The 114549-nt window shown below is 70.9% G+C and carries 94 protein-coding genes, 1 tRNA gene and 6 pseudogenes (1 of these 101 only partly in view); 56 read left to right on the top strand and 45 right to left on the bottom strand.

Annotation, left to right across the window (positions count from 1 at the left end):
• Window positions 1–356 precede the first annotated feature (356 nt).
• Window positions 357–1880, top strand: coding sequence for a helix-turn-helix domain-containing protein (locus tag ACFYY6_RS25080; protein WP_389195253.1), 1524 nt, complete (start codon window positions 357–359; stop codon window positions 1878–1880).
• A 162-nt stretch (window positions 1881–2042) separates the two neighbouring features.
• Here ACFYY6_RS25080 and argS read toward each other — a convergent pair whose 3' ends face one another.
• Window positions 2043–3809: an arginine--tRNA ligase gene (gene argS, locus ACFYY6_RS25075; protein WP_351635687.1), complete on the bottom strand. Its 1767-nt coding sequence runs from the start codon at window positions 3807–3809 to the stop codon at window positions 2043–2045.
• 536 nt (window positions 3810–4345) lie between these two features.
• On the opposite strand from argS, the gene lysS reads away from it, so the two are divergent.
• Complete coding sequence (lysS, locus tag ACFYY6_RS25070) at window positions 4346–6121, top strand: lysine--tRNA ligase (RefSeq protein WP_386609815.1); 1776 nt, start codon at window positions 4346–4348, stop codon at window positions 6119–6121.
• A 201-nt stretch (window positions 6122–6322) separates the two neighbouring features.
• Here lysS and ACFYY6_RS25065 read toward each other — a convergent pair whose 3' ends face one another.
• From ACFYY6_RS25065 to ACFYY6_RS25055, 3 genes are all read right to left on the bottom strand, one after another.
• Window positions 6323–8014 carry a DUF2637 domain-containing protein gene (locus tag ACFYY6_RS25065; RefSeq protein ID WP_389195250.1) on the bottom strand — a complete coding sequence of 564 codons (1692 nt, stop codon included), beginning with the start codon at window positions 8012–8014 and terminating at the stop codon, window positions 6323–6325.
• A 545-nt stretch (window positions 8015–8559) separates the two neighbouring features.
• The gene (locus tag ACFYY6_RS25060) at window positions 8560–9390 is read right to left on the bottom strand and encodes a DUF3558 domain-containing protein (RefSeq protein WP_351521351.1); all 831 of its coding nucleotides are present in this window, start codon (window positions 9388–9390) and stop codon (window positions 8560–8562) included.
• Between the two features lie 222 nt (window positions 9391–9612).
• On the bottom strand, window positions 9613–10437 hold the full coding sequence (locus ACFYY6_RS25055) for a DUF3558 domain-containing protein (RefSeq protein WP_351521350.1): 825 nt from the start codon (window positions 10435–10437) through the stop codon (window positions 9613–9615).
• Window positions 10438–10608: 171 nt separating this feature from the next.
• Between ACFYY6_RS25055 and ACFYY6_RS25050 the strand changes: the two genes are divergently transcribed.
• Entirely contained in the window at window positions 10609–11802 is a 1194-nt protein-coding gene (locus ACFYY6_RS25050; protein WP_351521348.1) for an RtcB family protein, read from the top strand.
• Window positions 11803–11978: 176 nt separating this feature from the next.
• On the opposite strand, the gene ACFYY6_RS25045 is transcribed toward ACFYY6_RS25050, so the two are convergent.
• Both ACFYY6_RS25045 and ACFYY6_RS25040 read right to left on the bottom strand, forming a co-directional pair.
• Window positions 11979–12737 (bottom strand): SDR family NAD(P)-dependent oxidoreductase, encoded by a 759-nt coding sequence (locus tag ACFYY6_RS25045; protein WP_351521346.1) that lies wholly within the window; start codon window positions 12735–12737, stop codon window positions 11979–11981.
• 180 nt (window positions 12738–12917) lie between these two features.
• On the bottom strand, window positions 12918–13253 hold the full coding sequence (locus tag ACFYY6_RS25040; protein WP_351521345.1) for a YnfA family protein: 336 nt from the start codon (window positions 13251–13253) through the stop codon (window positions 12918–12920).
• 116 nt (window positions 13254–13369) lie between these two features.
• Here ACFYY6_RS25040 and ACFYY6_RS25035 point away from each other — a divergent pair, with 116 nt between their 5' ends.
• A complete protein-coding gene (locus tag ACFYY6_RS25035; RefSeq protein ID WP_389195246.1) occupies window positions 13370–13936 on the top strand; it encodes a hypothetical protein in 567 nt (188 codons plus the stop codon).
• 115 nt (window positions 13937–14051) lie between these two features.
• Here the strand turns inward: ACFYY6_RS25035 and ACFYY6_RS25030 are convergent, their stop codons facing one another.
• Complete coding sequence (locus ACFYY6_RS25030; RefSeq protein ID WP_351521343.1) at window positions 14052–15509, bottom strand: FAD-dependent monooxygenase; 1458 nt, start codon at window positions 15507–15509, stop codon at window positions 14052–14054.
• Window positions 15510–15634: 125 nt separating this feature from the next.
• Here ACFYY6_RS25030 and ACFYY6_RS25025 point away from each other — a divergent pair, with 125 nt between their 5' ends.
• Window positions 15635–16207, top strand: a complete 573-nt coding sequence (locus ACFYY6_RS25025) for a TetR family transcriptional regulator (protein ID WP_351630625.1) — start codon at window positions 15635–15637, stop codon at window positions 16205–16207.
• 448 nt (window positions 16208–16655) lie between these two features.
• On the opposite strand, the pseudogene ACFYY6_RS25020 reads toward ACFYY6_RS25025, so the two are convergent.
• Window positions 16656–17372 (bottom strand): annotated as a pseudogene (locus ACFYY6_RS25020) (Mut7-C RNAse domain-containing protein); the annotation flags it as partial.
• Between the two features lie 207 nt (window positions 17373–17579).
• Between ACFYY6_RS25020 and ACFYY6_RS25015 the strand changes: the two are divergent.
• A complete protein-coding gene (locus ACFYY6_RS25015; protein WP_351526174.1) occupies window positions 17580–18017 on the top strand; it encodes a GNAT family N-acetyltransferase in 438 nt (145 codons plus the stop codon).
• Between the two features lie 217 nt (window positions 18018–18234).
• On the opposite strand, the gene ACFYY6_RS25010 is transcribed toward ACFYY6_RS25015, so the two are convergent.
• Window positions 18235–19128, bottom strand: coding sequence for a DUF6597 domain-containing transcriptional factor (locus tag ACFYY6_RS25010; protein WP_388652225.1), 894 nt, complete (start codon window positions 19126–19128; stop codon window positions 18235–18237).
• 125 nt (window positions 19129–19253) lie between these two features.
• Between ACFYY6_RS25010 and ACFYY6_RS25005 the strand changes: the two genes are divergently transcribed.
• Window positions 19254–19826 (top strand): TIGR03086 family metal-binding protein, encoded by a 573-nt coding sequence (locus ACFYY6_RS25005; RefSeq protein ID WP_351519603.1) that lies wholly within the window; start codon window positions 19254–19256, stop codon window positions 19824–19826.
• Between the two features lie 218 nt (window positions 19827–20044).
• Here ACFYY6_RS25005 and ACFYY6_RS25000 read toward each other — a convergent pair whose 3' ends face one another.
• The 3 genes from ACFYY6_RS25000 to ACFYY6_RS24990 form a co-directional block, all read right to left on the bottom strand.
• Window positions 20045–21241: a hypothetical protein gene (locus ACFYY6_RS25000; RefSeq protein WP_389195243.1), complete on the bottom strand. Its 1197-nt coding sequence runs from the start codon at window positions 21239–21241 to the stop codon at window positions 20045–20047.
• Between the two features lie 140 nt (window positions 21242–21381).
• On the bottom strand, window positions 21382–22290 hold the full coding sequence (locus ACFYY6_RS24995; RefSeq protein ID WP_351630738.1) for a universal stress protein: 909 nt from the start codon (window positions 22288–22290) through the stop codon (window positions 21382–21384).
• Window positions 22291–22466: 176 nt separating this feature from the next.
• Window positions 22467–23552 carry a nitroreductase gene (locus ACFYY6_RS24990; protein WP_351630632.1) on the bottom strand — a complete coding sequence of 362 codons (1086 nt, stop codon included), beginning with the start codon at window positions 23550–23552 and terminating at the stop codon, window positions 22467–22469.
• Between the two features lie 577 nt (window positions 23553–24129).
• Between ACFYY6_RS24990 and ACFYY6_RS24985 the strand changes: the two genes are divergently transcribed.
• Both ACFYY6_RS24985 and ACFYY6_RS24980 read left to right on the top strand, forming a co-directional pair.
• Complete coding sequence (locus ACFYY6_RS24985) at window positions 24130–24972, top strand: HAD-IA family hydrolase (protein WP_351519609.1); 843 nt, start codon at window positions 24130–24132, stop codon at window positions 24970–24972.
• Complete coding sequence (locus ACFYY6_RS24980) at window positions 24969–27599, top strand: glycosyl hydrolase family 65 protein (RefSeq protein ID WP_389195240.1); 2631 nt, start codon at window positions 24969–24971, stop codon at window positions 27597–27599. The genes ACFYY6_RS24985 and ACFYY6_RS24980 overlap by 4 nt, the downstream gene beginning before the upstream one ends.
• Before the next feature lie 65 nt (window positions 27600–27664).
• Here the strand turns inward: ACFYY6_RS24980 and ACFYY6_RS24975 are convergent, their stop codons facing one another.
• Entirely contained in the window at window positions 27665–28255 is a 591-nt protein-coding gene (locus ACFYY6_RS24975; RefSeq protein WP_351519613.1) for a hypothetical protein, read from the bottom strand.
• A 302-nt stretch (window positions 28256–28557) separates the two neighbouring features.
• On the opposite strand from ACFYY6_RS24975, the gene hemL reads away from it, so the two are divergent.
• From hemL to ACFYY6_RS24935, 8 genes are all read left to right on the top strand, one after another.
• The gene (hemL, locus tag ACFYY6_RS24970; RefSeq protein WP_073787166.1) at window positions 28558–29865 is read left to right on the top strand and encodes a glutamate-1-semialdehyde 2,1-aminomutase; all 1308 of its coding nucleotides are present in this window, start codon (window positions 28558–28560) and stop codon (window positions 29863–29865) included.
• A complete protein-coding gene (locus ACFYY6_RS24965; RefSeq protein WP_351519615.1) occupies window positions 29862–30563 on the top strand; it encodes a histidine phosphatase family protein in 702 nt (233 codons plus the stop codon). The genes hemL and ACFYY6_RS24965 overlap by 4 nt, the downstream gene beginning before the upstream one ends.
• A gap of 336 nt (window positions 30564–30899) precedes the next feature.
• Window positions 30900–32141 carry a hypothetical protein gene (locus ACFYY6_RS24960; RefSeq protein WP_389195237.1) on the top strand — a complete coding sequence of 414 codons (1242 nt, stop codon included), beginning with the start codon at window positions 30900–30902 and terminating at the stop codon, window positions 32139–32141.
• A 67-nt stretch (window positions 32142–32208) separates the two neighbouring features.
• Entirely contained in the window at window positions 32209–32820 is a 612-nt protein-coding gene (locus ACFYY6_RS24955) for a TlpA disulfide reductase family protein (RefSeq protein WP_351519619.1), read from the top strand.
• Between the two features lie 46 nt (window positions 32821–32866).
• Window positions 32867–33589: a cytochrome c biogenesis CcdA family protein gene (locus ACFYY6_RS24950; RefSeq protein WP_386606967.1), complete on the top strand. Its 723-nt coding sequence runs from the start codon at window positions 32867–32869 to the stop codon at window positions 33587–33589.
• A 6-nt stretch (window positions 33590–33595) separates the two neighbouring features.
• A complete protein-coding gene (locus ACFYY6_RS24945; protein ID WP_351519623.1) occupies window positions 33596–35395 on the top strand; it encodes a cytochrome c biogenesis protein ResB in 1800 nt (599 codons plus the stop codon).
• On the top strand, window positions 35392–36486 hold the full coding sequence (ccsB, locus tag ACFYY6_RS24940; protein WP_351519625.1) for a c-type cytochrome biogenesis protein CcsB: 1095 nt from the start codon (window positions 35392–35394) through the stop codon (window positions 36484–36486). The genes ACFYY6_RS24945 and ccsB overlap by 4 nt, the downstream gene beginning before the upstream one ends.
• A gap of 122 nt (window positions 36487–36608) precedes the next feature.
• Window positions 36609–37133, top strand: coding sequence for an SRPBCC domain-containing protein (locus ACFYY6_RS24935; RefSeq protein ID WP_351519627.1), 525 nt, complete (start codon window positions 36609–36611; stop codon window positions 37131–37133).
• Between the two features lie 60 nt (window positions 37134–37193).
• On the opposite strand, the gene ACFYY6_RS24930 is transcribed toward ACFYY6_RS24935, so the two are convergent.
• From ACFYY6_RS24930 to ACFYY6_RS24920, 3 genes are all read right to left on the bottom strand, one after another.
• Complete coding sequence (locus ACFYY6_RS24930) at window positions 37194–38765, bottom strand: hypothetical protein (RefSeq protein WP_351519629.1); 1572 nt, start codon at window positions 38763–38765, stop codon at window positions 37194–37196.
• The gene (locus tag ACFYY6_RS24925; protein WP_351519631.1) at window positions 38758–40947 is read right to left on the bottom strand and encodes a hypothetical protein; all 2190 of its coding nucleotides are present in this window, start codon (window positions 40945–40947) and stop codon (window positions 38758–38760) included. The genes ACFYY6_RS24930 and ACFYY6_RS24925 overlap by 8 nt, the downstream gene beginning before the upstream one ends.
• Before the next feature lie 281 nt (window positions 40948–41228).
• Window positions 41229–41633 (bottom strand): PLD nuclease N-terminal domain-containing protein, encoded by a 405-nt coding sequence (locus tag ACFYY6_RS24920; protein ID WP_351519633.1) that lies wholly within the window; start codon window positions 41631–41633, stop codon window positions 41229–41231.
• 176 nt (window positions 41634–41809) lie between these two features.
• On the opposite strand from ACFYY6_RS24920, the gene ACFYY6_RS24915 reads away from it, so the two are divergent.
• Both ACFYY6_RS24915 and mqnP read left to right on the top strand, forming a co-directional pair.
• A complete protein-coding gene (locus tag ACFYY6_RS24915) occupies window positions 41810–43267 on the top strand; it encodes a menaquinone biosynthesis decarboxylase (RefSeq protein WP_351519635.1) in 1458 nt (485 codons plus the stop codon).
• Complete coding sequence (gene mqnP / locus ACFYY6_RS24910) at window positions 43264–44184, top strand: menaquinone biosynthesis prenyltransferase MqnP (RefSeq protein WP_351519637.1); 921 nt, start codon at window positions 43264–43266, stop codon at window positions 44182–44184. The genes ACFYY6_RS24915 and mqnP overlap by 4 nt, the downstream gene beginning before the upstream one ends.
• Before the next feature lie 208 nt (window positions 44185–44392).
• Here the strand turns inward: mqnP and ACFYY6_RS24905 are convergent, their stop codons facing one another.
• Entirely contained in the window at window positions 44393–45058 is a 666-nt protein-coding gene (locus ACFYY6_RS24905) for a rhomboid family intramembrane serine protease (RefSeq protein WP_389195234.1), read from the bottom strand.
• Between the two features lie 141 nt (window positions 45059–45199).
• On the opposite strand from ACFYY6_RS24905, the gene ACFYY6_RS24900 reads away from it, so the two are divergent.
• The gene (locus ACFYY6_RS24900) at window positions 45200–45877 is read left to right on the top strand and encodes a UbiX family flavin prenyltransferase (RefSeq protein ID WP_360114371.1); all 678 of its coding nucleotides are present in this window, start codon (window positions 45200–45202) and stop codon (window positions 45875–45877) included.
• Between the two features lie 52 nt (window positions 45878–45929).
• Here the strand turns inward: ACFYY6_RS24900 and ACFYY6_RS24895 are convergent, their stop codons facing one another.
• Window positions 45930–46064 carry a hypothetical protein gene (locus tag ACFYY6_RS24895; RefSeq protein ID WP_351519641.1) on the bottom strand — a complete coding sequence of 45 codons (135 nt, stop codon included), beginning with the start codon at window positions 46062–46064 and terminating at the stop codon, window positions 45930–45932.
• Between the two features lie 132 nt (window positions 46065–46196).
• On the opposite strand from ACFYY6_RS24895, the gene ACFYY6_RS24890 reads away from it, so the two are divergent.
• The 5 genes from ACFYY6_RS24890 to ACFYY6_RS24870 all read left to right on the top strand — a co-directional run bounded on the left by ACFYY6_RS24890 (window position 46197) and on the right by ACFYY6_RS24870 (window position 50995).
• Complete coding sequence (locus ACFYY6_RS24890) at window positions 46197–46652, top strand: Lrp/AsnC family transcriptional regulator (RefSeq protein WP_073787137.1); 456 nt, start codon at window positions 46197–46199, stop codon at window positions 46650–46652.
• A 135-nt stretch (window positions 46653–46787) separates the two neighbouring features.
• Window positions 46788–47951 carry an aminofutalosine synthase MqnE gene (mqnE, locus tag ACFYY6_RS24885; RefSeq protein WP_351519643.1) on the top strand — a complete coding sequence of 388 codons (1164 nt, stop codon included), beginning with the start codon at window positions 46788–46790 and terminating at the stop codon, window positions 47949–47951.
• A 148-nt stretch (window positions 47952–48099) separates the two neighbouring features.
• The gene (locus tag ACFYY6_RS24880) at window positions 48100–48624 is read left to right on the top strand and encodes a GNAT family N-acetyltransferase (RefSeq protein WP_351519645.1); all 525 of its coding nucleotides are present in this window, start codon (window positions 48100–48102) and stop codon (window positions 48622–48624) included.
• Between the two features lie 145 nt (window positions 48625–48769).
• Window positions 48770–49066 carry a DUF4229 domain-containing protein gene (locus tag ACFYY6_RS24875; protein ID WP_386606682.1) on the top strand — a complete coding sequence of 99 codons (297 nt, stop codon included), beginning with the start codon at window positions 48770–48772 and terminating at the stop codon, window positions 49064–49066.
• A 555-nt stretch (window positions 49067–49621) separates the two neighbouring features.
• Window positions 49622–50995 carry a dicarboxylate/amino acid:cation symporter gene (locus tag ACFYY6_RS24870; protein WP_389195231.1) on the top strand — a complete coding sequence of 458 codons (1374 nt, stop codon included), beginning with the start codon at window positions 49622–49624 and terminating at the stop codon, window positions 50993–50995.
• A gap of 118 nt (window positions 50996–51113) precedes the next feature.
• Here the strand turns inward: ACFYY6_RS24870 and ACFYY6_RS24865 are convergent, their stop codons facing one another.
• Entirely contained in the window at window positions 51114–52319 is a 1206-nt protein-coding gene (locus tag ACFYY6_RS24865) for an alpha/beta hydrolase family protein (protein ID WP_389195228.1), read from the bottom strand.
• A 265-nt stretch (window positions 52320–52584) separates the two neighbouring features.
• Between ACFYY6_RS24865 and ACFYY6_RS24860 the strand changes: the two genes are divergently transcribed.
• Window positions 52585–53262: a TetR/AcrR family transcriptional regulator gene (locus tag ACFYY6_RS24860; protein ID WP_351519653.1), complete on the top strand. Its 678-nt coding sequence runs from the start codon at window positions 52585–52587 to the stop codon at window positions 53260–53262.
• Here ACFYY6_RS24860 and ACFYY6_RS24855 read toward each other — a convergent pair.
• The gene (locus ACFYY6_RS24855) at window positions 53192–54205 is read right to left on the bottom strand and encodes a MaoC family dehydratase (RefSeq protein WP_389195225.1); all 1014 of its coding nucleotides are present in this window, start codon (window positions 54203–54205) and stop codon (window positions 53192–53194) included. The genes ACFYY6_RS24860 and ACFYY6_RS24855 overlap by 71 nt on opposite strands.
• A 239-nt stretch (window positions 54206–54444) precedes the next feature.
• Between ACFYY6_RS24855 and ACFYY6_RS24850 the strand changes: the two genes are divergently transcribed.
• From ACFYY6_RS24850 to ACFYY6_RS24835, 4 genes are all read left to right on the top strand, one after another.
• Window positions 54445–55272 (top strand): M23 family metallopeptidase, encoded by an 828-nt coding sequence (locus ACFYY6_RS24850; protein ID WP_351519657.1) that lies wholly within the window; start codon window positions 54445–54447, stop codon window positions 55270–55272.
• A 159-nt stretch (window positions 55273–55431) separates the two neighbouring features.
• Window positions 55432–56397, top strand: a complete 966-nt coding sequence (locus ACFYY6_RS24845; RefSeq protein WP_389195222.1) for a phosphotransferase family protein — start codon at window positions 55432–55434, stop codon at window positions 56395–56397.
• 617 nt (window positions 56398–57014) lie between these two features.
• Complete coding sequence (locus ACFYY6_RS24840; protein ID WP_351519661.1) at window positions 57015–57908, top strand: isocitrate lyase/PEP mutase family protein; 894 nt, start codon at window positions 57015–57017, stop codon at window positions 57906–57908.
• 227 nt (window positions 57909–58135) lie between these two features.
• Entirely contained in the window at window positions 58136–58591 is a 456-nt protein-coding gene (locus tag ACFYY6_RS24835; protein WP_389195219.1) for a hypothetical protein, read from the top strand.
• Window positions 58592–58829: 238 nt separating this feature from the next.
• Here the strand turns inward: ACFYY6_RS24835 and ACFYY6_RS24830 are convergent, their stop codons facing one another.
• Together ACFYY6_RS24830 and ACFYY6_RS24825 are read right to left on the bottom strand one after the other, a co-directional pair.
• Complete coding sequence (locus ACFYY6_RS24830) at window positions 58830–60074, bottom strand: sensor histidine kinase (RefSeq protein ID WP_389195216.1); 1245 nt, start codon at window positions 60072–60074, stop codon at window positions 58830–58832.
• Window positions 60071–60733 carry a response regulator transcription factor gene (locus tag ACFYY6_RS24825; RefSeq protein WP_389195214.1) on the bottom strand — a complete coding sequence of 221 codons (663 nt, stop codon included), beginning with the start codon at window positions 60731–60733 and terminating at the stop codon, window positions 60071–60073. Before ACFYY6_RS24825 ends, ACFYY6_RS24830 begins: the two co-directional genes overlap by 4 nt.
• A gap of 170 nt (window positions 60734–60903) precedes the next feature.
• On the opposite strand from ACFYY6_RS24825, the gene ACFYY6_RS24820 reads away from it, so the two are divergent.
• The 9 genes from ACFYY6_RS24820 to ACFYY6_RS24780 all read left to right on the top strand — a co-directional run bounded on the left by ACFYY6_RS24820 (window position 60904) and on the right by ACFYY6_RS24780 (window position 72565).
• The gene (locus ACFYY6_RS24820) at window positions 60904–62343 is read left to right on the top strand and encodes an ABC transporter permease (RefSeq protein ID WP_389195211.1); all 1440 of its coding nucleotides are present in this window, start codon (window positions 60904–60906) and stop codon (window positions 62341–62343) included.
• A 1-nt stretch (window position 62344) separates the two neighbouring features.
• Window positions 62345–63019: an ABC transporter ATP-binding protein gene (locus tag ACFYY6_RS24815; protein ID WP_389195208.1), complete on the top strand. Its 675-nt coding sequence runs from the start codon at window positions 62345–62347 to the stop codon at window positions 63017–63019.
• A gap of 89 nt (window positions 63020–63108) precedes the next feature.
• Window positions 63109–63615, top strand: a complete 507-nt coding sequence (locus tag ACFYY6_RS24810) for a hypothetical protein (RefSeq protein ID WP_351519672.1) — start codon at window positions 63109–63111, stop codon at window positions 63613–63615.
• Window positions 63616–64189: 574 nt separating this feature from the next.
• Complete coding sequence (locus ACFYY6_RS24805; protein ID WP_386606970.1) at window positions 64190–65098, top strand: TIGR03619 family F420-dependent LLM class oxidoreductase; 909 nt, start codon at window positions 64190–64192, stop codon at window positions 65096–65098.
• A gap of 24 nt (window positions 65099–65122) precedes the next feature.
• Entirely contained in the window at window positions 65123–65920 is a 798-nt protein-coding gene (locus tag ACFYY6_RS24800; protein ID WP_351519676.1) for an SDR family NAD(P)-dependent oxidoreductase, read from the top strand.
• Window positions 65921–66051: 131 nt separating this feature from the next.
• A complete protein-coding gene (locus tag ACFYY6_RS24795; RefSeq protein WP_389195205.1) occupies window positions 66052–67179 on the top strand; it encodes an LLM class flavin-dependent oxidoreductase in 1128 nt (375 codons plus the stop codon).
• A 342-nt stretch (window positions 67180–67521) separates the two neighbouring features.
• Window positions 67522–69261, top strand: coding sequence for an amidohydrolase family protein (locus ACFYY6_RS24790; RefSeq protein ID WP_389195202.1), 1740 nt, complete (start codon window positions 67522–67524; stop codon window positions 69259–69261).
• Window positions 69258–70736 carry an aldehyde dehydrogenase family protein gene (locus ACFYY6_RS24785; RefSeq protein ID WP_351519682.1) on the top strand — a complete coding sequence of 493 codons (1479 nt, stop codon included), beginning with the start codon at window positions 69258–69260 and terminating at the stop codon, window positions 70734–70736. The genes ACFYY6_RS24790 and ACFYY6_RS24785 overlap by 4 nt, the downstream gene beginning before the upstream one ends.
• Window positions 70737–70984: 248 nt before the next feature.
• Window positions 70985–72565, top strand: coding sequence for an APC family permease (locus tag ACFYY6_RS24780; protein WP_351519684.1), 1581 nt, complete (start codon window positions 70985–70987; stop codon window positions 72563–72565).
• A 134-nt stretch (window positions 72566–72699) separates the two neighbouring features.
• Here ACFYY6_RS24780 and ACFYY6_RS24775 read toward each other — a convergent pair whose 3' ends face one another.
• On the bottom strand, window positions 72700–73440 hold the full coding sequence (locus tag ACFYY6_RS24775) for an endonuclease (protein WP_388652255.1): 741 nt from the start codon (window positions 73438–73440) through the stop codon (window positions 72700–72702).
• On the bottom strand, window positions 73437–73937 hold the full coding sequence (locus tag ACFYY6_RS24770) for a DNA polymerase ligase N-terminal domain-containing protein (protein ID WP_351519691.1): 501 nt from the start codon (window positions 73935–73937) through the stop codon (window positions 73437–73439). The genes ACFYY6_RS24775 and ACFYY6_RS24770 overlap by 4 nt, the downstream gene beginning before the upstream one ends.
• Window positions 73938–74514: 577 nt before the next feature.
• Here ACFYY6_RS24770 and ACFYY6_RS24765 point away from each other — a divergent pair.
• Together ACFYY6_RS24765 and ACFYY6_RS24760 are read left to right on the top strand one after the other, a co-directional pair.
• Window positions 74515–75051 (top strand): hypothetical protein, encoded by a 537-nt coding sequence (locus tag ACFYY6_RS24765; RefSeq protein WP_389195199.1) that lies wholly within the window; start codon window positions 74515–74517, stop codon window positions 75049–75051.
• Between the two features lie 98 nt (window positions 75052–75149).
• Window positions 75150–75995, top strand: a complete 846-nt coding sequence (locus tag ACFYY6_RS24760; protein WP_351526053.1) for a TIGR03619 family F420-dependent LLM class oxidoreductase — start codon at window positions 75150–75152, stop codon at window positions 75993–75995.
• Window positions 75996–76165: 170 nt separating this feature from the next.
• On the opposite strand, the gene ACFYY6_RS24755 is transcribed toward ACFYY6_RS24760, so the two are convergent.
• Both ACFYY6_RS24755 and ACFYY6_RS24750 read right to left on the bottom strand, forming a co-directional pair.
• The gene (locus ACFYY6_RS24755; RefSeq protein WP_351526055.1) at window positions 76166–76585 is read right to left on the bottom strand and encodes an RNHCP domain-containing protein; all 420 of its coding nucleotides are present in this window, start codon (window positions 76583–76585) and stop codon (window positions 76166–76168) included.
• 39 nt (window positions 76586–76624) lie between these two features.
• On the bottom strand, window positions 76625–76963 hold the full coding sequence (locus ACFYY6_RS24750) for an RNHCP domain-containing protein (RefSeq protein ID WP_351526057.1): 339 nt from the start codon (window positions 76961–76963) through the stop codon (window positions 76625–76627).
• Window positions 76964–77693: 730 nt separating this feature from the next.
• Here ACFYY6_RS24750 and ACFYY6_RS24745 point away from each other — a divergent pair.
• On the top strand, window positions 77694–80276 hold the full coding sequence (locus ACFYY6_RS24745; protein ID WP_389195196.1) for a bifunctional FO biosynthesis protein CofGH: 2583 nt from the start codon (window positions 77694–77696) through the stop codon (window positions 80274–80276).
• A 126-nt stretch (window positions 80277–80402) separates the two neighbouring features.
• Here ACFYY6_RS24745 and ACFYY6_RS24740 read toward each other — a convergent pair whose 3' ends face one another.
• Window positions 80403–80585, bottom strand: a complete 183-nt coding sequence (locus ACFYY6_RS24740) for a hypothetical protein (RefSeq protein WP_389195193.1) — start codon at window positions 80583–80585, stop codon at window positions 80403–80405.
• A 311-nt stretch (window positions 80586–80896) separates the two neighbouring features.
• Here ACFYY6_RS24740 and ACFYY6_RS24735 point away from each other — a divergent pair, with 311 nt between their 5' ends.
• Window positions 80897–82012, top strand: a complete 1116-nt coding sequence (locus ACFYY6_RS24735) for an ADP-ribosylglycohydrolase family protein (protein WP_351522385.1) — start codon at window positions 80897–80899, stop codon at window positions 82010–82012.
• Between the two features lie 134 nt (window positions 82013–82146).
• Here the strand turns inward: ACFYY6_RS24735 and ACFYY6_RS24730 are convergent, their stop codons facing one another.
• A complete protein-coding gene (locus ACFYY6_RS24730; RefSeq protein ID WP_351630715.1) occupies window positions 82147–82929 on the bottom strand; it encodes an SDR family oxidoreductase in 783 nt (260 codons plus the stop codon).
• Window positions 82930–83044: 115 nt separating this feature from the next.
• Here ACFYY6_RS24730 and ACFYY6_RS24725 point away from each other — a divergent pair, with 115 nt between their 5' ends.
• The gene (locus tag ACFYY6_RS24725) at window positions 83045–83932 is read left to right on the top strand and encodes a hypothetical protein (RefSeq protein WP_388652285.1); all 888 of its coding nucleotides are present in this window, start codon (window positions 83045–83047) and stop codon (window positions 83930–83932) included.
• A gap of 225 nt (window positions 83933–84157) precedes the next feature.
• Here the strand turns inward: ACFYY6_RS24725 and ACFYY6_RS24720 are convergent, their stop codons facing one another.
• From ACFYY6_RS24720 to ACFYY6_RS24710, 3 genes are all read right to left on the bottom strand, one after another.
• Window positions 84158–84364 carry a DUF397 domain-containing protein gene (locus tag ACFYY6_RS24720; protein ID WP_351522381.1) on the bottom strand — a complete coding sequence of 69 codons (207 nt, stop codon included), beginning with the start codon at window positions 84362–84364 and terminating at the stop codon, window positions 84158–84160.
• Window positions 84365–84611: 247 nt separating this feature from the next.
• Window positions 84612–85481 (bottom strand): helix-turn-helix transcriptional regulator, encoded by an 870-nt coding sequence (locus ACFYY6_RS24715; protein WP_351522379.1) that lies wholly within the window; start codon window positions 85479–85481, stop codon window positions 84612–84614.
• A 410-nt stretch (window positions 85482–85891) separates the two neighbouring features.
• Window positions 85892–86608, bottom strand: coding sequence for a GPP34 family phosphoprotein (locus ACFYY6_RS24710; protein ID WP_073787079.1), 717 nt, complete (start codon window positions 86606–86608; stop codon window positions 85892–85894).
• A 145-nt stretch (window positions 86609–86753) separates the two neighbouring features.
• Here ACFYY6_RS24710 and ACFYY6_RS24705 point away from each other — a divergent pair, with 145 nt between their 5' ends.
• The 3 genes from ACFYY6_RS24705 (at window position 86754) to ACFYY6_RS24695 (ending at window position 92861) form a co-directional block, all read left to right on the top strand.
• Window positions 86754–89408 carry a hypothetical protein gene (locus ACFYY6_RS24705; protein ID WP_389195190.1) on the top strand — a complete coding sequence of 885 codons (2655 nt, stop codon included), beginning with the start codon at window positions 86754–86756 and terminating at the stop codon, window positions 89406–89408.
• 384 nt (window positions 89409–89792) lie between these two features.
• On the top strand, window positions 89793–91610 hold the full coding sequence (locus tag ACFYY6_RS24700; RefSeq protein ID WP_389195187.1) for an MFS transporter: 1818 nt from the start codon (window positions 89793–89795) through the stop codon (window positions 91608–91610).
• A 126-nt stretch (window positions 91611–91736) separates the two neighbouring features.
• Window positions 91737–92861, top strand: a complete 1125-nt coding sequence (locus ACFYY6_RS24695; RefSeq protein WP_389195184.1) for an isocitrate lyase/phosphoenolpyruvate mutase family protein — start codon at window positions 91737–91739, stop codon at window positions 92859–92861.
• Here the strand turns inward: ACFYY6_RS24695 and ACFYY6_RS24690 are convergent.
• Window positions 92827–93804, bottom strand: a complete 978-nt coding sequence (locus tag ACFYY6_RS24690; RefSeq protein ID WP_389195181.1) for an alpha/beta hydrolase family protein — start codon at window positions 93802–93804, stop codon at window positions 92827–92829. The two genes, ACFYY6_RS24695 and ACFYY6_RS24690, sit on opposite strands and share 35 nt — an antisense overlap.
• Before the next feature lie 56 nt (window positions 93805–93860).
• Entirely contained in the window at window positions 93861–95945 is a 2085-nt protein-coding gene (locus ACFYY6_RS24685; RefSeq protein WP_389195178.1) for a restriction endonuclease, read from the bottom strand.
• Window positions 95946–96188: 243 nt separating this feature from the next.
• Between ACFYY6_RS24685 and ACFYY6_RS24680 the strand changes: the two are divergent.
• A pseudogene (locus tag ACFYY6_RS24680) lies at window positions 96189–96419 on the top strand (tyrosine-type recombinase/integrase); the annotation flags it as partial.
• Window positions 96420–96486: 67 nt separating this feature from the next.
• Here the strand turns inward: ACFYY6_RS24680 and ACFYY6_RS24675 are convergent.
• Window positions 96487–96562, bottom strand: a tRNA-Arg gene (locus tag ACFYY6_RS24675).
• Between the two features lie 850 nt (window positions 96563–97412).
• On the opposite strand from ACFYY6_RS24675, the gene ACFYY6_RS24670 reads away from it, so the two are divergent.
• The 3 genes and pseudogenes from ACFYY6_RS24670 to ACFYY6_RS24660 all read left to right on the top strand — a co-directional run bounded on the left by ACFYY6_RS24670 (window position 97413) and on the right by ACFYY6_RS24660 (window position 101439).
• Complete coding sequence (locus ACFYY6_RS24670; RefSeq protein WP_389195175.1) at window positions 97413–99731, top strand: heavy metal translocating P-type ATPase; 2319 nt, start codon at window positions 97413–97415, stop codon at window positions 99729–99731.
• A gap of 127 nt (window positions 99732–99858) precedes the next feature.
• A pseudogene (locus ACFYY6_RS24665) lies at window positions 99859–100080 on the top strand (universal stress protein); the annotation flags it as partial.
• A 387-nt stretch (window positions 100081–100467) separates the two neighbouring features.
• Entirely contained in the window at window positions 100468–101439 is a 972-nt protein-coding gene (locus tag ACFYY6_RS24660) for a ferritin family protein (protein WP_386606734.1), read from the top strand.
• A gap of 61 nt (window positions 101440–101500) precedes the next feature.
• On the opposite strand, the gene ACFYY6_RS24655 is transcribed toward ACFYY6_RS24660, so the two are convergent.
• Both ACFYY6_RS24655 and ACFYY6_RS24650 read right to left on the bottom strand, forming a co-directional pair.
• The gene (locus ACFYY6_RS24655; protein ID WP_351636047.1) at window positions 101501–102055 is read right to left on the bottom strand and encodes a hypothetical protein; all 555 of its coding nucleotides are present in this window, start codon (window positions 102053–102055) and stop codon (window positions 101501–101503) included.
• Window positions 102056–102275: 220 nt separating this feature from the next.
• A pseudogene (locus ACFYY6_RS24650) lies at window positions 102276–102566 on the bottom strand (hemerythrin domain-containing protein); the annotation flags it as partial.
• Window positions 102567–102605: 39 nt separating this feature from the next.
• Here ACFYY6_RS24650 and ACFYY6_RS24645 point away from each other — a divergent pair.
• Window positions 102606–102818 (top strand): annotated as a pseudogene (locus ACFYY6_RS24645) (CBS domain-containing protein); the annotation flags it as partial.
• 308 nt (window positions 102819–103126) lie between these two features.
• Here ACFYY6_RS24645 and ACFYY6_RS24640 read toward each other — a convergent pair.
• From ACFYY6_RS24640 to ACFYY6_RS24625, 4 genes are all read right to left on the bottom strand, one after another.
• Window positions 103127–104044 carry a pyridoxamine 5'-phosphate oxidase family protein gene (locus ACFYY6_RS24640; protein ID WP_351524290.1) on the bottom strand — a complete coding sequence of 306 codons (918 nt, stop codon included), beginning with the start codon at window positions 104042–104044 and terminating at the stop codon, window positions 103127–103129.
• A 188-nt stretch (window positions 104045–104232) separates the two neighbouring features.
• The gene (gene ftsH / locus ACFYY6_RS24635; protein WP_389195173.1) at window positions 104233–106119 is read right to left on the bottom strand and encodes an ATP-dependent zinc metalloprotease FtsH; all 1887 of its coding nucleotides are present in this window, start codon (window positions 106117–106119) and stop codon (window positions 104233–104235) included.
• Window positions 106120–106226: 107 nt separating this feature from the next.
• Complete coding sequence (locus ACFYY6_RS24630) at window positions 106227–106901, bottom strand: CBS domain-containing protein (protein ID WP_351636173.1); 675 nt, start codon at window positions 106899–106901, stop codon at window positions 106227–106229.
• Window positions 106902–107148: 247 nt separating this feature from the next.
• Window positions 107149–107625 carry an Hsp20/alpha crystallin family protein gene (locus ACFYY6_RS24625; RefSeq protein WP_389195170.1) on the bottom strand — a complete coding sequence of 159 codons (477 nt, stop codon included), beginning with the start codon at window positions 107623–107625 and terminating at the stop codon, window positions 107149–107151.
• A 146-nt stretch (window positions 107626–107771) separates the two neighbouring features.
• On the opposite strand from ACFYY6_RS24625, the gene ACFYY6_RS24620 reads away from it, so the two are divergent.
• From ACFYY6_RS24620 to ACFYY6_RS24610, 3 genes are all read left to right on the top strand, one after another.
• Window positions 107772–108293 (top strand): hydrogenase maturation protease, encoded by a 522-nt coding sequence (locus ACFYY6_RS24620; protein WP_389195167.1) that lies wholly within the window; start codon window positions 107772–107774, stop codon window positions 108291–108293.
• Window positions 108294–108562: 269 nt separating this feature from the next.
• Window positions 108563–109681 carry a 4Fe-4S dicluster domain-containing protein gene (locus tag ACFYY6_RS24615; RefSeq protein ID WP_389195164.1) on the top strand — a complete coding sequence of 373 codons (1119 nt, stop codon included), beginning with the start codon at window positions 108563–108565 and terminating at the stop codon, window positions 109679–109681.
• Window positions 109678–110160, top strand: coding sequence for a cyclic nucleotide-binding domain-containing protein (locus ACFYY6_RS24610; RefSeq protein ID WP_388650428.1), 483 nt, complete (start codon window positions 109678–109680; stop codon window positions 110158–110160). Before ACFYY6_RS24615 ends, ACFYY6_RS24610 begins: the two co-directional genes overlap by 4 nt.
• Window positions 110161–110340: 180 nt before the next feature.
• Here the strand turns inward: ACFYY6_RS24610 and ACFYY6_RS24605 are convergent, their stop codons facing one another.
• From ACFYY6_RS24605 to hpaH, 4 genes and pseudogenes are all read right to left on the bottom strand, one after another.
• Complete coding sequence (locus tag ACFYY6_RS24605) at window positions 110341–111486, bottom strand: hypothetical protein (RefSeq protein ID WP_389195161.1); 1146 nt, start codon at window positions 111484–111486, stop codon at window positions 110341–110343.
• A 355-nt stretch (window positions 111487–111841) separates the two neighbouring features.
• A pseudogene (locus tag ACFYY6_RS24600) lies at window positions 111842–111991 on the bottom strand (IS3 family transposase); the annotation flags it as partial.
• 51 nt (window positions 111992–112042) lie between these two features.
• The gene (locus ACFYY6_RS24595; protein WP_389195158.1) at window positions 112043–112831 is read right to left on the bottom strand and encodes an HpcH/HpaI aldolase/citrate lyase family protein; all 789 of its coding nucleotides are present in this window, start codon (window positions 112829–112831) and stop codon (window positions 112043–112045) included.
• Window positions 112828–113655: a 2-oxo-hept-4-ene-1,7-dioate hydratase gene (hpaH, locus tag ACFYY6_RS24590; RefSeq protein WP_389195155.1), complete on the bottom strand. Its 828-nt coding sequence runs from the start codon at window positions 113653–113655 to the stop codon at window positions 112828–112830. The genes ACFYY6_RS24595 and hpaH overlap by 4 nt, the downstream gene beginning before the upstream one ends.
• Before the next feature lie 94 nt (window positions 113656–113749).
• Between hpaH and ACFYY6_RS24585 the strand changes: the two genes are divergently transcribed.
• Window positions 113750–114334 (top strand): MarR family transcriptional regulator, encoded by a 585-nt coding sequence (locus tag ACFYY6_RS24585; RefSeq protein WP_351525995.1) that lies wholly within the window; start codon window positions 113750–113752, stop codon window positions 114332–114334.
• Here ACFYY6_RS24585 and ACFYY6_RS24580 read toward each other — a convergent pair.
• Window positions 114310–114549, bottom strand: the 3' end of a protein-coding gene (locus ACFYY6_RS24580; protein ID WP_351525997.1) for a flavin reductase family protein. It continues 426 nt past the right edge of the window; 240 of the gene's 666 nt are visible here — the last part of the coding sequence; its start codon lies off the right edge, out of view — the gene reads right to left on this strand; it ends in the stop codon at window positions 114310–114312. The genes ACFYY6_RS24585 and ACFYY6_RS24580 overlap by 25 nt on opposite strands.

Genomic DNA, 114549 nt, shown 5'->3' with positions numbered 1-114549 from the left:
CTCCCCGTAAGAGTTGGTTCGAGCAGAGTCGAGTGGAGGTCTGTATGTGCGCTGAGGCCGTGTGCGGTGTTGTGGTGGGCCGCTCAGTGACGGCAGCTCAGGTACACCACGATCGCGGTCGTCACGATCAATACGCCGATGGCCACGGCATCGATGGGTTCGATGCGGAAGGGGGTTCGCATTGCGTCGTCCCGGTGGTTTCTGCGGTGTGGTCACAGATTGCGGGACGTCGGATTCCGGCCGCAACGCCGAACGGGCCATTGGGGAAGCTGGAATGCCTGCGCGTACGCTGACCTGGGCAGATTCCACGTCCCTGGAACGGCGTTCCGGGACGGACGAGGAGGGGGAAGGCCGCAGTGGCGACGCCGGAGGCCGAGGATTTCGCGGCCCTGCTGAAGGAACTGAAGGGACGGTCGGGGCTCAGCTACGGGGTGCTCGCCGGAAGACTGCACGTCAGCACGTCGACGCTGCACCGGTACTGCAACGGGGATGCCGTTCCCAACGATTACGCGCCGGTGGAGCGGCTGGGGCGTCTGTGCGGGGCGAAGCCGGACGAACTGGTGGAGCTGCACCGGCGGTGGATCGTCGCCGATGCGGCGAGACGGCGCCCGGCACCGGCGGCCGAGTCCGCGTCCGCTCCTGCCACCGCCTCCGCCTCAGACTCCGGGACGGCTTTTGCTGTCGCTCCCGATCCGGCTTCTGCTTCCGGGGCCGCTTCCCGGACTGCTTCCGGGTCCGTTTCCGCGCCGGGGACCGTTCCGGAGCATGACGCTCCGGTGGTCGGTGGTGCGGCTTCGGCCGAGGGGGCCGACGCGGAGCCCGCCGAGAGCGGTGACCGGGACGGCGCCAGTGCGGGGGATGACGGGAACGACATGGTCGCGACCGGGGCCGGGGCTGCGACCGGTACCGGCACGGCGGCCCGGTCCCGGCGGTTCCGGTCCTCGCCGCGCATGCGCGTCCTGCTCGCCGCGGCGGCCGTGGTCGCGCTCACCGTGCCGACCACGATCGTCGTCAGCAAGCTCGCCGGGACGGGCGACAGCGCGTTGAGCAACGTCCCCATGGTGGACGGGGTGGAGAACGACATGTCCGCGCCGCCCGCGGCGGAGGACGGGGAAGGGACGACCGCATCGCCGGGTACGCCGAGTGCGTCCGCCACGTTCGGGGCCACGCGGACCCCGTCCCTGAAGCCCGGGGGCGGGTCTTCCGGCTCCGCGTCGGCCGGGAGCGGCAGGGGGGCCGGGGCCGGTGGTACGCGGACGGGCGGGGGCCTGCCCGTGAGCGCCACGATCAGCTCGTACAACTGGGCGGCCCCCTGTGGGCAGTACTACGTTCTGGACCGGGAGCCGGAGAACGTGCCCCCGCCTCCCTCGCCGCAGGACACCCGCGGCTGGGCGAGGGCGCTCGGCGGAGTGGACGGCGGGCACATGCAGCTCGAACTGACCCTGCAGGGGAAGTCGGGCGACGCGGTCGTGCTGCACGACCTGCATGTGCGGCAGGTCGCCAGGAAGGCTCCGCTGCCGTGGTCGGCGTACTCGATGGGGGAGGGGTGCGGGAGCGGCATCACCCCGCAGACCTTCGACGTCGATCTCGACGACGGCCGGCCGGTGCTCAGGCCGGTCGCGGGGGAAAAGGCCGGCAAGCCGGTGCCGCCGAAGGACTTCCCCTTCCGTGTGACGTCCACCGACGTGGAGGTCTTCGACCTCGACGTCCATGTCGAGGCGCACGACGTCAGCTGGTACCTGGAGCTGGACTGGAGCAGCGGCGGCCGCAAGGGGACCCTGCGCATCGACGACGGCGGGAAGCCGTTCCGTACGAGCGCCATCGAGACCCGGCCGCTGTACAAATACCAGTACGACACGGTCCAGTGGGCGACCGAATGAACCACCGCGGCCGCCCACCGGGCTGGTGGGCGGCCGCGAGGCGGTCCGCTCAGCCGTACTGAGAATCGCGCCAGAAGTACTCGAAGACGCTCGGAAGCACTCGGAAACGCGTCGGAAGTACCCGGAGATGCCGCGAGCGACGGGTCAGTACTCGGAGACGCGTCAGAGGCGCTCGGGGGTCCTGATGCCGAGCAGTTCCATGCCCTGACGCAGGGTGCCGGCGGTGAGGTCCGAGAGGAAGAGGCGGTTCTCGGCCACGTCCTGCGGGACGTCGGACTTCAGCACCGGGCACTGGTCGTAGAACGTCGTGAACAGCGACGACAGCTGGTAGAGGTACGCGGCCAGGCGGTGCGGCTCGTACGCTGCGGCGACCTCGGCCACGACCTCGCCGAACTGGTCCAGGTGCAGGCCCAGCGCGCGCTCGGCCGGGGCCAGCTCCAGCTCCGGGTGCGGCTGCGGATTCAGCTCGCCCGCCTTGCGCTTGATGGAGCAGGAACGGGCGTGCGCGTACTGGATGTACACGCTGGTGTCGCCGTTCAGCGACACCATCTGGTCGAGGTCGAACTTGTAGTCGCGGGCGGCCGACGTGGACAGGTCCGCGTACTTCACCGCGCCGATGCCGACCTGCGCGGCACGTTCCGCGATCTCCTCCTCGGTGAGGTCCTGGGCCTTCTCGCGCACGACGGCCGACGCCCGGTCGATCGCCTCGTCCAGCAGGTCCGCCAGCCGTACCGTCTCGCCCTCACGGGTCTTGAACGGCTTGCCGTCCTTGCCGAGCACCGTGCCGAAGGCGAGGTGCACGGCCTTGACGTCCTCGTTCAGCCAGCCCGCCCGGCGGGCCGTCTCGAAGACCATCTTGAAGTGCAGGGCCTGCCGCGCGTCCACCACGTACAGCAGGGTGGACGCCTTGAGGTTCTGGACCCGGTCGCGGATCGCGGAGAGGTCGGTCGCCGCGTAGCCGAAGCCGCCGTTGGACTTCTGCACGATCAGCGGCACCGGCTCGCCGTCGGTGCCCTTCACGTCGTCGAAGAACACGCAGAGCGCGCCCTCGGAGCGGACGGCGACGCCCGACTCCTCCAGCAGGCGGCAGGTCTCCGCCAGCATGTCGTTGTAGCCGGACTCACCGACGATGTCGGTGTCGCGGATCTCCATGTCGAGCTTGTTGAAGACCGAGTAGAAGTAGATCTTCGACTCGTCGACGAAGCGCTGCCACATGGCGAGGGTCTCCTCGTCACCGGCCTGGAGCGCGACGACGCGGTCCCGGGAGCGGGCCTTGAACTTCTCGTCGGAGTCGAAGAGCGCGCGGGACGCCTTGTAGAGGCGGTTCAGGGAGGACATGGCGGCCTCGCCGTCGCCCTCGCCGCCTTCGTGGTTCAGCTCGCCGGGGTGCTCGATCAGGTACTGGATGAGCATGCCGAACTGGGTGCCCCAGTCACCGATGTGGTGCCTGCGGACCACGGTCTCGCCCGTGAACTCCAGGATCTGCGCCATCGCGTCACCGATCACCGCGGAGCGGAGGTGACCGACGTGCATCTCCTTGGCCACGTTCGGCTGGGCGTAGTCGATGACGGTGGTGCCCGCGGCGCTGTTGTACGGGACGCCGAGGCGGCCCTCGTCGTCCGCGTCGCGCGCGGCGAGGGTCTCGATGATCGCCCGGTCGCTGAGCGTGATGTTGAGGAAACCGGGGCCGGACACCTCGATCTCCTTGACCGGGCCGCCCGCCGGGACGGCCGCGGTGACCTGGGCGGCCAGCTCGCGCGGGTTGCCCTTGAGCTTCTTGGCCAGGGCGAGGATGCCGTTGGCCTGGAAGTCGGCCCGGTCGCTTCGTCGCAGCAGCGGGTCCGCGGTGCCGATGTTCGGCAGTGCTGCCGTCAGGGCATCCGCGAGCTGCTGCCGGAGCGTGGAAGCGAGGGAATTGACCGAGGCCATGGGCTTGGATGCCGTTTCCGTAGGGGTACAGGGGCACAGTGACGCGGCACGATGGCTGCGAAGTATCACACCAGTATTCCACGGTGGGTAAACCCGTTTTCCGGTGTCGCGGCCGGGCGTCGTCGCCCGTTCGGCATCGGTCACCGGTCCGGCGCCGGTCGGGCCCCGGTCGGACACTGGACAGAGCCGTCCTCCGGCACCGGTCGGGCGCCGGGCAGGTCCGTGTTCCGGCTCGGGGCCGGGCGTCGGCAAAAGCCGTTTTCGTGCTACCGGTGGGACCTGGGAGAATGGTGGACGTCCCGTACCGGTTCGACAGGGATTCCGGTCCCCGATCGGTCCCGTCCGTGCCGACCGGTTCCGAATGGCTCCGGCCAGTACTGGCAGGTCACGGGTACTGACAGGTCGCTGGTACCGACAGGTCGCTGGTACCGACCGGCCCCGGCAGACCTCGGCAAGTCCCGACAGGTCCCTTACAAGGGTCCCCGACAGGTTCCACAGAGGGTTTTGTCCCTACGAGTCCCACAAGAGAGAAGGACGTGCAGACCGTGGCTCAGAGTCAGAGCAGCACCGAGGCCGACTGGGTCTCCCGCTTCGCGGACGATGTCATCGCCGAATCGGAGCGTCGTGCGCCTGGCAAACCGGTCGTCGTCGCGTCCGGTCTCTCCCCGTCGGGCCCGATCCACCTGGGCAACCTCCGCGAGGTCATGACCCCGCACCTGGTCGCCGACGAGATCCGCCGCCGCGGGTACACCGTGCGGCACCTGATCTCCTGGGACGACTACGACCGCTACCGCAAGGTCCCGAACGGCGTCCCCGGCATCGACGAGTCCTGGGCGGAGCACATCGGCAAGCCGTTGACCTCGGTGCCCGCCCCGGCCGGGTCCGCATACCCGAACTGGGCCGAGCACTTCAAGGCCGCCATGACCGCCGCGCTGGGCGAGCTGGGCGTCGAGTTCGAGGGCATCAGCCAGACCGAGAAGTACACCTCGGGGGCGTACCGCGAGCAGATCCTGCACGCCATGAAGCACCGCGCCGCCATCGACGCCGTGCTCGACCGGTACCGGACGAAGAAGGACCCGGCGGACGCGGCGGCCAAGGGCGGCAAGGGCGGCAAGAAGCCGCAGCAGCAGAAGAAGGTCGACGAGGCGGAGCTGGCGGCCGAGGCGGGTTCCGGCGCGGCCAGCGAGGACGACGGCAGCGGTGGCTCGGCCGGCTACTTCCCGTACAAGCCCTACTGCGGCAACTGCGAGAAGGACCTCACGACCGTCACGTCGTACGACGACGACAGCACCGAGCTGAACTACACCTGCACGTCCTGCGGCTTCGCCGAGACCGTCCGGCTGAACGAGTTCAACCGCGGCAAACTGGTCTGGAAGGTCGACTGGCCGATGCGCTGGGCCTACGAGGGCGTGGTCTTCGAGCCGAGCGGCGTGGACCACTCCTCGCCGGGCTCGTCGTTCGTCGTCGGCGGCCAGATCGTCCGCGAGGTCTTCGGCGGAGCGCAGCCGATCGGCCCGATGTACGCCTTCGTCGGCATCTCCGGCATGGCGAAGATGTCCTCCAGCAAGGGTGGCGTGCCGACCCCGGCCGACGCGCTGAAGATCATGGAGGCGCCGCTGCTGCGCTGGCTGTACGCGCGCCGCAAGCCGAACCAGTCCTTCAAGATCGCCTTCGACCAGGAGATCCAGCGGCTCTACGACGAGTGGGACTCGCTGGTGCGCAAGGTGGCCGACGGCTCCGTGCTCCCCGCCGACGCCGCCGCGTACAGCCGGGCCGTGGGCACGGCCGCCGGTGAACTGCCGCGCACGCCGCGCCCGCTGCCGTACCGCACGCTCGCGTCGGTCGTCGACATCACGGGCGGGCACGACGAGCAGACGCTGCGCATCCTGAGCGAGCTGGACCCGGAGAACCCGCTGACCTCGCTGGACGAGGTCCGGCCGCGTCTCGACCGCGCCGAGAACTGGATCACCACGCAGGTCCCGGCCGAGGCCCGCACCATCGTCCGCGACGAGCCGGACAAGGAACTGCTCGGCTCGCTGGACGACCAGGGCCGGGAGTCGCTGCGGCTGCTCCTGGAGGGACTGGACTCGCACTGGTCGCTGGACGGTCTCACCACGCTCGTCTACGGCGTGCCGAAGGTGCTGGCCGGTCTGGAGCCGGACGCCAAGCCGACGCCCGAGCTGAAGGTCGCGCAGCGGTCGTTCTTCGCGCTCCTGTACCGGCTGCTGGTCAGCCGGGACACCGGGCCGCGGCTGCCCACGCTGCTGCTGGCCGTGGGCGCGGACCGGGTGCGCAGGCTGCTGGGCGCGTAACGGTTTCGGGGTATCGCTGAACGCGGATCGCCGGGTGCTGAGGATTCAGCCCCGGCGATCGGCGTTCACCCGGCCGATCCGTGAGAACCGAGCGATCGCCGGAGTACAGCGATCGCCGGAGTACGAGGCCGCCCGGTACGGGCGCACCTTCATCCGGTCGGCCGCTCAGAGCCCACGTCTCAGGTGTGCTCGGCATGCGCGTCAAGCGATGTGGTTCTCGGCCATCTCGTTGTCGAAGCGCTGCTTGAAGCCCGGCAGCATACGGCGGAGCAGGGCCGCGCCGCGGGGGTGATGGATGTTGTGCACGTCCGAGAGGTGTATGTCGAGGACCTCGGCACTGGGGTGGGCCTGGTGCGTGCGGGTGTACTCGGCGAAGACCTGGTACGCGACCGTCCCGAACTCGACCTCGGACTCAACCTCGGAGCCGGACTCGACCTCGGAGCCGGACTCGACCTCGGCCTCGGGCCCGGACCCGGTCTCAGGCCCGGACTCGACCTCGGGCCCGGATTCGGGTGCGGGTTCCTCCTGCTGCGCTTGGGCCGGTGCCTGCTGCTCTTCCGGGGCCGGTGCGGGCTGAGGAGCCTGCTGAGCTTGGTGGGTCTGCTGCGCGTGTTGAGCCTGCTGGGCCTGCTGAGCTCGCTGGGTCTGCGGGGCCTGCTGCGCGTGTTGGGCCTGCTCGTCGTGCTCGGCCTGCGGCATCGGCCGGGAGGCCGTGGTGCGCGGCTCGGGCACGACGCCGATCGTCCCCACGTTGCCCAGCGGACGGGTCCGGCCGCCGGGGCCGAGCGGGACCTGCACCGGCATGGGCTCCAGGCCCTCGACGTACGTCGGGTCGTATGCGCTTCGGTGCGCGTCGTTCGGCACCGGGGACGCCGCGAACCACGGGCTCTCGTGCGAGCCCGGGCCATCCTGGGGCCACTCGCCGGCCGTCGCATGGTCGCCGGGGCGAGCGTGCTGCGGTTGTTGCTGCTCGTACTGCTGCGGGTGCCCGGGCTGCTGCCCGTACGCCTGCTGTTGCTGTTGCTCCGGGTGCCCCTGGTGCCCCTGGTGCCCCTGTTGCTCTTGGTGCTGCTGAGGGGCGAGCGCCTGCGGGTGCGCCTGGGGCTGGGGCTGGGGCTGTGTCTGCGGCCCGGCGTGCGGCAGCTCGGGCAGGAACTCGTCCGGCCCGGCTGCGGACAGGGCGGGCGCCGGGGGCAGGAGCGCCGGTTCGATGCCCGCGGCGGCCAGCCCGGCCCCGGCGGTCTCGGCCAGCGGAACGCCGTACTTCGCCAGGCGCAGCGGCATCAGGGACTCGACGGGTGCCTTGCGGCGCCAGCTGCGGCCGAAGCGGGCCTGGAGCCGTGCCTGGTAGATCAGCCGGTCCTGTTCGAGCTTGATGACCTGTTCGTACGAGCGGAGCTCCCAGAGCTTCATCCGTCGCCACAGCCGGAACGTCGGCACCGGGGAGAGCAGCCAGCGGGTGAGGCGCACCCCCTCCATGTGCTTGTCCGCCGTGATGTCGGCGATCCGGCCCACGGCGTGCCGGGCGGCCTCGACGGCGACCACGAACAGCACCGGGATGACCGCGTGCATGCCGACGCCGAGCGGGTCGGGCCAGGCGGCGGCGCCGTTGAAGGCGATCGTCGCGGCGGTCAGCAGCCAGGCAGTCTGGCGCAGCAGCGGGAACGGGATGCGCAGCCAGGTCAGCAGGAGGTCCAGGGCGAGCAGCACACAGATGCCCGCGTCGATGCCGATCGGGAAGACCAGCGAGAAGTCGCCGAAGCCCTTCTGTACGGCCAGCTCGCGCACCGCCGCGTACGAACCCGCGAAGCCGATCCCGGCGATGAGCACCGCACCGGCGATCACGAGCCCGATGAGTACCCGGTGGGTACGTGTCAGCTGCATCGCGGCCACCCGCGTTCCCCTCCCTGCTCGTTTGTTGAGAGCGACAGCCTGGCACACGCGTGCGAGAGGGCGTGGGGCGGGCACCGCGGAGCGTGGTCAGGAGCCGGAGGTGGTTCCCGGTGCGCGACCTCGGTGTCGGCCCCGGTGCCGTGCCAGGGACCAGGCCTGTGAACGGGGCCGTTCAGCCCCGTGACCGGGGCCGTTTCCCCGTAAGCGAGACCGTCCCTCCTGTGGCCCGGCCGTGTTCGGGCGGGCCGTACGGCCGAGCGGTCCCCATGGCCGGCCGGACCTCATGGCCGGACCTCACGGCCGGGCGGATGGGAGCCGTGACGTACGCCCGCCCTCCGGCCGACTTCATCGACGCCTGGTTCTACTGGCTCCGCTGCTGCGGCTAGCGCTGCGGCCGGAAAGGTATGCCGGGAAGCTCGCGGCGTCCGGTGCGGTGCGTCGCAAGGCGGAGGTCGCCCTCGTACGGGACGTACTCGGGTGATGCGGCAACGCGGCGAAATGCCGCGCCGGGCGTCGCGAGCCGGTGAACCTTTCCGGTCATGGCACTAGCTCGGCTTCTTGGCCGTGTCCTTCTCGCCGGGCTCGACCGACTTCCCGGACCCCGGCTTCGCGTCCGGTTCACCGGACTTGTCCGGCGCGGTCGTTGCGTCCTGCTTCGCTTCAGCGGCGGCGACCGCCGCCACGGCCTCCTTGGCAGCCTTTTCGGCGCCCTTCAGGATGTCTTCGGCGGACGGCGTCTTCGAACCCGCGTAACCGGCACCGTTGTAGGTGAGGGTGACGACGACGTTCCCCGTACGCGCGACGACCGTCGCGTACTTGAAGTCCTCGCTCGTCTTGGTGAGGTCGTACGTGATCCTGGACGCCTGCTCGCCGATGCCGGTGACGGGCGCCTCGGCGACCTTCTTCGCACCCTCGGCCGCCTTGGCCTTGGCGATCTGCTTCGTGAAGTCCTGCTGCGCGCGCTCGGCGCCGCTGCCCAGGGTCTGGTCCGAGTCGAAGCGGGTGAAGCCGACGTCGAGCCAGCGGTACTGGGACCCCTTCACGCCCTTGTCGTCGAGACCGTTCCAGGAGCAGCCCGCGCGGTAGGAGATGTCGCTGGACTTGGCCGCCGAGCCGTTCTTGGGCTTCGCCTCGGGAACCAGCGAGGTGATCGTCTTCTTGCCGATCGACGTGCACGGTTCGGGCAGCTGGGCGAACTTCGCCGGTTCGACGGTCGGTTCCGACTTGGGCGCGTCCGATGCCGTGGACGACGACGGCGAACCAGAGTCCTTGGTGTCCTTGTCGTCGGAGTCCGACGAGCAGCCGGCGACGACGAGCATCACCGGAACGGCGGCGCAGGCGAGTATGCGGGTGAGTCGCGGGGCTGAACGGTGCATGGTTCCTTCACTCGGTGGCGCGGCGGGCAGGGGCCGCGCCGGGGTTCGGGCGCGGTCTGCCGGGTGGCCGTGCACGGTCGGTCGGCGGGTGCCGGGCGGGTGCCCGGCGGGTTCCGGAAGGCGTTCCGGACGGCCACCGTACGACGGACGGGGCTCGGGCGTGGCCCCGGACGGGGATCTCGGGAGTGCGGTCGGCGGCGTTGCGGGGCGCGGCGGGCGCGGCTACTCGCTGAACTTCTCGACCAGCTCCCGGGCCAGCGATCGGGCTCTGTCCTGCAGTTCCTTGCTGTCGGGGACCACGCTGGGGACGGTCGGCTGCTCGGTGTAGTCGACGGTCACGATGACGTTCGATGTGCGAAAGACCACGCTCACCACACGGTTCTGGGCGGTGGAACCGGCGCGGACGAGACGGTCGTCCAGGAACGCGCTGTCCCCGAGGCCGTCGAGGGTGCGCGGCAGCAGGCTGTCCTCCGTGCCGTCGCCGTTCTCGCCCTCGTCACCCGTGTCGGTCCCGTCACCGCTGCCGCCGCCGTCGTTTGTGGGGGACGAGCTGGTGTGCGGGACGGTGTCCGAAGGGGGCGGGGTCTGCTGCTCCGTGTCACCGGGCGTGGCGGACGGCGCGGTGAGGCCGGTGGCGGTCACCTTCTTCGCGTACACCTCGCGGGCGCGGTCGTCGTCGCTCACCGAGGGGTCGTAGGACACGACGCGCTCGAAGTCGACGGAGAGGGTGTGCGAGGAGCCGGGGGCCTCGGCCTTCCAGCGGCAGCCGACCCGGCGGTCCGTGTCGTACGTGACGTCGGCCGTGCCCTTGTACGCCTTCTTCTGCTGGTCCTCGGGCAGTTCGGCAGCGCCTGGGAGCAGGTTCTTCAGCGAGGACGAGGAGACGGCGCGGCAAGCGTCGAGAAGCGTGCGGTACTTGCCGGGGGCCGCCGTGGTGGCGGTCGCCTCGCCGGGCTTGCTGTCGGCGGCCGAGCCACCGGTTCCGGTGCCTGCACTGCAGCCGACGACAAGCGCTGCCAGCAGTGCGGTGCCGGGTACGTACGCCATTCGCCGCACGGTCCTGGGCTCCCTTCGCGCGAAAAACTGTTGCCGCTCTACGGCGGCCACTGGAGACAATGTGTATCGCACACGCCGCTGTGAACGCCGGTCGGGCGACTCATTTGCCGACCTTGGCGCCGGTTTTGCTCTTTCAGGCTTTTCGGGGGATTAGAGGAACTTATGTCGTATGTAGAGGTGCCGGGCGCCGAGGTCCCGATACGCATGTGGGCCGATCCCGCGTCGGTCGAGGACGTTGCGATGCGGCAGCTGCGCAACGTGGCCACCCTGCCCTGGATCAAGGGGCTCGCCGTCATGCCGGACGTCCATTTCGGCAAGGGTGCGACGGTCGGTTCGGTGATCGCGATGCACGGTGCGGTCTGTCCGGCGGCGGTGGGGGTGGACATCGGCTGCGGAATGTCCGCGGTGAAGACCTCCCTGACGGCCAATGACCTGCCCGGCGACCTGTCCCGGCTGCGTTCGAAGATCGAGTCGGCCATCCCCGTGGGGCGCGCGATGCATGACGACGCCGTGGCGCCCGACGGACTGTACGGCTTCCGCGCACCGGGCTGGGACGACTTCTGGGCGCGGTTCGACGGGGTCGCCGAAGCGGTCCGGTTCCGTCGGGAACGTGCCACGAAGCAGATGGGGACGCTTGGTTCGGGCAACCACTTCATCGAGTTCTGTCTGGACGAGTCGGGCTCGGTCTGGCTGATGCTGCACTCCGGCTCGCGGAACATCGGCAAGGAACTGGCCGACTTCCACATCGGGCAGGCGCAGAAGTTGCCGCACAACCAGGACCTGATCGACCGTGACCTGGCGGTGTTCATCGCCGACACCCCGCAGATGGCGGCCTACCGGAACGACCTGTTCTGGGCGCAGGAGTACGCGAAGCACAATCGCGCCATCATGATGGCGCTCTTCCAGAACGTGGTCCGCAAGGAATTCAAGAAGGCCAAGGTCACGTTCGAACCGGTCATCTCCTGCCACCACAACTACGTGGCGGAGGAGCGGTACGACGGCATGGACCTGCTGGTCACCCGAAAGGGCGCGATCCGCGCGGGCTCCGGCGACTACGGAATCATCCCGGGCTCGATGGGGACCGGTTCGTACATCGTGAAGGGCCTCGGGAACGAGAAGTCCTTCAACTCGGCCTCGCACGGCGCCGGCCGCAAGATGAGCCGGAACGCCGCGAAGCGACGCTTCTCGACGCGCGACCTGGAGGACCAGACGCGGGGCGTGGAGTGCCGCAAGGACTCCGGCGTCGTGGACGAGATCCCGGCGGCGTACAAGCCGATCGAGCAGGTCATCGAGCAGCAGCGGGACCTGGTCGAGGTCGTCGCAAAGCTCAAGCAGGTGGTGTGCGTGAAGGGCTGACCCCCGGACCGCACACCGAAGCCCGCCGCCACGGGGGAGCGGCGGGCTTCGGTATGTGCGGGTGGGGGTGTTGAACGTCGGGTCCCGGCGCGGGCGGCGTGCCGGAGCCCTTTGTCGTTCCGGCTGAGAGCCTGCCTGACCGTCGTTCGCAGTTCGGGCCGGAGACCGGCGCGGGCTCAGGCGGTGCGGTGGACCTTGGTGTTGGATGCCTGGGCGCGGGGGCGGACGACCAGGAGGTCGATGTTGACGTGGCTGGGGCGGGTGACGGCCCAGGTGATGGTGTCGGCCACGTCGTCGGCGGTGAGCGGGGCCTCGACGCCCGCGTACACCTTGTCCGCCTTCTCGGTGTCGCCGCGGAAACGGGTGGTGGCGAACTCCTCCGTCTTGACCATGCCGGGGGCCACCTCGATGACGCGGACCGGGGTGCCGACGATCTCCAGGCGGAGGGTCTCGGCCAGGACGTGTTCGCCGTGCTTGGCGGCCACGTAACCGCCGCCGCCCTCGTAGGTGGCGTGGCCCGCGGTGGAGGAGAGGATCACGATCGTGCCGTCGCCGCTCTCGGTGAGCGCGGGCAGCAGGGCCTGGGTGACGTTGAGCGTGCCGATGACGTTCGTCTCGTACATCTGGCGCCAGTCGGCAGGGTCGCCGGTTGCGACGGGGTCGGCGCCGAGCGCGCCGCCCGCGTTGTTGACGAGGACGGCGAGGCGGCGGAACGCGGTGGCGAACTCGTCCACCGCGGCACGGTCGGTGACGTCCAGGGCGTAGGCCGTCGCCTGGTGGCCCGCCGCGTTGATCTCGGCGGCGAGCGCCTCGATGCGGTCCTTGCGACGGGCGGTCAGAACCACGCGGTAGCCGGCGGCGGCCAGCTGCCGGGCGGTCGCGGCACCGATACCGCTGCTCGCTCCGGTGACGACGGCGATCGGGGTGGCGGCCATGACGGTCTCCTCGGGCAGCTGATCGGTACCGGGCCAGGATAGGCAGGCACCGGAGGCGGCGGTTGCGTGCGGTCGGTGGTCCTGCCTGGTCGGTGCTTGTGTCCGGCTGGTGGTCCTGCCCGGTCGGTGCTCGTACCCGGTCGGCCGTCTTGCCTGGTCGATGGTCCCTGTCGCGTGGGGTCAGTGGCTGCGGGGGGCGTACATGATCACGGCCATGCCGGCCAGACAGATCAGCGCGCCGATCACGTCCCACCGGTCGGGGCGGTAGCCGTCGGCGACCATGCCCCAGGCGATCGAGCCCGCCACGAAGACACCGCCGTACGCGGCGAGGATGCGGCCGAACTCTCCTTCCGGCTGGAGCGTGGCGGCGAAGCCGTAGGCGCCGAGCGCGATGACGCCCGCGCCGATCCAGATCCAGCCCCGGTGTTCGCGCACGCCTTGCCAGACCAGCCACGCACCGCCGATCTCGAAGAGCGCGGCGACGACGAACAGAACGACAGAACGGGCTAGGGACATGGACGTCAGCGTGTCACGAGGGAGGAGAAGGGGGCGAAGGGGGAGAGGGCGGCAGGGAGGCGCGCCGAACTAGTGGGTAAATATGGATATTTGCGGATAATCGGTATCTTCGGTGCATGGTGATGACACGTAAAGCCGCGCCCATGGTGTCCGGCATCGGTGTGGCCGTGGTCGTGGCTATGGCCGTGGCCGTGGTCCTGGGAACGGGGCGCGCAGCCGCGACCGGGCGCGCGGGTGCAGCGGTGGTGGATCCGGCGACGAAACCGTTGGGCGGGCCCATGGCTGGTGGTATCGCTCCCGAGGCGGACGTGTCGCACCACGGGCACGTCTCGCTGTGGGGTACGGGGCTCGGGGTCTGGGTGCAGAGCCGGAACCACGGGCCCTCCAACCTGGACGGCGTGACCCTGCGGGTACGCACATCCGTAGCACTCTCCGGGCGGCAGGAACTGTCGGAAGGCTGCCTCCAGGCCGACCGGCGGACCGTGCTGTGCCGGACGGCCGCGCTGCGGGCGGATGCCCGGGACGGACGACAGCTGGCCCTGGAACTCCAGCTGGCCGGGCGGCCGGACGAGGTCGTCGTGCGAATCGACACCCTGTGGAACGGAGGGGCGACCGACCGGAATCCGGAGAACGACGAGCACGAGGTGCTGACTCCGGCCACCGGGGACGAGTACGTGTTCTGATGCCTGGCCGGGGGCGGGCCGGGGCGAGGGAGGGGCGGGGCGGGAGTCGATGTCGGTGCGGGTGTGCATCGGTGCGGGTGTGTGCGGTGTTGGTGTCGTCGGGGGCGGGGCGGGGTCATCGGGTGAGTGCGGCCTGTAGCGCCGCGGGGTCGGGGCGCTCGCTCGCCCAGGCGATGTAGCCGTCGGGCCGGATGAGCAGGGTGGTGGTGCGGCCGTCCTTCCAGTGGGCGTGCGCCAGCGGGGTGGGTGTGGCCGGACTCGGGGTGTCGGCGGGCGTGACGAGGGCGAAGGTGCCGTCGCGGAGCAACTGGTGGAGGCGGCCCTCCCGCAGGCTCAGGTCGGGGGCCCGTCGGGCGGTCAGAGGGTGGGCCCCGCGCGGGGCGGTGTAGGAGATCGCGAGCCCGGACACCATGCCGATGACCTTGCCGGAGGCCGGCCGGACGTGGGACAGCACCGCCGTGGCGGCCGTCCGGGCCGCACGCTGGAGCGGGCCCTTCGCCATGGCGAGACGGATGAGTGCTCCGCTGGAGCGAAGCACCTGTGCGCCGACCGGGTGGCGTTCCTCGTGATAGCTGTCGAGGAGCGCCTCCGGGGAGGCCGTGTGGCCGCACAGGACCGCGGTGAGCTTCCAGGAGAGGTTGGCGGCGTCCTGCAGGCCCGTGTTCATGCCCTGACCGCCCGCGGGCGAGTGGACGTGGGCGGCGTCCCCGGCGAGGAAGACCCGGCCCGTGCGGTAGGCGGGTACCTGGCGTTCGTCGCTGTGGAAACGCGAGATCCAGCGCGCGTCGTGCATGCCGTGGTCGGTGCCGAGGGCGCGGCGAACGACCCCACGCAGTTCTTCCAGGTCTGCGGGTGCGCCGTCGGCGGGCTGGTGCCCGCGGTCCCAGCCCATCACGCGGAACCAGCCGTCGCCGAAGGGGGCGATGAAGGCGAAGGCGTCCCCGTCCCCGTCGACGGTCAGGACACCGGGAGGCTCCTCCGTGAGCCGGACGTCCGCGAGGACGAGCGACCGGATCACGGAAACGCCGGGGAACGGCAGGCCGAGCACCTCGCGGACCTGGCTGCGCACCCCGTCGGTGCCGACGAGATAGCGGGCGTCGATCGTGCTCGTGCCGCCGTCGGCCTCGCGCAGTTCGGCGGTGACCGTGTCAGACGCGGGGCTCTGGTGGAGCGAGGTCAGCCGCGTCTCGTGACGGAAGCGGACGCCCGCGGCACGGGCACGGCGCTCCAGCAGGCGTTCCACCTCGTACTGCGGGGTGATCAGCACGAAGGGGAAGCGCGTGCGCAGCCCGGAGAGATCGAGCGAGAGCCTGCTGAAGAAGCGCATGGAGGAGAGGGGCGTGCCCGCGCCGACGAGTTCGTCGGCCAGACCGCGGGCGTCGAGCAGTTCGAGCGTGCGGGCGTGCACGGCGAACGCCCGCGTCATGTTGCTGATCCCGTGCGGGCGGCGCTCCACGAGCGTGACGGAGAGGCCCTGGGCGGCCAGGTCGCCCGCGAGCAGCAGGCCGGTGGGGCCGGCACCCACCACGAGTACGTCGACAGTGTCGGGTGAGGTGCTCGGGGTGGTGGTCATGGCTGCCTCCTGGGCCCGGTCGTCAGCGGTCACCTTGATGCCAACGTGCGTTGGTCAACGCTTGTTGGCAACGGTAGTCCTGTCGAGGCTGGAGTGTCAACGCTTGTTGGCCTACAGTTGTTGGTGTGAACAGCAAGCCCACCGCCCCCCGCCGTTCGGACGCCACCAAGGCCGCGATCCTCGAAGCCGCGCGCGAGCGGTTCGCTGCCGACGGCTACGAGCGCGCCACCATCCGGGCCATCGCCCGCGACGCGAACATCGACCCGTCGATGGTGATGCGTTACTACGGGAACAAGGAGAGGCTGTTCGCGGCCGCCTCCGAGATCGATCTGCTCGTTCCGGAGCTGGGAGCGCTGCCGGGCAAGCACGTCGGCGCCGTGCTCGTGACGCATTTCCTGGACCGGTGGGAGGGCGATGACGTGCTCACTGCCCTGCTCAGGGTCGCCGTCACCAATGACGCGGGGGCCGAGCGGATGAGAGAGGTCTTCGCCGAGCAGATCGGCCCGATAGCCGCCGGCGTGTGCCCAGACCCGGCCGATGCCCCGCGCCGGGCGGCTCTCGCCGCCTCGCAGATCCTGGGCATGGCCCTCACGCGCTATGTCCTGCGGATCGAGCCCGCCGCCGCGATGTCGCGCGAAGAAGTGATCGCCTGGCTCGCGCCCACCATTCAGCGCTACCTGACCGCCGAGCAGCCGTAGGCCCCGTCGTCGAACTGCCGCCTGCCGTGCGACGCCTGCCGTGCGGCGCCTGTCGTGCGACGTCTGTCATGCACGCTCGCGGTGTCGTCGGAGTCGTCCTCGTGCGTCCGGCACGAGGACGATCCTCCGCCTCGATCGCCCCCACCGGCCGGACGCCGTACGGCCCGGCCTCCGGCCGAACGACGGCACTTCGACGACAGGTCCTGGGCCGCAAGGAGCCGAAGCGAGGAGCCGAGTGGCGAGGGCGGGGCAGAGGCAGGTCAGCGGCAGCGGGGATGTGCGGACGAGGCCGTCAGCCGGTGGTTCCGGGGGTTCCGGAGACCTCGGAGGGGGCCGGCGGCGCGCTGTCCTCGTCCTGCGGGGCGTCGTCCCCCGTGGCGCTTCTCAGGCCGTTCCCCCCGTCGGGTCCCGCGTCGTCCTCCCGGCCGTCGTCCGAGGTCGTGGACGGGAAGTCGCGGAGTGCCTTCGCGACGATCGCGTCGAGGTGGGAGTGATGGGCCCCTCGCCAGTAGACCCGGTCGCATTCCGTGCACTGCGCGAAGACGTCGTAGGAGCGTCGGGTGCCGTGTTCCAGCAGGTCGCTGACGGAGTCCTTGTCGGCCTGCTTCAGCGGTCCGTTGCAGGCCGTGCACCTGGTCCAGGGGGCCAGGCGCGGGGCGAACCGTTCCAGCACATCGCGCAGTTGGTCCTCCGGCCGGTCGCTGTACACGTACGCACCGGCCCAGATCTCCCGCCGGTGCAGGAGCCCGCGGTCCCGGGAGAGCAGTACGCGGCGCTCGTCCGCCGACCGGGCGGCCAGCGCGGCGTCGCCGATGTCCTCGCTCTCGTACGCGGTGTCGACCCCCAGCAGCCGCAGCCGCCGGGCGAGCGTGCCGAGGTGGACGTCGAGAAGGAAGCGCAGGGGCGCCCCGGGGACGCGCTGGGGGCGTTCCACGGCGCGTACCTGGACCGATTCGCCCGCGCCCGGGATGTGCGAGACGGACACCGGACGGCCGTCGACCAGGATCTGCCCGGCTTCGGTGAGCGGAATGCCGAGGGACTCCACGACATGGCCGAGGGTGGAGGAGCCGTCGGTGGTCACGGTCGAGCGTCCCCGGCGGCGATCAGGCGAGACGAAGGGGCGCAGCTCGGGGGCGACTTCGAATTGGATCTCGGGTCCGTTCACCTCGTCAGGATGTCATCGGACCCGGCACCACAGCCAGGGAATTCGGTGCCGGGATCCAGCCGGTGCCGTAACCGGTGACCGCCGTGGTCGCAGGGTGGCGGAACCGTATCGGGGGCAGGTTCTCGGGGTGCCGACGCGGCTGCGTGGGCGGGCCCGGTTGCCTACAGTGCCCCCATGACTTCGGCGACTGCGCATACGAATGCCCGTGTGAAGATCCTCGACCTCGGCCCCGACGACGTCCGGCTGCGTGACGACCTGCTTCCGGTCCTGCGTGAACTCCGGCCGCACCTCACCGTGGAACTCTTCCAGGAGGTGTACGAGAAGGGATACGCGCAGGGGCTGCGATTCAGCGCCGCCTATGACGACGAGGGCGTCTGCGTGGGCGCGGCCGGCTGGCGCGTCGTCGACAACACCAGCCTGATCCGCATGCTGTACGTCGACGATCTGGTCACCGCCGGGCACGCCCGCTCGACCGGTGTCGGCCGGGAGCTTCTCGCGTACCTCGAGGAGCGGGCGAAGGAGGCCGGTTGCCTGCACCTCAACCTCGACTCGGGCACGCACCGGACCGATGCTCACCGTTTCTACCTGCGGGAACGGCTGGACATCGTCGCGTTCCACTTCGACAAGGCGGTGGAGGCCGGCTGAGGCGTCGGGAGAAACAGGAGCCGACGGGCAGCCGGACGACGCTGTGTGGGCGGCTAGTGCCGCGGCAGGCAACGTTTGCCCGTCAAGGAGCGCGTCCGGTACGTGCTCTCGGTGTGCCGGCCGGAAGCCCTCGTACTGGATGTACTTGGGATTTCGGCCGGTGCGGCGAGAGGGCGTGCCGGGCGTCGCGACGGGGCGAACGTTGCCTGATGCGGCACTAGGACGTGTTTCGAAAGTCCCGTCCGGCCCGCGACGCCTGGCACGGCGCCTCGCCACGTCGTCCCTGGAGCGTCGGGACGGCGGCTTGGGCGAAGGCTGTCGGGGAGACGCCGACCGTCGCCGTGAAATCCCTGATCAGATGGGCCTGGTCGCTGTATCCGAGATCCAGCGCGAGTGCCGCCCAGTCCACGGCCGGGTCCGACTCGGCTCGTTCCAGCGCCTCGTGGATGCGGTAGCGGAGGATGACCCACTTGGGGCCGACGCCGACGTACGCGGCGAAGAGCCGTTGCAGCGAGCGCGGCGACACACCCTCGGCGCGGGCGAGTTCGTCGACCCGGCGCACCGTGCGATCCGTGCGCACCAGGTCGACCAGGGCCATCGCCCGGTCCGCCTGCGGGTCCGGTTCCGGGCCGAGCGCCAGCAGGTACGCGTCGAGCGCCGCGACCCGGGCGTCCTCGTCGGCGGGGTCCAGGACGGCCGACGGCGGGGCGGGCGGGACGAACACCTCGTCGACGGGGAGACGCCGCCCCGTCCAGTCGGAGGCCGGCCGGTCCGGTGCGAACGGGCGGAACCCGCCGGGCCTGAACTGCACGCCGCAGACCCGGCCCCGCCCCTCCAGCCTCTGTACGAAGAGGCCCGGAGGGATGCCGGAGACCTCGGCGTATCCGTTGCCGTGCGCCGGAGGTGCCGCGTAGCGCTGGAAGACCACGTTCACGGACGGGTGCGGCACCAGATGGGAGGCGTACGGCTTCGCCAGGTCCCAGTCGATGAGCCAGTAGTGCTCCAGGTACGGCCGCAGGTCGGGCGCGGGCTCGCGGCGCCGGAAACGTACCCGCGTGAAGAGTTCGGTGGCGTCGACGATGCCTCTGGTGTCGCGTCGAGGACCGGCCATGTCGACGATCCTACGGCCGCGGCGGGCCGGGGCCGCGGGTGTCGTGCTTTTTCAAGCGCCGGGCCGGGGCCGCGGGTGTCGTGCTTTTTCAAGCGCCGGGCCGTCGTGGCGTGCAGGCTCGGCGCATGAAGAAGATCAGCGAGTTGCTCGAAGCGGCCGCCGACCGGGCCGCTCCCGTGGTGGACGGAATCGATGACACAGCTCTCGGGGATCCCACGCCGTGTGCGGAGTACGACGTGCGGGCCTTGATCAACCACCTCTTCCAGGTCGTCGTCAATTTCCAGGTCCTGGCGGCCAAGGGGGAGACCGGCTTCGGCGAGGTGCCGGAGGCCGTGACGGGCGACTGGCGGGCCCGTTTCCGTGAGGAGACGGCGAAGCTGGCGACGGCGTGGGCCGCGCCCGGTGCCGAAGAAGGAACGACGGGGCGCATGCGGCTCCCGGCCAGGACCGTCGGGAACATGGTGCTGGGCGATCTGACCGTCCACGCCTGGGACCTGGCGCGGGCCACCGGCCAGGAGTTCGTCCCGGACGCGTCCGTGCTGGGCGAGATCGGCCCGGCACTGGCCGCGATGGCGCCGATGGCCCGGGAGGCGAAGGTGTTCGGCGAGCCGCACCCGGTACCGGAAGGGGTCGGTCCGTTCGAGCGGGTGCTGGCGCTGACCGGCCGGGACCCGGGGTGGACGCCGCCCGGCGCGTGACATCGGCACCGGCGGACAGCGCGGCGCGTGCTCGGCCGGTGAGTGCCGGCCGGGCGGGCGTACGGCCAGGCGCACGGGGGCGTGCCCGTCCGGCTGTCCGAGTGGTGTGCCCGGCAAGCGGGGCGCACGGGGGCGCGCCCCCTTCCGTGCGCCGGGCTGGTGCGCCGGAGCCGGGTGGCGTGTCAGGGGTGTGCCCGGTGGGGGCGCGGGCGACGCGGTCAACGGCTCCACACGTGCAGGGCGTCGCCGGTCTCCGAGACCGTGTACCAGGTGCCGTCGCCGAGGGCCGTGACACCGCCGGACACCGGGAACGGGTACGTGATCCGCGCGTTCAGCCGCATCCCCGCCGCGTCCGCGCTCACCAGCCAGTGGCGCTGCTCGCCGTACTCCCCGTCCCGTTCCGACGTTCCCGCGACGACGGTCTCCTCGTCGAGGAAGCCACCCGTGTAGTCCCAGAGGGCCACGTCGGCGTCGAGGTCGTCGGGATCGGCCTCCGGGTGACGGGGGACGCCGTCCAGGGCGTCGAGTTCGCAGAGCACGGAACCGTCCTCGGTACGGTGCACGGCGAGCGTCTCCTCGTAGTGGGTGACCGTCAGGAACCGGTCGCCCGAGGGGCTCACCGCCATCAGGATCCGCTCGTCGTTGCAGAACCGCTCGACGGAGAGCCGTTCCCCGTCCCACCGGCCCCACAGCATCGGCACGCCGTCCTGGCCCTCGCCGACGCACAGCCCCATACGAGCGGGGTCGGGGTGCGGGACGTGTTCCGAACCGACGGCCGCGGTCTCCGCGTCGACGCGGCCGAGCACCCGGCCGTCGGCGGCATCGACGACCAGCCACTCGTCCTGCGCCTCGGGATCGGGACCGGCCGCCGCGAGTGGACCGCGTATGTGGGCCCACACGAGCGTGCCGTCCGCCGAGAACACGGCGGAGCCCTGGTCCGCGTATCCGTGCGAATGGTCCGACACGTACTCGTCGTACGTGGTGTGGAGTGTGTGGCAGGCGCCGTCCCAGCAGCCGTGCAGGATCTCCCAGCGCACCTCGCCCGCCGGATCCACGGCGCGCAGGGCGTGCACCCCGGCGAAGACCGCGAGACCGCCGTCCGGCGCCACCGCGCAGGTGCCGTAGCGCCTTGGCCAGGGCGCGGGGAAACGGATCACGACGGCGCCCTCGGAGTCCGCACCGGCGGTGTCCGGACCGACAGGGCTGGGACGGGCGGAGCAGGGATCGACGGAGTTCGGACTGACCGAGTCGGGACGGGCGGTGTCCGGGGCGACGGCGACCAGCTCGGCGTCGCCCCGCTGGACGAGCAGGCGCTTGCCGGACCGATGCAGGAGCCGCGGGGCACCTGCCGCGTCCCGGCTGCGGCCGAGCGGCGCGGCCAGCGTGACGACAAGACGGGCGGCGACTTCGGCCATGGGACGGCCCCTTCGTGCGGCGGTGCTGTGGTGTGTCGGCAGGTCTGCGCACTGACGCCTGTGACGCGTCGTGGCATCGCTGCGTCGGTACGAGGAGAACCGTACGGCCGGGTACTGACATTCGGGGTTCGGTCGAGGCGTCAGACGCGGTAGGGGTACGCGTTCGGGACGACGGCGACCGGGCAGGGCGCGTAATGCAGCATCGCGTGGTTCACCGTGCCGAGGTGTTGTGCGTGCGGTGTGTGGTGTCCGCGCCGTCCGCCGGTCCGGCTCGCGCCGACGACCAGGAGTTCCGCGCCTTCGGCGGCCTCCAGCAGCTTCTGGTGCGTCGGCCCCGCCACCACCGACCGCTGGACGACGACACCGGAGGCGCCGTTCGGGTCCAGCTTCGCGAGCACGGCTTCCAGGTGTTCCTCGGCCTGCTGGCGGTGGGCGGCGGCGGGGGAGCCGTAGAGCAGCGGATGGCTCCTGACCTCATGGGCGGGGGCGCGCCAGGTCCGTACGGCGACCAGTTCGCCGTGCCGGGCCGCCGCATGGGCGAGTGCGAAGAAGGCGGCCGACGTCGGTTCCTCGGCGTCGCTGATCCCGACGACGACGCGACCGGGCCGCGGTGGTGTGTCCGGTGCTCGCGCCGGGACCACCACGACCGGGCAGTGGGACCGGTTGGCGAGCGCGAGACTGACGGACCCCAGGAGCATTTCGGCGATCCGGCCCCGGCCGCGGGAGCCGACGACCACCACGGCGGCCTCGTGGCTCTCCGCGACCAGCGCCGCCACCGGGTCCTCGGGCAGCACATCGGCCTCCACGTCCACCTCGGGGCCGAGCCGTCGCGCGCGTTCCTGGGCCTCGGAGACCAGATGCTCGGCCAGGATCTCGTCGGTGGGGCGCTCGGGGTCGGAGGCGGCATGTGTCCCTTCGTAGTGCTCCCACAGCGAGGCGTGCACGACGCGCATGGGGAGCCCCATGCACGCCGCTTCCGCCGCCGCCCAGTCGAGGGCGCGGAGACTGCCCTCGGATCCGTCCACTCCGACGACCACGGGGAGTCGCATCGATTCCACGGCCTTCCGTCCCTCTCTCGTCTCTCTCCGCCTCTTCTGTCTCTTTTTATCTATTTCTGTCTCTTTTGCTGCTGGTTCTGCTTCTACTGTTCTTCCGTTGCTTGTTTTCCGTCATCTGTTCGGTCTTCCGCTCGTTCCCGTCCGGTCGTTCGTCGGCGTGCCCGGTCCTACGGTTCGATCGTCAGCACCTGATTCGTCGGGCGCCGGGGCGTACGCGGTCCCGTGGGCCCGTATCCCAGACGGATGATCATCTGCGCGTGCCCGGTGCCGAAGACCGGGTCGCGCAGGATCCAGCGCAGGTCCGGCCACTCGATGGGTTGGGTCGAGAACGAGGTGGAGACGCCGTGGAGGGTGGCCAGGAGCAGGACCCGTTCCAGGGCCTGACCGGCGCGCAGCCAGTCGACGGAGTGGTCGCTCGACGTGGTCAGCAGGGCCAGCTGCGGCCGCTTCTCGAACGGCACACGGGCCCGGCCGGGCAGTGCGCCGGTACCCACGAAGTCGCGGGTGGTCGCCTGCTCCTGGGCGTCACGGGGGCCGAAGGCGTAGTCCGGGATCCCGTCGACGGGCGCCTCGGTCTTCGTGTTCCGGGTCCAGTGGTGCTGCTCCGCCTCCCGCCCGGGATCCCCGCGGTTGTACCCCTCGGCGTCCCGGATCAGCCCCAGCACGGTCTCCAGATGCGGCGAGGTCAGGAACGAGAAGTCGGCGCCCTCGGCGCGGGCCGCCGCGACGAGAAGCGCGCGGACGTCCTCCGGGACCAGCGCGTCGTCGAACGGGTAGCGGCTCGTGTGCCGCTGCTCGATCGCGGGATGGAGGGCGGCGAGTGCCTCGTCCTCGGTGGGCGCGCCCCCGGTCGGTGCCTCGCCCCCGGCCCGCGCCTCGTTCTCGGCCGTCGCCTCGCCCCCGGCCCGCGCTTCGTTCTCGTGGGCCGGTCGGGCGACAGCGCGGACGCCGAGTCGTACGGAGGCCAGCACGGCGGGCGCCGCTGGTTCGGGCAGCAGCGTGGTGACCGCTTCCAGGCCGTGGTGGGCGGCGGACACCCGCAGGTTGAGCAGGGCGGCGCCGCAGCCCACGTGCAGCGCGCGGGTCGCCGGGTCCTCCTCCGGCAGCGCGCGGTCGAGGTCCGCGAGGAGGGTGAGCGTGTGGCCTCCGCGCGTGTAGCGGAACTGCCAGGGCTGGGCGTTGTGCATGGACGGGGCGGCGATTGCATCGGCGACGAGGCCGGTCAGCGTCGCGTCGTCGAGTGACCTGGGCATCGTGACTCCCGGGTATCCGGAACGGTCGAGGGGTTCGGTCGGTGCTGTCGCGGTGTGGAGCGCTCATCGCGCGGTGGGGCGGATGACGGATGTGTTTTCGTCCACCCGTTCGCTCCCCTGTTCGCGCGGAGGCGGAGGCCTGTGTTCGCACGGAAGGCGGAGGCCTGACGTCCGGGTCGGAACGAGCGCTCTGCTCATCCGAGTTAATCTGTTACAGGTATTTTTCTGCCCTTCTGTTACGAACTCTCCCACGTCCCGGGCGATCCCACGCCTCGGGCGGCCCCGTGCCCGCTGCGGCGATCCCACGCCCGGCGGCCGGGCCCTTGCCCGCCGGGACGATCTGGTGCGTGCTTTGCCCGTACGGAGGTCGCGGGCCGGGCCGGATCCGTGGTGCCCCTGCGCCTGAACCGTGGTGCCATGGGAGGAGCCCCGGCGAAGCCCCCGGGCAGGACCGGCGAAAGGATCCCTGAGGAACCGGTGAAGGCACCCCCGGAAGCACCGGCCAAGGGACCGAAGAAGGGGGGGTGACCCAAGGGCTGACCGAGGACCGAGGGACTGACGAAGGGAACGTCCGCTCATGGCAGCCGCCCCGTCCCTGACACCGCCCATGCGCTCCGTACGGGCCGTCGTCCTCGACACCGACGGAGTGATCACCGACTCCGCCCGCAGCCACGCCGCAGCCTGGAAGAAGGCGTTCGACGCCGTCCTCTCCGGCATCGAGGGACAGCGGCCCTTCGACGCCGTGGACGACTACCTGCGCCATGTCGACGGCCGGTCGCGACGGGACGGCGCGGCTGCGTTCCTGGCCTCCCGGGGGCTGGACCTGCCCGAGGGGGACCCCGACGACCCGCCGGGCACCGGGACGGTGTGGGCGGTCGCCGCCCGCAAGGACGAACTGTTCACCCGGGCCCTGCGCACCGAACACGTCGACGTCTGGCCCGGCACGGTCCGGCTCCTCGGCGCGCTGCGCGACCGGGGGACGCCCTGCGCGGCCGTCTCCGCGTCCCGGCACGCGACCGAGCTGTTGACGAGGGCCGGGCTCATCGACCGGTTCGCCGCCGTGGTCGACGGGAACGAGGCGGGTCGGCTGCGGCTGCCGGGGAAGCCCGACCCGGCGCTCTTCGTGGAGGCGGCGCGGCGGCTGCGGGTCGCGGTCCGGGACACGGCGGTGGTGGAGGACGCACTGGCCGGTGTCGAGGCCGGGCGACGCGGCGGTTTCGGACTCGTGATCGGCGTGGACCGTACCGGTGGGCCCGACAGCGCCGCCGCGCTGCGCCGTCACGGCGCCGACCTCGTGGTGTCCGATCCCGGTGACCTGCTGACCACGGCAGCGACCGCGGGGGAAGCGACTGCCGGAGAAGGGGACGTGGCCGTCGGGGAAGCGGGTGCTGCGGCACCGGGCGCCGGGGAAGACCGATGAGCGATGCCTGGACCTGGTCGTACGAGAGATACGACCCGAGGGAGGAACGGCTCCGCGAGGCGCTGTGCACCCTCGGCAACGGCTACTTCGCCACCCGGGGCGCCGCGCCTGAGACGTCCGAGGGCCCCGCGCACTACCCCGGCACCTACGCGGCGGGCTGCTACAACCGGCTGAGCTCCTCGGTGCGGGGCCGCAGAGTGGAGAACGAGGACCTGGTCAACCTGCCGAACTGGCTGCCGCTGCGCTACCGCGTCCGCCCCGAGGACGCCGCGCCGGGGCCGTGGCTCACCCCGGACCACGAGCAGCTCGTGGAGCACGGTCAGTGGCTCGACCTGAGCGGGGGCACGCTGACGCGTCGGTCCGTGTACGAGGACGGGGCGGGACGACGCCTGTGCGTGGAACAGTGCCGACTGGTGCACATGGGGGACCCGCATCTCGCCGCGCTGCGCACGGTGTTCCGGGCCGAGGGGTGGGCGGGCGAGATCGAGGTGGAGTCGGGGATCGACGGCGACGTCCGCAACGCCGGGGTGGAGAGATACCGGGACCTGTCGAACCGGCACCTCACCGGCTGGGTGACCGGGACGCACGACGACGGCGTGGTCTCGCTGCGGTGCCGCACGGTGGAGTCGGACATCGGGATCGCGCTGGCGGCCCGCACCTGCGCCGGGCACGGGGCGGCTCACACCCCTGGTCCCGGCCCCGCGACCACGTCCCACCCCGGCCCCGACGCCAGGTCTGGCCCCGGCCCCGCGACCACGTCCGCCCCCGGTTCCGACGCCGCAAACGCCCCCGGCCTGGTAACGACCCCCGGCCCGGTAACCGCCCTCGCCCCCGTAACCGCCCTCGCCCCCGCGACCACCCCCGTCCCGCGGTTCCGGCAGACGCCTACGTCGGTCTTCCGGCGGCTGGTGCTGCCGCTCGACCCGGGGGCCGACACCGTCGTCGACAAGACGGTCGCCCTCCACACCACGCGCGACCCCGCGATCGGCGGCCCGCCGCGGGCGGCGTCGGCCGCCGTCCGTGCGGCTCCCGGCTTCCCGCGCCTGCTGGCGTCGCACCGACGGGCCTGGGCCGACCTGTGGCGGCAGGTCCGGCTGGAGGTTGCCGGCGAGTCGGGGCGCATTCTGCGGCTGCACCTCTTCCACGTATTGCAGACGCTCTCGCCGCACACCGCCGACCTCGACGTGGGGGTTCCGGCGCGAGGGCTGCACGGTGAGGCGTACCGGGGTCATGTCTTCTGGGACGAGCTGTTCGTCCTTCCGTTCCTGAACCTGCACCTCCCGGAGATCTCCCGAGGTCTCCTCGACTACCGCCATCGGCGGTTGCCCGCAGCGTGCCGGGCGGCACGCGAGGCGGGCAGGGCCGGGGCGATGTACCCCTGGCAGAGCGCCGACACGGGACGCGAGGAGACGCAGGAGCTCCACCTCAACCCGCACTCGGGGCGCTGGCTGCCCGACCGCTCCCGGCTCCAGCACCACGTCGGCTCGGCCGTCGCGTACAACGTGTGGCAGTACTGCCAGGCCACCGGGGACGTGGACTATCTGCACTCCAAGGGCGCGGAGATGCTGCTGCAGATCGCCAGGTTCTGGGCGGCGAGTGCCGCGTGGGACGGCTCCCTGGGCCGGTACCGCATCCGCGGTGTCGTCGGCCCGGACGAGTACCACGACGCCTATCCGGGGTCCGGGGCGGCCGGGCTCGACGACAACGCGTACACGAACGTGACGGCGGCCTGGGTCCTGTCGCGTGCGACGGAGCTGTACCGCGACCTCCCCGCGGGCATGCGGGGGCGGTTGCGTGACCGGTTCCGGCTCGAACCCGACGAACCGGAACGCTGGGAGGACATCTCCCATCGTCTGCATGTGCCGTATCACCGGGGCGTCATCAGCCAGTTCGTCGGTTACGGGGAGCTGGCCGAGCTCGACTGGGAGCGGTACCGGAATCGGTACGGGGACATCCGGCGGCTGGACCGGATCCTGGAGGCGGAGGGCGACACCGTCAACCGGTACCAGGCGTCCAAGCAGGCCGACGTGCTGATGCTCGGCTACCTCTTCTCGCCGCAGGAGCTCGCCGGCCTCTTCCAGCGGCTCGGGCACCCACTGGACGACGACGTCTGGCGGGCCACCGTCGACTACTACCTCGCGCGCACCAGCCACGGATCCACGCTCAGCTCGCTGGTGCACGCCTGGGTGCTGGCCCGGGTGTGCCGCGACGAGGCATGGGCGTACTGCCAGGAGGCACTGGTCGGGGACGTGGCCGACGTCCAGGGCGGCACCACCGAGGAGGGCATCCACCTGGGCGCGATGGCGGGCACCCTCGACTTCGTGCAGCGCGGAATGACCGGGCTCGAGACCCGTGACGACGCGTTATGGCTCGACCCGGCCGCGCTGCCCGAGCTCTCGGAGTTCGGGATGCGCATCCGCTTCCGCCGGCACTGGGACGTGGACCTGCGGTTCAGGGACGGACGCGTACGGATCGCCGTACCGGGCTCGCGGCATCCGGCGGTCCGGGTCGTTCTCGGCGGCCACACCCATGTGATCGCACCCGGCACGTCCCGACGGCTGGATCTGCCCCGGGATTCCCCGGCTCCCTCGGAGCCTCTGGCCTCCTCGGACTTCCGGACCGCCTAGCCGCCCGGCCCCGCGTGAGCGAGAAGCCTCGGGTCCGAGAAGCCTCGGGTCGGAGAAGCCTCGGGTCAGGGCCACACCAGGCAGTACGCCTGGTGCCCGGCGTCGTGCAGGCGGTGGCTGAAGTCCTGCCACTCGTGCAGCAGTCGATAGACGTTGAACGCGTCGCGCGGGCCGCCGCGATCGGGGACCGTGGACCAGATGAAGGCCGCGGCGCCGACGGACTCCTCGCCGACGCCGCGCAGCGGATCGACGACCGTCATCGGGAGCTTGACCACCGCGTAGTCGGGGTGGAGGACGACCAGTTCCAGCGGCGGGACCCGGTGCAGGGGTATGCCCTGGATGCCGGTGAGGACCATCGCCGCCACCGTCTCCGGCTTGATCTTGGTGAACATGCCGCCCATGCCCAGCTCGTCGCCGCCGAGCTCCTCGGGGCGCATCGAAATGGGCACGCGCGCCGCGGTCGCCCCGTCCGGGGCGCCGAAGTACTTGTACGTCACCCCCACCCGGCCACCACTCCCGCTCCCGGCCCCGCCGCCCTGTGCACCACCGGGCCGCGCGCTCCGGCGGCGCTCCCCATCACGCCGGTGCCGACCCCGTCGGGCAGGCTCGGGCCCCAGGCCGTCGGTCCCTTCGCCCACTCCGCCACCGCGATGCATATCTCATCCACCCGACTACTACTTAGGAGACACGGCCCCCGCCGTGCAACCCGATCATCGTGCCAGTGACCTCCCCCGCGGGCGTGTGGTGAAACACCTGTCCCGCAAGACCGTGCGTGCCTCTGACACCATGGCTTGTGTGAGCTTCCCCCATCACGCCCCAGTCTCGCAGACGCGAGGGGGCTGAGCCCTTCCCTCACACGAGGAGAACACGTTCACACGAGGAGAACACGTTCCCCGCTCGCCGCGGTCAGGATTTCCGGCCCGGCCCACCGACCCTCGAATCGCAGATCAGGACCAAAGTGGCGTATTCATATCAAGCCCCCGTTTCCCAGACGCTCTTCGACCGCGCGTCTCTCGTGACGCCCGGTGGCGTGAACTCTCCCGTGCGGGCCTTCCGGGCCGTGGGCGGTACGCCCCGCTTCATGGTGTCCGGTACCGGTCCGTACCTCACCGATGCCGATGGTCGTGAGTACGTCGACCTCGTGTGCTCGTGGGGGCCGATGATTCTCGGCCATTCCCACCCCGAGGTGATCGCCGCGGTGCAGGAGGCCGTCGCGCGCGGCACCTCGTTCGGGACGCCCGGTGAGGGAGAGGTCGCGCTCGCCGAGGAGATCGTGGCCCGGGTCGAGCCCGTGGAGCAGGTGCGGCTGGTGTCCTCCGGCACCGAGGCGACCATGTCCGCGATCCGTCTCGCCCGCGGCTTCACCGGCCGCGCCAAGGTGGTGAAGTTCGCGGGCTGCTACCACGGCCACGTCGACGCTCTGCTCGCCGCCGCCGGTTCCGGGGTCGCGACCTTCGGGCTTCCGGACACCCCGGGGGTCACCGGCGCGCAGGCGGGCGACACGATCGTGCTGCCGTACAACGACCTGGACGCCGTGCGGGCCGCGTTCGCCGCGCACCCCGGCGAGATCGCCTGCGTGATCACCGAGGCGTCGCCGGGCAACATGGGCGTCGTGCCGCCGGTGGACGGCTTCAACGCCGGGCTCAAGGAGATCTGCGCCGCCGACGGCGCCCTCTACATCTCCGACGAGGTCATGACCGGGTTCCGTACCTCGAAGGCGGGCTGGTTCGGGGTCGACGGGGTGCGCCCCGACCTGATGACCTTCGGCAAGGTGATGGGCGGCGGATTCCCGGCCGCGGCCTTCGGCGGCCGGGCGGACGTGATGGCGTACCTCGCCCCCGCCGGGCCCGTCTACCAGGCGGGCACCCTCTCCGGGAACCCGATCGCCACCGCCGCCGGGCTCGCCCAGCTGCGGCTGCTCGACGACGCGGCGTACGCGAAGGTGGACGCGGTCTCCGCGGAGATCCGCGGTCTGGTCGGCGACGCGCTGACCAAGGAGGGCGTGGCGCACACCGTGCAGTCCGCGAGCAACATGTTCTCCGTCTTCTTCACCGACCAGCCGGTGCGGAACTACGAGGACGCGAAGCGGCAGGAAGCTTTCCGCTTCACCGCCTTCTTCCACTCGCTGCTGTCGCAGGGCGTCTACCTGCCGCCGTCCGCCTTCGAGTCCTGGTTCGTCTCGACCGCCCACGACACACGGGCCGTCGAGCGCATCGCCGCCGCCCTGCCCGCCGCCGCCCGCGCGGCATCGGAGGCCACGGCATGAGCGAGAACGCGAGCCGCGAGGGCGGCAAGGACATCACCGTCGTCCACCTGATGCGGCACGGCGAGGTGCACAACCCGGAGGGCGTGCTCTACGGGCGCCGCCCCGGCTACCACCTCTCCGAGCTGGGCCGGGAGATGGCCGACCGGGTCGCCGGGCACCTGAAGGGCCGCGACATCACCCACGTCGTCGCCTCCCCGCTGGAGCGCGCCCAGGAGACGGCCGCGCCGATCGCCGCGTCGCACGGTCTGGAGATCGCCACCGACGAGCGGCTCATCGAGGCCGCCAACGTCTTCGAGGGCAAGACCTTCGGAGTCGGCGACGGGGCGCTGCGCAAGCCGGACAACTGGAAGCACCTGACGAACCCGTTCCGGCCGTCCTGGGGCGAGCCGTACATCGAACAGGTCGTACGGATGATGCGCGCCCTGGACGCCGCCCGGGACGCGGCGCGCGGCCACGAGGCGGTGTGCGTCAGCCACCAGCTGCCGATCTGGATCGTGCGGAGCTTCGTGGAGCGGCGGCGGCTGTGGCACGACCCGCGCAGGCGTCAGTGCACGCTCGCGTCGCTGACCAGCTTCACCTACCAGGGCGACAAGATCGTGTCGGTCGGGTACAGCGAGCCGGCCCGGGACCTGGTGCCGCCGCATCTGCGGGCCGGTGCGAAGCCGGTGAAGGGGAGGCCGAAGGCGTTCGGCGCCTGAGCCGGCGTCCGGGCGCGAGCTCGGGACGGCGTGGACGGGGCGAGTGCTGGACCGGTGGGTCCGGTGCCCGCCCCGTCCCGTTCGACGATGCCCGCGCTGCGCCCTGCCGTACGCGGGCGCTTCTCCGTCCTGCGACGCACCGCATCTGACGCCACGTCACGTGCTGATCCGTCACGGATGACGGGGCAGCTCATGGGTTGTATGTTCGATCACCTTCGTTCTCTGGTGCCGCAAAGAACTTTGTGCTAAATCGCGGAACCCTCGTGTTGTTTTCATCATCTAAGCCTTCGCCAGTTTGTATGGACTTGAGGCAAAACGACCGCAGATGGGGAACGCATGCGCGAGATCAGCCGAAGGGGTTTGCTCGGAGCCGGACTTGGGGCCGCGGCCGCCATCGGTCTGGCGGGATGCAGTTCCTCCGGGACGGAGCGGGCCGGGGCCACGGAGGGGAAGAGCACCGACGGGCGGGGGCGGGGGACCGGTCCCGCGAAGAAGGACGTCCGGCTGATCGGGGACGGTTCCACCGCGGACACCGGCAAGCAGCCGCACCAGCCCCCGGCGCCGGTCCCGCTCGAACCCGGACAGACGCCGCCGCAGTTCGTGATCTTTTCCTGGGACGGGGCGGGAGAGGTCGGCAACGGTCTCTTCCCGCGTTTTCTGGAACTCGCCAAGAAGCATGACGCGGCGATGACCTTCTTCCTCTCCGGTCTCTATCTGCTGCCCGAGTCGAAGAAGTCCAAGTACCGGCCGCCCAACAACCCGGTCGGCGCCTCCGACATCGGTTATCTCACCGATGACCACATCAAGGAGACGATGAAGTACGTCCGTCAGGCGTGGCTCGACGGACATGAGGTAGGCACCCATTTCAACGGGCATTTCTGTGGCGGTTCCGGATCGGTCGCGAACTGGACCTCCGCCCAGTGGCAGAGCGAAATCGATCAGGCGATCTCCTTCGTCACCGAATGGCGCACCAATACCGGCTGGACCGATCTCGATCCGCTGCCCTTCGACTACCGGAAGGAACTGGTCGGCGGTCGCACCCCCTGTCTGCTCGGTCAGGACAACCTGCTGCCCACGGCCAAGAAGCTCGGATGGCGCTACGACGCCAGCTCCCCCGGCGGGACGCAGGTGTGGCCGCAGAAGCGGCAGGGCGTCTGGGACCTGCCGCTCCAGGCCATGCCCTTCCCCGGGCACAGCTTCGAGGTCCTCTCGATGGACTACAACATCCTCGCCAACCAGTCGCAGAATTCGACCAAGGGGATGCCGTCCCGTTATCCGGGATGGCGCAAGCAGGCCACCGGGTCTTATCTCTCGGGATTCGACCGCGCGTACACGACCAATCGCGCTCCGTTCTACATCGGAAACCACTTCGAGGAGTGGAACGGCGGCATCTACATGGACGCGGTCGAGGAAACGCTCAAGAAGATCGCCGACAAGCCGGATGTGCGGCTGGTCTCCTTCAAGCAGTTCGTCGACTGGCTCGACGTACAGACCCCGGCCGTGCTCGACAAGCTCCGCACACTGGGTGTCGGACAGGCGCCCGAAGGCGGCTGGAACGCCTTCTTTAAACAAGCCTGACAAGGGGCGTTACGGGCACCGAGGGGGGTGCCCGAGATCGCCGGAACCGCCATGCGAAACTTTTCACATGAGCTATGGCCGGGCACCTCGACGCCGCTTCACCCTGCTCGCCGTCCCCGCGGCGGCTGTCGCACTCGCGCTCACGCTGACCGCGTGCGGTGGGAACGACGAAAAGGTCGGCGGTGGGGGCAGCACGAACTTCGTCACGGGCAGCGGCGGGATCTCCACCGTCGACAAGGGGGACCGCAAGCCCGCCCCGAAGCTCGACGGGGAGACCCTCGACGGCAAGCAGCTCGACGTCGCCGACTTCAAGGGCAAGGTCGTCGTGCTGAACGTATGGGGCTCCTGGTGCGGTCCCTGCCGGCTGGAGGCCCAGTACTTCTCCCGGGTGGCGAAGGAGACGAAGGACAAGGGCGTCGAGTTCGTCGGGATCAACACGCGGGACGCGCAGAAGGGCCCTGCGGTGAGCTTCGAGAAGGACTACGGCGTCCCGTACCCGAGCTTCTTCGACCCGACCGGCAAGCTGATGCTCCGCTTCCCCAAGGGCACGCTGAATCCGCAGGCCATCCCCTCGACCGTGGTCCTGGACCGGGACGGGAGGATCGCCGCCCGCTCCCTGGTCGCGCTCGACGCCGAGAAGCTGCACGAGATGATCGACCCGCTGATCGCGGAGAAGTGACTCCGTGCTCACCCTCGCCGCGCTTCCGGCGCAGAACGAGACCGTGATGAGCGGGGCGCTGATCGTCGCCCTGCCCATCGCGGTGCTCGGCGGGCTCGTCTCGTTCTTCTCGCCGTGCGTCCTGCCCCTGGTCCCCGGCTACCTCTCGTACGTCACCGGCGTCAGCGGCACCGACCTGGCTCAGGCCAGGCGGGGCCGCATGGTCGCGGGCGCCTCGCTGTTCGTGCTCGGCTTCACCGCCGTGTTCGTCTCCGGCGGCGCGCTCTTCGGCTTCTTCGGCCAGACCCTCCAGGAGTACAGCGAGGTCCTCTCCAAGATCCTCGGCGTGCTGATGATCCTGATGGGGATCTTCTTCATGGGACTGATGCCCTGGATGACCCAGCGCGAGTTCCGTATCCACAGACGGCCGGTGAGCGGACTGGCCGGGGCGCCCCTGCTGGGCGCCCTCTTCGGGATCGGCTGGACGCCCTGTCTCGGGCCCACGCTCAGCTCGGTGAGCATCCTCGCGATGGACCAGGGCACCGCCGGACGCGGGGCGCTCCTGACCGTCGCGTACTGCCTGGGGCTGGGCGTGCCCTTCGTGCTCGCCGCGGTCGCCTTCCGCAAGGCGCTCGGCGCGTTCGGCTGGGTCAAGCGCCACTACGCATGGGTCATGCGGATCGGCGGCGCGATGATGATCGTGACCGGTCTGCTCCTGCTGACCGGTCTGTGGGCCGACCTGATGCAGGTGATGCAGGGCTGGTCCGACGGCTTCACGGTGGGGATCTGAGGTTCCATGAGCAAGACCAAGACCGACGCGAGCAACGAGCACGAGGAGAAGGGGCGCGACGAGAACGCCTCCGGACTCGGCGCGGCCGGCTCCCGGCTCTCCACCGCACCCCGGGAGGAGAGCGCGGCAGCTCTGCCGGCCATGGGCGCCATCGGCTGGGCCCGCTGGTTCTGGCGCCAGCTCACCTCCATGCGGGTCGCGCTGATCCTGCTCTTCCTGCTGTCGCTCGGCGCCGTCCCCGGCTCGCTGATCCCGCAGAACAGCGTGGACGAACTGAAGGTGCAGGCCTTCAAGGAGGCCCACACCACCCTCACGCCGATCTACGAGAAGCTCCAGTTCTTCGACGTCTACAGCTCGGTGTGGTTCTCCGCGATCTACATCCTGCTGTTCATCTCGCTCATCGGCTGCATCGTGCCGCGCACCGGCCAGTTCATCGGCCAGCTGCGCAGCCGTCCGCCGGGCGCCCCCAAGCGCCTGACCCGGCTGCCCGCGTACACCACCTGGCGCACCGAGGCCGAGCCCGAGCAGGTCCGCGAGGCCGCGCTCGCCACGCTGCGCGGGCGCCGCTTCCGGGCCCACGTGGTGGGGGAGGCGGTCGCCGCGGAGAAGGGGTACCTGCGCGAGGCCGGGAACCTGCTCTTCCACGTCTCCCTGATCGTGATGCTGGTGGCGTTCGGCTACGGCCAGCTCTTCAAGTCCGAGGGCGCCAAGCTGATCGTCGAGGGCGACGGCTTCTCCAACACGCTGACCCAGTACGACGACTTCAAGTCCGGGTCGTTGTTCGACTACGACGGGCTCGCCCCGTTCAGCTTCAAGCTCGACGACTTCGTCGGCACGTACGAGCGCAGCGGCCCGCAGAAGGGTACGGCTCGGACCTTCGAGGCCCGTGTGACGTACGAGAAGGGCGCGTACGGCAAGCCGCGGAAGACCGTCATCAGGGTCAACGAGCCGCTCGTCGTCGACGGCACCAAGGTCTATCTGAACGCGCACGGCTACGCGCCGGTCGTCTCCGTCAAGGACGCCTCCGGCAAGGAGGTCTACCGGAACGCCGTGCCGCTGCTGCCGAGGGACAACAACATCACCTCGACCGGCGCGATCAAGGTGCTGGACGGCTACCGGGACAAGAGCGGCAAGAAGACCCAGCTGGGCTTCCAGGCGTTCTTCGTGCCGACCTTCGCGGGTAGCGGCAAGGGCACGATGTTCTCCCAGTTCCCGGCGGCGGACATGCCCGTGCTCGCGCTCAACGCCTACCACGGCTACCTCGGAACCGACTCCGGACTGGCGCAGAACGTGTACCAGCTGGACAAGAAGAAGATGAAGCCGTTCAAGGACGGCGAGAACGGCGACCTCAAGCAGCTCCTCGCGGTCGGCGACACGATGAAGCTGCCCGACGGCAAGGCCTCGATCACCTTCGTGGGCGTCGAGGAGTGGGCCAGCTTCCAGATCTCCGAGCAGCCCGCCAGCGGCTGGGCCCTCGGCGGTTCGGCCGCCGCGATCGCCGGGCTCGCCGCCTCGCTGTTCATCCAGCGGCGACGGGTCTGGGTGCGGGCCGTGCGCGGCGCCGACGGTGTCACCGTCGTCGAGATGGGCGGCCTCGGCCGCAGCGAGTCCGCCAGGCTCCCCGAGGAACTGGCCGATCTCGCCCTCACGCTCCACGACCGGGCGCCCACCGCGCCCGACCCGGCGCCCACCGGTTCCGACGGCGACGCGCCCGACCCGGACACGGACGAGGGGCGGCCCGGCGGGCCGGGCCCCGACTCCGTCGAAGAATCCTCCGAAGAACCTGCCGAAGGGGCTGGGAAGTGAATCTCGCCGCCGCAACCAACGAGAGCCTGGCGAACACCAGCAATGTGCTGATCTATTCGTCGATGGCCGTCTACACCCTGGCCTTCTTCGCGCACATCGCGGAATGGGTGTTCGGCAGCCGCAGCAAGGTCGGCCGCACCGCCGCCGCCCTGACCGGGACGGAGGCCGCGGCCGAGGGCGCCGGTGCCGCGACGGGGGCGCGGGTCGCCCAGCAGGGCGGCGGCACCGCCGTGCTCGACCGCCCGAAGATCGTCACGCGTGCCGCCGCGGGCTCCCGGGACGTCCCGGACGGACCCGGCGCGGCCGGCGGCACGTTCAAGGGCGACCTGTACGGGCGCGTTGCGATCTCCCTGACCGTCGTCGCCTTCCTCGTCCAGGCGGGCGGCGTCGTCGCCCGCGCGATGTCCGTGCAGCGCGCCCCCTGGGGCAACATGTACGAGTTCTCCATCACCTTCTCCACGGTGGCGGTCGGCACGTACCTGGTCCTCCTCGCGCTGGGGAAGAACGTCCGCTGGATGGGGCTGCTCCTGGTCACCACCGTCCTGCTGGACCTCGGCGTCGCGACCACGCTGCTCTACACGGCCAGCGACCAGCTGGTGCCCGCGCTGCACTCGTACTGGCTGTGGATCCACGTCTCCACCGCCATCCTCTGCGGTGCCGTCTTCTACATCGGCGCGGTCGCCACCCTGCTCTACCTCTTCCGCGACAGCTACGAGGCCAAGCTGGCGGCCGGCGGGAAGCCGGGGGCCTTCGCCCGGTCCGTGCTCTCCCGGCTGCCGGCCGCCGGTTCGCTCGACAAGTTCTCGTACCGCATCAACGCCGCGGTGTTTCCGCTGTGGACGTTCACGATCATCGCGGGCGCCATCTGGGCCGGTGACGCGTGGGGCCGCTACTGGGGCTGGGACCCCAAGGAGGTCTGGTCCTTCATCACCTGGGTCGCGTACGCCAGCTACCTGCACGCCCGCGCCACGGCCGGGTGGAAGGGCCGCAAGGCCGCCTACCTGGCACTCCTCGCCTTCGGCTGCTGGCTGTTCAACTACTACGGCGTGAACATCTTCGTCAACGGCAAGCACTCCTACGCGGGCGTCTGACGACCGCACCCGCGCGAGCGTCCGAGGACCGGCCCCTGTCGTCCCCCCGCACGGGAACGACAGGGGCCGGTCCTCGTTCGTGCACGGGTGCGGATCGCGCGTCCTCGGGCCACGCTGGAGCCATGACCGATGCGACCCCCGTCATCGAGCACGGCACCAGCGAGACCCACGGCGATCGGCACGTCCTGCATTTCCTGCTGCGGCTGCCCCACCCCGTCCCCAAGGTGTGGACGGCCGTCGCCAGCGCCGAGGGGCTGCCCGGCTGGCTGGCCGCCGCCGACACGTTCGAACCACGTGTCGGCGGGGCGATCACGCTGCGCTGGCTGAACACCGGCCCCGACGGGAACGCCACCGTCGCCTCGGGCACCGTCACCGCCTGGGACGTCGAGCGGGTCGCCGAATACACCCTCGAAGGACCACACGGCCGCATCCGCTTCCACCTGGAACCGCCGCGCGGCGACCATGTGCTGCTGCGCTTCACCAACGAGATCCGGGGCGACGACGCGCTGCGCCTGGACTGCCTCGCCGGCTGGCACGACCACTTCCGCTACCTCGTGGACGCGCTGGACGGCTGCCCCGCCGACTGGTCGAGATGGACACCGGTGCGCTGGGCCGGACTGCGCGAGGAGTACGCGGCCAGGGAGTGAGGGGGCGTGGGCGGCGGGGCCGCGTCGTGCGGGCCCGACGCGGCGTACGCCCGTACGGGCTCACGGCCCCGAGGACGGAGGCAGGCAGCTCGGGCCCGGAGGCGTCCGCTCCGGCCAGGCGATCGCCACGAACCGCTGACGGGCGTCCTCCGGCGCCAGCTCCACCACCGGCACCGCCTTGTTGTACGGGTTCCCGTGGTTGTCCAGGCAGATCCAGCCGCCGGCCCCCGGCACCCGCAACGACCCCTTCACCCGCGGCCACTGCTCGCCCACGTCTGCGGGCCGGGGCAGCAGCTTGCCCTCCGGGGTCGCCTGCCGGATGCCGCGCACCGCCAGCGACAGCGCGTCGTACGCGACGATGACCTGCCCGTCCGTCAGGTCCTGGTGCCCGGTCGGCCCGATCGGGCCCACGGGCCTGCGCGCCACCGCGGCCAGCAGGTCCAGGAAGCTCCGGTAGTCCGCCGGGGAGCCGCCCGTCGGCGACTTCCCCTTTCCCTTCTGCTCCGTGGTCGTCCAGGTGTCCGGATGCGCCAGGGACGCGTAGCGCACCGTCACCCCGCGGCGCAGCGCGCCCCGGTCGAGCTTCTTGTCGCTGCCGAGGTACGAGCCCTCGTCGCCGGTCAGGATCGTGAACGGGCGCCTCTGGCAGCCCCGGGACCCGAGCGCGTTGATGAACTGCCGCAGCTGGGTGTGGCGTCCGGCGAAGAACACCGTGTCCGCGTCCGTGTCGCAGATCAGGTGCGTGATCTGCTGGAACGTGTTGGCCGTGGTGCCCTCGTCGTTCGGGTCGCTGCGCGAGGTGAACAGCTGCGGCTCGTAGCGGGTGCCCTTCACCAGCGAGGTGAACGCCGCCCGCAGCGTGTCCGTGTAGTGGTCCCCGGTCCGGGTGTCCTGCACCAGCAGCGCCTTGTCGGCCTTCACCTGCCCGAAGTGCGCCAGCGCCCGCGCCTCGTCGCGGTTGGTCGGCGAGACCCGCGCCAGGCCCGGGAACGGGTCGCCGTCCGGACCGTTGGCGATGTCGTCCGCGGTGATCGTGGTGCCGACGACCGCGATGTGCGCGGCGGTCAGCTCCTTGACCGCGTTCCTGACCTGGGTGCTGCTGGTCGCCACCCCCGACACGGCGCGCAGGTGGTCCGGCGCCCCGGTCATCGCCTTCAGCCGCTCCACCGTCGGCCGCCACAGCAGGTTGTTGTTCCCGGTGTTGGCGAGCACCAGCCGGATCCCCGGCACCTGGCCGTTCGACAGGTGGTTGGCCCGGTACTGCGCGGCGAAGGCGCCCTGCAGCTCGCGCTGCATCTTCGTCTGCATCGCCTCGTCCTTCGACGTGAGCGGCAGCAGCAGGGCGACCGTCGCGTACCGGCCGGGCTTCAGCGTGGCGTTCTCCCGGGCGATGGCCCTGGCGACCTCGGTGAGCTTCGGCCGTCCGAAGTCGTAGCCGTCACCGGAGACCCCCACGCACTCGTCGCTGCCCGGCGGGCGCTCGACGCCCGGCACGCAGGCGCGGTTCTCGGGGGCGGTGAGCCGGCCGATGCCGTACCAGCCCGACGTGACGACCAGGGCGCCCGCCACCACCGAGGTGACGACCTTCTGCCGCGCCGTGTACCAGAGGCGGTACCGCAGTGGATTACGCATCCGAGCCACCCTCCCCGCGTCGCGTGCCGCTCGTGCCCGTCCTGCCGCCCGCTCCGCCCGTCGCCCCCGGCGGCATGGACAACGGCCGCCAGGCCCTGATGTCCCGGGGCCAGTGCGTCGCCGCGTCCCACAGCACGCTGTTGCCCGACGGATGGACGCCGGACAGCTGCCGCAGTTCGTGCGCCATCTTCTCGACCACCTCGTCGTCCGGCAGGACCAGCGGATCGGACAGCAGCCACACCGCGTGCAGCAGCCTGCGCAGCCGCAACTGGAGCTCCACGGCCCGCTCGCCCAGCCCCGCGAGCCCCGTCTCCCCGTCCGGCAGCGTGTCGGTCGCCTCCCGGCCGAGGGCCACCGCCCGCCGCGGGTCGGGACCGGGACGGCCGGGCGTCCGCAGGTACGGCGCCGAGGCCGAGGCGATGAACCGCAGTGAGTCGAGCCAGTCCGTCACCTCCGCGTCGGCGAACCGCTCCCGCAGATGCGTCACACAGTCCCTGGTCCTGCCCAGCACCAGCTCCTGGTGCAGCCGGTGCCGGACGCTCGGCAGCCGGCCCCCGGGCGCGTAGGCCGTACGCAGCGTCTCGTGCACCGCGCGCCACACCGCGTAGTACGGATGGTCGTCGTCCTGGAAGCGCAGCCGGTGCAGCAGCAGCGCCCGCAGCAGCGGATCGGAGACGAAGAACTCGGGGCCGACCGGCCAGCCCTGCGCCCGCAGCGCGTCACGCACCCGCAACGCCACGTCGCCCTCCAGCGACCGGTCGCGCAGCCGGGCCGTGGCCAGCAGCCGCGCCGACTCCTCGCCGTGCGCGGCGGCCAGCACGCACAGCATGTCGAGCTGCTGTCCGGGCACCAGCCGCGCCAGCAGTTCGTCCGCCACCCGCACCGGGGGCCGGTCCTCGCGCAGTTCCACGGTGTGGTCCAGCAGCGCCCCCGGCACCAGGTCCGCACCCGCGGCCCGGTCCGGCCGCCCCGTTCCCGCCCCCGCCGCCGCCCGCGCCAGTGCCTCGCCCGTCGCCTGCGCCAGCAGCGCCACGCCCAGCGGGCGCCCGCGCGTCAGCCGGTGCACCCCGCGCGCCAGCCCGGCCGGGGCGCGGCCCGCCGGATCCTGCCGGTCGAACGCCGCCTGCACGTCCGCCGGGGCCAGCGCCGTCAGCTCCACGGCCAGGATCCCCGAGGTCACCTCCGAACCGCGCGCCCAGTGCGAACCGTGTGCCACCTCGGGCAGCCGCCTGCGCGTCGCATGGCTCAGCCCCTCGTGGTCGTGGGTCCGGGAGGTGGCGAACACGGCGATCCGGTCCCGCACCCCGGCGGCCCGCCGCCGCAGCAGCGGCTCGACCAGCCGGCGGCCCAGCTCGGTGTGCGCGTTGTCCAGCAGCAGCACCGGACGCCCCCGCCTGGCGCCGCGCGCCAGGCCCTCGTACGCCCGGACCAGATCCGTGACCAGCGCCAGCACCAGATGGTCCTCGGCCCGGCGGCGCAGATCACCGCCGCGTTCGAAGTCGACCGCCAGTTGCCGCAGCCCGATCCGGCCGTTGCCGCCCGCGTGCGGATAACTCCCGTACCAGTCCGCGGTGCGCCGCTGGAACCGGCCGAACGACTCCTCCAGCACCGTCTCGACCGTGGCCTCCGCGACCAGCCCGGCCAGCGGGGCCACGGCGTCGAAGGCGCCGGCGGCCAGCTTCGTCAGCACCTTGGTCACCCAGCCCGTCGCCGCGTCGCCCCGGGTGTCGACGGTCGCCAGCACCGGGCCCAGCGCCTGGAGGTCCCGCTGCGCCCGTGTCTCGTCCTCCCGCGTCCAGGAGATCGAGGCGACCGCCACCAGCCCCAGGCTCAGCCGGGGGAACGGCACCGGCCGCGCGGCCCGCACCCGCGCCGTCAACTGGGCGGCGAGCTCCGGCAGCGCACCGGTGACCGGGGTCCAGCCCGGCCCCGGGTCCGCGGGCGGCACGACCGCCTCGCAGTCGACCAGGGCGACCGGGGTGATCTCCCGGTACAGCCTGCGCAACTGCTTCAGTACGGCCGTCTTGCCCATGCCGCGCCCGCCGGTGAGCACGGCGACCGGTGGATCGTCGCGGTGCTCGTAGGCGACCCGGGCGGAGCCGTACGGGGCGAGACCGGTCAGGCGCGCGGCGAGTCCGTCGGCGCCGAGGAGCGCCTCACGTCCGTACAGCTCTCTGTCCACAGCACCCCCAGCGCCGTCGCCCGCTCCGATCTGTCACACCGTCAACAACAGGGTATCGGGAGGGTGTTGGGGCGAGGAGAGAATTTTCGAAGGATCGGCGAGTCCGGTGTGCGAAGTGACCGGCACGTGAAGGGGCCGGGCGCGCGAAGGGGCCGGGCATGGGCCCTGGGGCCCTGGGGCCCTGGGGCCCTGGCGGACGGAACGGCGACGGCCACCGCGTGCCGGGTGGCACACGGTGGCCGTCATGGTCGGTCGGACCGCGGGCGGCGGTCCCTGCGCGGTCAGGACGCGGGCGGCGTCGAACCCTCGGGCCCGGTCTCGTTCTCGCGGCGCTTCAGCTCCTCCTCGCGGCGGCGCAGATCCGCCTCCCAGTCCTTGAGGAGCGACTCGTCCTTCTTGTTCTCCTCGCGCAGCGTCTTCAGGAACTCCGGATTGTCGTCCGGGGCCACCCACTGCGTGCGGTGGTTGCGGTGCCATTCGGACGGCGTGCGGCCCCCGGCGGGCACCGCACGCATCTTGCCCGCGGCCAGCCACACGATCGGGCCCACGATCCAGAACAGCAGGATGATGAAGATCCAGGCGATCTTCGGCAGATGCTTGGCCTCGTCCTCGGGGGTGTTCAGGCAGTCGATGAACGCGTAGATCGTCAGAGCCAGAGGCAGGAGATACATCAAGGCCCGGAACATGGCGGAAGGTCCCCCTGAGGAGAGTTGGCGGGGCTTGTCCGCCCCGGTGTGGGCCCAGGGTAACCGGTGCCGCCGACAGCCCGGCGTGGAGCCGGGCATCCCCACCGGGCGCCGCGCGCCCGCCGGGAACCGGGCCACCCCCGGTGGTCGGCCGCGGTGATGACAAACTGGACGGCATGGCTTATGACGATCTTCGTTCCCTGCTCCGGGCGCTGGAGCGCGAGGGCGACCTCAAGCGCATCAAGGCCGAGGTCGACCCCTACCTGGAGGTCGGCGAGATCGTCGACCGGGTGAACAAGGCCGGCGGTCCGGCCCTGCTCTTCGAGAACGTCAAGGGGTCCTCGATGCCCCTGGCCATGAACGTCTTCGGGACCGACCGGCGGCTGCTCAAGGCGCTCGGGCTGAAGTCGTACGCGGACATCGGCGACAAGATCGGCGGACTGCTCAAGCCGGAGCTGCCGCACGGCTTCGTCGGGGTGCGCGAGGCGTTCGGGAAGCTCGGCTCGATGGTGCACCTGCCGCCGAAGAAGGTGAAGGCGGAGAGCGCCCCGGTCCAGGAAGTGGTGCTGACCGGCGACGACGTGGACCTGGACCGGTTGCCCGCGCTCTTCACCTGGCCCGGGGACGGCGGCTCGTTCTTCAACCTGGGGCTCACCCACACCAAGGACCCGGAGAGCGGCGTCCGGAACCTGGGCCTCTACCGGCTCCAGCGGCACGACCGGCGCACCATCGGGATGCACTGGCAGATCCACAAGGACAGCCGCAACCACTACCAGGTCGCCGCCCGGCGCGGGGAGCGGCTGCCGGTCGCGATCGCGTTCGGGGCGCCGCCCGCGGTGACGTACGCCTCCACCGCCCCGCTGCCGGGGGACATCGACGAGTACCTCTTCGCCGGGTTCCTCCAGGGCAAGCGGATCGAGATGGTCGACTGCAAGACCGTGCCGCTCCAGGTCCCGGCGCAGGCGGAGGTCGTCCTGGAGGGCTGGCTGGAGCCCGGGAAGATGCTGCCCGAGGGGCCGTTCGGCGACCACACCGGCTTCTACACCCCGCAGGAGCCGTTCCCCGCGCTGACCATCGACTGCGTGACCATGCGGGCGCGTCCGCTGCTCCAGTCGATCGTGGTGGGCCGGCCGCCGACCGAGGACGGGCCGCTGGGGCGGGCCACCGAGCGGTTCTTCCTGCCGCTCCTCAAGATCATCGTGCCGGACATCGTGGACTACCACCTGCCGGAGGCGGGCGGGTTCCACAACTGCGCGATCGTCTCGATCGACAAGAAGTACCCGAAGCACGCCCAGAAGGTGATGAGCGCCATCTGGGGGGCGCACATGATGTCGCTGACCAAGCTGATCGTGGTCGTGGACTCCGACTGCGACGTCCATGATCTGCACGAGGTGGCGTGGCGGGCGCTGGGCAACACGGACTACGCGCGCGACCTGACCGTCACCGAGGGGCCGGTCGACCACCTCGACCACGCCTCCTACCAGCAGTTCTGGGGTGGCAAGGCGGGCATCGACGCGACCCGGAAGTGGCCCGAGGAGGGATACACCCGGGACGGGGGCTGGCCGGAGATGGTCGAGTCGGACCCCGGGACGGCGGCGAAGGTCGACCGCCGGTGGAAGGAATACGGACTGTGAGCGCCGCCGACGCAGCACTGGGCTCGGAGCCCGTACGGCCGAACAACAGCAAGGTCAAGGCGTTCCTGCGGCTCGTGATGATCGAGCACTCGGTCTTCGCGCTGCCCTTCGCGTACATCGCCGCGCTGACCGCGATGTTCCGGGCCGACAGGACGGTCCACTGGGTCGAGCTGCTGCTCGTCACCGTCGCGATGGTGGGGCTGCGGACGTTCGCCATGGCCTGCAACCGGATCATCGACCGGGAGATCGACGCCCGCAATCCGCGCACCGCGAACCGGGAACTGGTCACCGGCGCGGTGTCCGTGCGCTCGGCGTGGACGGGGGCACTCGTCGCCCTCGTGGTCTTCCTGGGCGCCGCCGCCCTGCTGAACCCGCTCTGCCTGGCGCTGGCGCCGGTGGCCGTCGTGCCGATGGTGGTGTACCCGTACGGCAAGCGGTTCACCACCTACCCGCACGCCATCCTCGGCATCGCGCAGGCCATAGGACCGATCGGCGCCTGGCTGGCGGTGACCGGAAGCTGGTCGTGGGAGGCGGTGATCCTCGGTCTCGCGGTCGGGATCTGGATCGGCGGTTTCGACCTGATCTTCGCCTGCCAGGACGTGCAGGCGGACCGGGCGCACGGGGTGCGGTCGGTGCCGGCCCGGTTCGGGATCCCGGCGGCGCTGTGGGGGGCGCGGGTCTCCCACGTGGTGACGACGGTGCTGCTGGTCTGGTTCGGCCTGGCCACCGAGGCGGGGGTGCTGTACTGGATCGGCATGGCGGTCGTCGCCGTCGCCTTCGTGTACGAGCACCGGGTGGTGCGTCCGCACGACCTGTCCCGGCTGAACCGGGCGTTCTTCTCCGTCAACGGCTTCATCGGAATAGCGCTGTTCGTGTGCGCCCTGCTGGACCTGGTGGTGCGCGGCCTGACGGTGTAGGCGGGGCGCCGAGCGGGTCGGGACACGGTCGGGTACGGAGCGGAGCGCCGGGCCGTCCCCCCGGTCGGTGCGCCGAGGACCGACACGTCCGTGCTTCCCGCCGCCGCGGCTCGAAAGGGCCGCGGCGCGCGGCAGCGGGCCTCCTCGCGTCACTGGCCGGGCGCGCGCGGGCGCGCCCCCCGGTCGGGGCCTCGGGCCCGGTCCCCGGTCAGGGCAGGAACGGGGTGGCCGTCGGGTCGCCCCCGCGGCCGGTACCGGCGGTGCGGCCGGCGCGGCGGCGGAAGACGAACGCCGCCACCACGCCCGCCGCCAGCCCGAACAGGTGGCCCTGCCAGCTGACCGAGGTGTTGGTGGGGGATATCCCCAGCAGGATCGACGAGCCCCATATCGCGCCGATCAGCAGGCCGATCCCGATGTCGAGCGGTCTGCGGTCGACGAAGCCGCGGACCAGCAGATAGCCGAAGAGGCCGAAGACGAGCCCGGAGGCGCCCGCCGTGTTGGAGTGGGCGGGGGAGACCAGCCAGACGCCGAGGCCGTCCACCACGATGATCAGCGCGGCGACGGCCGCGAAACGGCGGATGCCGCCCAGTGCGGCCAGGAAGCCGAAGACCAGCAGCGGCACGGTGTTGGACGCGACGTGGCCGAAGCCGAAGTGGATGAAGGCCGCGGGCACGATGTCCAGCAGTTCGGCGGGCCGGCGTGGCTCGATCCCGTACGTGTCCAGCGCGTGGCCCGTCGACACGTCGACGGCTTCGAGCACCCAGAGGAGCGCCACCCACCCCAGCATCAGCTTGGCCGCGGCCTTCGCCCGGTCGGCCCGGCCCCACGTCGGCGTCCGGCCCGGGCCGGCACTGCGATTCGGCCATGCGGTCATCGTGGTCCCCTGCGTCCGGTGTCGTCGCTGATTCGGTCCGTCCTTCAGCCGTCTTCCGCCAGTCAGAACGCCCGACGCCCCTTGCTCGGTTCCGGCGTCGTGCGGCCGGATAGGCTCGGGGGCGTGGAATCCGGGAATTCAGTGAGTCAGCAGCGGCGGCAGCCTTGGATCGTGGGGGTTTCCGGCGCTTCGGGCACTCCTTTCGCCGCCGCCGTGCTGCGCGGTCTGCTGGCCGCGGGCGAGAACGTGGATCTGGTGGTGAGCCGGGCGTCGCGGCTGACGCTGCTGGACGAGACCGGGATCGCGTTCCGCGACGCGCACTGGCGCGAGGATCTGCGGACCTGGCTGGCCCGCGGGGCGGACGGGAAGCCGCACACCTTCGACGTGGGCGAGGCGGAGATCGAGCGGGTACGGCACTGGGCGGCCGGTGACCTCGGCGCGGGGCCGTCCTCGGGGTCGTACCCGGCGAAGGGGATGCTCATCGTGCCGGCCTCGACGGCGTGCGTGGCCGGGGTGGCGCTCGGGCTGTCGAAGGATCTGCTCCAGCGGGCCGCGAGCGTGACGCTCAAGGAGCGGCGCAAGCTGGTCGTCGCCGTGCGGGAGACCCCGTTGAACGGGCAGACGCTGAAGCACCTGGTGAGCCTGGACGAGGCGGGCGCCGTGGTGCTGCCCGCCTCTCCGGGCTTCTACGCGGGGGCGACGCACATCCAGGATCTGGTGGACTTCGTCGCGGGGCGGGTACTGGACGCGGCGGGGGTGCCGCACGACCTGTACCGCCGGTGGGAGGGAGAACTCGGTGGTGGCTCCCGCGGCGTGTAGGACCGGCCCGCGGAGCCCGGCGAGTGCGAGTACGGGGCCGTCGGGCCCGTGGTCAGCGCTTCTTCGGGGCGCGCGCGATACGGGCGCGGTCGATGCGACGCGCGGCGGCGGGTTGGTGGGCACGCGAGCGGTTGGCCAGGTCCTGCAGCTCGCGCATACGGGCGTAGGCCATCTCGATCGAGTACACGGTGTTCTCACTCCTGAAGATTCGAAAGCGTTTTTTGGATGTACGAGAAGTTTTGCAGGCGATGAAGCCTGCATGCCTTAGATTCTACACGTAAACTCGCGATACTGCTGAACAATGGAAGGTTTCAGTCACATGGACGCGGTGGACAGGCAGCTCATCCAGGCACTGAGGGAGAACGGCAGGGCCTCGTACGCCGAGCTGGGGCGGCTGGTGGGGCTCTCCGGGCCCAGCGTCACCGACCGCATCAACCGGCTGGAATCCGCCGGGGTCATCACCGGGTACCGCGCCACCGTCGACGCCGCGGCCCTGGGGCTCGGTGTCACGGCCCTGATCGGCATCTCGCTCTCCGACGCGGCCGATCACGAGGACGTGGCGCGCCGGCTGAAGGACCTCGCGGAGATCGAGGACGCGTGGTTCATCGCGGGCGACGACTCGTACATGCTCAAGGTGCGGGTCGGTGACGTGGACGGGCTGGAGCGGACCATCCGCCGGCTCAGCGGCACGAAGGGTGTCTCGCGCACCCGTACCACGATCGTGCTCTCCACCAAGTGGGAGAACCGGGTCGGGGAGCTCCCCGAAGAGGTGTAGGCGTAACGTGGTGGAACCCCCCGGGCGCCCGGGGGGTTCGCCCGGTACCGCCGGGAAGGCCCCGGTGCCGCCGGGGAGGGGTTCCCGGTGTCGCCGGGAACAGGCACAGCACGTCGACAACTGGGAGGCAGCCGCATGGACGTCGGGCTCAAGCGCGAACTGGAGGAGAAGGTCCGCGCGGGGGAGCGGCTGACCCGTGAGGACGGCATCGCCCTCTACGAGTCGGACGACCTGGCCTGGCTCGGCGGCCTCGCCCACGAGGTGCGCACCCGCAAGAACGGTGACGTGGTCCACTTCAACGTCAACCGGCACCTGAACATGACCAATGTGTGCACGGCCTCGTGCGCCTACTGCTCGTTCCAGCGCAAGCCGGGCGAGAAGGACGCGTACACCATGCGTATCGAGGAGGCGGTCCGGCTCGCGAAGGCGATGGAGGGCGAGAACCTCACCGAGCTGCACATCGTCAACGGGCTGCACCCCACCCTGCCGTGGCGCTACTACCCGCGCTCGCTCGGCGCACTGAAGGAGGCCCTGCCGCAGGTCTCCCTCAAGGCGTTCACCGCCACCGAGATCCACCACTTCGAGACCATCTCCAAGCTCTCCGCCTCCGAGATCCTCGACGAGCTGATCGAGGCCGGTCTGGAGTCGCTGACCGGCGGTGGCGCGGAGATCTTCGACTGGGAGGTCCGGCAGCACATCGTGGACCACGACACCCACTGGGAGGACTGGTCGCGCATCCACCGCCTGGCGCACGAGAAGGGGCTCAAGACCCCGGCGACCATGCTCTACGGGCACATCGAGGAGCCCCGGCACCGCGTCGACCACGTGCTGCGGCTGCGTGAGCTCCAGGACGAGACCGGCGGCTTCCAGGTCTTCATCCCGCTGCGCTACCAGCACGACTTCGTGGACATGAAGGACGGCAAGATCCGCAACAAGCTCCAGGCGCGCACAACGATGGCGACCGGTGCCGAGGCGCTGAAGACCTTCGCGGTCTCGCGGCTCCTGTTCGACAACGTTCCGCACGTCAAGGTCTTCTGGGTGATGCACGGCGTGCAGACCGCCCAGCTCGCGCTCCAGCACGGCGCGGACGACATGGACGGCTCGGTCGTCGAGTACAAGATCACGCACGATGCGGACAACTACGGAACCCCGAACAAGCTCAGCCGCGAGGACCTGCTCGACCTGATCCGCGACGCGGGCTTCCGGCCCGTCGAGCGCAATACCCGGTACGAGATCATCCGCGAGTACCCGGGCCCGGACGCCGAGCGGCGCGAGTCGCCGCAGCCGATGCGCGTCTGACGGCCCCGGTGCCCCTTCCGGCGCACCAGTTCCGATGAGCGGTGCGAGAGCCCCGGCCGACCGGCCGGGGCTCTCTCGCGCACCGGGCGGGGCCGTCGCGCGCAGACGCGGTTTGAGGCCGGCGCGACGTAATGACTAGTCTTCGCTCATGGCACTTACCTTCGTGCTGGATCCCCAGGTCGACGGCACTCTGCGGGACGGCATCACCGAGCTCTGGACCGACGTCTCCAACGCGGGCGGTGCGGTGGGCTTCGTGCCTCCCGTCTCCGCCGCCGATATCCGGCCGGAGCTGGCCAAGCACCTCGCCGCGGCGGCCGAGGGGCGCACCCGGCTGCTGGTCGGCCGCGACGAGGGCGGTGCCGTGGCCGCCACGGCCTTCCTGTCGCTCAACACCCACCGCCTGATGGAGCACTGGCTCTGGCTCTACACGGTGATGGTCCACCCGCGTCACCAGGGCAAGGGGTACGGGCGCGACCTGATGGACGCCGCGGCCGAGGCCGCCCGCGGGACGGCGGGGATCGAGGCGATACGGCTCACCTGCCGCGGCGGCACCGGCGTCGACCGGTTCTACGCCTCCTGTGGATACAAGGAGGTCGGACGGGTGCCGGACGCGATCCGGGTCGCCGACGGGGACGACCGCGACGAGATCTTCATGCTGCTGCCGCTGGCCTGAAGGATGCGGGCCGCGCCGCCCCGCGCGGCCTCGGAACGGGGCCCCGCCCCTTTTGGCGCGGCCCTCCGAAGTGCTCGATTCCGGGGCATGCTTCACTGGTCGGGCAGGATTGCAGGACCGTCGTACGTCGAGAAAGGGGCCAACTGTGTCCGCTGCCAGGCCGAGCGCGACCATTCGGTACACCGTGATGCGCCTCAGCATCTTCGTCGGCTGCTTCGTCGTCGCAGCCGTGGCCGTCCACTTCGGCCTGGTTCCCTCCGGGGCGCGCGACTCCAACTTCTTCTGGGTGATCCTCCTCGCGCTGGTCCTGTCCGCGCCGCTCAGCTACGTGCTGCTGCGCAAGCAGCGTGACGAGATGTCCGCCCAGATCGCGCCCAGGATCGAGCGGGCCAAGCAGCGCCTCGAGGAGAACCGCACCCGCGAGGACCACGTCGCCCCGTGAGAGCCGCGGTGAGGACCGCGGGACCGTGACGAGTGCCGCGTGGACCACGTCCGCCCGCGAGGGCCGGGGCCGTGACGATGCGCTTGGAGCGGCGTGAGTCCGTCCGCGCGGGCCGCGTAAGGTTCCTCACACCTTTTACGGAACCCCGGTGCCGGAGCAGTTGCTCCGGCACCGGGGTTCCGTCGTTCCCGCCTGCGTGCGCCGGGTGTTCGCGTGCGCGGGTGGGACCCCGCTCCCGTGCCCGCACCCAAAGAAGACCTTTGAGGTCCTCAAAGTTCAAGTGTTAACGTGATTGGCATGAAGACAGCTGTGCGCCCTCACGAAGCCGCGAGCGTCCCGCTCGTGGCGCGCCTGCATGTCGATCTCTGCCGCTGCATGTCCGCGGTCTGTCGGCCGCGCATGAACGCGGTCCGTCGCGGCCTCTGAACAGCGTTCGAACCGGCACCATGCAGCGGCGCCGCCCCGACGCGGGCGCCGCAACACCCCCGTCCCCGTACAACGTCCTCCCGCACGGCGTCCTCGTGCGCCCCGATGCGTCACATCTGGAGTGTGTCCGTGTCCGCGACCCCCGCGTCCACCGCCGCCACCGACAGCCCGTCAGGCTCCGGTTCCGGCTCCCGCATACCCAAGGTCCCGTTCTGGGCCCAGATAGTCGCCGGTCTCGTCCTCGGTGTCGTCCTCGGGTGGATCGCCCGCAGCTACGACATCGACTGGCTCCACACCACGCTCGACAAGGTCGGCCACATCTTCGTCCAGCTGCTGAAGCTGGCTGTCGCACCGCTCGTGTTCTTCGCGATCCTGGTGTCGATCACCAACCTGCGCAAGGTCAACAACGCCGCCCGGCTGGCCACCCGCACCCTGCTCTGGTTCATGATCACCTCGCTGATCGCGGTCGCCATCGGTCTCGCGATCGGCCTGGTGACCAACCCGGGTGCCGGGACCGGCCTCACGCCGAAGGACGGCAAGCTGCCGCAGCACGCCGGGTCCTGGCTCGACTTCCTCACCGGCATCATCCCGAACGACGTGATCACCCCGTTCACCGAACTGAACGTGCTCCAGATCGTGTTCATGGCCGCCGTCGCCGGTATCGCCGCGCTCAAGCTCGGTGAGAAGGCCCAGCCGATCCTCACGCTCAGCGAGTCCGTCCTGGAACTCCTCCAGAAGGCGCTGTGGTGGGTCATCCGGCTGGCCCCGATCGGCACCGTCGGCCTCATCGGCTACGCGATCGCCGACTACGGCTGGGACCTGATCGGCAAGTACGCGACGTTCACCGCCGATGTCTACATCGGCTGCGCCCTGGTGCTGTTCGGGGTGTACCCGCTGCTGCTCGCCACGGTCGCCAAGCTCAGCCCGATCCAGTTCTTCAAGGGCGCCTGGCCGGCGATCCAGCTGGCCTTCGTCTCCCGCTCCTCGGTCGGCACGATGCCGGTCACCCAGAAGGTCACCGAGCGCCTCGGCGTCCCGAAGGAGTACGCGTCCTTCTCGGTCCCGTTCGGCGCGACCACCAAGATGGACGGCTGCGCCGCGATCTACCCCGCGCTCGCGGCGATCTTCATCGCGCAGATCTTCGACGTGCAGCTGAACGTCGGTGACTACGTCCTGATCGCGTTCGTCTCGGTGATCGGTTCGGCGGCCACCGCCGGTCTCACCGGCGCGACGGTCATGCTGACCCTGACGCTGTCGACGCTGGGCCTCCCGCTGGAGGGCGTCGGTCTGCTCATGGCGATCGACCCGATCCTGGACATGATGCGGACGGCCACGAACGTGGCCGGTCAGGCGCTGGTCCCGGTGATCGTCTCGGCGCGCGAGAAGATCCTCGACCACGAGGCGTACGCCACGGCTTCGTCCTCCCCGGTCGACGGCTCCGACGGCTCCGGTGACTCCGAGGCGCGTGACGCCGAGCCGCGGCGCGTGCCGGTCACCGCATAGCCGACGGCGGCCCGCCGCGCGTGGGCCCTCCTGCGGGCCGCGGGCCCCTCCCCCGGTCGGGGGAGGGGCCCACGGCCCGTTTTGGGGCGGTACGGCGGTCCGGGGAGGGGTGCGGCGGTCAGGGCCGCTGGAAGACGACCTCCGGGTTGGCGGGCGTGGGGCCGCCCAGCAGCGGCTGGTGCCGGCCCTTCAGGTGCAGGTCGAGGAAGGCCGCGACGTAGTCACGGGTGATCCGGACCGAGCGGTCCCCGGAGAGCGGGGCGTCGGGATCCGCGGGCAGGCCGAACTGTTCGGCGAGGGCCGGGAGGTCCGTGAAGGTGAAGTGCCCGGAGCCCTTCACGCTCAGCCAGCGCTTCCAGCCGTCCAGTCGCGGCCAGCCCTCGTCCCAGGACGTGTCGCCGCCCCCGGGGCGGTGGATGCCGTCGGTGCCGAGCATCATGAACGGCTTCCCGCCGATGCCCTCGGCGGGGATCCGCTCCTGGAACCCGCCGTCCATGTTGACCCCGGCGTCGAAGCGGCCGTCGGAAAGCAGGGCGGAGGCCGCCGCGCTCCCGCCGATGGAGTGGCCGGCGACGGCGACCCGCGAGGCGTCGATCATGCGGGCGTGGCGCCAGGCGGGCCGGTTGCCGGTCAGCCGGTCGAGCACGAAGGAGAAGTCGGCGGCCCGCCCGGTGGAGACGGCGGTCAGCAGTTCCCGCTGGGCCTCTTCGGTCGGCGCGGCTTCGAGCCGGTCGCAGGCCACGCAGGTGAGCGTCCGGCCGTCGGGGAGGGAGATGCCGGTCGATTCGTAGGCGTGGTCGATGGTCGCCACGACGTAGCCCCGGCCGGCCAGGTCCGTGGCGAGCGCGGTCAGGGTGGCCCGCGGGGTGCCGAAGCCGGGGGAGAGCAGCACCAGCGGGAACCGGCCCCGCGCGGCCGGTGCGTCGGTGCGGGCGTGGGTGCCGAGGCGGGCGACGGTGGAGGCCGGGATGACGTCCTCCAGCCCGCGTGCCGCCAGCATCAGCCGGGCCTCCTCGGTGGTCATGTACGGCGCGGGGCCGCGGCCACCGGGGCGGGCGGGATGGTACATCGTCACCATCAGTTCCCTGGGGCCGGCCTCCGGCACCCACGGGTCGGTGCGGGAGCGGTCGGTGAGGTGCAGCACCTCGGTCCCGACGGCGTACGGGCCCGTGGGGCGGGGCAGTTGGGGCGCGCGGGCGGCCGCGGTGGCGGACGGGGAGTCCGGTGCGGCGGGGGTCGCGACGGCGGTGGCGGGCGCGGCGAGCAGCGCGGCCACGGCGAGAGCCACGGCAAGGGTCCGCCGCCGGAATGAGGTCGTCAACATGCGTCCACACGCTAGGCGGGCCGGTGCCGTCGGCGGATCGCCCCGGGGCCTGATTCCGTGTGGCACCAGGGCGTGATCCCGTCTGCAACCAGGGGATGACGGTCCGGCCCGGAAAGGGCGTCCCACCCTGAGGGTGACGCTCCGACCTCGGGATGACGGCCGTTTCGGCCACGCGGCCGAAGGGCGCCGTCGCGTAGGGCGGGGGCCCGCCCCGCGCCGTACCCTTGCCAGGGGGAGTGGCGCAGCGGGGCGGGAGGAAGTCGACGTGGGTGCGGTGAAGGGCAGGCGGATGCCGCGCGCCGTGCGGGAGCGGCAGATGCTGGACGCCGCCGTGCGGACCTTCGGGCAACGCGGATACCGCGCCGCCTCGATGGACGAGATCGCCGAACTGGCCGGGGTCTCCAAGCCGTTGGTCTACCTGTACCTCAACTCCAAGGAGGAGCTGTTCACCGCCTGCATACGACGCGAGGCGAAGGCGCTCGTCGACGCGGTGCGGGCGGGGGTGGAGCCGGGACTGCCGGCCGACCGGCAACTGTGGGCGGGGCTGTGCGCGTTCTTCACGCACACGGCGGGGCACCCGGACGGCTGGGCGGTGCTCCACCGCCAGGCGCGGACGCACGGGGAGCCGTTCGCCGCGGAGGTGACGGCGATGCGGGACGAGATCGTCGCGTTCGTGACGGGGCTGATCGCGGTGGCGGCCCGCGAGACGCATCGCGATCCGGAGTTCCCCGACCGGGACGTGGCGGGGCTGGCGCGGGCGCTCGTGGGGGCCGCGGAGTCGCTCGCCGACTGGGCGAACGAGAGCCCCGACGTCTCGGCGAAGGAGGCCGCGGCCACCCTGATGAACTTCGCCTGGGCCGGGCTGGAGAACCTCATGGGAGGCCGTCCGTGGCAGGCGCCGGAGCAGGAGGCGGACCGGGCGGGCCGTCGGTCGTCGCGGTGAGGTGGACACGGCCCGCGCCGCGCAGCTGGAAGCCGGTGGCGTCGGCCGCGTAGGTGACCGTGGCGGGCAGCGGCACGGGGGCCCTGAAGTCGGCCCGCACCCGTCGGATCGTGCCGGACGCCGGTGCCTCGGCCAGGCAGCGGGCCACGGTCCACATGCCGTGGGCGATGGGCCGGGGAAAGCCGAGGAGCCGGGCCGTCAGCGGGTACAGGTGGATGGGGTTCCGGTCGCCCGACACGGCGCCGTAGCGGCGTCCGAGATCGGCGGGGAGCCGCCACTCGGCGACGACGGAAGGGCCGGGGGCGGCGGGGGCGCCCGGGGCATCGGCGATGCCGGTGACGTCGGGGACGGCCGCGGTGGGCCCGCTGGATGTGGCCCGTGCGCCTGCTGTGCCTGTCGTGCCTGCCGTGCCTGCCGTGTCCGGCGCGTCCGGCGCGTCCGTCGCGTTCCTCGCGGGGCGTGAGCTCGTGTCGTGGCTGGTGTTCGCAGCGTGGCGGGTGTTCGTGGAGTGGCGCGAGAGGTAACCGCTGCGGGACTCCCAGATCATCTCGCCCGCGAGGCGCGCCTCGGTGACCATCGTGACCTCCGTGCCGCGCCGGTGCGGGGACAGACCGTCGGCGTACACCGTGAGTTCGAGCGGATCGGCCGGGTGCGGCGGCCGGTGGCAGGTGATCTCGATCCAGGTGTGCACGAGTCCCACGACCGGCAGCGGGAACCGCCGGGCGGTCATCAGCCGCAGGGCCAGGGGGAAGCCGAGCACGTGCGGGTAGGTGAGGGGCAGTTCGTCGGTGTCGGGGAACCCGCAGACCCGGCGGTACGCGGCGAGCGGGCCGGGGGCGACGGGCGCGGGAGGGCGGACGGCCCGGTCGGCGGGCAGTGCCGCGCCGGGCCCGCCGCCGCCCCTCTTGAACGGGGAGGTGAGAGCCGCCCGCAGAAGAGTCATGAAACTCCTTGCCCCGCCGTGTATTTACTCCGAAGTAAGATTACTCATGAGTCAGGAACCGGTCGATACCGCGAGGCCGAATTCCGTGGGCCGCCGCTGCGGGTCCCAGGGCCCACTTTGGGCCCTGGGCTGGGCCCGGTGGGTCTACTGCGGAACCAGGACTTCCGGCACGCTTGCCTCGTTCCACCGGATCGACGCCACCCCCCACGTCCGGATCCCGACTCGGAGGAAGTCCCCGTATGCGCACGCGCTCGACACGTATCGCCCTGCTGGGCCTGATGGCCCTGATCGCGGGCCTGTTCACCGCGACACCCGCGGCGGCGGCCCCCAACTTCAAGGCACCGTTCCCCTGTGGTCAGACCTGGACCTACGGCCACCACTCGGCGGAGGTCAGGCAGGCCCTCGACTTCATACGCAGCGACGGCGGCGCCACGGCCGGCACCCCCGTCCTCGCCTCGTCCGGCGGGACCGCCTACCGCTACTCCCAGCCCGACGGGGCGGGCAACTACATCGCCATCGACCACGGCGGCGGCTGGAAGACCTACTACTTCCACCTCGCCTCGTACTCCGTCGCCGACGGCGCCTCCGTGTCGCAGGGCCAGCAGATCGGCGTCACCGGTTCCACCGGCAACAGCAGCGGCGCCCACATCCACTACGAGCAGCTCTACAACGGTGTCGGGCAGACCATCGCGATCAACGGCCGTTCCCTGGCCCCCTACCCCGGCTCGTACAACAGCAAGTACCTGACCAGCGACAACGGCTGCGGGGGCGGGGGCACCGGCAAGTACTGGGTGGACACCTTCGCCAACGCCACGGGCTACGCGGCCCCCAACACGGCCGACGCGCAGGGCGTCCTCAACGCGGGCACGAACTACGTCTACTGCAAGGCGTGGGGAGCCCAGGTCGGTTCGGGCTCCAGCTACAACCACTGGTGGCTGAAGACCGACCTGGACACGGTGTACGCGGGCAAGAACGGGCGCGGCGCGTACGTCTCGGCGTACTACCTGTCGCGCTGGGGCAATGACGAGGCCCGCGACAACAACGGCACGGTGATCCCGGACTGCTGAGGGCCGTACGCGCATCCGCCCGGCCCACGCGAGGCGTCCCGGGCGGACAAGGGTCCAAGGGGCGTCCCGGGCAGCCGGGACGCCCCGACGTCCGGAGGTCCCGAGGCCGGGTCGTCCCGAACCCCGTTCGTCCCCCAACCCCCGGCGTAGGCTCGGCACATGGGCGAAGAGGCGGACGGCCGCGGTGCCGGCTGGGCGGCGACGCGCGCGTGGGTCGAGAAGAGTCTCGCACCGGGTGAACGCATCGAAGCCGTCGAGCAGTTGCGCGGCGGCTGGACCTCGTGGATGCGCCGAGTGGACGTCTCCGGGCCACAGGGTGCGCGGGTGTTCGTGCTGCGGTCCTTCGTCAAGCCCTTCTACGTACGGCACGCCCCGGGGCTGCTCACCCGCGAGGCGGACGTCCTGCGGCTGCTGGCGGACGGCACCGGTGTCCCGGCCGCGCGGTTGGTGGCCGTCGACGCCCGGGCCGAGCACTGCGACCATCCCTCTCTGCTGATGACCCTGCTGCCCGGACGGGTACGGGTCGACGACGCCGGGGCGCCGGAGCGCATCGGGCTGCTTGCACGGCAGTTGGCCGACATCCACGCGGTACGGGTGACGCACGCGAACCGGCCGCGTACGTACCAGGCGTGGACCGCGCCGGGCCGGGTACAGGTGCCCGCCGCGACCGGGCGCGCGGGACTCTGGCGGCGGGCGGTCGACGTCATCCGCCGTGAGCCGCCGTCGTACGAGCCCCGGTTCCTGCACCGCGACTTCCACCCCGGCAACGTGCTCTTCGCCGAATCCGGGGCGGGCGTCCGGGTCAGCGGGGTCGTCGACTGGGTCGAGACCTCGTGGGGCCCCGCCGACCTGGACGTGGCCCACTGTTCGACGGCCCTCGCCCTGCTGCACGGCGTATCGACCGGTATGGGCTTCGCCGGTCAATACACGTGTGCGGGCGGGCGGTTGGCGGACGACGACGCGGACCACCTCTACTGGCGGCTGCTGGATGCGCTCGCCTACGCGCCGGACGCGGAGAAGGTCGCGGTCCCGTGGCGGGAACTCGGACGGACCGACCTCACCCCCGACGTGCTCGCGGCCCGCCTGGAAGACTACGTCGACTGCCTGTTCGACCGCTTCGGCTGATCCGTACGGCCCGCGTGCCGGCTCGCCGGCCGTCGCGCCGGGTCGGGCACCCCTGCACGCGGGCCCGGACAACACGTGGGAGTGGTACGGAGCGTACGTGACCCACCCCTCAACTCAGCTATTCCACAAGGCAGTCGATTGACCATGTGATTGCCTCCCGGCTGACCGCGGGGAGAGCGGAAGTCCCTTGTCACCGGGCTGGTCAACGGCAGCCCGGCGAGTACCCGCGAGTGTCGTACGCAAGGTAAAAGACGGCGCGTACGTCGGTAAAGGGCCGGTCATGTCGGTATAGGTATACGCGTCTTTCTCGAGAGGACGGACCGAGTCCCGTGCGGACCGGGTGCCGCCGTTGCCTGCCCGACGCAGGGGCGCGGCGTCCCCGTATCTGCCGCACCGGCCGGTCGCCGAACCATCCACATCCGTGAGCCCGGTCCGGCTTTCCGTGTCCCGGCAGCTCCCGGTCCGCCATGTCACGCCGCCGAAGTCCCGTCACTCCGGTCCGGCGACGCCCGGAATCCGGGCGTCGCCGGACGGGATCACCAGATCTCCGACCCGCTTCGCGGCCGCGCGGCGGCTCCCCGACCCATGAACCAACGAAGCATCACCAAGGAGAAGTTGTGCGATACGGAAGTGTGCTGAGGCAGGAAGTCCGGTCCCCGGGGACGACTCCGCTCATCGGCATCTACGACATGTACTCGGCGTCCGTCGTGGCCCGGCACTACGAAGGTTTCTTCGTGTCCGGGTTCGGCTTCGCCGCCTCCCACTACGGGCTTCCCGACATCGGTTTCATCGCCTGGCCGGACATGGTGGCCTTCGTGGAACGGCTGCGGCTGGCCTTTCCCTCCCACCATCTGCTGGTCGACATCGACGACGGCTACGTGGACCCGGAGGTCGCCTGCCACGTGGTGCAGCGGTTGGAGAAGATCGGCGCCTCCGGCGTCATCCTGGAGGACCAGAAGCGCCCCCGCCGGTGCGGTCACGCGGACGGCAAGCAGGTGCTGCCGCTGGAGGAGTACCTGGAGAAGCTCGATCTCGTGCTGAAGAGCCGCCAGGACCTGGTGGTCGTGGCCCGTACGGACGCCACGGAAGAGGACGAGATCCTGCGCAGGGCGGAGGCGCTGGCCAGGACGGACGCCGACGTCGTCCTGGTCGACGGGGTCCGCAGCATCGAGTGGATCAAGCGCATCCGCAGGGTGATCGGTGACAAGCCGCTGCTGTTCAACCAGATCGCGGGTGGCAAGTCGCCCCGGCTCTCGCTCACCGAACTGACCGAGCTGGACTGCCAGGTGGCCATCTACAGCACCCCCTGCCTGTTCGCCGCGCACTCCGCGATCGACACCGCGCTGACGGACCTCAAGCGGGCCGACGGGCGGCTCCCCGAGTTCGACCCCGTCGAGGGGATCGGGGTGCGGCGGTCGACGGAGCTGCTGGAGCGGAACATCAGCAGGCACCACGCAGCCCCGGCCCCCGACTCCCTCGCCGTCCCCGTCCACGAGCCCGCGGTCGCCTGACGAGGGCGTTCGACACAGATGACACGGGAGGCGGTGTTCCGGGCCCGGACGGCCGCACGGCTTCACGGCCCCGGACTGCCGAGGGCCACCGCCTCCCGGACCGTACGCCGGGGCCCCGTGGCGCATCCCGCGCCCCTCGTGGCCCCGGCGTGTCCGAACCCCGAGGACCCACGGGCCCCAGAGGGCCCCGCGGAATCAGAGGACCCCGAAGAAAGAGGAACCGGATCATGGCAGTCGACTCATCCAAGGCACGCGCGGTCCTGGTGACCGCCCTCGGCGTGCTCTGCCAGGGCCAGTTGGCCGCCGGGCACGCCTGGGCCGACGCCCCGGACGGCGGCATGGAGACGCACCACGGGCCCTCCTTGATCACCATCGACAACTCCAACGCCGATTCCTGGCTCGAAGTCGACCGCACGGCCAATGTTCTGGCCCCCCTGAGCAAGGGCACGGCGGGCAGCGACCACGACGGCGGCGGGGGAGCGATCGACCAGAACGTGTCCGCCTCACAGGGGGTGGGAGTCCAGGCCGCACCGGACGAGCAGGCGGACGAGGAGGAGGAAGAGGACGCGGCACCCAGGAACCCGGCGCCCGAGAGCGCGGCGACCGGAGGGGACGACGACGAGGGCGACGCGGACACCGAACGCGATGCCCGCGCCGGCGGGGCCGTAGCGCCAGGGCCGTGACGTCGGGGTCGTGATGCCGGGGCCGTGACGTCGTCGGATGCCCGCCGTTCCGCCGGGCCCTGACGGGTGCGGCTCGGAGGCGCAGGGCCTCCACCAGCCGGCGGCGGGCGGTCCGGGCGTCGATGGGAGCCCGGTCCCAGCACGGGAGCGGTGCCGGCGGCCTCGTGCTCGGTGTCTCTTCCTTGGTCGTCAATCGCGCCGGGGCCGTACCGACACGGCTTCAGCGGCGGGTCGTGCGTCAGCGAGCCACCGGGAGTTCGACGCGCACGGTGAGTCCGCCCCGGGGGTGCGCGGCCGCGGTGACTGTGCCGTGGTGGGCCGAGGTGATCGAGCGGACGATGGCCAGGCCGAGACCGTGGCCCGAGCGGTCACTGCCGACCCGCGGCCGCGCCCGGTAGAAGGGCTCGAAGAGCCGGCCCACCACGGCCTCGTCCACCTGTGGGCCGGTGTTCTCGACCTCCAGAACCACCGTCGTGTCCCGTTCCCGGAAGACGGCGAGGTGGACGGAGCCGTTGTCGGGAGTGTTGTGGTCGAGGGCGTTGTCGAGGAGGTTGAGGACCAGTTGCCGCAGCAGGGTGGCGTTTCCGGCGATCTCGCAGGCCGCGTGGGCCGCGCAGTCGTCTTCGCTGTCCACGTCGAGGCGAATGCCGAGCTCCGTCGCCCGCTCGGAGCGCTCGGCCGCGGCCCGATCCGTCAGCTCGGCAAGGTCCACCGGGTCGGGGTCGAAGGGAGCGTGGTCGGCGCCCGCCAGGTCGAGCAGGGCGCGGACCACGCTGATGTTGCGCTCGTTGGTCTCCCGCAGCACGAGGGCGAGTTCGGCGAACTCCGCACCGCTGGGGTTGTCACCGGCGATCTGGAGGGCGGCCCGTGTGGTGGCCAGCGGGGTGAGCAGCTCGTGCGAGGCGTTGGCGGCGAATCGCTGGTGCGCGGCGAATGATTCCTCGAGGCGGGCCAGCATCGTGTCGAAGGTGTCGGCCAGTTGCTTGAGCTCGTCCTCGGGGCCGTCGGCGTTGATGCGGTCCTGCAGGTTGCCGTCCGCCGCCTTCGCCGCGGCTTCGCCGATGGTGTGCAGGGGGGTGAGCAGCCGTTTGGAGAGCAGCCAGCCTGCGCCGAGGCCGACCGTCATCACCAGGAGCACACCGCCGGCGGACACCAGCAGGACCGTGTTCCAGACGTCCTCCTTGCTGGAGACGTCGCCGAGGGTCCTGGTCTTCGTGCCCGGCTTGAGGCCGGGTCCGGGGCTGGGGGTGGGCCAGGGCTGCGGGCTCGGCCCTGGCGGCAGCCTGACCGCGGGTTCGGTGGCCGTGGAGCCGGGCGGGACGATCACGGTCGTACTGAAGTCGTACGTGGGCAGGTAGCGCATCCCGGTGTAGATGATGACGACCATCAGCGCGGCACATCCCCCGAGCGCGGTTCCGAAGCCGAGGAAGAGCCGGGCATGGATGCTCAGGGTCCGGGGCCGAGTGCGGAAGCGGTACTTCACTCGGTCCCCAGGTAGTAGCCGGCGCTGATCGCGGTGTGTACCAGCCGGGGTTCGCCGAGTTTCTTGCGCAGGGTGTGCACCACCAGGCGCACGGCGTTGGTGAAGGGATCGGCGTACGCGTCCCAAGCTTTGTCCAGGAGGTACTCGGCGCTCAGCACTCCGCCGTCGGCGCGCATCAGCAGCTCCAGGACCGCGATTTCCTTGGGGGTGAGGCGGACCTCGGCGCCCGCGCGGGTGACCCGGCGGCGGTGGGTGTCCAGGCGCAGGTCGGCGAAGGTGAGGACGGGGGCGTGCGTCATGGGGCTGCGGCGGTACAGGGCACGCAGCCGGGCGATGAGTTCGGGGAAGTCGAAGGGCTTGGCGAGATAGTCGTCGGCGCCCAGGCCCAGGCCCTCGACCTTGTCGCCCAGGCGTGCGGCGGCGGTCAGCATCAGGATCCGGCAGCCGACGTCCATGGCGACGATCCGGCGGCACACCTCGTCGCCGTGCACGCCGGGCAGATCGCGATCCAGGACGACCACGTCGTAGTCGTAGACGGTGACCCGCTCCAGGGCGCTCGCCCCGTCATGTACGACGTCGACCGCGATGGCCTCCCGGCGCAGTCCTATTGCCAGGATCTGCGCCATGTTCTGCTCATCCTCGACCACCAGCACCCGCACGCGCGACAACCTTTTCTTTTCATGAATTCAGCACGGTGCCTTTTGGTGCGCCGCCACTGATAGCGGTCCTGTACCGGGTCCGTCCTATCAAACAGTGGATTTGATTCGTGTATGAGAGGGCCGGGCGTCTCATACACCCCTCAAAACACCTCCTTCCTAGCGTGGTGTTCATGAATCTGTTCAAGAGAGCCTGGTGGCGGCTGCGGGCCCATCCGGGCAAGACGGTGATGCTCGTCGGCCTGTTCTTCGTCATCTGCACCCTGGTCCTGTCCGGGTTCCTGATCCGGTCCGCCGCGGCCCGCGCCGCCGACTCGGCCAAGGGCAGCGTGGGCGTAGTGGCCACGATGCAGCTGGACGTGAACGCGCTGATCAACTCGGGCGGGGCGACGGAGAGCAACGGTGGTCAGCCCGGCATCATCGGTGCGAAGGGCGACCTGCACAGCAAGCTCGTGGACAAGATCTGCAAGTCGTCGGTCGTGGCGCAGTGCAACTACACCGTGGACGGTGCCGCGGCCCCCACCGGCCAGGTCAAGCTCCACCAGCCGGTTCCGGCGCCGGTCGGGCAGGACACCACGGGCACGGACCTCTTCAAGGCGTCCGGTGTCCGGGACCTGGACTCGGTCAAGGAGTTCCACAATGGCGACTCGGAGATCATCTCTGGTTCGGGGCTCAAGCGGGACAGCAAGAGCGACATGGCGGTCATCGAAGAGCGGGTCGCCAAGGACAACCACCTCGGGGTCGGCGACAAGATCAAGCTCAGGGTGGGTGAGATCGACCCCCAGAAGGGCGGCATGAGCACCAAGGAGGTCGAGTTCACCGTCGGCGGCATCTACAAGAACAGCATCGCCGACGTGGGCTCGTACGTACCGGCGCTGGCCGACCCCTCGAACCAGATCTACGTCACTCCGGAGGGTGCGACACGCCTGCTGGGCAAGGAACCGACCGCCGACGGAGCAGCTCTCAGGGAAGCCACTTTCACCCTGCGCAATCCGGACGACCTGGACGAGCTGAAGGACGATGCGAAGGCGGCCGGCGCCGACCTCACGATCTTCCCGCTGTCCGTCAACGACAAGCAGTACAAGACCCTGGTCGGCCCGATCAACAAGACGGCGGACTTCGCCTCCCTCACGGTCTGGTTGGTCGCGGTCGCGGGCACCGTCATCCTCGCCCTGATCATCGCCTCGAACATGCGCGAGCGCCGTAAGGAGATGGGCATTCTGCTCTCGTTGGGCGAAAAGAAGCCCAAGCTGCTCAGCCAGCACCTGGTGGAAGTGGTCGCCTGCGCGACACTGGCGATCGGCTTCGCCGCCACCGGCAGCCAGTTCATCGCCCAGGGCATCGGCGACCAACTGCTCTCCAGCCAGGTCTCCTCCGCCGAGGACTCCTCCGCCGACCAGGGCCCCCAGCAGGACCTCTCCGACCCCAACGGGCTCCAGAAGGAGGAGGCCCCGCAGGCCAAGCCCATCGACTCGATGGACGTCGAGCTCGGCGCGGGCGACATCGGCGCGGTCGGCGCCACCGGGCTCGGCATCGCAGCCCTGGCCACCATCGTCCCCGGCACCCGCATCCTCCGCCTCAACCCGCGCGACATCCTCACGAAGGGCGACTGACGTGACCACACCGATCCTTCAGCTCTCCGGAGTCAGCCGCACCTACCAGTCCGGTAACAGCCGCCGCACTGTCCTCAAAGACCTCAGCTACTCGTTCGAACAGGGCCGGATGTACTCCGTCATCGGCCCCTCCGGCAGCGGTAAGACAACCCTTCTCTCGCTCGCCAGCGGCCTCGACTCGCCCACCAAGGGCAGCGTCCACTTCAGGGGCGAGGATGTTGCCGGGATCGGCCTCGGCCGCTACCGCAACCGCCATGTGGCCACGGTCTTCCAGTCGTTGAACCTGCTCACCTACATGACCGCCGTCCAGAACATCACCTCCGCCATGGAGATCACCGGCGCGAAGGGCGTCAACAAGAAGAAACGCGCCACCGAACTCCTCGGACTGCTCGGCGTCGAACAGGCCGACCAGCACCGCCGCACACTGGAGCTGTCCGGCGGCCAGCAACAGCGCGTCGCCATCGCCCGTGCTCTCGCCTGCGAGGTCGACATCCTCTTCGCCGACGAGCCCACCGGCAGCCTCGACCAGGTCACCGCCGACGGGATCATCGAGGTGTTCCGCAAGCTGGCGCACGACGAAGGCAAGTGCGTCATCCTGGTGACCCACTCCCGCGAGGTCGCGGATGCCTCCGACGAGGTGATCCAACTGAAGCGGGGCAAGCTTATGACGATCTGAGCCGACCCATCGGTCTGCCGGTGGGCCGGAGAGCATCAGGCTGCGGCCTGCGGCCTGCGGCCGGGGGCGGCGGACGAGGAGGACGCGGGATGAGTGGGCGTGCGGTGGAGGCGGGCCGTTCCGGGGGCCGGTTCATTCTGCACCGGTTCAACGGGGACGAGGTGTACCGCATCGCGTCCGCCGACATCTGGGTCTCCGCGGCGGAGGGGAGCGAGGGCCCGGTCACGCTCTGGTTCGAGGTCCTGGCGGATTCCGACGGCGCCCGGCGGTGCGAGGACACGGCCGACCTGGGGACGGCCCCCTCGGCGGAGGTCGGCGTCGAGCTGCCCGGCTTCGACGTGGATGCCCTGGTGGGGCGGGAGTTGGTGTTGCCGGGGGTGCGGAGCCACGACGAGGACTCGTGCATGTCGCTGCTGTACTACTGCGAGCACCAGCCGTTGCGCGACAACCGGATCACTGCCGTCTCCCGCGACGGGGACCGGTTCTGGCTGCGGTGGACGGCGGTGACGGAGGACGTGAACCACTACGACGGGAGCAAGCCCCCGACCCGGGTCGAGATCGAGGGCGCGTTCCTGTTCAAGAGGGCCTCCGGCTGATCCGGCCGTGACCGCGATCCGGCCCCGCCGCCCGTGCCGACGGGGCCGGGGCGTATGTCGGAAGACGCAGGCGGGCGGGGGGCGTGGCTGCCGTCGCTGTCGCTGTCGCGCCCGAGGCGCCGACGGCGAGCGCTGCCGCGGCCCCGGCCGTGATCACCGCAGCTCTGCGGTACTCGCTCGGCTTCCGGTCGCACATGTCGGTTCCTCCTGAAGGCGTGATCGTTCCGGTGCGGACGCTCGGAGCGGGAGCGGGAGCGGGAGCGGGAACGGGAGCGGGTCGGTCGGCCCGGCCCGGTGGGTGCGGGCCGGGCCGGCGGCGCGGTGGTCGTACTGCCGGGAACGGGTCGGCGTTCGCCGGGTACGGCGAGGGGTTCCGGCGTCCGGGACATGCCCGGGACGGGGTGCGCGGCCACGGCCGCCCACCGGCCCTGTCGGCCGCGCGGCCCTTGTGCGATGGCGCGTCAGGCACGACGATGGCCCCCGCACAAGGATGTGACGGTGTGTCAGATTCCTGCGGTCCACGGAAGGAGGCCGTTCGGTGCCGATCACGACCACCGGGCCGCTGTCGTACGGAATGCAGCTCCCGATCCAGTCGCAGAGCGCGATCTTCGCGGAGGGGTGGGAGGCGGCGGCGACCCCCGCCGACCTCGCCGAGATCGCCCGCACCGCCGACCGCACCGGCTTCGCCTATCTGGCGAGCTGTGACCACGTGGCGATCCCGCGACGGCTCGCCGATGCCATGGGGACCGTCTGGTACGACCCGGTCGCCACCCTCGCCTTTCTCGCCGGGATCACCGAGCGGGTGCTGCTGATGAGCCATGTGGCCGTCGTCGCTCTGCGGCATCCGCTGGTCACCGCCAAGCAGTACGCCACCCTCGACCACCTCTGCGGCGGCCGGCTGGTCCTCGGGGTCGGGGCGGGGCACGTGCCGGAGGAGTTCCAGGCACTGGGCGCGGACTTCGAGGGGCGGGGCGGGCTGCTCGACGAGACCGTCGACGCGCTCAGGGCTGCGCTCGGGCCGGAGGAGTACCCGGAGTTCGCGGGGGAGCGCTACGCCTTCTCCGGGCTGGGCCAGCTGCCGCGTCCGGCACAGGGGCGGGTGCCCGTCTGGGTGGGCGGCTCCTCGCCCGCCGCCGTGCGCCGGGCGGCGGTGCGGGGCGACGGCTGGCTGCCGCAGGGTGATCCCCGGGACCGGCTGCCCGCGCAGATCGCCCGGCTGAAGGAGCTGCGCGAGGCCGCGGGGATCGAGGAGCCGATCGTCGTCGGGGCGATCACCGAGCCGCTGTACGTCGGCGATCCGGGGTGGCCCGTCGGGCGGCGCACCCTCACCGGGAAGCCGCAGGCCCTCGCCGAGTCGCTGCGCGCGTACGCGGCCATGGGCGTCCACCAGATCCAGGTGCGGTTCCGCAGCCGGAGCCGCGACGAACTGACCGACCAGATGGCGGCGTTCGCCGCCGAGGTCGCACCCCACCTCGACCGGTAGCGCGACAGGCAGGAGGAATCGGACATGGGCAAGCTGGACGGGCGGACCGTGCTGATCAGCGGCGCGGCACGCGGGCAGGGCGAACAGGAGGCTCGGCTGTTCGTCGCGGAGGGCGCGCGGGTGGTGATCGGCGACGTGCTCGACGAGCAGGGCGAGGCGCTGGCCGGGGAGCTGCGCGAGAAGCACGGGAAGGACGCCGCGCGGTTCGTCCACCTGGACGTGGGCGTGGAGGACGAGTGGCGGGCCGCCGTCGCCGCCGCGAAGGACGTGTACGGGAGGATCGACGGGCTGGTCAACAACGCGGGCATCCTCAGGTTCAACGAACTGGTGAGCACACCGCTGGAGGAGTTCCAGCAGGTCGTCCAGGTCAACCAGATCGGGGCGTTCCTCGGGATCAAGCACGTCGTGCCCGAGATCGAGGCCGCGGGCGGCGGGACCGTCGTCAACACCGCGTCGTACACAGGACTCACCGGCATGGCGTTCGTGGGCGCCTACGCCGCCACCAAGCACGCGGTCCTCGGGCTGACCCGGGTGGCGGCGATGGAGCTGGCCGCCAAGAACATACGGGTCAACGCCGTCTGCCCCGGCGCCGTGGACACCGCCATGACCAACCCGGCGGCCCTGGACCCGGACGCCGACCCGGAGGAGACCGCGGCGGCGGTGGCCGAGCTGTACCGGAAGCTGGTGCCGATGGGGCGGATCGGCAGGCCGCAGGAGGTGGCGGCGCTGGCACTCTTCCTGACCTCGGACGACTCCTCGTACATCACCGGGCAGCCGTTCGTCATCGACGGCGGGTGGCTGGCGGGCGTCAGCCCCTTCTGAGCGGACCCCGAAGAAGGTATCTGACGGTGCATCAGGTATTGACGGGTCCCGGGGGGCGGTGGAACAGTCGGACGCATCACGATCTGACGGTGCGTCAGAAAAGTCAGGGCGACTGAGGACGGTGAACCCCCTTGGAATTCGGGCTCTTTGTACAGGGGTACGTGCCCGCCGCGCGGGCCAGGACCGACCCCGAGGCAGAGCACAAGGCGCTGATCGAGGAGACCGAGTACGTCATCCAGGCGGACAAGTCCGGCTTCAAGTACGCCTGGGCCTCCGAGCACCACTTCCTGGAGGAGTACTCGCACCTCTCGGCCAACGACGTGTACCTGGGCTACCTCGCGCACGCCACCGACCGCATCCACCTCGGCTCCGGCATCTTCAACCCGCTCGCCCCCGTCAACCACCCGGTCAAGGTGGCGGAGAAGGTCGCCATGCTCGACCACCTGTCCGAGGGGCGCTTCGAGTTCGGTTCCGGACGCGGGGCGGGCAGCCACGAGATCCTGGGCTTCATGCCGGGCGTCACCGACATGAACCACACCAAGGAACTCTGGGAGGAGACCATCGCGGAGTTCCCCAAGATGTGGCTCCAGGACGAGTACGCCGGCTTCCAGGGCAAGCACTGGTCGCTGCCGCCGCGCAAGATCCTGCCCAAGCCGTACGGGAAATCGCACCCGGCGATGTGGTACGCGGCCGGGTCGCCGTCCTCCTACGCCATGGCGGGCAAGAAGGGGCTCGGCGTGCTGGGCTTCAGCGTGCAGAAGGTCTCCGACATGGAGTGGGTGGTCGAGTCCTACAAGACGGCCGTCAAGGAGGCCGAGCCCTTCGGGGACTTCGTCAACGACAACGTCATGGTCACTTCCACGGCCATCTGCGCCGAGACGCACGCCAAGGCCGTCGAGATCGCGGTGGGCGGCGGGCTCAACTACCTCCAGTCGCTGCTGTTCCGCTACCACGACACCTTCCCCCGGCCCGAGGGCATTCCGGAGTGGCCCGAGCTGCTGCCGGAGTACACCGAGGAGATCATCGAGCTGCTGATCGCCGAGGAGCTGATGATCTGCGGCGACCCGGACGAGGTGCTGCGCCAGTGCAAGCGGTGGGAGCAGGCGGGCGCGGACCAGCTGAGCTTCGGGCTGCCGATCGGGATCGGTCGCGAGGACACGCTGAACTCGATCCGGCTGATCGGTGAGCACGTGATCCCGAAGATCGACACGGACCCGGTGCACCGGACCTCACGGTTCCGGGCCGCGGGGCGCGCGTAGCGCGTGTGGCGTGCGGTGCGGGGCGGTGCGGGTGCGTGTCGCCTGCGGCGGGGCTGCTCCCCCGCCCGCCCCTTCCCGTAACCGGGGGTTCTGCCCCCGGACCCCCGCTCCTCAATCGCCGGAGGGGCTGAAAGGGCTCCTCGGATGGGCTGAGGCCCTTGGAGGGGCTGAAAGGGGTCCTCGGACGGGCTGAGGGGCCCCTGGAGGGGCTGAGAGGGGCCCCGCCGAAAGCCGCGGCGTCTTCCCGGACCGCCGCTCCGTGGAGCCGGGGTGTGCGCCGCGGCCGTGCACACCCCGGCTGCACATCCACCGCCGCACGTCCACCACAGAAGGGAACCCGGCATGCTCGACCACCTCATCCGCGGAGCGACCGTCGTGGACGGCACCGGCGGCCCCTCGTACCGCGCCGACGTCGGCATCCGCGACGGCCGCATCGCCGTCGTCGCCGAACCGGACACCCTCACCGAGGAGGCCGTCACCAGCGAGGACGCCACCGGACTCGTCCTCGCCCCCGGTTTCGTCGACCCGCACACCCACTACGACGCCCAGCTGTTCTGGGACCCGTACGCCACCCCGTCCATGAACCACGGCGTCACCACCGTCGTCGGCGGCAACTGCGGGTTCACCCTCGCCCCGCTCCACCCCGGGCGCCCGGAGGACGCCGACTACACCCGCCGCATGATGGCGCGGGTGGAGGGCATGGCCCTGGCGGCGCTGGAGGAGGGCGTCGACTGGTCCTGGTCCAGCTTCCGCGAATACCTCGACGCACTCGAAGGACGGATCGCCGTCAACGCCGGGTTCATGGTCGGCCACTGCGCCCTGCGCAGGCACGTCATGGGCGCCGACGCGATCGGCGGACAGCCCACGCCCGAGCAGCTCGACGCCATGCTCGCGCTGCTCCACGACGCCATGGACGCCGGGGCCTGGGGGCTGTCCACCACCCAGTCCTCCACCCACTCCGACGGCGACGGGAAGCCCGTCGCCTCCCGGCACGCCCTCCCCGAGGAACTCCTCTCCCTCGCCCGCGCGGTCGGCGAGCACGAGGGCACCCAGCTCGAAGCGATCGTGGCGGGCTGCCTCGACCAGTTCTCCGACGAGGAGATCGACCTCCTCGTCGACCTGACGGCTGCCGCCGGGCGCCCGCTGAACTGGAACGTCCTCACCATCGACGCCGCCGTCCCCGAACGCGTGCCCCGCCAGCTCGTCCCCAGCGAACGCGCCCGCCGGGCCGGGGGCCGGATCGTCGCGCTCACCATGCCGATCCTCACGCCCATGAACATGTCGCTCGGCACGTTCTGCGCCCTCAACCTCATACCCGGCTGGGGCGAGATCCTCGCCCTGCCCGTCCCCGAACGCGTCGAGCGGCTCCGCGACCCCGCCACCCGCGCCGAGATGCTGCGCCGCGCCGACAGCAAGGAGGCCGGCGTCTTCCGGCGCCTCGCCGACTTCGGCCGGTACGTCATCGGGGACACCTACAGCGCCGCCAACGAAGGGCTGACCGGCCGGGTCGTCGGCGACATCGCCGCCGAACGCGGTCAGGACCCCTTCCACTGCCTGGTCGAGATCTGCGCCGAGGACGACCTGCGCACCGTGCTGTGGCCGATGCCCACGGACAACGACCCCGCCTCCTGGGAGCTGCGGCGGCAGACCTGGGAGCACGAGGACGTCCTGCTCGGCGGCTCCGACGCGGGCGCCCACCTGGACCGCATGTGCGGCGCCCCGTACACCACCCGGTTCCTCGGGGACTGCCTGCGCCGACGCGGGCTCGTGCCCCTGGAACAGGCGGTCAGGATGCTCACGGACGACCCGGCCCGGCTGTTCGGACTGCGCGAGCGGGGGCGGATCGAGGAGGGCTTCCACGCCGATCTCGTCCTCTTCGACCCCGAACGCGTCGACGCCGGACCCGCCACCCTCGTCCACGACCTGCCCGGCGACAGCCCCCGCCTCGACTCCAGGGCCATCGGCATCGTGTCGGTCCGCGTCAACGGGGTCGAGACCCTGCGCGACGACAAGGTGACCGGCGCGGTCCCCGGCACGGTGCTCCGCTCCGGCCGCGACACCCGGACGGTGAGCACCGCATGAGCGACGGAAACCGGACGGAGTGGCGCCTCTTCATCGGCGGCCGGTGGACCGAACCGGACCACGGACACTACGAGATCGTGAACCCGGCCACCGAGGAGGTCGTCGGCCTCGCTCCCGAGGCGAGCCGCGAGCAGGTGCACGCGGCCGCCGCCGCCGCGCGCGAGGCGCTGGACGGCTGGTCGCGCACCCGCCCCGAGGAGCGGGCCGCGATCCTGGACCGGGCCGCCGACCTGATGCTGCGCGACCTCCCGGCCCACGCCGCGCTCGCCCAGGCGGAGAGCGGCGCCACGACGGGAACCGCCCGGGGCATGCAGGTCGCCGTCGGCGCCGCCCGCTTCCGCCGGTACGCCAGGGGCGCCCTGGAACCGGCCGAGGAGCCGGTCGCGCCGCAGATCAACGAGGCCGGGCCGATGGGCCGGGCCGGCGTCTTCGGAGCGCTCGCGGTGCGTCAGCCGGTGGGCGTCGTCACCTGTATCACCTCGTACAACAACCCCTGGGCCAACCCGGCCGGGAAGATCGCTCCCGCGCTGGCCATGGGCAACACGGTCGTCGTGAAACCCGCGCCGCAGGACCCGCTCTCCGTCTACCGGATGACCGAGGCACTGGAGGCGGCGGGTGTCCCGGCGGGCGTCGTCAACGTCGTCACCGGTTCCGGCCCCGAGGCGGGCGAGGCCGCCGTCGACGCTCCGGACGTCGACATGGTCAGCTTCACCGGTTCCACCGCCGTCGGCCGGCGCATCGGCGAGGTCTGCGGGCGCGCCATGAAGCGGCAGCTGATGGAACTGGGCGGGAAGGGGGCCGCCGTCGTGCTGGACGACGCCGACCTCGACTCCGCCGCGGCGGGCATCGGCACCGCCTTCTCCTTCTACAGCGGCCAGATCTGCACCGCGCCGACCCGGGTGCTCGTCCAGCGCGGCGTCCACGACGCTCTGCTCGGCAGGCTCGCCGCATACGCGGACCGGCTGACGGTGGGCGATCCCACGGATCGGGGCACGGTCGTCGGCCCGGTCATCTCCGCCGCCCACCGCGACCGCGTCGAGTCGTACGTCGAACTCGGCCGCAAGGAGGGCGCGCGCATCGTCACCGGGGGCGAGCGGCCCTCCGGCCGCGGATTCGAGCGGGGCTTCTACGTCGCCCCCACCCTCCTCGCCGACTGCACAAACGACATGCGTGTCGTCCGTGAGGAGATCTTCGGTCCGGTCGTCGTGGTCGTTCCCTTCGACGACGAGGAGGAGGGCATCGCGCTGGCCAACGACAGCGACTACGGACTGATCGACTACGTCTGGTCCTCGGACGTGGCCCGAGCCTTCCGGATCGCCCGTCGGCTGCGCGCCGGAGGGGTCGGAGTGAACACCGTCGGACGGAACATGGAGGCCCCGTTCGGGGGGTTCAAGAAGAGCGGGGTGGGCCGCGACGTCGGCTCGTACGCACTGCACGCGTACAGCGAACTCCAGGCGATCGTCTGGCCCGGGTGAGGCCCCGTACCGCCATGGGTGTCCGCTGAGCGGACACCCATGGGAAATTTTTGAATGCACACAAAACGGACAGTACTGCGATTCCCGTACGGCGCTGCAAGTCGAGTCGACCTTCACATTGGATGCCGTTATGGGGTGTGAGCCTTCGATTGAGGTCAACTTCACCCATCTGTAACGAGAAATTCAAGGGCGAGGTGACGGAGTCTCATCATCCGGATGTGGAAATCGCAGGGCTTAACGTCCTTTCCATGACACAGCTGGACGTGCGGCCACGGGCCGGAGACACGGTACGGGGAGCCGCCCCGGCGGACGGCGGTGCGCGCGGCGACGGAGTACGCGGCAAGGGCCTGGGCGGGAACTCCGTCGGCCTGATGGGAAGCGCCGTCATCGGCGTCTCCACCGTCGCGCCCGTCTACTGCCTCACCTCCACCCTCGGTTCCACCGCGGGCGAGGTCGGGGTGCAGATGCCTGCCGTCTTCCTGGCCGGTTTCCTGCCGATGCTGCTCGTCGCCTTCGCGTACCGCGAGCTGAACAAGGCCGTGCCCGACTGCGGGACCTCCTTCACCTGGACGGTGAAGGCGTTCGGCCCGCGCGTCGGCTGGATGTGCGGCTGGGGCCTCGTCATCGCGACGATCATCGTCCTGTCCAACCTGGCGGGCGTCGCGACCTCGTACTTCTGGCTCCTCGCGGGCGAGGTCACGGGCAACTCCTCGATCGCCGCCCTGGACGACAGCAAGCCCGTCCACATCCTCACCTGTCTGACCCTGATCGCGGTCGCCACAGCGATCAGCTACCGGGGCATGACCGCCACCAAGGGCGTCCAGTACACCCTGGTCGGCCTCCAACTCGTCGTTCTCGCGGTGTTCGTGGCGATGGCGGTGCAGAAGGCGGGCAGCGGCGAGTTCGCCACCTCGCTGGACTTCTCGTGGTCCTGGCTGAACCCGTTCGCGGTGCAGTCCTTCGCGGCGTTCACGGCGGGACTGTCGCTGTCGATCTTCATGTTCTGGGGCTGGGACGCCTGTCTGACCGCCAACGAGGAGACCGTCGGCAGTGAGAAGACCCCCGGCCGCGCCGCCCTCATCGCGATGGTCGTGCTCGTCGGCTCCTACCTGGCGACGGGTGTCGCCGCCCAGATGGCCGTCGGTTCCGGCAGTTCCGGGCTGGGCCTGGCCAACCCGGACACCTCCGACAACGTCTTCGCGGCGCTCGCCGGTCCGGTGATGGGCCCCGGCCTCGGGATCCTGCTGTTCGTCGCCGTCCTGGCCTCCGCCGCCGCGAGCCTCCAGACCACCTTCATCCCGGTGGCCCGTACGGTCCTGGCGATGTCCACGTACGAGGCCCTGCCCGCCTCGTACGCCCGCGTCCACCCCCGCTTCCGGACCCCGGGCAGGGCCACCGTCACGGCGGGCGTGGCGACCGGCATCTTCTACACGGTCATGACCCTGGTCAGCGAGCACGTCCTGGTCGACACGATCTACGCGCTCGGCCTCATGATCTGCTTCTACTACGCGCTGACGGCCTTCGCCTGTGCCTGGTACTTCCGCGCCGACCTGACCCGCTCCTTCCGCGACCTGGCCTTCAAGGGCCTGTTCCCGGTCGTCGGCGGCATCCTGCTCAGCGCGGTCTTCGTCAAGACCCTGTGCGACATGTGGAACCCGGCGTACGGCTCCGGCTCGTCCGTCCTCGGGGTCGGCTCGGTGTTCGTGATCGGCGTCGGACTGCTGCTGCTCGGCCTGGTGCTGATGCTCGTGATGCAGCGCCGCAGCCCGGCCTTCTTCCGTGGCGAGGTGCTGACCAAGGAGACCCCGGCGCTCGTCGTGGCGGACTGAGGTCCCCGGCCGGGAGCGTGCCTGGGCCGTCGTCATCCGGCCCGGCGCTGCTCGTGCCGGCGTCCCCGGCCGACCTTTCCGGGGCGGTGTTTCCCGGGCCGGCGTTCCCGGAGCCGGCCGTTCCTGGGGACGTCTCACCCGGCGTGCTCGATGACGTCCTCCACGACGTGCTTGTCCAGGGCGGCCCGCACCAGGGCCGCCGCGAGCACCGCGGTCCCGTCCTCGGGCCCGGTCCCGGTGGCGTCCCGCGACGCCTGCCCGCCCCGGCGGCCCCGCCCGGCCCGCCCGCCGTGCTCCGCCTCCTCGGCCAGCCGCGCGAGCTGTGCCGGTGAGGTGGGGAGCCCGAGCTTCTCGGCGCCCTGGAGGGCCTTCCCGTCCACGAAGGGCGCCGTCTCCGGCCATACGGCCTGCACCTCGCGCAGGAAGATGTCCGCCCCGGACGGGCCGATGCCCGGGGTCCGGCGCAGCCCGGCCCGCAGCACGTCCAGATCCCCGTCGGCCTCCGCGCGCAGCCGCCGCAGATCACCCCCGTAGTCGTGGAGCAGGCGCTCCGCGCCCTCGCCGAGCTGGGTGGCGGTCCGCTCGTCGTAGCGCCGGTAGCCGCCCTCGCCCAGCGCGTCGACCCTTTCCTGCCAGGTCGCGTCCCGCATCCGGTCCGGGGAGCGCAGGCCGTGGGCGAACAGCGCGCGGGCCGCCGCCACCGCCACCGACGCCCGGATGCGGGCGCTGAGCAGATCGCTGAGCACCAGGAGCTGGTACAGCGGCTGCGGGGTGTTGCGCAGCCGGATGCCGGCCTCGGCCGCGTAGGTGGTCCCGTGGCGGTCGAGCAGGACTTCCACGGTCTCGCGGGCGGTCGGGGTGTCGCGCGCGGTCACGGGGCCCCGCCTCCTTCCTCGGCGGCGACCTGCGCCAGGGTGCGGCCGGTGCGGGCGGAGCGGGCCAGGTACGGGTCGGGGGCGTCCGGTCCGTCGTGCGTGGCCTGCCCGTCCCTGGCCTTGATCAGCAGCCACACCTCCTCGCCCGGAACGTCGTGCCCGCTGCCGCCCTTGAAACGGGTCAGGGCGAACTCGCCGTGCAGCTTGATGCCGTCCAGCCAGAAGGTGGCGTGCCCGTCCTGCAGCGCCTGCTCGAACGGCACGGGGGTGCCCCAGCGGTCGTGGCTGAGCGGGTGGTAGATGCCCTGGTCCCAGACGATCACCGTGCCGCCGCCGTACCGGCCCTTCGTGATGACGCCCTCGAAGGTGCGGTACTCCAGCGGATGGTCCTGGGTGGCGACGGCCAGCCGCCGCTCGCGCGGATTCTCCGAGGGGCCGCGGGGCACCGCCCACGACTTCAGCACGCCGCCGACCTCCAGCCGGAAGTCGAAGTGCATGCGCCGCGCCTGGTGGATCTGCACGACGAAACAGGGCGCGGACGCCGCCGACGCCCCGGAATGCCATGCTGCCCGCCGCGCCGCTCCGGCGCGTCGTGCGTCGCCCCCGGAGCGTCCGTCGGGGGGCCGGAGCCGTTCGTCTCCCGCGCCGGTCGTGTTCATCCCGACACCTCCTCCGGAAGCCCCCGGTGCCCCTTCTTCCACTGTGACCCTCCTGGCGGCGAGGCGCACCGGATGCGGGAAGCAGCGCACACCGGGCGTGGGAAGCGGAGCGCAGCCGGGCGCCGGAAGTGGCGCACCAGGCACGGGTAGCGAGGCGCACGGATACAGGAAAACTTACGACCTCGTTCACGATTGGCAGCGGCGTCGCGGTGTCTGGGACCTCCGCCTCCGGCGTTGTCGTCAGTTGCCGACGCTCCTTCCCCGAGCTCTCAGCTGCTTTCGAGCAGGGGAGACCCCATCCGACTCCCTCCTCCGCCTTGGATTCGAAGGCCCCAGACGCCGCTCCTTCCCCCACTGCCAATCGTGGACGAGGTCGTTAGGGTAGGCACACCTAAATTCCTCTAGGGTGTCCCTCATGGACCGCTGGGATCTGGTGGGGGTCGCCCTCGCCTCCGCGCTCGTTCTGGTCGCACTGTTCACCATGGTCGTCGTCGGGGCCCTCCTGGTGGCCCGTGACGCCCTGCTCGCGGACTATCCACCGGCGATCCGGGAGCGGTACGGCAGTCAGAGCGAGCGCGGAAGGCGCGTCGCCGCCGCGGCCGGGTTGCTGAACGCGCTGGTGTTCGTCGCGGTGCCCGTGGGCGGCGTGCTCGCGCTGCGCGACCGGGCGGACGGCCCGCTGGGCTTCTGGCCGCCCTTCGCCCTGGGTGCGTTCTGCTTCCTCGCCCTCGTGCTCTTCGACCTGCTGGTCCTGGACTGGTGGCTGTTCTGCCTGGTGCAGCCGCGCTTCATGGTGCTGCCCGGCACCGAAGGCATGCCCCAGTACCGCGACTTCGCCTTCCACGTACGCGTCCTCGCCCCCCGGCCGGTGCCATGGCCGCTGCTCGCGGTTCCCGGCTACGGGGCGGGCGTGGGGGCGGTCACCTGCCTCGTCGAGGCCGTGATGGGCTGAAGGGCCGTCATGAGCCGACGGAGGCGCTCGGTTTCGCGCGGCGTACGGCATACGTTGGGGCCGTCACCGGACCGACCACGACGGAGGTGCCCTTTCCCATGCGGATCGCCACGACGATCTTTCTCACCGATGAGACGATCACGCCGCTGAGGCTCGCCCGTGAGCTCGAACAGCGCGCCTTCTCCGGGCTCTACCTGCCCGAGCACACCCACATCCCGGTGAGCAGGGAGACCCCCGCCCCCATGGGCGGCGAACTCCCGTCCGAGTACGGCCGCACCCTGGACCCCTTCGTCGCCCTCGCCCAGGCCGCCGCCGTCACCGAACACCTCGACCTCGGCACCGGCATCACGCTCGTCGCCCAGCACGACCCGATCGACCTGGCGAAGCGGATCGCCACCCTCGACCACCTCTCCGGCGGCCGGTTCACGTTGGGCGTCGGCTACGGCTGGAACGTCGAGGAGGCCGCCGACCACGGAGTGGACTGGCCGGCCCGCCGCGCGCTCACCCATGACCGCCTGGCCCTGATGCACGCTCTGTGGGAGGACGAACCGACCGCATACGAGGGCGAGTTCGGCTCGGTCCGGGCCAGTCACGCGTACCCCAAGCCGGTGCAGCGTCCGCGCGGCCCCGTGAACGGCCCCCGCACCCTGTTCGGCGGCGCGGCGGGCCCGAAGCTGTTCGACCACATCGCTCGGCACGCCGACGGCTGGCTCCCGATCGGCGGAGGCGGCCTCACGGAGTCGCTGCCGAAGCTGCGCACCGCCTGGGAGGCGGCCGGCCGCGACCCGAAGCAGCTCCATGTGGTCCCGTACGCGGTGGTCCCGAACCGGGGGAAGCTGGCGCACTACGCGGACCTCGGCATCGAGGAGGTCGTGCTGCAACTTCCGCCCGCGGGGGAGGCGGAGGTGCTCCGGGCGCTGGACGCGTACGCGGAGTTCCTGTGACCGCGCCCGTACTCGTATCCGTATCCGCGCCCGTACGCGTGTCCATGCGCATGTCCGTTTGACGGCCCGGGTCCGTCCCTGTTCGGGCCGCTTCTCGTGGTGATCCGCTTCCCGGCCCCGGTCGCAGCCACCGTCCCCTGTCGGGCGGCGGCGACCGGGGCCGGTCCGCGTCACAGCACGAGCAGGGCCCGTACGGGGACGGCGGTGCCCGCCAGGGGGCGCACCGCCATCCGCATCAACGCGAGGGCGTTGTCGTCCCCCGCGATGCGGTTGACGCTCAGCTCGCCGCAGGACAGGCACTCGTGGATGAGCGCCCACTCCCCGTCCGGGCGGACGGACAGGCTCAGCGCCGCCATCCTGCCGCGGCACTCCGACGCCCGGTCGCCCGGTATCCGACGGTCGACGTGCAGGCTGGTCAGGCAGTGCGGGCAGTGGTTGCGGTGGGCGGTGCCCGGTGCGCTCAGCGGCACGTCGAGTCGGCAGCCGACGCAGCGGAACGCGTCGCCCCGGGCGCCGTCCGGGCCGTGCAGGACGTCCTTGCGGCGCTGCGGCCGGTGATGGGCCGATCGACGCGGTCTACGTCGTGGCATGGCGGGACCTCCGTCCTCTCCTCGGTAGCGGCCGGGCGGTCACAGGTCGCCGAACGCTTCGAGCGGGAAGGGCGGTTGGGCCAGCGGGCGCACGGCCATCCGCATCAGGATGAGCTGGTTGTCGTCCCCGCAGACCGGGTTGGAGGTCAGCTCGTCGCAGCGGGTGCAGCGGTGGATGACCATCCAGTCGCCGGTGCGCAGTACCGCGATGGAGATCGGGGTCATGCGGCCCCCGCAGTCGGACGGTCCGCCCTCGACGTGGTCGAGGGAGTGCTGCGAGTGCAGGCAGCTGGGGCAGTGGTTGCGGCGGCTGCCGTCCGGGGCGAGCGTGGCGATGGTCAGCCCGCACCACAGGCAGGTGAAGGTGCCGGTTCTCAGGACGGCACCGGCGCCGTGACCGTGCGCGACGGGCGTGGACGAGGAGGAGTCGGAAGACGTGGAAGACGTGGAAGACGTGGACGAGCGGTGGCGGGGATGCTTGGTGGACACCCGGTGTTCTCCTTGCCGAAGAGGATGAGCAATGCAGCAGGGAAGGACCGAGTCGCCCTCGCGGGGCATGGAACCGGAGAACCACGACATCCGCACGGCAGGACGTGTCGGCGCACGGAAGAGAAGCGGAACCGTGCAGAGGCGAAACCGTGCAGAGGCGAAACCGTGCAGAGGCGAAGCCACGTATCCGGGATCGCGTGCCGACGTCACCGCGTGTCAGCGGGGCCTCGTGCCGAGGACCTCGCGTCAGCGGGACCGTGTGTCAGGCCGTGTGTCAGTGGGATGCCGCGAGGTGCCGCGGGAATGCGGGCACGCGCGGGTCCGGTCGCCCCGACGCACTGGGGGCGCGACGAGGGAGGCTCGGAACCACTGGCCGGGGCATACATCAACTACTTTCCGGGGCAAGCGCCCACAGGTCATCCACGGTCGACACCGTGGCCGGGTCCGAGCACGGTAACAACGCCTCCGGTTCCCGAGCCACCGGTTTTACGGTGTGCCCTGCCGGGTGCTTCACGGCGCCGGGCCCCGGCGCCCACCCCCGTCGGGTGCCCGCCCGGTCGGGCACCCGCCCCGCCGAGGCACTGGTCCGGGGCGCGGCTCTCGCTCGTATGCTCGGTCCATGACCGATCCCCAGAGCGGACGCCCGACCACCAACGCCATGCGGCGCGCCCTGAAACGTGCCCGTGACGGCGTCGCCCTCGACGTCGCCGAGGCCGCGGTGCTGCTCCAGGCTCGGGGCGACGACCTGACGGATCTGGCCGCGTCGGCGGCCCGGGTGCGCGACGCCGGTCTCGAAGCCGCCGGACGGCCCGGGGTCATCACGTACTCGCGCAAGGTCTTCATCCCGCTGACCCGGCTCTGCCGCGACAGGTGCCACTACTGCACGTTCGTCACCGTCCCCGGCAAGCTCCGGCGTGCCGGCCACGGGATGTTCCTGTCGCCCGACGAGGTGCTGGCCATCGCCCGTGAGGGCGCGGCCCTGGGCTGCAAGGAAGCGCTGTTCACGCTGGGCGACCGGCCCGAGGACCGCTGGCCCGAGGCCCGGGAGTGGCTGGAGGCCGAGGGATACGACGACACCCTCGCCTACGTACGTGCCATGGCGATCCGGGTCCTGGAGGAGACCGGCCTCCTGCCGCACCTCAACCCCGGCGTGCTGACCTGGACCGACCTCCAGCGTCTCAAGCCGGTCGCCCCCTCCATGGGCATGATGCTGGAGACGACCGCGACCCGCCTGTGGTCCGAACCGGGCGGCCCGCACCACGGCTCCCCGGACAAGGAACCCGCCGTACGCCTGCGCGTCCTGGAGGACGCGGGCCGCTCCAACGTCCCGTTCACCACCGGCGTCCTGATCGGCATCGGCGAGACGTACGAGGAACGCGCCGACGCCCTCTTCGAGCTCCGCCGGACCGCCCGCGCCTACCACGGCATCCAGGAAGTCATCCTCCAGAACTTCCGCGCCAAGCCGGACACGGCGATGCGCGGCATGCCCGACGCCGAGCTGGAGGAACTCGCCGCGGCCATCGCCGTCGCCCGGCACATCCTCGGCCCGTCCGCCCGCATCCAGGCCCCGCCCAATCTCGTCGACGCCGAGTACGCGCTGCTCATCGGCGCGGGCATCGACGACTGGGGCGGCGTCTCCCCGCTCACCCCCGACCACGTCAACCCCGAACGCCCCTGGCCGCACATCGACGAACTCGCGGCCAGGACTGCCGAGTCGGGCTTCACGCTGCGCGAACGTCTCACCATCTACCCGGAGTTCGTCCGGCGCGGCGAACCCTGGCTCGACCCGCGCCTGCTCCCGCACGTCCGCGCCCTCGCCGACCCGGAGACAGGGCTGGCGAAGGAGGGCGCGATCCCGTCCGGTCTGCCCTGGCAGGAACCCGACGAGGAGTTCGGCGCCTCCGGCCGCACCGACCTGCACCGCACCATCGACACCGAGGGCCGTACCGGCGACCGCCGCGAGGACTTCGACGAGGTGTACGGGGACTGGGGCGCGCTGCGCGAGGCCGCCGCCCCCGGCATGGTCCCGTCCCGCATCGACACCGACGTGCGCGAGGCGCTGAGCCAGGCCGCCGCCGACCCGACGAGGCTCACCGACGACCAGGCGCTCGCCCTGTTCCACGCCGACGGCCCGGCCCTCGACGAACTGTGCCGGATCGCGGACACCCTGCGCCGGGACGTCGTCGGCGACGACGTCACGTACATCGTCACCAGGAACATCAACTTCACCAACGTCTGCTACACCGGCTGCCGTTTCTGCGCCTTCGCGCAGCGGCGCACCGACGCCGACGCGTACACCCTCTCCCTGGACCAGGTCGCGGACCGGGCCGCGCAGGCGTGGGACGTCGGCGCCGTCGAGGTCTGCATGCAGGGCGGCATCCATCCCGACCTGCCCGGCACCGCGTACTTCGACATCGCCCGCGCGGTGCGGGAACGCGTCCCCGGCATGCACGTGCACGCCTTCTCCCCGATGGAGGTCGTCAACGGGGCCACCCGCACCGGCATGTCCATCCGCGACTGGCTGATCGCCGCGAAGGAGGCCGGGCTCGGATCGATCCCCGGCACCGCGGCCGAGATCCTGGACGACGAGGTCCGTTGGGTCCTCACCAAGGGCAAGCTGCCCACCGCCACCTGGCTGGAGGTCATCCGTACCGCCCACGAGGTGGGCCTGCGCTCCTCCTCCACCATGATGTACGGGCACGTCGACCAGCCCCGGCACTGGCTCGGCCACCTGCGGACACTCGCCGAACTCCAGCAGGAGACCGGCGGGTTCACCGAATTCGTCACCCTCCCGTTCATCCACACCAACGCCCCGGTCTACCTGGCGGGCATCGCCCGCCCCGGCCCCACCGACCGCGACAACCGGGCCGTCACCGCCATGGCCCGGCTGCTGCTCCACCCGCACATCACCAACATCCAGACCAGCTGGGTGAAGCTGGGCGCGGAGGGCGCGGCGGAGATGCTGCGCTCCGGCGCGAACGACCTGGGCGGCACGCTGATGGAGGAAACCATCTCCCGCATGGCCGGGTCGAGTTACGGCTCGTACCGGTCGATCCAGGACCTGGTCGCCATCGCCGAACTGGCCGGCCGCCCGGCGAAGCCGCGTACGACGCTCTACGGCGAGGTGCCCGAGGAACGGGTGGCGGCGGCCGCCGCGTCCGACGGCCACCTCCCGGAACTGCTGCCCGTGCTGCCGGACTGAGCCGTGTGCCTTCGGCCCGGCCCGGCCCGGAGGCCATCGGACGGGACGAGCCCCTGACAGGCCGATACGAGCGCCTGTCCGGCCGACACAAGCACCCCGTCGGCCCCATCGGCGCCGGAGGTCCCGTCAGCCCTTGAGGTCCCGGGGCCGGGCCCGGGACAGGGCCTGCCGCAGCCGACCGGCCCCGGGCAGCCCGCTCGGGCCCGAGCCGTCCGGGTCCCTGCCCTCGGTGGTACGGCGCCGACTCGGCGAGGAACGCGGCCTGCTCGCGGCCAGTGCCCTGGTGTTCGCAGGGGCGGTCGTCCGCATGCTGGGAAAATGCTCCCGGACTGGGCTTCCTCGCCGGCCTCCGCGCCGGTCACGACGGGCGGCCCGCACGACGGCGGTGACCCGATCCGTACCCGCGCACGTACCTCGACGCCCGGCGGCGCATCCCGCGAACGCGGCCCGGCCGACATGTCCGAGAGGCTTCCGGGCAGCCGTCCGGCCGGTCAAAAACGACCTGCGGGACGTCCGTCCACATACCCACGCGTACCCAGATCGGCGCCCTCTACCGGCCGTTCCTGTTCGATTACAGTGCTGCGCAGTCACAGGCGGGCTGCCCGACGGGGAGGGGCGCGGTGAGCACAGGGACCACGGCTGTCTGGGGCCGTGCCGAGCAGCAGGACTTCCGCAGCCGGGTGCGTGGCGCGTTGTTGGGCGGGGCCATCGGGGACGCGCTGGGAGCCGGGGTCCACGGGCTCGCACTCGAAGAGATCCGGGCCGCCCACGGCACCGACGGCGTCACCGACTTCGAGCCCGCGCACGGCGGGCGAGGTACCGTCACCGCCGTCACTCAGCTCAGCCTGTTCACCGTCGACGGGCTGATCCGCGCCCAGGTGCGGCGCGACACGGGTGCCTGGCACCCGCCCACCGATGTGCACCGGGCCCATCTGCGGTGGGCGGCCACCCAGCACGACTGGGGGCCCGACGAGCGGCGCGAGGACAACGGCTGGCTCGCCCAGCAGGAGTGGCTGTACGCGCGGCGCGCCCCCGCCCGTACCTGCCTCAACGGCCTGGGCGACACCACCATGGGCACGCTCGACAAGCCCAAGAACCCCACCGCACGGGATTCGGCGGCCCTCACCCGGTCGGCGCCGTTCGGCCTGCTCGTCGGCTGGGAGTCCCAGCTCGTCCTCCAGTTGGCCGTCGAATGCGCCGCCCAGACCCACGGCCACCCGGCCGCCCTGCTCTCCGCGGGCGGTCTCGCCGTCATCATGCACGGACTGGCCCGGGGCGAGACCCTGGACGGTTCCGTGCAGCAAGCCCTGGCGCTGCTCACGGAGCGCCAGGGGCACGAACCCGTCACCGAGGCGCTGAAGCGGGCCCTCGGCACGGTGCGCCAGGGCATACCGGGCCCTGCGCTGATCGAGTCGCTGGGCGTCACGGACACCGCGGAGGACGTGCTGGCCGTCGCCGTGTACTGCGCCCTGGTCAGCGAGGACATACGGCACGGCCTGAGGCTGGCCGTCAACCACGGCGGCCCTTCCGCGGCCACGGGCTCCCTGTGCGGGGCGCTGCTCGGCGCGCTGCACGGCGAGACCGCGCTGCCGCCCGCCTGGCTCGCGGAACTTGAGGGGCGGCCCACCGTTCTGGAGCTGGCCGACGACTTCGCGATGGAGATGACCCAGGGGCCGGCTCTGCACAGCCCCTCCGCTGTCGCGCGCGGTTGGCTGAACCGCTACCCGCGCCTCTGACCCTCCGGCGGCCGGTCGGCCATCCGCGCGTGAACCGTTGCCCGTACGTCCGACCCGCCGACCGCGCGTGCGACGTGCCGCGGATCCGGTGGCGGTCCGGCCACGGGCGTCGTCCGTCGGCTGCCCACCACCGGCTACCGCATCAGCTCGCCCGCGTTGACCAGAAGCGACTGCCCGGTGATCGCTCTCGCCCGGTCCGAGGCCAGGAACGCGGCGGCCTCGGCGACGTCGCCGTCCGTGGCGAGGTCCGGCAGGGCCATGCGCCCGGTGAGCCGGCCGAGCACCTCGTCCTCGGGCACGCCCTCGGAGTGCGCCGTGAACCGTACGTACGCCTGCACCGGAGGGCCCCACATCCAGCCGGGCAGGACCGTGTTCACCCGGATCCGGTACGGGCCGAACTCCTGGGCCATGGAGTACATCGCCGAGGTCAGCGCCCCCTTCGAGGCCGCGTACGCCGCCTGTCGCACCTGGGTCGGGGCGGCCACCGACGACTGCGTGCCGATGAGGACCACCGAGCCGCCCCGCTCCTTGAGCCCGGGCAGGCAGGCGCGGGTCATCCGCAGCGTGCCGAGCAGGTTGACGTCGACCACCGATCGCCAGGCGGCGAAGTCGGCGTCCTCGACCCCGCCGAAGTGGTCGTCGCGCGCCGCCACGTGGATCACCGCGTCGAGCCGCCCGAACCGCTCCAGCGCCAGCCCGGCGAGCGCCTCGCACTGGGCCTCGTCCGTGATGTCGGTGGCCCGGTGGGCGGTACGGCGGCCCTCCGGGTCGATCTCCGCGGCCGACCTGGCGAGGTTCGCGCCGGTGCGCGCCCCGAGGACCGCGTTGCCGCCGTCCCGTACCACCGTCGCCGCGATTTGGTGTCCGAGCCCGGCGCCCACTCCGGACACGACGACGGTCTTCCCCGTGAGCGGCATCGTCGGCCTCCCGACTCTGGCGGATTATCTGACGGAACGTCAGAGTAGATCGCCGTAGCGGAGTACGGAAGGGACACGGAAGGGACAAGGAGGTGGGGACGGCATGAGCGATGGCATGAGTGGTGGCGTGAGTGGTGGCTTGGGCGATGGCGTCGTTGACGGCGTGGGCGACGGGGTGCGCAGCGACATCTACGCCGAACTGGCCGCGTCGGGACCGTACGGAGTCCGCCCGGGCCATGCGCTGATCACCCTGGTCGAGCCGCACCCGGGCCACGAGTACGCGTACAACCGCTGGTACGAGGACGATCACTACTACGCGGGTGCCATGGCGATGCCCTGGATGTTCGCGGGCCGCCGCTGGGTGGCCACCCGCGAACTGCGGGAAATGCGGTACCCGGAGAAGTCCGCCGTGGCCGAACCGGTCGGCGCGGGCTGCTACTTGTCGACGTACTGGGTGACGGAAGGGCGCTACGACGATCACATGCGCTGGACCGTCACGATCAACAAGCGGCTGAACCGGGACGGCCGGGTCCACCACGACCGTACGCACGTCTTCACGTCGTTCCAGGACCACGAGGCCACGGTCTACCGCGACGGCCCCGCGGGCCCGCGGGACTTCCACGCGCTCGACCACCCCTATCAGGGCCTGGTCCTCCAGGTGGTCGACGCCGAAGAGGCGGGGCGGCGGGCGGAGTTGCTGGAATGGCTGCGCTCGCGGCACCTGCCGGAGCGGCTGGCGGGTTCACCGGCTGCGATGGTGACCGTCTTCCGCCCCACCCCGCTGCCCGGCGACCGCATGGCCTATGTGAAACAGGTCGAGGGTGTCGACACCCGGCTGACCCTGCTGTGGTTCCTCCAGGAGGACCCGCGCGATTGCTGGGACGGACGCTTCTCCGGACTTGACGCGGCTGTCGCGGAAACCGGGCTGGGACGGGTGGAGTTGGTGGCGCCGTTCATCCCGACCGTGCCCGGGACGGACGCGTACGTCGATCAGCTGCGCTGACGGGCGGCCCGGCCGTGCACCGAGTCGAGCGGCCGTTGGGGCGGCCGGGGGCCCGGTGCGACGGGAAGTGTTGGTGGCCGTCGGGTGGCCGGCGGTCTTGGCACGGCCATCGGGGCGAGGCCCCGGTGGAGCGGTGAGCCCTCTCGGCCAGGACGGCGAACCAGTCGAGAGGGCTGCCGGCAGCACCGGAACCGGTGCTGCGACGCGGGCTCCGAACGGTATCGATCAGGCGTCGACGGCGCCCTTGCCGATGTCACGTACGAAGGCGTTCCACGCGGCGGGGACGAAGTTGATCGAAGGGCCCTCGGGAGCCTTCGAATCGCGTACGGCGACGGCCTGTACCAAAGGCGACCTGACTTCGACGCATGCGCCGTTGCCCCCGGAATACGATGACTTCGTCCACTTGTCCGTAGCACCCTGACGAATGGCCATTTTCACTCCGCTTCAGTTTCAGAGAGTCGTGTGGTCGTGCGAAAGACACCAACAACGTTTTCGGTCAACGTTTTTCGTTGGCGTGATCGACGCTACTCGGCAAGCTCCTGGAGCGAAGGGGGCGTTCACTCGACCTAGTGGTATGTACCAGCCAGGTCTTCCCTCGTGGGGTGGCGACGGTGTACCTTGCCGTCGCCGCTCCGAGAAATAGGTTCATTTCCAGCATCACGGACTTTTGGTTCTCCCGTCAGAGGTCGGTGCGCTGGGCGTATTCCTTCGCGATCTCACCGATGAAAATCCGGCTTTGTTCCACATTCAGCGACTGCGCCCGCAGGTGTTCGTACATGACGCTGTATCGCTGTACGTCGTGGGCCTTCTCCAGATACAGATCGCTGGTGACGCCCTCGATGTAGACGACGCTGGAATCCGCGGCGTCCGGGAATTCCAGAACGGCGTACTGCCCGTTGATACCGGGGTGGGCGCCCATGTCGAACGGCAGCACCTGCACGGTGACATGCGGCAGGTGCGACAGCTCGACCAGCTGTTCCAACTGCTCGATCATCACCTGCTTGCCGCCGACCATGCGGCGCAGCGCCGACTCGTCGATGACCGCCCACAGTCGCAGGGGCTGCTCGGGCGTGGTGATCCGGTCCTGGCGGCGGGCCCGGACGGTGACGCGCTTCTCGATGTCGTTCGGCGGGGCCTCGGGCAACGCGCCGTTGATCAGCGCCTCGGCGTAGCCCCGGGTCTGCAACAGGCCCGGAACCACCTGCGGTTCGTACACGCGAAGGGACTCGGCGTCGGTCTCCAGACCGATGTAGACGCTGTACGGGATGTCGCCGAAGGCGTGCCACCAGCCCTGCTGGCGCGAGTCCTTGGCCATCTGCATGAGCGATTCGACGATCCGGTGGTCCTCGACCTCGTACACTCCGCAGAGGTCGCGGACATCGCGCTGGCTGATGGAGCGGCGGCCGTTCTCCAGACGGCTGATCTTCGACTGGGAGACCAGCAGCCGTTCGGCCACCTCCTCGGCCGTCATGCCTTTGAGTTCGCGCAGTCGGCGCAATTCCTGGCCCAACCGGCGTCGCCTGACGGTGGGATTGACGTGGGACGGCACGGAAACAGCACCTCCGGCTATGTAGCTGTATGTAGTAGCTGTGCGTATCTACTGCTGAGCAGATTGCCACCCCCGGCAGGGGGTGCGCTGAGAAATGGACACAGACGAGTGCGCGGGGCAGCCGTGGTTGACGGCTGCCCCGCGCTCGGTGCGGCTCCCGGACCGGCTCCTGGTGATGACGGTACGGCGGTGTTCGGTTGGGGTGGTCCCGCGGTGCTGATGGTGCTGATGGGGGTGATGCTGTTCGTCTTGCTTGTGGCGTTGATGGTGCTGGTGGTTCTGGGGTTCGACGTGTTGCCGCGGTACGGCGCTTTGACGTCGTGAGGTGCTGCGGTGGAGCGACATCATGCGATGTGGCGTGATGTGGTGCTTGTGTGCGGCGGTGGTGCGGTGCGTGGGCCGGTGCGGCCCTAGCGGGCCGCGGTGTGCGCCATGCGGCCGCGACGCGACTGCGCTTGCGGTTGCAACGGCATTCCGCCCGCCTGGGTGCGGCGCGGTTGCGCGACCGCTCCGTTCTGGACGTCCATCACGGCGTGCGCCACGAGTCCGCCCATCGGGTCGTGCCTGATCAGGTCCCGGAGCCGGGAGCGGGATGAACGCCCCTCGTTCCCGGGGTACAGATGCTTGCCGAGTCCGACCGCGTGGGCCAGTGCGGCGAGCGCCGCGGTCCGCGGGTCCGGCGGTACGCCAGTGCGGATCGCGCTGTCCAGCCTGGCCCTGATGTCCCGGCTGATTGCCGTGTCCGTCGCCTGGTAGCGAGTCGTCGGCAGCACTCCGCACATCTGGCCCGCCACGGCATGCACCATGCCGCACCGCTCCAGATGCGCGAGGTAGATCTGACGGAGCCCCAGCCGGGGTCCGCCGATCCAGTGGACCGCCCGGACCGGGCTGCCGCGTCGGCGCAGCAGTTCCAGTGCGGAGTCCAGAGTCGGATCTCCTGTCGGCCGCGGCATCACCACGGCGATACGATCCCCGTCAGGGGCTATCCGTCCTGCCAGAGCCAGCTCCACTAGCTGAGCTCCGGCGAGGCCGAGGTCGAGCGACTGCGGCTGCGCTGTGGTACCCGTGGCCGGGTCCAGAGCGAGCAACAGAAGCTCCTCCGGAATTGTTCTGCGGCTCCTGCCCATCCATGCCTCCCCGCGTGGATGAATGACAGGGTGACCCCTCTCACATTGGTCTGTCGAGAGTGCCTGGGTGCTTTGTATGGGAACCAGTAGGTATGTCGTTCTCGTCTAGCAGCCGAGGCCGGTGGTTCACACAGGACACTGGTAGATGGTTCGGACAGCGCGGGAATCCACCCCGCGGCGCATGGAGGAGGCATCGGTGGCGGGCGAGTCCCCCGACAGGTCGAAGCAGCAGAAGTCGTCGGGCACGGCTCGGAGCGAGAGTGATCCGCGGCTCGCCGTCTTCCGCGAAGAGTCCGCCGGGGGCGAGGGAGGCGGCGCCACGGACACCGCGACGGCCCTCCTCCGTACCGGTCCGTCCGGCGACGGTGACAGCGGGGACGAGGGCGCGGACGCCCAGCGCACCGGGAACGGCAAGGCGGACACGGCGACGGCCGTCTTCCGTACGCCGTCGTCGGTACGCACCGAGGGCTCTGGCGGCTCCGACGGCGGCACCGACGGCTCCGATGGCCCGGACGGCTCCGGTGCGGCGGGGCGCGCTGCCGAGGACCGGGAGGACGCGAAGAGCCAGGCGACTCCGGAGGGTTCGGAGAGGCCGGAGAATCCGGCGGGGGCGTCCGACGTCGAGGCCGAGGGTTCGAAGGGCTCCGGCGGTGCCGGCGACGCGGACGCCGTGAAGCCCGAGCCGGGTGACGCGCGGCTGCGTGAGGCGGTCGCGGCTTGGGTGGCCAAGGACGACGGCCCGAAGAGCGGCGACGACGCCGCGGAGCCCGCGGCGGCCGAGGACGCGGGAGCGGACCGCACGGACGGCGAGGAGGCCGACTCCGAGGCTGCCGGGGCTTCAGGGAAGGAAGCGGGGTCCGTCGCGGCCGTCGGCACGGACGCGGACGCCGAGGGCGACATGGACGACGTGGACGACGCCGAAGGGGCAGGTGCGGGGTCGACGACCGAGCTCGGGTCCAGGCCCGGGGCCAAGTCCGAGGCCGGGACTGGACCCGAGGCCGGGAAGCCCGACTCCCGGCCCGCGTCGGGTAAGGAGGCGGACGAGGCCGACTCCGAGGCTGCCGGCGAGGCCGAAGAGGAGGGCAACGGCTCCAGGAACTCCGGGGACTTCGAGGCCGCCACCGACAAGGACCCCAAGGCCGACGCCGACGAAGCACCCCGGGGCGACACGGAGACCAAGGGCGACAAGGACGCCGAGAACGCCAAGGCGGCCGCCGAGGAGGCCAAGGGCGACGAGCGCGGGGTCGACCAACCGACCGCCGTCTTCAGGACGTCCGCCGCCGGGGTCGACCAGCCGACGACCGCGCTGAAGGTCACCCCGCCCCCGTCGAGGACGAAGCCGGGCTCGGAGCCGAAGCCCGAGTCCGACGCCGAGCGGACGAGCAAGTTCGTACCCCTGCGGCAGGACGACATACGACCGGCGAAGGAACCGGCGGCCGCCTCCGTGGCGACGCCCGGCGCACGCCCCGCCGCGCCCTCGTTCGTCACCGCCGAGCGGACGACGCAGCAGCCGATGCCGCCCAAGCCGCCGCTCGACCTGCTGGCCGAGCTGACGAACACGCCCCCGCCGCCGGACACGCCGGTCCGCGTAGCCGTCCGCAGGGTCAAGATCTGGACGCCGCTGGTCCTGCTCCTGCTGATCGTCTTTGCGATCGTGCAGATGGTGCGCCCGCTCCCGGACGTCGAGCTCCGGATGTCGGCGAAGCCGACATACACCTTCAAGGGCAGTAAGCCGTCCCTGCCGTGGCCCGACGAGGGCCAGGGCTACATGGCGGCCACCGGGCTGGGCGAGGTGGATTCGTTCGGCGAGCAGAAGGCCGTGCCGATCGGCAGCGTGGCCAAGGCGATGACGGCATACATCGTGCTCAAGGACCACCCGCTGAAGAAGGGCGAAAAGGGCCCTTCCATCGAGATCGACGCCAAGGCGGAGGCCGACGGAAAGCTCGACGCGGAAGGGGAGTCGACGCTCAACACGGTGAAGGCCGGTGACAAGCTCACGGAGCAGGACGCGCTTGCCGCGATCATGATTCCCTCCGCGAACAACATCGCGAGGCTGCTGGCGCGCTGGGACGCGGGCTCCGAGGAGGCGTTCGTCAAGAAGATGAACGACACCGCCAAGTCGCTCGGCATGAAGAACACCACCTACACCGACCCGTCCGGCCTCAACGCGACCACGGTCAGCTCGGCCGAGGACCAGGTGAAGCTGGGGCAGAAGCTGGTGGAGATCCCGGCGCTGATGGCCATCACCAAGCTGCCGTCGTGGACCGACCCGTCGGGCAAGAACTGGCGGAACTACAACACCCTCGTCCCGTACGACGGCGCGCTCGGCATCAAGACCGGCTCCACCACCAAGGCCGGAGGCAACCTGCTCTTCGCCGCGCACAAGATGGTCGGCGACACCGATCAGCTGATCGTCGGGGCCGTGCTGGGGCAGCACAAGCCCCCGATCATCGACACCGTCAACGCGGTGAGCAAGGAAGCCATGCTGGCCACCCAGGACCTGCTGGAGAACGCCAAGATCGTGAAGAAGGGTGACGTCGTCGGAACTGTCTCCGACGGACTCGGCGGCAGTACCCCGGTGGTCGCGACCAAGGACGTGTCGGCGGTCGGCTGGCCGGGCCTCACGGTCAAGATCGAACTGACCGACGACGGAACGGCGATCCCGCACTCGGCGTCGGCAGGCACCCGCGTCGGCACCCTCACCGTGGGTGAGGGCACCAGCCAGGTGAAGGTGCCTGTGGCACTGCAGAACGATCTGGTGGAGCCGACGTTCGGCCAGAAGCTGACCCGGCTCGGCTGACCCGGCTCGGCTGACCCGGATCAGTTGAGCCCGCTCGGCTGACGCGGCGCGGCCGACCCGCCCCGGTTCCGTCGGCGTCGTCGGGCCGGTCCCGGTCCGCGACCCGTCCGCCCGGCCGGTCCCGTTCCGCCCGGGCGGGTCCCGGTCGGCGTAACAGCGCAGGACCGTGCCCGTGCCCCCGCAACGCGACGGCGTTGCGGGGGCACGGCGTATGGCCGAGGGACAGAGCCCTTGTTTGCCGGAAACCGTCCGGACGGTGCGAAATCCCTCGTGTTAGCGTCCCCGGAGCAACGTGGGGACAGAAGGACGCGTCTTCCGGCAATGACGCCCGTACAGCAGATCGTCGGTTCCGGCGCGTAGGGGCGAGGACGGGAGAGAGCCGCAGTGACCACTGCTGAGCCCACGTGGGCGAAGCGTCCTACAGCCGGTGCGGACTCGGTCGAGGGTTCCGCGCGGGCCGGCGTACCGGGGGAGAGGGGCCGGGCGGGCCGTTTCGGGGAGCGGTGCCGCCGTCATCCGGTCCTGCTGACGACTCTGGTCGCGGGCGCCGCGCATGTGCTCTGGTTCTTCCTCTTCGCGAACAGCGGCGGCGACCTCGCGGCGCAGGACGCCTGGGCCGAGTTCGTCGGCCGGCATCCCGGTACGGCGTACAACCTCGCCTGGTACGGAGGCATGCACCCCGTTTCGTACAGCGTGGTCTCGCCGTACGTGATGTCGGTGCTCGGTGTGCGCACCACGATGATGGTCGCCGGGACGGTGTCGGCCGGGCTGACCGCGCTGGTCCTGGTCCGGGTCCGGGCCGTCCGCAACCCGTTGGCCTGCTCCTTCGCCGGAGTGTTCGCGTACGTGTGCAACGCGGTGTCGGGGCGGGTGACCTTCGGGCTCGGCATGATGTTCGCGGTCGGCGCGGTCGCCGCGGTGTTCTGCTGGCCGCACCGGTGGCGGCACAGGCGTTGGGCGAAGGCCGCCGTCGCCGTCCCGCTCGCCGGGCTCGCGACTGCCAGCAGCCCCGTGGCCGGGCTCTTCCTCGGGATGGTCGCCGCTGCGCTCTTCCTGAACAAACGACGCCCCGGAGCGTACGCCCTGGGGCTGGCACCGGTCGCGGTCGTGGCCGTGTCGGCGCTGCTGTTCCCGTTCTCCGGCACGCAGCCCATGTCGCTGGCGACGCTGTCGCTCCCCTTCCTCTTCGCGGTGCTCGTCTTCGTCCTCGTGCCGCGCGACTGGAAGACGGTCCGCACCGTGGCCGCCGTGTACGGCGTGGGGACGCTGCTGACCTATGTGATCGACTCGCAGATCGGGTCGAACATCACCCGCATGGCGATGCTGTTCGCCGGTGTGGCGCTGCTCGCCGCGCTGCCGTACACCGAGCCGCGCTCCCGGCGCTGGTACGCGCTGGTGCTCGCATTCGTCGGCATGAACTTCTGGATCGGGTCCAAGAGCGTCGACGATGTCGTACGGACCGCCCCGGCCGCCTCCTGGACGCGCGAGCTCGCCCCGCTGGTCCATCAGCTCCAGGAGGTCGGGGCGGAGCGCGGGAGGGTCGAGGTCGTGCCCGCGAGCAGCCACCGGGAGGCGTCCGCGCTCGCGCCGTACGTGAACCTGGCCCGGGGCTGGAACCGGCAGGCGGACATGGAGCGCAACCCGCTCTTCTACGACGACACCCTGAACAGCGCCAATTACCGGCAGTGGCTCGACCGCTGGGCCGTGCACTACGTGGTGCTGCCCGAGGGGACGCCGGATTCCAGCGGTGCGGTGCAGGAAGCGGAACTGGTCGACGCGGGGCTGCCGTACCTGAAGCGGGTCTGGTCGGATGCCAACTGGCGGCTCTTCGAGGTCGACGACCCGGTTCCGCTGGCCGATCCGCCGGCCACGGTCGAGCGGGCCGCCGCAGGGGAGCTGACCATCCGTGTGAAGACGCCCGGTCGGATACTGATCCGTGTTCCGTACTCGCGCTGGCTGGCCCTCGTCGACGACACGGGCAAGAGCGTCGAGCGACCCCAGGAGACCGAGGAGTCCAAGGGACGCGCGGACGAGAACGGCCGTCGGGCCTTCGTCAACGTCAACGGCTGCCTGTCCAAGGTCGAGGAGGACGCGGACGGCGACGAGTGGACGGAACTGCTCGCGCCGAGACCGGGCGTGTACCGGTTGGCCGCGCCCTACCAGCTGCTGCCCGGTACACCGTGCCCGGACGAGCTGCGCTGAGCCGGATGCCGGCGCGGCGGCTTTTCGTTCGTGGCCGCGCCCGGTACGTCGATGTCTCGCGCTGCCGGAGGGCACAGCGGGGACGGTTCGGCCATCGCCGAACCGTCCCCGGCCTAGCGTCGGGGCATGACACCCAGCCCTGACCCGTCCGCCTCGCCCGTCTCATCCGTTCCGTCCGTCCCGCCTGCCCTGTCCGTCTCGTCCGCGCTGCCCGCCTCGTCCGTCCCGTCCGTTCGCTCAGTCGACGCCATTGATGCCTTTGAGGCCTTCGCCGCACTGCATCGTGCGGCCGGATCGCCGCTCCTGATCCCCAACGCCTGGGACCACGCCTCGGCGTCCGCCCTTGCCGCGCAGGGCTTCCCGGCCATCGGGACGACCAGTCTCGGAGTGGCGGCCTCGGCGGGCGTGCCGGACGGTACCGGGGCGACCCGGGCGGAGACGCTGCTACTGGCCCGGCGGCTCGGGCGGGAGCCGTATCTGCTGTCCGTGGACGCGGAGGGCGGGTTCGGCGACGATCCCGGCGAGGTCGCCGAACTGGCCCGCGAGCTGGCGGATGCCGGGGTGGTCGGCATCAACCTGGAGGACGGCCGTCCCGACGGCACACTCGCTCCGGCGGGGGTGCATACGGCGAAGATCGCGGCGGTGAAGTCCGCCGTGCCGGAGCTCTTCGTCAACGCCCGTACGGACACGTACTGGTTGGGTGTCGACCGGGCAGCGGAGGAGACGGAGCTCAGGCTCCACGCGTACGAACAGGCGGGCGCGGACGGTGTGTTCGTGCCGGGGCTGGCCGACGCCGTGGCGATCGCCGCTCTGGTGAAGCGGCTCGAAGTGCCGCTCAACATCCTCTACAGCCCTTCCGGGCCGACCGTTTCCCAGCTCGGTGATCTGGGCGTACGCCGGGTGAGCCTCGGGTCGCTGCTGTTCCGGACGGCGCTCGGCGCGGCGGTGCGCGCGGCGACGGACATCCGCGCGGGCCGGTCCGCGGCGGACACCACCGTGGGCGGATCAGCCGCGGACATTCCCGTGGGCAGATCCGTGGCGGACGGTGGCGTGCCTACGTATGCGTGGGTACGGGCCCTGAGCGGTCGAGCGGCCTCCGGGGGTCCGGCCGCTGTTCCGTCTGCCCCGTGTGCGCCGACCGTTCAATCCGGCCCGTCCGCTCCGTCTGCCCCGGCCGCTGCTCCGCCTGCGTCGGCTGCCCTGTCCGATCCGTCTGTCACAGACGCTCCAGGAAGCGGCGCTGACCGGTGAGGACTCCATCGGCGAACAGTGCTCGGGGCGCGAACAGCGCGGTCAGGGTGAGAGCGGTCTCGGAGCGCTCAATGTCGTGCCTCACCAGTGAGTGCGTGGCGTCCGGGAATTTCCGCACCTCAAGGGTTCCGGGCGGGAGGATCGCGCGGTAGGTCCGCTCCGTCTCGGCGATGTCCACGTTGGTGTCGTGACCGCCCAGAACCAGCAGGACGGGCGTACCGCGCATCGCCCGCAGGTCCGCGCTGGCGTCGGAGGTGTAGTTCTTGGCGATGAACTGCCAACGGTCTGCTGTCATTCCCTCGTCGCTCCCGGAGGCTTCACGGTTCCGGGAGCCTTCGGCGTTCCTCATCGCGTCGCGGTACTCCTCGACGGAAGCGCCGCTGCGCAGCAGCCGCAGCGTCGTCTCCCGGCGGTGCAGCGCGGCGGCCCGCTCCTCGTCGGAGGCGCCGTCGCGGCGTAGTTCCGCGAGGAGGTTGTACCGCCCCTGCCGCTGCCAGTCGATGGCGGGAGCGACCGCGATGACGAACCGCAGCCCGGCATCGCGCGCGGCCACCTTCGGCATCACCCAGCCCGCCTGACTGGCTCCCCACAGGCCGATGCGGCGGCCGTCGATGTCCGGTCGAGCGCGGGCCCACGCCACGGCGGCCAGGGTCCCTGCTGACCAGTTCCAGGCACGTACGACGGAACGCCGTGTCCTGGTCCGTACCGTCCGGTGCGAACAGCGAACAGCGAACAGCGAACAGCGAACGGTACGGCAGGCGTTCCGGGATGCGCGCCACCTCGGCCGCCAACGTGGCCGTACACGCAACAGCAGTTCACCCGCCGCCCGCTCCTCGAAGACCGGCAGGCTACGGACGATACGGACGTAGTACTCGACGCACTCGGCCAGGAGCACCTCGTACAGACGGCTCTCCACCTCGTCGAGGCCGACCGGCGCGTACACGGACTCCGTGATGCGGCGGCTCTTGGCCCGTCAGGCCCCCCGGCCTCCCCGTCCCGTCAGGCCACCTCGATGCCGTATTCCTGGACCAGTTCCTCCAGGCCGCCCCGGTACCCCTTGCCACCGACCACGAAGTCCCAGTCGCCGTCGGCACGGCGGCGGAAGGAGCCGAGCACCAGGGCCGTCTCGTGGGGGCGGCCGTCGGAGACCTCCAGCCGGTCCAGTTGGGCGCCCTCGGAGTCGAGCAGCCGGATGCCCGCCTGGGTGAACCCCGACAGGTCTGCCGCCGGATTGAGCTCGGGATCGACCGCGGCGACGATGACGAGGCGGTCGGCCCGCTGGGGGAGTGCGTCGAAGGCCACGCGGATGGCAGCCCTGTCGGGTGCGCCAGGGGGAAGCGCACGGACCGCGCCGTCGGGCGTTCGAGGGTTGTTGAAGAAGACGAAGTGGTCGTCGTCCAGGACACTGCTGCCCCGGCAGACGAGCGCGCACACGTCCAGCGCGACGCCCCCGGTCCAGTACATGCCCAGCACGTTGTGGTCGTCGGACCCGGCCGCGGGCTCGTCGTCGGGTGCCGTCCGCGGAGCCGGTACGGCGCGCTCGCCACTGCCCAGCCGTCCGCGCAGTCCGTGGCGGTGGAGCAGGTCGACGAGTTCCGGGCCCGAGACCAGTTCCAGGGGCTTCCCGTTGGCGAAGGTGTGCGAGCCCGGGCCGAACCGGGACGTCGTGACCAGCACGCCCTTGTTGGCACCTGCGTCCTGGACGGTGCCGTACAGGTCACGTACCGCGGTCGGAGGCACGGTGTTCCGGTAGCGCTTGACCTGCACGACGATCTTGCCGCCGCGAATCGGGGCCGGGTCCAGGGCGTCGACGTCCACTCCGCCGTCGTTGGAGCGCTGAGTCGTCACCGCCTGCATGCCCATGGCCCGGAAGAGGTCCGCGACCAAGGACTCGAAGGCGATCGGATCCATCTCGTACAGGTCCGGCTCCTCGTCCCCACCGTGCGTGACGACACCGTCGCCGACATCCTCGGGAACCCGTACGGGGCGCACCGTCGCGCACTGGTCGGGGCGTGCCGACAGCTGTCCCCGCAGGCCGTTCACCAGGCAGTCGACAGGGTTCACCTGTTCCAGGTGCAGTTCGGCGAAGGTGGAACGCGTGGCCATGACGGTGGCCAGGAACATGTGCGTCCGTCTGCCGGTCGCGGGGTCGTGGTCGTCCACGAATCCGTTCAGGGTGACCGATTCCAGCGCGCCGAACTCGTCCGCCCCGAAGAGATCGTGCAGAACCAGCAGGAGGCACTGCGCGAGCACGTCCCGGTAAAGGGAGCGGCGCTGGGCCGCGGGCCGGGGCGTCTCCTTCTCCTGGTCGGCGGTGGGCATGTAGCGCACCGACTTCGTCTCCGGGACGACGTCGTACTTCGGCAGTTCCCAGTTCAGTACGAGCTGGCGTGCGGCGGAGTCGTACGCGGCCGACACCTGGCGCGGCAGGTCCTCGGGCCACGAGGTGGAGGCGTAGAGAGCGGCGGAGAAGTACTCCACCGCGGCCTCGGGATCCCTGTTGCGAAGACCCGCCGTCATCTCTGCGATACCGGCGTTGTGCCGTCGGATCCCCGCCAACTGGGCGTCGGCCCACCGCTGGTACTGAAGCTGGTAGGCGGCCAACTGCTGCCTGCGCTGCGCCTCCGCCGCCTGCGCGGCGTGCCAGTCGCGCTCGAACCGGGACTGCGCCTCCGCCTGGGCCTGGGCTCGTCGCGCGGCCGACCAACCGCCTTGCGGCTGGTACTGGTTCGGGTCCGGCATCCGGATCGGATGGGCGAGCTGCCCCGGGGAGAACGCCTCGACCTGTTCGGACCGGGTCAGCGCGCCCGCCCTGAAGGCCGGGGTCCGACACCCCTCCGCCAGTAGCCCCTGTAACGACTCGACGCGTGCGTCGAGTTCCTCCGTACGGCGCCTGGCCTCCGCCTCGCGATGCTGCCGGTACGCCGCCCGCTGCTCACGCTGGGCACGCGCCAACTCCCGGTCATAGGCGCGTTGTTGTCGCTCCTGATCCCGTTGATACCTGGCTTGCGCCTCCAGTCGGCGTTGCTGTTGGCGCTGCGCCTCGGCCCAGATACCGACCAACCCATTGGAGCGACGACTCATGCTCTGCAGGCCCTCCCCACCAGGCACCCGGCACCCTGCACCAGGCCCTGGCCCCATAACCAGCGGTGATGGGCCGACTCTAGTCGGCAAGCACGGACTCGCCCATCCACTTGCCGCAGATTGCAGCATTTCGCCCGGGGCGGGCGGAAGTTCGGAGGACGGGAGCGCCGGGAGAGGTCAGCTCGGCGGTCGGGTGCGACGAGCGGAAGGCTGATCGCTGCGGGGCAGCCTGGTCGCTGCCGTCGGGTCGCGTCCGACGCCGGTCTGCGGGTGGTCCGGCTGCACGACGCACGGCACGCTGCGCGACGCTGCTGACGGCGGTCGGTGTTGCACCGAGGGCCATCATGGAGATCTTGGGGCACAGCCCAGATCGGCATCACGATGGACGTGTACAGGCACGTCGTGCACGACACTCAGCGGGAGGCGATCAGCCACATGGGCCGGCTGCTCAAGCGCCGTCTGCCCGCCGCCTGACAGGCGACTGCCGTCAAACCCTGCTGTCAAAACGGCCCGGACCACGATAGGCCCGGGCCGTTTCCCCTGGTGCCCCCGGCAGGATTCGAACCTGCGACACCCGCTTTAGGAGAGCGGTGCTCTATCCCCTGAGCTACGAAGGCGGGGGCTTGTAGGAAACCTTGGGGAAAACCCGGTGAGTGGATCTCCGGCAAGGGGTACAAGCCCGCTGGCCAGACGGGGTGTGGCCCTCGCTGCGACCATACCCAGGCCGACAGCGTGGTGTACCAGCGGCTGACCAGGGATAGCGTAGCGGATGCGCGTCGCTCAGGGGGTTCTACGTCCGGGGATTGCGCAAGAACAGATGCGGCAAGGCCCTGGCCTGCCGCTTTTCTGTGTGCTCGGGCCGGTGGGGCGGAGGGGGTGCGTGATTAAGGCAGGTGGTTTGTCCGTTCCGGCTCGCATGTCGCTCATGGGCGATTCGCGTGCTGGATCTTGAAGTGCCGAGCGCATTCCGCGTGCCCGTGGCACGCTCCTCCCGCGAGCGTCCACGGCCACCGAAAGCCGGGCCGCCGCCGAGAGTCGGCAGCGGGCAGAAGCCCGAATGAGCCCGGCGCGAGGCCGAAACGGAACGCGTCGAGCAACTCGTCGCCGCGCTCGACTCTGCCCGATCGCGGAGGGGACCATAGGGCAGCTCAGTAGCGCCGAACGTCGGCGCAACGAGGACGTGCCCCGGGCGGCCGCGCACCGCTGCCGTGGAAGAGCTCTGGCCGTGGAAGCCGGTGTCGTCCCGGCCTCGCCATGCCGCCGAGCCGCCACACCCACGTCACAGAGAGCTCTTCCGGTTTGGGTGAAGCCGGTGCTCAAGCCTCTCATCGGCGGTCTGGCGCTTCCGGGCCCGGTGACAGCTCCCGGTGCGTGGCCATGTCTCATACACCGCATCGGACGGGATGGCCCGCGCATCGAGGTGTGATGAACCGGTTCCGGGCCGAGGATGGACGGCATGGGGTGCTCATGAAGCATTTCTCCGCAGCAGCGGGGTTGGCAGCCGCTGTTTCCGCACGGCTGGAGTCGGCTCTTCTTGCCGTCACGGCAGCTGCGCTGGCGGCCGGCGGCGCGGCCTGGATCACCGGTGCGGGCAGCCTCGCGGACCTGTTCTGGGGTCTGGGGACCGTGTTCGCCGTTGTCCCGGCGGTGGGGTGGGTCGTGGCCGCGTTGCGGCGGGGGCATGCGGGCGTGGACCTGATCGCCGTTCTGGCCCTCGGCGGCACCCTGGCCGTGCGCGAGTACCTGGCCGGCGCGCTGATCGCCCTGATGCTGGCCACCGGCCGCACTCTCGAAGCCGCCGCTCAACGGCGCGCCTCCCATGATATGCGGGTCCTTCTGGAACGTGCGCCGCGCACGGCCCGGCGCCTCACCGACGCCGGGGTACGCACGGTGCCGCTCCCCGAGGTGGGAGCCGGTGACTTGCTCGTGGTGGGCCCGGGAGAAGTAGTCCCCGTCGACGGCCGCGTGGAGAGCGCCGTCGCCGTGTTGGACGAGTCGGTGCTCACGGGGGAGCCGCTGCAGGCCGAGCACGCGCAGGGGGAAGCGGTGCGCAGCGGTGTGGTCAACGCGGGCGGCGCCTTCGACCTGCGGGCCACTGCCACCGAGCAGGACAGCACCTATGCCGGGATCGTGAGGCTGGCCCGGCAGGCCGGCGCGGAATCCGCTCCCGTGGTCCGCCTGGCGGACCGGTACGCGGCGTGGTTCCTTCCCCTGTCCCTCGCGGTGGCCGGGCTGGCCTGGCTCCTGAGCGGTTCCCCGGTACGGGCGGTCGCGGTCCTGGTGGTCGCCACCCCGTGCCCACTGCTGCTGGCCGCGCCGGTGGCGATCGTCTCCGGGCTGTCCCGCGCCTCCCGTCTCGGCGTGGTGATCCGTGACGGAGGCGCGCTGGAGAACCTCGGCCGGGCCCGTACCCTGCTGCTGGACAAGACCGGCACCCTTACGGGCGGCCGTCCGCGCGTCCTCGACGTGGCCGCCGCACCGGGGTGGAAACCGGCGCAGGTGCTGCGCCTGGCGGCCTCGGCCGACCAGTACTCGCCACACGTGCTGGCCCGCGCCATCGTCGATGCGGCCCGGGAACGCGGGCTGCGCCTGTCGATGCCGTCGGACGTCACCGAAGAGCCTGGACGGGGAGCCGCGAGCATCGTGGACGGGCACCGGGTGTCCGTCGGCCGGATCGGCGCCTCGGATGCCATGCCGTCCTGGGCCCGGGCGGCGGACAACCGCGCGCTGCTCGACGGTGCGGCCGTCGCCTGGCTGACCGTCGACGGACACCTGGCGGGCGCGGTCCTGCTGCGCGACCCGATCCGCACGGACGCCCCCAGAACCCTGCGCCACCTGCGCACGGCAGGTATCGAACGGATCACGATGCTCACCGGCGACCGCACCGAACCCGCCCACGAGGTGGCCGCGGTCCTCGGCCTCGACGGGGTACGAGCAGAACTCGCCCCCGCGGACAAGGTCGCCGCGGTTCGTGCCGAACGTGACCGCGCCGTCACCGTCATGGTCGGTGACGGCGTCAACGACGCCCCCGCCCTCGCCGCGGCGGACGTGGGGGTGGCCATGGGGGCCCATGGTTCCACCGCCTCCTCAGAAGCCGCCGATATCGTCCTGACCACAGACCGCGTGGACCGCCTCGCCGATGCGGTGGCCATCGCCAAACGCGCCCGGCACATCGCGGTGCAGAGCGCGCTGGGCGGCATGCTGATGTCGCTGGCAGCCATGGCCGCCGCTGCTGTTGGTCTCCTCCCGCCCGCCGCCGGCGCCCTGCTCCAGGAGGGTATCGACGTCGCAGTCATCCTCAACGCCCTGCGGGCACTGCGCGTCGACCGGGAGACGCGTCCGGCGCTCACTCCCACCGCCGAAGCGCTCATCCGCCGCTTCGCCGCCGAACACGACGACTTGCAGGACGTCCTCGAAGCGGTACGCGCCGCCGCAGACCGGCTCTCCGACAGCCCGGGCCCCGAGGCCATGGAAGCCGTAGGGGAGACGTACCGGCTGCTGACCGAACGGCTCCTTCCGCATGAGCAGGCCGAGGAGCACCAGCTCTACCCCGCGCTGGCCCCCGCGCTCGGCGGTCCCGAGGCCACCGCCACCATGAGCCGCGCGCATACCGAGATCGAACGCCTCTCCCGCCGCATCGCCACCCAGCTGCACCTGGCCCGATCCCGCGGCAGCCTGGACACCGATCAACTCGACGACCTGCGTTCCTCTCTCTACGGACTGCACACCGTTCTGCGACTGCACTTCTCCCAGGAGGAGGAGAACTACTTCTCCCTGGCCCCATGAGGCCCGTTGATCACTCACTCCTGATGCCACCTGTCACACCCTGCGCCCAGGCGCAGGGTGCGACAGCCTTGCGGAAAGGGCAGCTCGCGCACCGTTGTTCGGCTTCTCGCGGAACGGAGGCAGTCTCATGGAGCCAGTCGTCACCGTCGGCCTCGACGGATCGCCCGAGAGCCTGGCCGCTGCCCGCTGGGCCGCCGACGAAGCCGGACGGCGCAGGCTCACGCTGCGCCTGCTCCATGCCTGGCCTCTGCTGGTGCCCGAACCCACCCGTATTCCCGCTGAGACGGACCAGAACTACTGGGCAAGGCGGATCTTGAGCGACGCGCGGGCGGAGATCCAGGCACATTACAGACGCCGACGCCGCGCCCCCTTGGCGCCACGTCTCGGCGCCGTGGTCCAGGCCGCCGTTCATCATGCGCGCTGCCCCGTCGCAGTCGTCACCCACGAAGGACACGAGGAACGCACGGGGTACCACACCCTTGACACACCAGGCCGTGTCATGGGCCCCTCGGGCTTGTTCGTGTGAGCATGTCGATCGCCGCCGGCCGGGACAGCACCCGACCGGAACCGCTCACGGGGCAAACGAGGAGCACGCTCGTCTCAGCGATGCGAAGACGGCACATGTGACTGTATGTAGTCACTCGAAAGGGTGGCGTGAACGGGCAGGGGTGTGCATGTGCGGGTGGCATGGGAGGGGTGCCGCATCCAGAAGGGTGCGGCCCGGAAGGAGGACGTCATGTTCCGCCACTCCATACGCGCTCTGGTAGTCGGCCTGTGCACGCTGACCGCCGCGTCCCAGACGGCCACGGCTATGGCCCTCACGACGTCGACCGATCAGCACCAGGCCGCGCACATCGCCGCCGCCCGGGCGCTGCGTCCGCAGACCCTCTCCGACCTGGCCGCCGGCATGAAGGGTGAGGCTTTCGCCTACGCCTCCTACAGCCTCTTCGCCGCAGAGACCGACCGCCAGGCCCATCCGGCTGTCGGCAAGCTCTTCCGCAGCACGGCGCAGACCGAGCTGAACGAGCACCTGCGCGAGGCTGCCACTCTGGCCGGCACCGTCGGATCGAACGCGGCCAATTTGCGCCAGGCCATCAACGGTGAGACCTACGAGCACCAGGTCATGTACCGCGGCTTCGCCGACCAGGCCCGCAGGGACGGCGACCCGGAGGCCGCCAAACTGTTCACCGAGATCGCCGCGGACGAAGGTCGCCACCGCGACGCCTACCGCACGGCACTCAGCGTAGTGACCACCGGCCACGGCACCATCCCCGCAGCGCCGAAAGCCGACACGGTGCTGGTACCGGCTGGGCTGCCGAAGGTGAAGGCCGCCCGCACCATGGCCAACCTCGACACCGCGATGCACGGTGAGGCACTCGCCCACGCCAAGTACATGCTCTTCGCCGCCCACGCGCGGCAGACCGGCAACCAGGCGCTGGCCCACCTCTTCGAGGGCACCGCCGGCGTCGAGCTGCACGAGCACTTCGCCGGCGAAGCGGCCCTGGCCGGGCTGGTCCGCACCACGAAGACGAACCTGCGCAAGGCCATCACCGGAGAGCACAACGAAGCGACCAGCCTGTACCCGGGCTTCGCCAAGCGGGCCGCATCCGTCGGCGACACCGCCGCCGCCGGCTACTTCCGCGACACGGCCGCCGATGAGGCAAGGCACGCAGCGGCCTTCCAGCAGGCACTCAACCAGCTGCACTGACCCCTCGACGAGCCGCGAGACCGGCCGGAAGCACGACAGGAGCGTCCGGCCGGTCGACGCGTCACCGGCCGCCGCCCGACTCGCCCACTGAGAAGCGGCCGTGCCAGACCGCCTTCGCACCCGAGTCGCCGATCCGGTATACGTCAATGACCGCGCCGACAGCCACAACCAGCGCGATCACCAGCGCCACAATGTGCACCGGAAGGGAAGAAGCCAGCCGAGCCACGGCGGACGCCCCGCCCTCCGGGGGGCTGTCGGCCGCATCGCTGCGCTCACGCTCCCGGCGAGGGCCGGCGCGGCCGAGCAGCCAGACGGCGACCGTCAGTACAAACAGGGCGATCGCCCACGGAGTGAGACCGGAGCCCATCTCGGCGTGCTCTTCCACCAGCGTGCCCCCCTGCACCCGTTCCTCCAGCCACTCGCCGGATTCGGTGGTCAGCACCACCAGGACGAGAGCGACCAGCCCCAGTGCCGGCAGCACCCAGCCGAGCCGACGGGCCGCCGACAACCACAGCGCACAGACCACGAGCGCCAACGCTGTCAGCGGGACCAGCACCACCGCGCCGTGGGCGAAGACGGGATGGCCGGGAAGGCCGTTGATCAGCCCAACATCCACGGGATCTCCTCCGACAGGCTCGTAAGACACATCCGGCCCAATATCTACTGTTTCGGGCGTTGGGTTGCAGACGTGCAGGGGAATCCGCGCGTTTGGAGCAGCGCCCGGAGTCCGGCGCCTCCATCGCACCTGCCGAATTCTCAGGCTCTTGGATGGGCCGTGGGTCTTGTCGGCGGAGACGAGCACAGTCGAAGGCTTGGTTCTCGTCGGAGTCTTCGTCTCATGGGGCCAGGGAGAAGTAGTTCTCCTCGCTCCTGGGAGAAATGCAGCCGCAGGACGGTGTGTAGTCCGTAGAGGCACGAACGAAGATCGTCGATCTGGTCGGTGTCCAGGCCGCCGCGACCGGGGCCAGGTGCAGATGGGTGGTGATGCGGCGGGAGAGACGTTCGATCGCGGTATGGGTGCGGCTCATGGTAGCGGTGGCCTCGGGGCCGCAGAGCGTGGGCGCGAGTGCGGGGGAGAGCCGGTGTTCCTCGGCGTACTCGTGCGGCAGGATGCGTTCGGTCAGCAGAACGGGGCGTGAGTACACCCGAGAAGGGAGCGGTGACATCCGGCGTCACAGGAACGCGCCAAGGCGCACGCACTGACCGCCGAGGGGGTGATGACCAGCCCGGCCGTCACGGCGCGACTGCGGTGGTCGGTCGTAGAGGTGGCCCGTGCCATGGCTCGCCACCATGTCAAGCGGCTGCCCGTGGTGGACGGCGTCGGCAGGCTGGTGGGCGTCGTGAGCCGTGGTGACCTGCTGCGTGTCTTCCTGCGACGAAAGGTTGCCGCTGGATCACCGACGTCCCGCGCTGACCTGATCCGAGCGGGTCGCTGTGTCAGCGCCTTTCGACGGCGGTGGGGCGAACGTCCACTGCCGTCGCCGCCCGATGTCGGCATCAGCCGGACCTGCGGGCCCCAGCCGTTTCCACGCGCGGCTGCGCCGACACCGCCCGCCCGGTGCGAGGGCAGCCTGGCACCGCCTCGTGGCCACTCATCCGCCGGAGACGTCCTTGGGGGCCCACGGGCCGGTTGACGCGGGTCCGTCGCCGTGGGTGTGCGCCTGAGCAAACTGCAGCCTGCGGTCACTCACTGGTCGGCCGGCCCGATGCGGCGGCCGGTGAGGCGCGTGGGCCGGATGCATATCCACATCCCGCGCTCGCCCCCCGCCCACGGCTCGGTATGGGCTCGGTCGGCCAGCCGCCGCATGGCGCCGGGGTCCGAAACGACGCGGGCCGGGCCGGCGACGAGCACGCTCCAGCCCTGGCTCATGGCCTCGTCGATGTGGTCGACTTCGAAGGCGACGTCCGTTCCCGCGGCTGCGGCGGGGGCTGAGCCAGGGGCGGTGCGGAAGACGACAGCGTCATCGACGACCTCATAATTCACCGGGATGATCGCCGGGCCGTCCGGGGTGGGCACCGCGACGCGCCCCACGCCGTGCGTGGAGAGGCGGACGCGGCATTCGTCGGGGCTGAGAGCCTGCAGTCGGGGGTGGAGGAGCGCCTGTCCCTGGCCGGGCGGTGCCTCGATGCCGACTCCGCGCAGCGACGCGACGGTCGTGCCGAGGGCGTCGGCCAGCCTGATGAGAGTCGCCAGGCTCGGATCGGCCGCCCGTTCTTCGAGGTAGGCGAGGTATTCGCGCGCCATGCCGGCCCGGTCGGCGGTTTCCTCGCGGGACAGTCCTTGCCGCGTGCGTTCGGCGGCCACGCGTCGGCCGACGTCACCAGGGCTGGCGGTGCCGTCGGACGGGAGCGCGGCGGACATGGCACCGGCCTCGTCCATGACAGGCCCGGAAGGCGCCTGGCGTCCGCCGGGCTCGTGCTCGAGGTGACGGATGTGCGCGTCGGGCCCGGGGAACACGAGCGTCACCTCGCCCGTTTCCGACCAGCGCACGTCGTAGGGGGGTGTTCCGTTCTCATGGTGGAGTCCGATGATCTCGCCGTCGCGCCTGACAGCACCGGTCGCCGGGCTTTCGATCACGAGTTGGTCGCCGAGGTGAGCTCGCATGGTCACCACCGCCTCCTCCCGATGCCGCTGTAGCCAACGTGCCACGTGTGGGGTGCCGCCGCATCGGATGTCACAAGTTCGGAGACCTTCATCGCCGTGTTCCTCTCTCACCTCGTCCAACCGTCTCGGCGTGGCCTCGCCTGCTCCTGCCAGAGGCTCGGTGCGCCCGTGTTGTCCGCCTGGTCGCGTCACTGGCGCAGGACGTCGAGGACAACGGAACCGTCGACGGTCTCGTGGGTGACCAGTTCTCCGGCCAGGCGTTCCAGGGCGGGCCGGTGGCCGCGCAGCAGCGTGAGCGCGCGCTCTTCGGCTTGGCGCAGCAGCCGGGCGACCTCCTGGTCAACGATGCGTTGGGTCTGCTCCGAATATGATGACCTGCCGGGCTCCTCGGTGGTCTCGTCAAGGAAATGCTGGTGGGAGGAGGCGTAGCCGATCGGTCCGAGTTCAGGAGAGAGGCCGAACTCGCGGACCATGCGGGTGGCGATCTGGGTGGCTCCGGCCAGGTCGTTGGCGGCTCCCGTCGATCCCTCACCGAAGACCACGAGCTCGGCCGCGCGCCCGCCCAGGCGCACCGCCAGAAGGTCGTTCAGGTAGCTCTCGCTGTACAAGCGGCGTTCTGCTTCGGGGAGTTGTTCGGTGACGCCGAGGGAGACGCCGGCCGGCAGAATGGTGACCTTCGCCACCGGATCGGCGTGTTCGCACAACGCCGCGACCAGGGCGTGGCCCGATTCATGGACGGCTACCGAGCGGCGTTCCTCGGGCAGCAGCGCGTTGGAGGACTCTCGGCGTCCGAGCAGGACGCGATCGCGGGCTGCGTCCAGGTCGTGCGGCTCGATGCGGGTGCGGTTGTCCCGTACGGCATTGATGGCGCCTTCGTTGACCAGGTTGGCGAGATCCGCCCCGGAGAATCCGGGTGTGGCACGGGCGACGACGTCCAGGTCGATGTCCGGAGCCAGGTTCTTGTCACGGGTGTGTACGAAGAGAATCGCTGCTCGCTCGACCTTGTTGGGCAGCGGTACGGCGACCTGCCGGTCGAATCGTCCGGGGCGCAGCAGGGCGGGATCGAGGGCGTCGGGCCGGTTGGTGGCGGCGAGGACGACGATGCCGCTGGATTGGTCGAAGCCGTCCATCTCGGCCAGCAGTTGGTTCAGGGTCTGCTCGCGCTCGTCGTTGCCGCCCAGCCGTGTTCCACCGCCGCGCCGCGATCCGAGCGCGTCGATCTCGTCGATGAAGATGATCGACGGAGCACGTTTGCGGGCATCGCCGAACAGGTCGCGTACCCGGGATGCGCCGACCCCGACGAACATCTCCACGAACGCGGAGCCCGTCACCGACAGGAACGGTACGTCGGCCTCGCCGGCGACGGCCCGGGCGAAGAGTGTCTTGCCGGTACCGGGCGGCCCCACCATGATCACACCACGGGGCCCCTTGGCGCCTGCGGCGGTGTACCGGGCGGGATTGCGCAGGAAGTCGACTACCTCGCTGATCTCCTGTTTGACTCCGTCGTAGCCGGCGATGTCGTTGAAGCCGGTGGTGGGCCGCTCGGCCTCGATTATCTTCGCGCGAGAGCGTCCGATGGCGCTCAGCCCGCCGGTCACCGCCCCCGTGGCCCGGCGCCCCATCCACACGAAGAAGCCGATCAGCAGGAGGAACGGCAGGAATGCGAAGAGCACGGACGACCACGCCGAGGCGCCGCTGCTGCTCTGACTGGCTTTGATGTGCACGTGGTGTGAGGTCAGCTGTTGCTGGAGCTGGGCGCCGGTGTTCAGCGCGGTGGGGATCTGGGTGGTGAACTTCGTTCCGTTCTTCAGGGTGCCGCTGATCGCGCCTTTGTCGTTGACGTCGACCGTCTGCACCTGGCTGGTGCCGACCTTGCCGACGAAGTCGCTGTAGGAGAGTGAGGCCGGATGTGGTCCGGAGCGGGCGCGAGCGAGCAACAGGACGATGATGAGCGTCATCAGGATCCACCAGAAGAGCCACCGTCCGCCGACCGGCTGCGGTTGCCGGGGCGGGGGCGTGGGCGGCTCGCGTGGCGGCCCGGGTTTGGCGGGCGGCGTCAGGTGCCTGTGCGGCATCCGCACTCGTGTGATCACTGATCCCACGCCCTTCCGTCGGCATGAACCCCGCGGACGGCCCTGAGGGGGCGGCCCCAGCGAGGCGGTCGGCGGGCGGCATGGTCATCTCACATGCCGTTGTGCGGCCTTCTGCCGTCGTCGGTCCGATAGGCGATGCGCTCGTGCACGGACACCACGCCGTCGACGCTCTGGCACAGGCGTTCGATGATCGGAATCAGGCTCTTGAGCTCAACGCTTCCGCTGAGAGCCACCTCTCCCTGCCTGACCTCGGCCGTCACTGCCGACGGAGCGAGCCCCATTGTTTCTTGCAGTACGTCCCGGTGGATCTCTTCCTGGATGGCCTCGTCCCGGCGGAGGAAGACCCGCAGGAGGTCGCTGCGGCTGATGATGCCCAGCAGCTTGTCGGTCTCGTCCACGACAGGCAGGCGTTTCACGTTCTGTGCCTCCATGAGGCGGGCTGCCTCGACCACGGTCCATTCCGGACGCGCGCACACGGCGGGGGCCGACATCAGCTCCTCCGCCCTGGCCCCCTCCGCCTTGGCCCTTTCCCACGCCTCCAGATGCGGGACCGGGGCCAGGCCAGACGGGTCGGCCCGGTCGGCGGACTTGCGCAGCAGATCGGCCTCGGACACCACGCCGATGGGCCGGTCCTGTTCGTCCACCACGGGCACTGCGGTGACGTCATTCGCCGCCAGCAGCCTGGCGATCTCCTTGAACGGCAGATCGTGCCGCGCCCGGACGACATCGTGGGTCATGAGCTCTGCAACCGTGCGATGACGCATCTGGCTTTCCCTTCCGGGCGCCTTGAACGCTGAGACGGCGCCGCCTCGTCGGAAGCAGGCAGGTCCCGCGACGAGAACCGCGCGCCACACCAGCGGTTCGCTCGGGGCCCGAGCCGATTGCCGCCCCCGGCCTTTTGCGGATGCTCGATCCCGTGGCACCCGGTCGGTACCTCGTCGTGCACGGCTGCACGCCTTGGCCCACGCAGGGCGGCGCTCGGTCTGCGGGTCGAGAGCCGGCCCGCCTGGGTCAGGTGCCGGTGATCTCGATGTGGCGGGGCTTAACGGCCTGTGCCTTGGGCACGGTGACGGTCAGCACGCCGTCGCCGAGGCCGGCGCTGACGTCGTCCGGCCTGACGTCGGACGGCAGGTGTGCACGGTACTCGAAGTGCCCGGTCCGCCGGGTACTGCGCCGCAGTACCCCTTCCCGCTCACGCTCCTTGAGGTCTCCGGTGATACGCAGTTCCCGGCCGCTGATTTCGATGTCGATGTCGTCCCGCTTGATGCCCGGGAGTTCTGCCTCGATGACGTAGGCGTCATCGGTGTCCCGTATGTCCGCCGCGGGGGACCATGTGAGCCCGGCCGGTGCGGAGGCGGCGGAGCCCAGCAACTGGTTCATCCGCTCGAACAGTTCGTCGAACTCTGCGGCGGCCGGCTCGTTCCATCCCAGACCGGGAAAGGACCTTTCGAGCAGACTGCCGGGCCGGTGTCGTGCAGGCAGTGTCATCGCGGTTCACCTCCGCGGAGCAGGGCTTTCAGGTCACTATCCATGGTGCGCGTCACGCCGGTATCAGGCGACCGCGTCTCCGGAGGGGGCTGCCCTCCCCGATGAACGCGGCCGCGGAAGCGAGGGCCGCCGAGGGAAAGGAGCACATGGTGAAGCCGCTCACCCATACGTTGGTCATCGGGATCGGAAACGAGTTCCGCCGCGACGACGGGGCGGGATGGGCCGTGGTCGCACTGCTGGGAGAGCAGAGCACGAGGCGGCCGCTGCCGGTGGACACTGTCCTCGCGCGGTCCGACGGCGAACCGGGCCGATTGATCGCGCTGTGGGAGAACGTCGGTCTCGCGGTCGTCCTCGATGCCTGTTTTCCCCCTTCGGCACGTCCCGGGCGGACGCACCGATGGTGCGACGACCCGGCCGGTGTTCTGCGTGCCGCCGCCGGACGGCACAGCACCCACGGACTCGGCCTCGCCGAAGCCCTGCGCCTCGGCGAGAGCATCGGGAGCCTTCCGGACCGTCTCGTCCTGTACGCGGTGGAGGGAGCGGACTATTCACCGGGCCTCGGACTGACCCCGGAGGTGGCGCACGCGGTGCCCCGTCTGGCCAGGCGGATCACGGTCGACATCGAGGAGCGCGGCGGACCGCCGTCGCGCGGCCATCGCGCCGGCTGAGTGGCGCACCGGCCGTTCGGGCGTGGGAGCACACCGGTCGGGCCGGACACGCCGTCCAGATCCGGGCACGGATCACGGCGGCCTGACACTCTGCACATGCGCAGCCACACTCCGTGCGGGCGGCGTGATCGGGTCATGGTGGACCCCATCCCTTCGGCGCACGGCACGATGGCGCGGGGCGCGGAGACGAGGGACAGGCGGATGAACGACCTCGAAGACGACCGAGCGGACTAGTGCCGGTCACGGCACTAGGCGACCGGGCGGAGGCGGTGCTCGACCGCGGCGGACTCGACGCGCTCGTGCGCGCTCTCAAGCGGCGCGGGCGCACCGTGATCGGCCCGACCGTACGCGACGGGGCGATCGTCCTGGACGAACTTGATTCCGCGGACGAGCTGCCCCACGGCTGGGGGGTCGAACTGGAGGCGGGGCAGTACCGGATCCGCCGCCGTCCGGACGGGGCGGCATTCGCGCACAGCGCGGGACCGCAGTCGTGGAAGACGTATCTGCACCCCGAACGGGTCCGGCAGTGGACCGTGGACCGCGATCCCGTGAACGGACCGGTCGTGCGCGCGGAGGAACCGAGGAGCGTCTCCTACGCGTTCCTCGGTGTACGGCCGTGCGATCTGCGGGCCATCCGGATCCTGGACCGGGTCATGGGCGGTGGCCGCTACCGGGACCCCGACTACGTGTCCCGGCGGACGGGCGCCTTCCTGGTCGCGGTCGAGTGCACCGAGCCGGGAGCCACTTGCTTCTGCGTGTCCATGGGAGCGGGACCGGGCGTGGACGCCGGGTACGATCTCGCGCTCACCGAGCTCGTGGACGTGTCCGGCCACCGCTTCCTGTGCCGGAGCGGGAGTGAGGCGGGCGCCGAGGTGCTCGCGGAACTCCCGCGCCGCAGCGCCGACGAGGCCGTGCGGGCGGCCGCGGCCGGGGCCGTGCGTGAGGCCGCCGAGCACATGGGCCGGTCCATGCCCCCGGTGGATCTGCGTTCTCTGATGCGGGACAGTCTTGAGGCGGAACGCTGGGACGACGTGACTTCCCGGTGCCTGAGCTGTGGCAACTGCACGATGGTCTGTCCCACCTGCTTCTGCACCACCACCGAGGACGTCACCGACCTCATGGGCGACCACGCCGAGCGGTGGCGCCGCTGGGACTCCTGTTACGACCTGGACTTCTCGTTCCTGCACGGCGGCCCGGTGCGGGCCACGCCGCGCAGCCGCTACCGCCAGTGGCTCACCCACAAACTGGGGACCTGGCACGACCAGTTCGACAGCTCCGGCTGTGTCGGCTGTGGTCGTTGCATCGTCTGGTGTCCCACCGGCATCGACCTCACCGAGGAGGCCGCTGCCCTGCACCGGGAGGCGTCGCGGAAAGAAGCCGCGCCATGACCCGGAAGGTCGGCGGTCTCCCTCGCTCGGGCATGCTTGCCGCGCTGCCCGCGGAGCACCGCGGGCCGATGATGGATCTCGCCCGCGACGCCTCGTTCCCCGGTGCCACGCGGATCTTCGAGGAGGGCGGCAGGGCCGACCGCTTCTGGATCATCCGTTCCGGAACGGTCGCGCTCGACATCCAGGTGCCCGGTCGCGGGCGCGCGGTCGTCGAGACCATCGGCGCGGGCGATCTGCTCGGCTGGTCATGGCTGTGCCCGCCCCGGCAGTGGCACCTCGGGGCCGAGGCCAGAGGCCCCGTTCTGGCCTGGGAGTTCGACGCCTCCTCGGTACGCGCGCTGTGCGCCGAGCGCCCGGCGCTGGGCCTGGCGCTGGTCACCCTCGTCGCCGAGACCATCGGGGACCGGCTGCGCGCCACCCGCACCCGGCTGCTCGACCTGTACGGACCGCACGAGTGCGGACCGGCGCCATGTCCCTGATCCCCCGCCCCTACCGGGTGGTGGACCGCCGGGAGGAGACCCACGACACGGTCACACTCGTGCTGGATCCCGTCGGGGAGCCGCTGGAACTCTTCGCACCGGGCCAGTTCGCGATGCTGTATGTGTTCGGCGTGGGCGAGATTCCCGTGTCCCTGTCCAGAGCCCCGGGCGGGCATCGGCTCATGCATACGGTACGCGCCGTCGGAGCCGTCCTCGCTGGGTCGGGGAGGCCAGACGACGGAGTCGGAGTTCCAGAGTTTCCGGGGTCATCGGCTGTGCCGCCCGGCGGCCGGGAAAGAGCCGTCGGGCGTCCGGATTGGTCGCGGTCATGGTGTTCGGCCGCTGCCCCAGGTAGTCCAGCAGCATCCCGGCGAAGGGGGCCGGAACAGGCGACGGTGGTCGCCTGTTCCGGCCCAAGACCTCGCCGTCCTCGGGCAGGACGTCGTTGGTGCCGAGCCGGGCAATTTGAATGAGCGGCTGTGCGTGGAGAAGGACGAGCAGGGCGGCGACGTGGTCCTGGAGCGGCACGCGTCGTGGTTGACGAGTTGCCACAGCAGCGCGAGCCGCCGGTGCCGGGCGAGCGGGGCGGGATTGCTTGTAGGAGCGGTGCGGGACGGCGGCCTTCTGCATGTGCTTGGACCGCATCGCCCACCGCGGGAAGGCGTGGGTGAGGCGCCGGGCGGTGTAGCCGCCGAGGTACCAAGCATCGACATCGGCCTGCGTGCATTCGGCGAGAGACCGTCCACGCTCGGCGAGATGATCGAGGAAGGCGGTCGCGAGGTGGATCTCGTCGCGTGCCTGCCGGACCTGCTTGCCGGTGAGCGGGCTGCGGCCGGCCAGGGTGTTGGGGCGGCGCTGGGCGTACCAGGCGGCGAAGAGCTCCAGCAACCGCCGGTGCCCGGCATCGTCGATGGCGGGCAGTTTCTCGGCGAGCCATCGCTGGAACAGCAGCAGCTGTCGGTCGGCAGGCGGCAGGACCCCGGCCTGGATGAGCCGATCACGCAGGTAGGCCACTGAACGCCAGGGGATGAGCCGGCTCAGGCCCTCGTGGGTGAACGGGACTTCGGCGCGGGCCAGGGCCTGCAGGGTCCGCTGGACGTGGGGCTTGCTGGTCCAGGTCAGCGGGCCCTTCGGGCGGCGCGTTTGCCGCAGAGCGTCGAAGAGCGGGAGGAGTTCGGCCCGGATGGAGCCGGTGCCGTCGTCGAGGAGTTCGCCAAGGCGCTCGGCCGGCTCGCATTGGCCGCGGACTCCGCGCCGCTGGTGCTGCGACCGGAAAGGTTCACCGGCTCGCGACGCCCGGCACGGCACCTCGCCGCGTTGTCGCATCGCCCGAGTACGTCCCGTACGAGGGCGATCCTCCGCCTCGCGACGCACCGCACCGGACGCCGCGAGCTTCCCGGCAAACCTTTCCGGCCACAGCACTAGCGCCTGGCCTCTCGTCCGTACCGTTCGCAGGTGAAGTCTCCGAGGCCGTCGGCGCAGTCGGTGCAGAGCTTGCCGCCGTCCGACGCGAGGCCGGGCGTCAACCGCTCAGTGCCGCAGCGAGTGCAGGTCCCGTGGGCCTCCGGCGCATGGGTCGTAGCAGCGCGGGCAGAGGTAGTCCTTGGGGAGAGCACCGGTCCACGGCGGCGGTAGTGCGTGGCCTGGCGACCGAGGTGCGCCGGTCGACCGGCGTCGACCGGGCTCCGGCGTCGCGGGCCTTGTGCCACTCGATGATGTGGGAGTGGTACAGCCGCTCCCGGCGCAGGATCGCACCCTTCTCGTCGGCCGGGGCCGCGTCGTACTCCGCGACGATCCGCAGCTTGCACTCCGCCGTGAAGGTGCGCCGCTTCGCTCCGTGTAGTGGACGCGACATCCCCGTTGCGCGGCGCTTGTCGGACGTTCAGTACGCGGCGGGCTGGACAGGCCGATTGGTGCGCCGGTGGGTGCTCAGGAGCTGCGCGCCCCCTCGGGCAAGCAATCCGACGTCGGTGCCTACTGCGATGAACTGGCAACCTGCCACCCTGGCGACCTCCGCGAGCTGCTCACTGCCGGCCAAGGTCCCTACGGGTTTGCCCGCGCGGTGTGTGCGCTGGGCCACGTATCGGAAGGCTGCAAGAACGTCGACGTGCGTCGGCTCGCCGAGATGGCCCATCGTCGCGGCAAGGTCGGACAGACCAATGAAGATCGCATCGATCCCGTCCACGGCTGCGATGTCGTCGATCGAGGCAACGGCTTGCGGAGACTCGATCTGCGCGATCACGAAGGTGCGATTGTTCGCGGTCGACAGATATTCCGTGTCTTGCCCCCAGCCTGATGCGCGAGCCAGTGCGCTGCCGACACCGCGTGTTCCCTCTGGTGGGTAACGAGTGGCGGCGACTGCCGCCGTAGCCTGCTCCGGCCCGTCGACCATGGGCAGCAGGAGGGTGTGAGCGCCGATGTCGAGGTAACGCTTGATGGCCTCGGGCTGGGAGGTCGGCGGCCGCACCACTGGTGTAGCGGGTGTGGCGGCGATCGCCTGAAGTTGGGAGACGACGGTCTGAAGGGTGTTGGGTGCGTGCTCGGAGTCGATCAGCACCCAGTCGAACCCAATGGTCGCGCAGAGCTCGGCCGTGTACGGGTTGGCCAGGCCGAGCCACAGGCCGATCGACGGGCACTCCCGGCTGCCCTCGAGGAAGGTGTGTCTGTTCATTTGCCCGCCTCTGCGGTGTGCGTGCTGAACCGGCACGCGAGGGAGCCCAACGGCCCGTAGTCGACGTGAAAGGTGTCCCCGGGATGGGCGAGGACCGGTCGTGTGAACGATCCCGACAGCACTACATGGCCGGGTTCGAGCACAACGCCTCGAGCAGCCAGCCGGTTCGCCAGCCAGGCGACACCAGCTGCCGGATGGTTGAGCACCCCTGCGGCGACGCCGGTTTCCTCGATCACCGCATTGCGGTGACAGATGGCGCTGATCCACCGCAGGTCGACGTCGGCCGGGCGCACCGGCCGTCCACCCAGGACCACTCCGGCGTTCGCGGCGTTGTCGGAGATGGTGTCGAGCACCGTCCGGGTCCGGCCGGTATCCCGGTCTCGCTGTTCTATTCGCGCGTCGATGATTTCGAGTGCGGGCTGGACGTAGCGGGTGGCGTCGAGGACGTCCACGACGCCGCAGCCCGGGCCGGACAGCTCGGCACCGAGGACGAACGCAAGCTCTACTTCGACGCGGGGGAGAATGAAGGACTCGATAGGCAGGTTCGCGTCGTCGGCGAAGAACATCTCGTCGAGCAAGACCCCGTAGTCGGGTTCGGTGATGTTCGACGACATCTGCATGGCACGGGACGTCAGCCCGATCTTGTGGCCTCGAATGTGTTGTCCGGACTCGGTTTTAACGGCCATCCAGGCCTGCTGGACGGCATAAGCGTCGTCGATGGTCATCTGTGGATACGACAGCGACACCTGCCGGATCTGCTGACGCGTGATCTGCGCGGTTTCGAGTTGCTCGGCGACGTTCTGAATTTCGGCGGCGGTCAGCACTGCTGCCTGTCTCCATTCTGCTCGTGGTTGTTGTCGGTACTTCCCAGGGGTACATGGTTCGGCAGGCTGACGGTCTGGCACCTAGACTGCTGGAATGTCTTTGCCACACAACAGCGCTTCCAGACGCCGCCGGCGGCTGGCGGCTACCCGTATCCAGCGGACGGCAGCGGAGGCGATGCGCCCGGTGTTGCGCGTGATGTCGCGATCCGAGCCGGATCGCGACATCAGCCCAGCTGCACTCGGTCTGACCATGCTCTGGGTGGCAGACGACGTGATTGCCGCCGTGAACCGCAAGCTGGACCGGCTCGGCATCTCGGAGAACAAGCTCGACGTCTTGATGATTTTCGCCGCACAGTCCGACGAGGACGACAAGTCGCGGGGAATGCGGCAAACGCCCAGCGGGATCTCGGACTACTTCGGGATCTCCAAGGCCAGCGCTACTGGGGTGATCGACTGGCTCGAGAAGCGCGGGCTCGTCGCCCGAACCCGTCAAGTCCAGGATCGCCGCAGCACGCCCATCGAGATCACGCCGACCGGTGAGAGGTTTGTCGCTGACGCGGTACCGGTTTTCGAGGAAGCGTGTCGAGATCTGGTCTGCACGCTCAGCGACCGGGACCGCAAAGATCTGCAGCGAATCCTCAACAAGCTGTGGGTTCACCTCAAAGACCCCGAGTCTTGATTGCCCGACGACGATTGAGTCTGGCGCCAGCCCTCAGCCGGGATTCGGGCAAGACGGAATGGTGTGGTGGTGGTCGTATACCAGCCACCACCGTGCATCCGCCCCACAAGATTCATCCGCGCCGCATCAATGTGCCCGCGGTCCGGGTTGAGGATCACATCGTCCTTGACGTGGGCGTAGATGATCTCGCCGATGAGCAGTTTGCGGTCTTGGCC

It is taken from the genome of Streptomyces sp. NPDC001750, assembly GCF_042892615.1.
In the GTDB taxonomy this organism is placed as follows: Bacteria; Actinomycetota; Actinomycetes; order Streptomycetales; family Streptomycetaceae; genus Streptomyces.
This window is presented reverse-complemented; position numbering and strand designations above follow the sequence as displayed.

Bases quoted from the DNA above. Each gene is read 5' to 3' on its own strand.
- argS (WP_351635687.1), bottom strand. From the start codon at position 3,809: ATGGCCTCGGTCAATTCCCTCGCTTCCACGCTCCGGCAGCAGCTCGCG.
- ACFYY6_RS25060 (WP_351521351.1), bottom strand. From the start codon at position 9,390: ATGCACCGTTCAGCCCCGCGACTCACCCGCATACTCGCCTGCGCCGCC.
- ACFYY6_RS25055 (WP_351521350.1), bottom strand. From the start codon at position 10,437: ATGGCGTACGTACCCGGCACCGCACTGCTGGCAGCGCTTGTCGTCGGC.
- ACFYY6_RS25050 (WP_351521348.1), top strand. From the start codon at position 10,609: ATGTCGTATGTAGAGGTGCCGGGCGCCGAGGTCCCGATACGCATGTGG.
- ACFYY6_RS25045 (WP_351521346.1), bottom strand. From the start codon at position 12,737: ATGGCCGCCACCCCGATCGCCGTCGTCACCGGAGCGAGCAGCGGTATC.
- ACFYY6_RS25040 (WP_351521345.1), bottom strand. From the start codon at position 13,253: ATGTCCCTAGCCCGTTCTGTCGTTCTGTTCGTCGTCGCCGCGCTCTTC.
- ACFYY6_RS25035 (WP_389195246.1), top strand. From the start codon at position 13,370: ATGGTGATGACACGTAAAGCCGCGCCCATGGTGTCCGGCATCGGTGTG.
- ACFYY6_RS25030 (WP_351521343.1), bottom strand. From the start codon at position 15,509: ATGACCACCACCCCGAGCACCTCACCCGACACTGTCGACGTACTCGTG.
- ACFYY6_RS25010 (WP_388652225.1), bottom strand. From the start codon at position 19,128: ATGGCCGGTCCTCGACGCGACACCAGAGGCATCGTCGACGCCACCGAA.
- ACFYY6_RS25005 (WP_351519603.1), top strand. From the start codon at position 19,254: ATGAAGAAGATCAGCGAGTTGCTCGAAGCGGCCGCCGACCGGGCCGCT.
- ACFYY6_RS25000 (WP_389195243.1), bottom strand. From the start codon at position 21,241: ATGGCCGAAGTCGCCGCCCGTCTTGTCGTCACGCTGGCCGCGCCGCTC.
- ACFYY6_RS24995 (WP_351630738.1), bottom strand. From the start codon at position 22,290: ATGCGACTCCCCGTGGTCGTCGGAGTGGACGGATCCGAGGGCAGTCTC.
- ACFYY6_RS24990 (WP_351630632.1), bottom strand. From the start codon at position 23,552: ATGCCCAGGTCACTCGACGACGCGACGCTGACCGGCCTCGTCGCCGAT.
- ACFYY6_RS24985 (WP_351519609.1), top strand. From the start codon at position 24,130: ATGGCAGCCGCCCCGTCCCTGACACCGCCCATGCGCTCCGTACGGGCC.
- ACFYY6_RS24980 (WP_389195240.1), top strand. From the start codon at position 24,969: ATGAGCGATGCCTGGACCTGGTCGTACGAGAGATACGACCCGAGGGAG.
- ACFYY6_RS24975 (WP_351519613.1), bottom strand. From the start codon at position 28,255: ATGCATCGCGGTGGCGGAGTGGGCGAAGGGACCGACGGCCTGGGGCCC.
- ACFYY6_RS24965 (WP_351519615.1), top strand. From the start codon at position 29,862: ATGAGCGAGAACGCGAGCCGCGAGGGCGGCAAGGACATCACCGTCGTC.
- ACFYY6_RS24960 (WP_389195237.1), top strand. From the start codon at position 30,900: ATGCGCGAGATCAGCCGAAGGGGTTTGCTCGGAGCCGGACTTGGGGCC.
- ACFYY6_RS24955 (WP_351519619.1), top strand. From the start codon at position 32,209: ATGAGCTATGGCCGGGCACCTCGACGCCGCTTCACCCTGCTCGCCGTC.
- ACFYY6_RS24950 (WP_386606967.1), top strand. From the start codon at position 32,867: ATGAGCGGGGCGCTGATCGTCGCCCTGCCCATCGCGGTGCTCGGCGGG.
- ACFYY6_RS24945 (WP_351519623.1), top strand. From the start codon at position 33,596: ATGAGCAAGACCAAGACCGACGCGAGCAACGAGCACGAGGAGAAGGGG.
- ACFYY6_RS24935 (WP_351519627.1), top strand. From the start codon at position 36,609: ATGACCGATGCGACCCCCGTCATCGAGCACGGCACCAGCGAGACCCAC.
- ACFYY6_RS24930 (WP_351519629.1), bottom strand. From the start codon at position 38,765: ATGCGTAATCCACTGCGGTACCGCCTCTGGTACACGGCGCGGCAGAAG.
- ACFYY6_RS24920 (WP_351519633.1), bottom strand. From the start codon at position 41,633: ATGTTCCGGGCCTTGATGTATCTCCTGCCTCTGGCTCTGACGATCTAC.
- ACFYY6_RS24915 (WP_351519635.1), top strand. From the start codon at position 41,810: ATGGCTTATGACGATCTTCGTTCCCTGCTCCGGGCGCTGGAGCGCGAG.
- ACFYY6_RS24905 (WP_389195234.1), bottom strand. From the start codon at position 45,058: ATGACCGCATGGCCGAATCGCAGTGCCGGCCCGGGCCGGACGCCGACG.
- ACFYY6_RS24890 (WP_073787137.1), top strand. From the start codon at position 46,197: ATGGACGCGGTGGACAGGCAGCTCATCCAGGCACTGAGGGAGAACGGC.
- mqnE (WP_351519643.1), top strand. From the start codon at position 46,788: ATGGACGTCGGGCTCAAGCGCGAACTGGAGGAGAAGGTCCGCGCGGGG.
- ACFYY6_RS24880 (WP_351519645.1), top strand. From the start codon at position 48,100: ATGGCACTTACCTTCGTGCTGGATCCCCAGGTCGACGGCACTCTGCGG.
- ACFYY6_RS24865 (WP_389195228.1), bottom strand. From the start codon at position 52,319: ATGTTGACGACCTCATTCCGGCGGCGGACCCTTGCCGTGGCTCTCGCC.
- ACFYY6_RS24855 (WP_389195225.1), bottom strand. From the start codon at position 54,205: ATGACTCTTCTGCGGGCGGCTCTCACCTCCCCGTTCAAGAGGGGCGGC.
- ACFYY6_RS24850 (WP_351519657.1), top strand. From the start codon at position 54,445: ATGCGCACGCGCTCGACACGTATCGCCCTGCTGGGCCTGATGGCCCTG.
- ACFYY6_RS24845 (WP_389195222.1), top strand. From the start codon at position 55,432: ATGGGCGAAGAGGCGGACGGCCGCGGTGCCGGCTGGGCGGCGACGCGC.
- ACFYY6_RS24835 (WP_389195219.1), top strand. From the start codon at position 58,136: ATGGCAGTCGACTCATCCAAGGCACGCGCGGTCCTGGTGACCGCCCTC.
- ACFYY6_RS24820 (WP_389195211.1), top strand. From the start codon at position 60,904: ATGAATCTGTTCAAGAGAGCCTGGTGGCGGCTGCGGGCCCATCCGGGC.
- ACFYY6_RS24810 (WP_351519672.1), top strand. From the start codon at position 63,109: ATGAGTGGGCGTGCGGTGGAGGCGGGCCGTTCCGGGGGCCGGTTCATT.
- ACFYY6_RS24805 (WP_386606970.1), top strand. From the start codon at position 64,190: ATGCAGCTCCCGATCCAGTCGCAGAGCGCGATCTTCGCGGAGGGGTGG.
- ACFYY6_RS24800 (WP_351519676.1), top strand. From the start codon at position 65,123: ATGGGCAAGCTGGACGGGCGGACCGTGCTGATCAGCGGCGCGGCACGC.
- ACFYY6_RS24790 (WP_389195202.1), top strand. From the start codon at position 67,522: ATGCTCGACCACCTCATCCGCGGAGCGACCGTCGTGGACGGCACCGGC.
- ACFYY6_RS24785 (WP_351519682.1), top strand. From the start codon at position 69,258: ATGAGCGACGGAAACCGGACGGAGTGGCGCCTCTTCATCGGCGGCCGG.
- ACFYY6_RS24780 (WP_351519684.1), top strand. From the start codon at position 70,985: ATGACACAGCTGGACGTGCGGCCACGGGCCGGAGACACGGTACGGGGA.
- ACFYY6_RS24770 (WP_351519691.1), bottom strand. From the start codon at position 73,937: ATGCACTTCGACTTCCGGCTGGAGGTCGGCGGCGTGCTGAAGTCGTGG.
- ACFYY6_RS24765 (WP_389195199.1), top strand. From the start codon at position 74,515: ATGGACCGCTGGGATCTGGTGGGGGTCGCCCTCGCCTCCGCGCTCGTT.
- ACFYY6_RS24760 (WP_351526053.1), top strand. From the start codon at position 75,150: ATGCGGATCGCCACGACGATCTTTCTCACCGATGAGACGATCACGCCG.
- ACFYY6_RS24755 (WP_351526055.1), bottom strand. From the start codon at position 76,585: ATGCCACGACGTAGACCGCGTCGATCGGCCCATCACCGGCCGCAGCGC.
- ACFYY6_RS24745 (WP_389195196.1), top strand. From the start codon at position 77,694: ATGACCGATCCCCAGAGCGGACGCCCGACCACCAACGCCATGCGGCGC.
- ACFYY6_RS24740 (WP_389195193.1), bottom strand. From the start codon at position 80,585: ATGCGGACGACCGCCCCTGCGAACACCAGGGCACTGGCCGCGAGCAGG.
- ACFYY6_RS24730 (WP_351630715.1), bottom strand. From the start codon at position 82,929: ATGCCGCTCACGGGGAAGACCGTCGTCGTGTCCGGAGTGGGCGCCGGG.
- ACFYY6_RS24725 (WP_388652285.1), top strand. From the start codon at position 83,045: ATGAGTGGTGGCGTGAGTGGTGGCTTGGGCGATGGCGTCGTTGACGGC.
- ACFYY6_RS24720 (WP_351522381.1), bottom strand. From the start codon at position 84,364: ATGGCCATTCGTCAGGGTGCTACGGACAAGTGGACGAAGTCATCGTAT.
- ACFYY6_RS24710 (WP_073787079.1), bottom strand. From the start codon at position 86,608: ATGGGCAGGAGCCGCAGAACAATTCCGGAGGAGCTTCTGTTGCTCGCT.
- ACFYY6_RS24705 (WP_389195190.1), top strand. From the start codon at position 86,754: ATGGTTCGGACAGCGCGGGAATCCACCCCGCGGCGCATGGAGGAGGCA.
- ACFYY6_RS24695 (WP_389195184.1), top strand. From the start codon at position 91,737: ATGACACCCAGCCCTGACCCGTCCGCCTCGCCCGTCTCATCCGTTCCG.
- ACFYY6_RS24685 (WP_389195178.1), bottom strand. From the start codon at position 95,945: ATGAGTCGTCGCTCCAATGGGTTGGTCGGTATCTGGGCCGAGGCGCAG.
- ACFYY6_RS24670 (WP_389195175.1), top strand. From the start codon at position 97,413: ATGAAGCATTTCTCCGCAGCAGCGGGGTTGGCAGCCGCTGTTTCCGCA.
- ACFYY6_RS24660 (WP_386606734.1), top strand. From the start codon at position 100,468: ATGTTCCGCCACTCCATACGCGCTCTGGTAGTCGGCCTGTGCACGCTG.
- ACFYY6_RS24640 (WP_351524290.1), bottom strand. From the start codon at position 104,044: ATGCGAGCTCACCTCGGCGACCAACTCGTGATCGAAAGCCCGGCGACC.
- ftsH (WP_389195173.1), bottom strand. From the start codon at position 106,119: ATGCCGCACAGGCACCTGACGCCGCCCGCCAAACCCGGGCCGCCACGC.
- ACFYY6_RS24630 (WP_351636173.1), bottom strand. From the start codon at position 106,901: ATGCGTCATCGCACGGTTGCAGAGCTCATGACCCACGATGTCGTCCGG.
- ACFYY6_RS24625 (WP_389195170.1), bottom strand. From the start codon at position 107,625: ATGACACTGCCTGCACGACACCGGCCCGGCAGTCTGCTCGAAAGGTCC.
- ACFYY6_RS24620 (WP_389195167.1), top strand. From the start codon at position 107,772: ATGGTGAAGCCGCTCACCCATACGTTGGTCATCGGGATCGGAAACGAG.
- ACFYY6_RS24610 (WP_388650428.1), top strand. From the start codon at position 109,678: ATGACCCGGAAGGTCGGCGGTCTCCCTCGCTCGGGCATGCTTGCCGCG.
- ACFYY6_RS24605 (WP_389195161.1), bottom strand. From the start codon at position 111,486: ATGCGACAACGCGGCGAGGTGCCGTGCCGGGCGTCGCGAGCCGGTGAA.
- ACFYY6_RS24595 (WP_389195158.1), bottom strand. From the start codon at position 112,831: ATGAACAGACACACCTTCCTCGAGGGCAGCCGGGAGTGCCCGTCGATC.
- ACFYY6_RS24585 (WP_351525995.1), top strand. From the start codon at position 113,750: ATGTCTTTGCCACACAACAGCGCTTCCAGACGCCGCCGGCGGCTGGCG.